Below are 115,343 nucleotides of genomic sequence, written 5' to 3' on the forward strand. Positions count from 1 at the left end.
CATTCATCCAACTTGCTAGCGTATTAGAGGCTGGCCAATCTGGGTAAATATTTAAGACTTTAATCGCTTTTCCATATTTTAAAGAGCGTGCATTCCATGTTACACCATCCTCAGATTGATAGAGTTGGTAGCCACCTAGACTTAGATCTGGTACAGCATCCCATTTTAAACTGGCATAGCTCTTTTTCTCTACAGCATCCCATTTGTTGTTGACATTTAATCTAAAATCTCCTGCTGTCACAACTGCTGAAGCCGATACTGAACGCTCTAGACCTTCTTGTCTTAGTAAATAGGTTCCACAGATAAGTAATAGCAGTACACCAACCAGTGAACGTTTCTTCTTTAATTTTTTCATCAGCTTTTCCCTCTCCTCTTTAACACTAAACTCAGTGGCTCTTTTTTGTAAAAAACAACTGTTTTTTACAATTTTTAGAACAAGAAAAGAAAAAGCTTTAGAATGTTATCAAATCAACACCCTAAAGCAATATTATACATATTAAAAGCATAGGCATTCGCTGTTGCAATTAACAGTTGTTACTTGCAAACGTCATTATATAATAGGTTAATACCAGCGTCAAACATGCTATTAATTCATAATAAAAAAACGACCATTCATTCTATGCCAACAAATAAAAAAGCACTCAAAAGGATAACTTTTCGAGTGCTTCTTCAGTATTTAAATCGGTCTATTCAGAATGGCGTTATATAACACCATTCATATAGATGACTTAGTTAAATGACATAATGATAACTTTGTCTTCAACAATATAAATATTTCTTGTTTGTTCCTTACCATCTTCATCTTTATATTTGTATTGACTCACTTGACCTTTAGTAGCACCATCTAAGTCTCCAAACATATCTTGTAATTTTTCTTCATCTTGGTCACCGATGAATTTTTCAGCAGCTTTAGAGCCAGATGCCATTTCTTGAACAAAGCTAGTTGTATCTTCATTTAATAGCTCTTCAATTTTCTTATCATCTTTGATTACTTTTGATGGTTTACCTAGTTCTTTTTCTAAATCTTTCACGCTCATACCCATTGTTACGTTGTCAAAATCTGTAGTTTTCAAAGCTTTTGCTTTGCCACCACAAGCGGCTAATAAAATGGTTACTAATGATAATACAGTAAGTAATGATACTAATTTTTTCTTCAAAATATTTTTCTCCTTTTATGTTTGTAAGAACGCATTCAAGACCACTTTAAACTTTATTCTTACAACTTTAATACTATGTAACTATTATCTTATTTCTAATTGTTATGAATGAAAAAAAGATAGATTTCCAGTCTATTCCCACTTTTCGCCAACTCACCAACATGTTACACGTCTCCATGATACTATATTTCTGTATGAATTTCATTATTTTTATGATATAGAATCTTTTGAGCAAAATAAGACAGCGTAACCCAATCATCAGATAACCTTCCTTTTAAGTCTATCTCAACCAATTAAAAGCAAAAAAATAGTCGAGATAACACTTAAAGGTTTTATCTCGACCACATCCATTACGACTTTATTTTTCTATTTTACCAATCAATCGATTGACTTCTTGATTATTTAACATGACTGTTAAAGTTATGATTTTCACAGGAATCATGACTGCAAAATTAACTAGCCTTGCAGGTAAACTTGCAAACATGACAGGCCCCATCATCATATACAGCCAAATAGAGTTTAGTACCAATGTAACGACTGACTCTACTACTACTGCAGTAATAATGCGTGTCATTGATTTGGGTTGCTTATATAAAAAGGCGCCATAAATCGCTCCCTTTAAAAAAGCTGTTACCGAAAATCCTGGAAAAAAAGCTGCGCCTGATGGAAATAAAAAAATACCAATCAAGTCTGCTCCAAATGAAGCAATTCCAGCCAATACCCAACCAAATAAAATACCAGTTACTGCAATTGGGAAAAAGTCAAAACCGATGCGAATAAATGGCAATGTAATCGATGCAAATCTTGTAAAGATAATTTGCAAAGCGACTAATAAACCAAGAATCGCAATTTTTCTTGCGTCTAACGTTAGATTATTCTTCATAACCTATCCACTCTCCTTTTTTCAGAGTTTACCAAATAGGAGAAGAATAGCTCTTCTATAAATGGCAGCGAATGCAGAAATAGAACCGCAAATCAAAAGATTTTTCGTCCACAGGCAACATCCCATCCTGTTGGCACTTAACGCGCTATTTCTTACTCTGTCTTTCATTTCACTCTTACACTATAAAGGATTTTAAGTGGTTATTCAAGTTGTTAGATTGCTTATTGATAGGTTGCTTCAAAATCAGCTATTGCACCGATTAGATTCGCATCATTGTTAAAATGACAAACTTCAATTTCAGGCATAAATGGGGCAATTTCCATCTGCTCTAAAATCTTTTTTAAGTGGCGTCTAATATTGGGTAGTAATGGTTCATAGGCCGAAACACCTCCACCAATAATAATTTTTTCAGGATCAAAAGCATATTGGAGATTATATAGACCTTGCGCTAAGTGAAAATAAAATGCTTCAACCTCTTCGATAGCGTCTAAATCGCCTTCATTTGCTAGCTTAAAAGCTTCCTTTCCAGTCAATGTATCCTCAGCTAACCCTTTTCTTTTAGCTAGTCTACGTGCCATATTCACAGCTGTGCCCAATTCACTAAAACTTTGCGTTTCATTGAGTAACATATAGCCAAATTCTCCACCAAATAAATGTTTACCATGTTGAATTTTTCGATTCACGATTACTGAGCCACCGATTCCTGTGCCAACAACAACAAATAAAACATCTTGGCAGTCTTTCGCAGCCCCCTTTGCGACTTCTGCTAAAGCAGCGCAATTTGCATCATTTTCAATTGAAATCGGTAAGGCTAACACTTCTGTTAACTCTTGATGAATCGGAAAATGATGCAAATAAGGTAAAGCACTCGCACCTTCAATACAACCTGTTTTTTTATTCACTGCGCCTGGGCTACTAATAGCAACACCCTCTAATGAGTGTCTATCTCGATAGGTGTTCTTTAATACCAACAACTGTTCACGTAAATCTGGCCAATTTTTTGGTGCTGGAAATTGTCCTTTAGCGACCAATTCTTCTTGTAGCCAAATACCATGCTTGATGGCTGAACCACCAATATCAATTGCTAAAATTGCCATGCTCTACAGCTCCTAATCTTTTGTTTCTAATGTGTTTTCTTTCATTACTTGGCTCATCCATAAACCACTTTTCTTCACATGTCTTGCTGCTTTGTCTGCTAAATCTACTTGGTAATAACCATAACGATTTTTATAAGTGTTTAACCAGCTCCAGCAATCTGCAAAAGTCCACATGTGGTAACCAAAACAGTTGGCTCCCTCTTCAATAGCTTGGTGTAAATAACTTAAATGATCGCCCACAAATTCAATACGATAATCATCTTGAATCATGCCATCTTTCAAGAATTTTTCTTCCCCTTCAACACCCATACCGTTTTCTGAAATATACCAGGGGATATTACCATAATTTTCTTTAATATTTACTGCAATATCATAAATTCCTTTAGGATAAATTTCCCAGCCACGATGAGGATTCATGACACGCTCTGGCCATTCATAGTTTTCATAAAAATGCTCAGGCATAATGGCTTCATTTGGATCCACTGGTGTTTCTCTCTTTTGAATTCTTCTTGGTTGATAATAATTTACCCCTAAAATATCAATTGTATTTTCAGCAATACAAGTGAGGTCTGACTCTCCATAGGTTGGCATTAAATCTTTGGCTTGAATAAAGTCAATTAACTCTTGAGGATAAGTTCCTTTAACTGCTGGATCTAAGAAGCTACGGTTGAATAGCAGATCTACCAAGTTTGCTGCAGCAACATCCTCTTTATCTTCACTTCTTGGATAAGAAGGGGTTAAGTTTAAAATAATCCCAATTTGTCCATCAAGTTTTGCTTCATGATAGCTTTTAATTGCTTTTGCACTCGCCAATGCTGTGTTAAAAGCAACTTGAACTGCACGTTTCATATCTACGACACATGGATAATGGAATTGATACAAATAACCGCATTCAACAACAACAATTGGCTCATTGAAAGTAAACCATTTCTTGACACGATCTCCAAAAAGTTCAAAGCAAGTTTCAGCGTAAAATTGATAAGCCTCTACTACTTCTCTGCTTTCCCAGCCACCTTTTTCCTGCATGAGCATTGGCATATCAAAGTGGAATAAATTCATCAAAGGTTCAATACCTTCTGCTAATTGCTTATCAATCACGCGATTATAAAAGTCTTTGGCTTTTGGATTTACTGTTTTTCCATCTGGCAATAAACGTGCCCATGAAATAGATGTACGATAAGAATTCATATTGATTTTTTTCATGTTATCAATTTCTTCAGGGTACATCTCATAAAAACGAGAAGTCTCAGCAGGACCTATTTCTCCCCAAAAACGTTCTGGCTCCGTTTCAAACCAATGGTCCCAAATTGTTGGGGCTTTCCCATCAATTGTACTTGCTCCTTCTGTTTGTGGTGCTGAAGCTGCTGCTCCCCATAAAAAATCTTTTGGAAATACTTTTTTCATCATTCCCCACCCTTTCACTTATGTTTATCTGTCAAAATTTGTTCTGATTCTACCCATTGTCTAATGGTTGTTTCATAGAGTTGAACATATTGTGAGTATATCATATCTAGTTGAATTAGCATTGGAATTTGCGGAGAAATTTGACCTAAAGCTTCCTCTTCTGAAAGCTCGGGCGCCACTAATACATGGTGACTATGAGGAATCAATTGCGACTTGCGGTTGGCTGTAATCAACAACACTTCACAGCCCTTTTCCTTAGCTAAGCGCATACTTTCTTCCAAATGACAATCTTCCCCACGCTGTGAGGCCACAATTACCAAGTCTTCTTTTTCAATAAAATGAGCACTCATCGCAATCGAATTATTATCACTAATCACTTGAATATATTTCCCCAATCTAGCGAATCTAAATTGTAAGTCCATTCCAGCATAAGAATTAAAACCTAATCCCCAATAATGAATCAGCTTTTTCTCATGAATGGCCTGACAAAATTTGGTAATCACCTCTGGTTTATACTGCTGATCACTAGTTGTGGCTAGTGCATGATAACTAGCAGCAATACTAGTAGAAATTGGCCGTTCCTGCTCTGAATGGGCAAAAGAAAGCTGATAAAGGAAAATTAATTCCTTATAGTTATTTAAATTCAATTTTTTAGAAAATCTTGTGATGGAAGCAGGAGAAACTGCTACTTTTTTTGATAATTCATCAATACTTAAAGGTGGATTCTTCCCTAGAAAATAGTCAGCAATGACTTGCTCAACACTGGTAAAATTAAAACGCTTTGATTCAATCAACATAAACAAATTATTGTCTCTCAATAGGATTCACTCCATTATTCTCATTTCTGATTTAAGCATAGGGGAATTTCTTGTGATTATCAATAGCGAAATGCAATGGTCTTAATTTCTCCTGGCTTGAATGTACCTAGTGCAAACGCTGATTGAATAGAAGGTGTTGTCAGCAGGTGTTCTTCAAGATTTGTAAATCCAACTGTCGCTTCCTTTGGAAAATTCAAAACGCCAGCCTCAACCGGATTCGTAGCTGGATTATAAAGACGTAAGATCAACCATTCTCCATTACGACTACGATTAAAGCTACTGAATACAACTGCATTCAAATCACTGATATCTAAAAGTTCATTCGCTGTTACGGCTTGTCTAAGAGGATTAGATACAAAATATTTTAAGGTTGTTGTGAAACGATTTAATTCTTGAATTTGATAAAATGGGACAGAAATTGCGTATTGCTGGAAGTCTTTCATGACTTGAGCAGGCTCAAACAAGCTATCTAATTGAATAGCAACTTTAAAACGTAAGGTTTGCTGTAATTGACTATCTGGTGTGGGTACATACTGAAACTCATTGCCAGAAGCAATACCTGGACGTCTAATTAAATCGGGTCTGCCTAAGAAACCGACACTTCTGAATAAAGTCAATGCAATTTGGCTGAAATCATCCCCAACAATTTGATATTCCTTTATTCCTTTACTGAATAAAGTCACACTTTTATCCGCTTGATGCAGATTCACACAATGTAACATAGGGAAAATTGCCGTTGGTTCTTCTCTCCACCCTAGAGCCTCCCATTCATGTAAATGCGGGTCAACTACTGGGCGCTCTGCGAAACCAAAAGGTGTATCAGCTATTGATGTTTGCGCTGCAATCCCTGTTTCAACAACTAAACGCATCCGATGATCATCGCTTTGGTTATCAATCAATAAATGCAACGCCACTTGCTTGCTATTTTTTGCTAAAGTGATTGTTAGTGTATATGGGATTTCTTGATTTCTTAGCTCTTGGCTACGAGCAGTTAAGTCTTTTGCGATTGCCCACGTTCCTTGAAGGGTCATTGTTTCTTTGAGCGGACCTTTTTGAACGGTAACTTCTGCCTCAGAGAAATCTAGCTGATAATGGTCATCTTGATGTGCGGGAGAATAATCATAGGTATCCCCTTCATCGCCACTATCTTCCACCCATAAAAAGTTGACTAAAGCTTCATCTGTTTTTTTATTGAGCAAATTGCACTGACCTTGTTTTAATTCAAGTTCATAATATACATTCTCAATTTTATTCGCTTTTTGAACTGGAATGATTGAAGCTTCTGTTGCTCCAATCTCTTCAAGCTCCAACTGAAGATAGTCTAACGCTGGTAGTGTTAATTCTACCGTTAAGTCACTAATATAGTAGTAATCTTCCTTTTTGTAGGTAGATTCATCACGTCTAATCGAGCCATTATACTGCGCTTTTTGCGTATTTAATTGGTAAAGGACTTCTTTTCCATCCAGCCATAACTTGAACGATTTTTGTTTAGTTGAAACTTGGACTTGAACTTGTTTTTTACATTTGTATGGTAAAGTGTTAAAAAATAGTAAGTCATTTGGTGCCACAACTTCTCTTGATTCACTGATTTTTCGTGTTAAATAATCAATGATTGAGTAAGAAATTTGATCTGCTTCTACAAAGCGGTTATTAATAATACGATTGGTTTTATCACTATTACAGCCACCCGCACTATCATGTGCATGATTTCTTAGTAATAATTTCCAGACTTTATCGACTAATGCTTTTTTATAAGAAATACCTAGTTGGTCTGCCATCGTCATTAATGGTTCTACTTGATAAATCATGCGGCGTTCAATTTTATCGTTCATATATTTATGATCATATCTTGAAGAGTAAATAGAACGATGAATTTTAGAAACAGAGCTTGAAATAAACTCCCCCTCTACAACGGGTAAATCAACTTCACTCTTCTCTATTTCATCAAATAAAGCTGGGTAATGACTTTCAACAAACGTACGGCCTGTACCTGCTAACTTTTTCTCATAAAAGTCAATGCGTTCTTTTAAATTATAATCGACATAACGTTGATCGCCACCAACAGGCAATGCAATATCTGGTAAAGTTGTATCTTTTTCTACTGTTTCCAAAAGACCAGTCGCATCATCAGAATAAATTAAACCGCCACCAACAAAGTAACCATTTTTTATATTTAAAGCTGTTACTTTCGAACCATCCTCGCTTTTCCAAATAAATTCACGTTGGGTTGCTTTATCATTTGGAACGCCACGCCAAAATACAGTACGTTGAATATCCATTCCGTTATATATTTTAGGCATATCTTTTCCTTGTCCAAAAGAATCTGGTAAGTAACCAATTCTCATGACACCACCAAGAGCATCAGCTGTTTCAATCCCAATTGCTAGGTTGCGAATAATAGATTCTCCACTAATAATCAGCTCATCTGTTTGTGTATACCATGGTCCGATAAATAATTTCCCTGCTTTCACAAGCGCTCCAAAGCGTTCTCGGTGCTCAGGAACCACTTCTAAATAATCCTCTACGATGCTTAGTTGGCCATCTAATAAATAATAATCTAGTATCCCCCTTTCGAGGGCATCAAAAACTTCGTCCATATGATACGTTAATTGGACTAAAGATTCATTACTTGTAAAATACCATTCAAAATCCCAATGTGTATGCTGGATTACATGTACGTTTTTTTTCATTATCATCACCATATTCCTTGAATTAAAAAGCCCCACCTCTTCATTTAAAAGAAGTGAGGCACATTTTTAGTAACTAATTTGATTCATTATTTCTGTTAGTTTTGCTGGGTCTGTTTCATTTAAAATCCCATTTCTAAAATCATCATCAATTAATTTTCTTGCAATTAAGCTAAGCAATTTCAAATGATCAGTTGCACCTTCTTCTGGAATGGTTAAAGCAAAAGCTGCATGAATTGGTTTTTTATCTAAAGCATTCCATTCAATTGGTTGCTCAAATTTCATCAGGAAAACACCCGGTTTAAACACTGTTTTATTTTTACAATGAGGAATCGCAATCCCATCTTTAAAGCCAGTTGTAGCTTCTTGTTCACGGGCAACTAATCCTTGATAATAATCTTCTGCTGAGGCAACAAAGCCTTTTTCAAAAGCAGCTGCTGCAATTTTTCTAAAAGCTGCTTCCCTACTGGTTGCTTCTTTATCGAACACAATATGTCCTTCGTTAAAAATTTCTTTATTCATTTTCTACTGCCACCTCTTCTTCTATTGCCAACATCATTGGTTTTCTTGTGAAACCGATAATCAATGCTGTTACTAGCACTCCTGACAGAACACATAGAATCCAAGTGATGAATGGGACAGGCTGTTCAATATATCCGATAAATGTTCCTAGAGGCGAACCAATTCCCCCAAAGAATTTACAGCCTGTTGCTGCCGCTAAACCACCTGCTACTGCTGAACCTGAAACACTCGCGATAATCATACGAACTGGATCAGCTGCTACAAATGGAATCGCACCTTCTGTTACACCAACCATACCCATTCCAAAGGCTGCTGTTGCTGCCACTTTTTCGTCTTTGGAGAATTTCTTTTTAAATAAAATAGTTGCTAACCAAACACCAAGTGGGGCAACTGAAATCGCTGCTTGTGTTGCAGTTTGAGGAACAAAGTTTGCACCTTGGATACCATTCTTAGCAAGTGTATCTGTAAAGATTGCTGTTCCGAAAATTAATGCGGTCTTATTAACTGGACCACCTAAATCAAAGCCAATCATTCCACCTACAATCACACCAATAATAATTGGAGCGCTGCTGTAATTGTCATTTAGCCAAGTTAAACCGTTGTACATACCATCCATTCCGGCGGCAATCGGTTGTCCAATGACGTAGAAGACTAAAAGTGAAATGATTAATGTCGCAATAAAAGGAATAATCATAATTGGTACAATTGGTGCTAAAATTCTAGGCCATTTGATTTTCTTCAAGCCTTTTACCAGATAACCAACAATGAAGGCTACGGCAATTGCTGCGATAAATCCACCACCTGCTTTGGCACCCAATAACTCTGCATCATTGGCAATATACGCACCAATCATTGCGGGTGCAATCGCTGGTTTGTCTGCAATTGAATTGGCAACAAAACCTGCAAATAACGGAATCATTAATTTAAAACCAACTTGTCCAACTGCGAAGAGACGTGACATTAATAGTCCCATTGAATCACTTGTATCAAAGCCCCAGTTCACAATACGACCTAAATCATCTTTTTGAAAAGCATATAGGTTTGCAATGGTTAAAATCAAACCTGCTGCAATAACCATTGGCACCATGTATGAGATACCACTCATTATGTGAGTAAAGAAACCAACTTTTTCTTTATCATTTCCGATTTGAATTTTCCCAACTTTACTGCCTTTCTTACCAAATACTTGTGCTTCTGTAAAAGCCTTTTCAATTAAACCTGCTGCATCTTCAATTGCTGGAATAGATTTTGTTACATATACAGGTTTCCCTGTAAAACGAATAAGATCAATTTTAATATCTGCTGCTATAATGACTAAATCTGCTTGCTCAATATCTTCATGTGTTAAAACATTTTCTGCGCCAATAGCGCCATTTGTTTCTACTTTGATATTGTAATCTTTTGCTTTGCCCGCTCTTTCTAAGGACTCAGCTGCCATATACGTATGCGCTATTCCCGCTGCACAAGCCGTAACCGCTACAATGTTTTTTGTCATAATCGTTTATCTCCTTTTTCTTTAACTACTGTTATCATAAGATGCGAAGGAAGCTATGTAAATGCTTTCAGCCGATTCTTGAAGCAGTTTCATTGTAAACGCTTTTCATGAAAAAACTATCAAAAAAAGTACACATCTAGGTGTACTTTTTTAATCAACTTCACTATATTTAGCAATCCAACCATCTTCACTGAATAGCTCTCCTGCTAAACCGTCAGAAAGCTCGACTAAAGATTGCCCTTCCACCGAGATTTCTATTGCTTCTTGATTTTCTTCAAAAAAGAATAAGGTGTTAAAAATCGTTTCATCTACTGATTCTTTTATCAGCCTAAAAATAAAGGCTTGTTCTTCATCAGTAAATCGCTTTAATTGCTCTTGTAATAAAAGGGCTGCTGGTGCTTTAGCCTGACCATCCTTTAACCACTGCATTTTTTTAAAGGAAGCATCTCTAACTTCCTTCATGAATTTTTCTCCAAATAAATTTAACCCTTGATTTTCCATTTCACTACTCCTTGTATAAAAATAAAACATAGGAAGATTCCCATGTTTTATTTTTAGTTAGATTAAACATCTCTTAAGACAGTAAAGCCACGACCCATGACTTCTGTTGCATTCATAACAACAACAAAAGCATGCTCATCTATATCAAGGATGGCTTCTTTAACTTGTGTAAAATCATCATCTGGCACAACACACATGAGTAATTTTTTATCTCCATTTTGATAACCACCTTGGGCAGGTAAGCTTGTCATTCCTTTATTCACATCGTGAAGGACTTTTTGTTGAATCTCTTCTGGATAATCAGAAATTATCAAAATGGTTTTTGAGGCATTGATTCCCACTTGAATCATATCAATGACCTTACTTGTCATAAATAGCGCAATCAATGAATACAAACCGGCTTCAATCCCAAAGACAAACATGGAGGATACCACAATAATCCCATCAATGAAAGCAACACAAACACCAATTGAAAAATTTGTATACTTATTTAAAATTTGTGCGATAATCGCAGTGCCCCCAGTAGAGCCTTTGCCTCTAAAAACAATCCCTAGTCCTGTGCCAATCAAGCCGCCACCAAATAGGGCAGCGACTAATGGATTCATTGTCCAAGGTGTCCAACTTTGGGTTAAAAATACGAACATTGGAAAAACAATTGTACCTAATGTCGTTTTAATGCCAAATTGATAGCCTAATACTAAAAATCCTACTGCTAATAATGGCAAATTAATCGTATATTGAATAATAGCTGGGGTCCAACCGAAAACATCATTTAAAACGGTACTTAAACCACTAATTCCTCCTGATGCAATATGATTAGGTAAAAGAAAAACATTAAATGAAACAGCCATAATTAAGGCGCCGATCACAACATATGCATATTCCATGATTTTCTTAGGTTCTTTTTTACTCATTTATTTAGCCTCCATCTTAAATATACGTCAAATTCGCATATTTCCATTTTTATTGGTTTAAACATTGTTCGATGTATTTACAAGATGTTTTTGCTCCTATCAGAGCTATCCAAACACGCTAAAAAGCAACAGTACTATTCTACTATATTTCACCTTTGAATGATAGATAATGACCCATATTTTTCTGGCAACAAAAAAACAAGCTACTTATATGACTGACTAAGTAACTTGTCTCATTCCTTACTAAAAATTAAATCTACCTCAGTAAAGGGATCAACTTGTGTAAGGCTTTCATGTTGTTCTTCTTACATCCATTGCTCTAATTGACTTTCCTGCCTTTTTTCCTCTTGCCAAATATCATACAACATTTCTTCATCCGCAATCTCAGTGAGCTCTAGTTGTTTAAAATAAGGATGATACTACACATCAAGTGCCGCTAATATTGTCCAGAGCTCTTGGCTAGTTTGTTCTTGAAGAGTAGCAATCATTTCCTTGCTGATAAGCATTGATAAATGAGTATCAATGATAGCCTTCACTATCAAATCAGTTCATTTAAACAGGCTAATTAACCAACAAAATCCGCTACAAAGTCATCTACAGCTTTCAAATAAGTAGCTTTTTGTTCAGCTGGAATCCAAGCAATTTCAAAAGAATTTTTTGCCAGTGTCACAATATCTTCTGGTGTTAGCCCATATGCTTCACTTAATGTAAAATAATCATCAGAAATATAACTTTGGAAATAAGCTGGATCATCAGAGTTCACGGTGACTTTAACGCCTTCATGTAACAATTGCAGAATTTCTTTGCCTTTCATATCATCCACAACAAAACCATTTGAAACGGGACAAGAAGTTAAGCCAATGCCATGCTCTTTTGCGTATTGTGTTAATGCAGGACTTTCTACAATATTTGTGCCATGATCAATACGATCAACTTGAATATCTTCTATCACTTGTCTAATATGCTCAATGGAATTTTCTTGGTCAATATCACAATGCATCGTAATCTTAAAACCAGCCGCTTTCGCTTTTTTAAAGACAGCAGCAAATTTTGACGGTGGATTGCCTTTTTCATCAGAATCCAAACCAATTCCTAAAATTTTATCTTGATAAGGCAGTGCTTGCTCAAAGGTTTCTTCGGCTGATTCAGCTGACATATCTCTTAAGAAACACATGATTAAAGCTGACTGAACACCAAATTTTTCACTTTCTTGAATAGCGCGATAATAGCCATTAATCACCGTTTCAAAAGGAACCCCTCTTGTTGTATGTGCTTGAGGATCAAAAAATAGTTCTGCATAACGAACGTTATGTGCTTGAACCTTTTCAAAATAAGCCATCGCTAATTGATAAAAATCCTCCTCATCTTGCAAAACATTCATTGCTGGATAATAAACATTTAAAAAAGAAGGTAAGGAATCAAATTGATAACTTTTACGCACTTCTTCAATTGTCGTTTGACCAATATCAATCTTGTTTTTCTCAGCTAATGCTAGCTTTAATTCAGGCTCTAAGGTCCCTTCTAGATGAAGATGAAGCTCTGCTTTTGGAATCCCTCTGACAAATTCTTTGGTAACATTTGTTGGCAACATACTTTGGACACGCTCCTCGTTTAAGTTATGAAATGAATCTATTCTTTCTCTTCTTTATAATGTCATAAATAGGCAATTAAGTCAATACGATTTAGAATATAAACAGAGTAACATTCGTGTTTTAAAAAGAAAAAACCTATTATTTTTTATTTTCACGGAAAAACGTTCGTTTTTAAAGGGTGTGATTTAATTAGATATACCATGACTACTTTCTCAAAAGCTGGCTTGTTCGGTCATGGTCTTTCAAAAGTTTACATCTTGTTTCTAATTTGGGGAAGGTTCAGAGTTGAACTGTGTTCAATCTGTATCATGTTTCTAAGGATTAAAAATCCTAAGAAGCATGACAAATCCTAAGAAGCATGACAACTGACAAGTTTTTTTAATTGAGGACGATTAACGAAATATTCTCGATGTTGCTTTCTTAAATAGCCTTCTTCCGTTAGTTTTTTCAAAGTATGTGTATAATGTCTGTAACTAACCCCTAAATATTCTGCCATTTCAATATGTTTTTCGTGATAAATGCCATCTATTTCCACCTGTAAAATAATCTCTGCTAAGCGATATTTTAGCTCATAGGATTGATTTCTAGAGAAATGCTCTGCCCGAAAAAGAAGTTTTTCACCGATGTATCGCGCGATTTTCTTCAAAAAAATTCCTTCTTCTTTTTGAGCGATCTTCATTGGTACCGCTAAACAAATCGTATTGCCGATTGCTACAACATCTTTAGGTGTACTTTCCGCCCCAACCACAGTTAACTCACCAATGAGATCTCCTGTAGTTAAGAACTGAAGCAAGATTTTTTTGCCATTCTCATGAGTCACATAAATTTTAGCTTTCCCCTTTATGATGAAGAAGAGCTGCTCTAAAGATTTTGTTGCTTGTGTAATATATTCATTGTTTTTATATTCCTTGATTTCAGCCATACTTAACAGATTTGTTGGAAAATAAGCATTCATCCTTTCCAAATCAGTTGTGCTCAAGCCTTGATAAACTTGAAACCTACTTTGTTTCATTTTTCCACCTCATTAATAGGAGATATCTCCTATTATCATAACATACTTCTCGTTTATACTAAGCATATTGGTAAGCTTAAAGGAGCTGTTTATAATGAAAAAATTGATTAAAACATTTATATTCTATGTATTAAGTGCTTTTGGCATTAGTTTAACAATCAAAGCAAGTATTGGTGTGAGTAGCTTTAATTCTATGAATGTCGCAATAGCCGAGGTCCTTCCTATCAAAGTTGGAACAATTACAACAATTACCAACCTAGCTTTTCTTTTGTTCTGTTTCCTACTTTCTAAAAAGAATATTTTAAAAGATTATCTGCTCATCTTTAGCGCGCTCATTTGTTTTGGGCTTGTCATTAATTTTTTCTTATATGATATTCTTTCTCCTATTACCATTGATGCTTATTTTCTAAACGTTGGGCTCTTTATTTTAGGAACAGGCATTGCTGGTTTTGGAACAGGGCGGGTTTTAGCGATTGGTGTACTTAAATTCCCTATTGAAAAATTTTGTGAGCTATTAGCTACAAAAACTAGGCATTCATTTGCTTGGTATCGCTACGGTCTTGATCTTTTATTTGTAACGACTTCTTTAATACTCTCTTTTGTATGCCATTTGCCTATTCTCGTTAGAGAAGGAACTTTACTCAGTTTATTTCTATTATCTGGCGTGATTTCCTGGTCAAAAAACTTAAACTTACAGGCTTTATCATAAGGCATAAACTAACCCAATCAATCCTCACTATTGAAAATTGATTGGGCTACTGTTTATTAACCACAAATAAAGAACATAAAAGTACTTCACAGCTACAAATTTATTACGATACCGCCATTTTTTTATTTAAATGTCGTCAGTTTTTCTGCTGGTAATCGAACAGATTCATAACCTGACTCCACAGCTTTCCCTATTGATAAAATCATAACAGGCACATAACGTTCTGAATCTAAATCAAAAGCTGAGGCCAACTGATCTGCTTCAAACCCACCAATCGGATTTGTATCATAGCCATGAGCTCTTGCCACCAACATCAACTGCATCGCTGCTAAACTCGCATCAATTTTGACCACATCATTCATCGCTTCTTTAGATAAATTTTGATAAAGCGGAATAATCGCCGATAATTGCTGTTCCTTTACCTCCTTTGGCATTTTCCCAGCCTCATAAGCCTGTTGATAAATCTCTTCGCCATGCTCATAACACTGCATATCGCCAAAAATTAAAATCATTGCTGATGATGTCTCATTTTGAGTAGTATTAAAACGAATCAATGGACGCAATTTTTCTTTTCCTGCTTCAGAATCTACTACTACAAACCGCCAAGGCTGCATATTAACAGAAGAAGGTGCCGTTGTAGCTTTATTAAGCATCTCTAACATTTCTTCTTGTGAAATTTTATACGTACGATCATAGCTTCTAATCGACTTTCTACCAAATACAATCTCTGAAAAATCATTCTTTACTTCTCTTGTCATGCTCAAAACCTCTTTCATTTATTTAGGTATTATTTCATTTATACTTGTTTCAAACTTTCCAACTAATCTGGCTAATTCTTGTACTTCATCTTTGCTAAATGAAGCATATAGCCTTTCTTGTAAGCCGGTGTGCACGGTTTCACACTTTGCCATTTCTGCTGTTGCTTTTTCCTTTAACGCCACAAATATTTCACGATTATTTGCAGGATTACGCTCCCTTGTTACATAGCCATTTTTTTCTAAAATTTTTAAATGTCTTGTAATGGCTGCTTGATCTATCTGCAAATGCTCTTGAATCGTTACTTGTAAACAAGGTCCTTTTTCTTTTAAAACCATTAACATCTCATAGCGAGTAAGACTGAATCCCATTTTTTCTTCAAAAATTTTCCCTACTTTTTGATCGATTAATTTCATCTGATATAATAATTGACTGATTTCTCTTAATGGCAACAGGAATGCCTCCCTCCTATACATGACGCATCAACAATTGACTTATCAACTATACAATGAAGAATCATAAATTACAAGAATAGTGCTTGATGATGAAAAAGTAAAAACAACCACTATCAAAAATGTCATAGTAGTTGCTTTAGTAGCTATTCAAATAAAAATTGACCTTATTTTGCTGTTTTCACTTTTTGATAAACAAGAAATAAACAGGTAATAAATAGAATAATTGGCAGTAAATTCAAAGGGAAAAATAAAGCAATAAATATCCCCACCACAATTGGTGATTTTAAGATCACAATTGACATACTCGTACTAACAATCGCCACAATTAATAAGGTATCATATTGCGGAAATAGTTGTGCCATTGCAAATCCTTGAATAATAGAGGCAAAGACTACTGGGAAAATATCTCCCCCTGTCCAGCCAGTATTTAAACAGACTTGTAGATAAATGAGCTTAATCAAGGCCACAATACTCAATAAAATAACCGATTCCTTCATACCAACATAAGGAACTAGTGATAATGAAAGCTGACCTGAAAACAATAAATTAGGTAAATAGACAGCAATTAAAAAAATAGCCGCTGAACCAATTAAAGCCATTTGAATCGGTCTATGTTTACCAAAGGAAAAGATTTTTTTCATCCCTTTTTTGAGTAAATGATAGCCTAAACCATATAGCACACCAAATCCTATAAAAGGAAAAATCAACAATAATTCATTGAAGCCCCAATTAGATGTCCCCATTTTACTAACAAAAGAAGGTTGACCAGACATTTTCATTAAAATTGTAAACGTAACAAGTCCATTGATAATAAACACACCATATAGCACTTTCTTTTTCTTTTGTCCTCCAGCCAGAAAAGCACGCTCTTCATCATAGGTTAGCAAATACTGAATGGGATGACTTAATCGCTTCACTCTCGCTAGTATGGACACTTGCTTTAATTCTTGATAATGGAAATAATAATAACGCATTTTATCCGCCTGCCAAACAGATAGTGCAATGACTGAGCCTAAAAGGGCAGCTTCTGGTCCAACACCAGCACCAAAAGATAAAATCAGCAAGGCCATCACTAAACTTCTCAATACAACATGATAATCCAACGTCTTTGTTTGCTTTAATTCAGACATGGCATCATGAGCAGAACGTGGTAAAGCCCCCCATTTTTTATGACCAAATCCAACTAATAGTCCACCAATTAAGCAAATCAGTAAGAGATAGAGATTACCCCAGTTTAAATAAGCTGGTAATTCTTCCCAAATAAACTCTGAAAAAATTCTTTCCAAAAATAAAAATAAAACCGATATCCCCGCCACGATACTGCTTAATAGGATGCCATAAATCAACAGTCCTGTTCCTTTTAGTGCTTTCCCCACATTGCTTCACTACTTTCACTTCATTTGCTTATATCCTATCAAAAATAGCTACTATCCACAAGCCTGACTCTTCTTTAGTTTAAATAACTATGATGAATTCTTTTTAGCGCTTAAAGGGACGCTTATGAGCACTCGTCTAACCTTAGTTATTTCTGAGTTTTCTTAAATCATACACTCCCTCCTGTTAAAAATAAAATAATGACCCCTTTCATGATTTTTTATTAAGTGTTCCTTTTCTTTTACTACCCTCAGCATAAACAGTCATTTTGAAGAAATCATAAAGACTCAATTTTTTTGTTTAAAACAGTGCTATTCCGCAGAATAAATACTATCTATTCATATTAATCTGGCTAGTCCCCCCTTCTAGAGGAATGGCTTCAATCGTGTCTAATTTATGACAATTCCACTCTATTCTTTGAATTCTATTGAATGATGAAACGGGATAAGATACTATATAATTGTTGCTTTAATAAAAAAGCAGACAACATATTCAGGAAGAGGAGAAAGTGAATGAAAAAAATTAGTGGTTTCATTTTGACCTTGTTGTTGGTCATTACATTAACTGGTTGTGGACCAAGTGAAAAGGAAAAAGAGAAAGCAAAAGAAGATAAGATTGCGCAACAAAAAAAAGAGGATGAAAAAGCAGCTCAAAAACAAGCCGACAAGGATCAAGAAGACTTTGAAAACTATCGAGAAAAGCTGATTGGTAAAAAAGTGAAACTTCCTGATACTTTTGGGAAATCCAAAAGTGAGGCAGAGGCGCTCTATAAAACCGTTGACTTAAACGTCAAGTTTGTTCCTGGTAAAACTAAAAGTGTACAAATTGGTGGCTGTTATGCAGAATATGTTTCACCTGGTGTGCTAAAATATGATCTTGAAGGCTATAATAGCGAATATTATGGCTATTACGCAGAACCTGGTTCAACAATTATTTTAGCAGTCTCATTAGAAAACCTGAATGATCCCTATTAAATTAAGATACATTTTCAAAATACATGATACATATGAAATCCTATCAAAAGGATTGATGGAAAAGAGGAAAAAATGAAAAAGTTGATTAAAAGTCTTTTTGTACTGACCCTACTCTTTGTATTAGGAGCTTGTGGAAATAAAGAGAAAGCAGCAGATAAGGAAGAATCATCAGTAGAGGAAAAAGAAAATAAAGAACCTACCTATCAAGAAAGACTGGATGCCTATGAAGCAAATAAAGAAGAAAAAATTGGTGGTCTGGTAAAAATACCAGAAACATCAGGCTATTCTAAAGAACATGTAGCGGCGATGTTTGAACAAGTAGATTTAAAAGTGGAATTTGTTGAATCCACTTCTGAATATGTTGAATTAGGTTTATGTGGTTACCCTAATACTTCTGTAGATGGCATTGTTGAATTTGGAGAAATTGGTGATATGTTCCAAGGTTACTATGCCAAACCAGGAACAACAATTATTGTTCCTCTTCGCTCATCAGAGAATGGACAAAGTGATTCAAGTAAAAGTACTGCAGATGCTACCAAAGATAAAGCCTCTGATTCTAATGCAGAGACAGATCCTTCTGATGTAGCAACACAACTTAAAAATATTAATGCTCAATATGATAAGATGATTGAAAAAGTCCAAGGATATATTGATAATCCAACGACTTATAAAACAACTACATCTATTGAATTTTTACAGGAGTATAATAAATTGCTTGAGGAATTTGGTAAATTAAACACTGAAGCAATGTCAAATGATCAAACACTTCAAATGTTAACAGATATCAACACTAAACATACGACACTTCTATTGAAAATTGGAGAATTACCAACACCAACAAATTAATCGTCACTCTATATTTAGCCAATAAAAAAGATGCATGGATAGATTTTTCCTATCCATGCATCTTTTTATACTGATAAAGGACAAACAGGATGTTCACTGGTTAAAGTTGCTGGCACACTTTCCACTTTAAAATATGAATCAACAAGCTGCTTCAGCTCATTGATGGCTTCACTTGCTCGTTTTGCTTGCTCCGGATTAATCGCTTCAATTACTAAAACAGCATTTTTGGTCTCTTCCGTTAGCATCGTCCTTTGTGCTTCACGCCAGTTTAAAGAGCGACAAACAGCCCCATCATTATCATAATAAATAATTTCTTCAGCCAGTGCAGGTGCATCTGCTTCAGCTCCTAGTGGGAAAAATGATTCGCCACCTTTGGCTTTTCCTAAATGTAAATCCCCACTAAGGACCTCAATATTCTCTCCCCCACAAGGTAGTGCATATTTCATAGAAATACTGTTATAAATATCGACTAATGGGTTAATCGGATAAAAATCTCGATCCTGGCTCACTCTTTTTAGCAAAGCTTCAATGGAAGAGCGTGCTCCTTTTTTGGTTTTAAACTGACTAAAAGCTTGACGCCATTCTTCAATCACTTGATTTTGGCTAAATGTTTCTTCTGTTAAAAACTTCTTAGCTTCTTGCTTGCCATCCTTTAATAATTTTTCAAAATAACTATCCTTTGATTCCTCAACATGATTATCTAGCCCTTTAATCACTAAGACACTAATTTGTGCTTCAGGGAATAACTCCCAAAATGCTGAATCGATCATGATTTGTTTCATTGTTGTTCACTCCTATTCATTTGCTCTTTATTTCCTAATTCAACATATTTCTTCTAAACCCATTATAACATTTTGAAGCTTAATAAAAAAAGAATGGCAAAAAAACCACTCTTTTTTCTTTAAACTATTTTGTTTCATCACTCGTATTGTTAACTTTAAAAAGCTTTGCTGACAATCCTATCAGGAAAAATCCAACTAGATAAAAATAAAGCATTGTTTCATTTTTTGAACCTGTTTGAGGCAATGTTTTTTGTACTGCAACTTCTTTTTTTGTTGTAACTTGAGGCAGTTCTTTTTCTTCTTTTGATTCATTAATTCCTTTTGATTCATTGATTCCTTTTTCTTCTTCATTTATTTGTACTTGAGAAATTTCCTTTGTATCTGCAACGGCTCTTTCTTCCGGTACCTCTTTACCCTCAACTATTTCAGGTGTAACAGGCAGCAATTCTTCTATCTCAGTTGAACCGTCTATCATTTCTTCTTCGTTCTCAGCTACGCGTACTTCCGGCTTTTCTTCTACCACTACTTCTTCTGTTTCTGTTGCTGTTGCTACCTCTTCAGGAACAACTACTTCTGGTATAACAGGCGGTAACTCTTCTATCTCTGGTGAGTCATCAATGATTGCTTCTTCACCCTCAGTGACAATTACTTCTGGCTTTTCTTCTACTACCGCTTCTTCTGTTTCTGTTGATACTTCTTCAGGAACGACTACTTCTGGTAAAATAGGTGGTAGCTTTTCTATCTCTGTTGAATCATCAATAATTGCTTCTTCGCTTTCAGTGACAATCACTTCTGGCTTTTCCGCTACCACTGCTTCTTCTGTTTCTACTGGTACCTCTTCAGGTAGGACTACTTCTGATGAAATAGGTGGCAATACTTCTGTTGTCTCTGATTCATCCACTAGAACTTCTTCTTTACCATGATGCAACAAATCACCATTTGCTGAGCCAGATGTAAAAATATTTTTCACTCGGTGTTCATCTGTTTCAATTTGTGTTCTTTGATAAATAATCCGGTAGTCTACTTCACAACTATTATCAAAAAATTCTTGGTTATTCCCATTTTCAGCTATTTTAGTTGTATATAAGATTGAGAATGATGCCAACCGGGCTTTCTGCCTTTTGAGAACAATTCTAAATTCCTTATCGCTGATAAATTCTACTGAACCAAAGCCTTGATCAATAAATTGCTTCAAAGTTAAAGATTTTTGCCCCAAGTAATCATCAATTTGAAAAGAAAAGCTATCTTGATTGACTGTCTGCCCCACACCTACTTTATCATGTAACACAATGTCAGCAGATAAATCTTCTTTATTTAAATTGGCATTTAAAAACCAACGAACATTGTCAGAATCCCCTAGCATATCTCCTGTTTTATAAAAGAAAGGCAGCTTGCCAGTTTCACGATTTCCAACAGGTCCACTAATGGTTATGTCTTTATTTGCAATATTAACACCAAAATTTGTTTGAATATGCTTTATTTCATTCTCTCCAATATTGGCTACTCTAACACTCAGCTTAAATTCACCTTTAATATGATCTAAATTATTTACTTTATCATTAAAGGTACAAATCGCTACATTTTTATAAATAAGGACCTCGCCTAATCCATTTAAGTCAATCTTACGCGGTAAACCATTCTTTTCAGTTAACCCTTCTAACTCTTTTGGTAAGCTTAAGGTAATCGTATCCCCAGCTTTGATTTGTTGTTGCTGTTTTTCGCTAAACTTCACTTGAATAGAGGTTACTTCTTCACTTACAAAATCAGATTTTTCTAGATTAATCTCATCAACAATTGTTGAACCTGTTAATTCCTGCGCTTGCACAATCTCAGCTGTGACTAAAAAAAAGATCCCCATAACTACTGCATAAATCCCCGTTTTAAAAAACTTCCCCATTTACTCTATCCCATCCCTTATTTTAATTGATTTACATCATCTATTTCTTGTTTAAATGATTATCCTCATTCATGATACATTTTTTTGCTAGAAAATAACACAATTACGCTCATCAATAGCAATATGCCCAGAACAACTAAAACTGTCTGCTCTTGTTCTCCTGTTGCAGGTAAGCTTTTTTTCTGTTGATCAGCTTGCTCCGTGGTAGCTTCTTGACTTGGTATTTCTTCAGATTGCTTTTCAGTCACTTCATCTATTGTATTCATATCTGTAGGATGATTGCCCATATCCTTTGCCACTACAGTAATAACAGCCTTGGCCATACTATTTCCATAAGCATAGGTGATTTCATAATGACCCCTTTGAGCTGTATCCACATCTCCTGTTACTGTTATCTCCTTAAAATCAACCGAATTCCCCGCTTTATCTAGTACATCATCAAAATTATCCTCTGCTTGCCACTTATCCCCAAGATAAATCGTTGCATCATGGACATTTACTACTGTTTGATTTTCTTTTACTGTAATTTGGGCCACACTGCTTATACCACCATACTGATAGGTTACTTCATAAATGCCAGCTTGGCTTAAATTCACTTGCTGATCATCGACTATTAATGCCTGAAATGCAACTGGATTACCCAACTTATCAAATGCCTCATCAAAATTATCCTCTGCTTGCCAGGAATCTCCCACATAAATCGTTGAATCATGGACATTTACCTCAGTAAAATCTTGATTTTTTTGATAAACATAAGTGACTGTCTGCTCTTGATCGCTTAAAATTCCCGTAGCATTTCCAGGTAGCCTCTGATCATCTAATGTATAGTCATCAATCATAAGTTGATAGTTTGCTGTTGTTGCATCATACGTTTCTCCAACATAACCACCACTAATCATTTGAGGCGAATGAATCTCTCTCCCATCTTGATCCACATATGTGATGATGACATCTTTTGCAGCAACTAAATTTGGTTGCCATACATAAGTATCACTTTTCCGCATCTGATTAAATTGCTTCATAAATTCTTTACTTGTCCAGATATCCTGCCCTTTCGGGAATGCCTCTGTACCTGTACCAACATTTTGCCATTTTCCTGTATAACCATCGCTGACCATAATCTCAGGTAAACCAGCATCAGTAAAAGTATTCCCATAAAACCTAAAGTTGCTACTTAATTTAGTGTTTTTAACGAGTTGTTTTTTTGAAAAAACCTAGACATAGCATAAGAATTTGAAGCATCTAACTTGCTAAAATCAAATCCTGATAAGTCTAAGTATGTGAGCACACTATCTCCCATGAAAAGTCCTTGTACAACATTTACAGGTGTAGCCTGCCATTTAGATAGGTCTAGTGTTGTTAATTTAGGCATATCTGAAAAAGCATAAGTTAGTGTTGTCATATTACTTGCATTCCAATTAGAGACATCTAGTTGCTCCATATTGAGACAGCCATTGAATAATGAAAAAATCGTTGTGACTTGAGAGGTATCCCAAGAAGTTAAGTCTAAAGTGACCAAACTTGAACAATCAGCAAATACACGTTGCATCAATGTTGTTTGAGAAGTATTTAAATATTCAATATTCTCAATAGCTGTTACTTTAGACAAACTATCAAATAAATTATTGATGCTGTTCGCTGCAAGCACAGGCCCATCAAACTGAATTTTATTAATTTGCTTACTCCAACTAAGCCAAGGACTGATACTATATCTTCCATTAGGAGCAGGTACATCAACGAACTCCCCTGAACCAATATGAAGCACACCTTCTGAGGTAATATACCATGAACTTGTTCCAAATCTTCCACTTGCAATCTGACGATTTTCTTTCACGTCTAGTTGACTGCTTGTTGGTAACGGAACAGATAAAAGATCGCCCTTGCTTTCTTCCACTGAGGAATGAATAACTTGAATCTCCTCATCATTGGTTACTTCTGGAATAACTGATTCTATACTTGTTAAATCATTCCTTGTTACTGCCATTTCTGGTAAAACTTGCTCTTCTATTTTTTCTACTGGCAAAGAATCCGTTAATGCTAAATTTCCAGCTACTTCTTCTGTGACAGAATCGTCCTGTTTCTCTGCTAAAGAGGTTAATGGCTGAAAGAAGCCCCATAATAAAACACCAACTAAAGCTATTTTTATTCGTTTCATTTAAATCCACCTATTTATTTTCGTTATTTTACTTTCCTTATATAATAACCTATTTTTATAAATATTGCTATAACTTGTTAACGAATTCCACTAAAGCTTATAATAATTTTGATAAATATTTTTATACGCAATAGATAGTATGCTAAAAAATGGTTGTCTCTGATATGAATTGATCACATAAAATGATTATTTTTGGATAGTCATCAGCAGCTTCAAGCAATAACTGATAAAATAAAAGCTGTCATCAAGGTAAATGATGACAGCTTTTATTCTAAACATATTTTATACTTTCCAGCCTGGTGTCAAAACATTGATTCCTTTACCACCACGAACGATTTCTATATCCTTGGGATTAAGCTTTGTAATCTCAAAAAATTTATCCTCGAAAGCTTCTTTATTTAATTCTGAGTGACAGCCCCAGATTTTCGTTGAATGGCTTAACCAATCACCAAGCTCATTCAAAGCAGGATAATCATTTAATTCAATCGGAGCAACATTTTCAAATCGAACTTGATAAATGCCCGGTAATAAAACCTTGTCTATTTTTTTAACGGCCTTTTTGATGTTTTTCAATGATAATACCTCCTCTATGTATTTTGATAAGCTCATTATACTACTTTTAGTATAACAAGCAATCTTTTAGAGGTAGCAAGCCCTTAATAACGTCAATCTGCTGTATAGGCATTGCCATTCATCATAGATGAACAAGCATAGATTAATAAGAAGCTGATTAGCAAGTTAAAGCCCATTAGCATTGGCACAAGAAACGCTAAATTGAGCATTAAATTCCCTGTAAAATGATAAATTAGCCAAATTAAACCTGCACTTGGCGCACAAGTCGCTAGCACAACAAACATACGTAGCGCTGATTCTAGCATTTTATTAGCACGACTTTTCAGCATTCTAATCGACACAATATTGCCAGCGTAAAAAACAAAGACAAAAGAAACAATAATCCCCATTCCTGCTAACCAATCCATCACTTTCATATCAAACATAAAGTAACTCGCAGCCATCATGGTCATACTCAGTAGGATTGTTTTTACTACTGGCACAATTAAAGTATTGATTAATTTTTTAAAAGGATTTCCTGGAATCAAATAAATATAATTCATTTTTAGTTCTTCAATTAAAGTGTTGGTCCCAGATGTATTCATTAAATAGAGTAAAACAAAGCCACCATAAGTAAGCACATTCGTTAAAACAAAGAATCCAAAGATAAAGACACCTACTAAGCTCATTAAATCTTGTTGTGTAAAAATAGTTCTAGATTTTTTTAAAACAAGTAAGCTTTTTGATAAAATCGCACCTTCACCTTTTTGATAGTGAATCGTTGCTTCATAATGTTTCTTGTGTTCATTTTCAACCACTTCACCACTCATCGCTTTTTTGTAGAACTCTGAATATTCCACTGCGTCAATCATTGCTTTTTCATAGAAATAACCTTTTATACGAACCAACAGCATTGAAAGCGCCACACTCAAAGCGACTAATAATCCTGAACCTAGTAAAATAGCTAAGAAATCATTGGTTATTAGACCCTCTAATGCATATTTCGCCCAACCAATAATTGGGACATAATAAAATTCTTTGCTTAGTAAAAAATTCATTAAGCCTGCTTTTATATCTGAACCATTTGTAAAATATGAATAAGATAAGAAACCAGCAATAACCACAATAAAAGCAAATCCAATGATTTTTTTCGTCTGACTTTTTGTTTCACGAACCAAGTCTTTCAAATAAATATATTGCGCCATGATTGTGAATAAAAAGACGATAAGAGTTGAAATCAAAATACCTAATAGTATATAAGATAACGGCAAAACAACCATAGAAGCAACACCTAACATAGGTAATGCCACACATATAAGACCTGTTAAAAAGCTTAAAAATAGTGAATCAACCACTCCATAAGAGAGAATTTGACGATTTGTAAAAGGCCCAATAAATAGGTAGTAAGAATCCTCTTCAAAGAACAGCGCCTGCCTTTTTTGCAGAAGCGTCATCAAACAAACAATTAAGGCCATTGCTAACACCAACATAATATAAATACTGGCCATCATTGCATCAATCGGCTCTTTTCCTGCTGTGTCAAAGACGGGAATAAACATGGATACATAACCCGCCACCAGTAATAAGGTAAAAATACCAGAAACAGGCTTGGTAAAAATACTACGTAGCTTGGCTTTTTTCTTGGTAAAAAATAGTTTAATCAAATTGTTCATTTGGCTCACCTGCACGATCTAATTCAAAAAATAAGTCCTTCAATGATTGCGTTGTTAAATCTCTACGATCTACATGCTTAACCATTTCGCCCTGCTTCATAATATAGGCACTATCCCAAACCTCTTCTACCATGTCAATAATGTGTGTACTCATTAAAATACTCACACCTTCATTTTTTAAAGCGACCAAAATATCTAAAGTATCTTGAATACTTTTTGGATCCAGCCCCATCATTGGCTCATCAACTAATAATGCTTTTGGATGAATCATTAAAGCTAAAGTCATGGAAAGCTTTTGACGCATCCCTTTTGATAGCTCCTTTGCCACACTCTTTCTTTTTTCAGTTAATCTAAAAATAGAAAGGTACTTATCTGCCTCAGCCTGATAATTTGGTACATTATAGGCATTGCCAATAAAATCTATATGTTCCTGAATACTTAATAAATCATATAAAACAGGGGTTTCAGGTATGTAACCAAAGCTCTTCTTTGCTTCAACAGATAAATTCTGATGTCCACAAATTTCAATCTCTCCTTTAAACTTCAACAAACCAATAATACTTTTAATTGTGGTAGATTTCCCAGCACCATTAGAGCCTAATAAAACAGTGATTTCACCAGGTTTTGCTACTAGATTAACATTGCGAGCACCTGCACCATTGCCATAATCCTTGGTTAAATTTTTCACTTCAATCATGTTATCTTCCTCCTTGTAAACTCTTAGGACTATTTTAACAGATATTTTTTGCCTCATTTTTAGATTGTCCTAAACGGTTCTCTTTACTTCCTAAATGGTTCTATCATTATTTTTGTAGTACATAAAATAAGTAGCTGTACATTCCGTACTATTCGTTCAAAGAGCTTAATTAGTATAGAAAAAGAAAATGCCATGCAACAAAAGCATGACATTTTCTTTTTTATATTAAGTTAGCACCATTGTTCTCTATCACTTTCTGATACCAATCAAAGCTATCTTTTTTCTTTCTGTCTAACGTTCCGGAGCCATCATCATATTTATCAACAAAAATGATCCCATAACGTTTTTTCATTTCCCCAGTAGATGCACTCACAATATCGACTGCACTCCAAATCGTATAGCCAATTAAATCAACGCCGTCCTCAATCGCTTTATCCATTTCTATGATATGCTTCTGTAAATAATCAATGCGGTATGCATCATGAATCTTGCCATCAGCTGCAACATCTTCTGATACACCAATCCCATTTTCTACAATCATCAAAGGCAATTGATAGCGGTCATAAATATCATTTAGCGCAATGCGTAACCCAACTGGATCAATCATCGCATTCCATTCACTTTGCTCAAGATATGGATTATTGACTCCTGATCCACCAATCATACTATGACCATTTTTAGTTACTTGATCATCCGCAGAGACACATAACGTCAAGTAATAACTAAAAGTATAGTAATCAACTGTTCCATTTGCTAAAATCTCTTGATCGTCTTCCGCAAATACAATGTCAAAACCATGATCTGCAAAATATTTTTTTGCATAATAAGGATATTTACCTGTTACTTGAACATCTCCACAAAATTTTGAGTGCATATTTTCTTCTTGCTTCGCTAATAAGACGTCATTTGGATGGCAAGTATACGGATAACGTGGCATATAAGAAATCATACAACCAATCTGTAGCTCAGGATATTTTTCATGAGCAAGAGCCGTAACCTTTGCACTTGCCACAAACTGATGATGCAATGCTTGATAACGTTGTTGCATATGATCTGGTTGATGAATAAATTCTGATTCCCCAACATTCAATCCAAGTGACAGAAAATTACCAATTGTTAATGTTGCAGTGTTAATTTCATTAAAGGTAATCCAATACTTCACTTTATTTTGATAGCGATCAAATAAAACAGCAGCATAATGATAATAAAAGTCAATCACTTCACGACTTGCCCAGCCATTAAAGGCTTCACTCAAATGAGCTGGAACATCAAAATGAGCAATTGTCACAATTGGTTCAATACCATATTTTTTACATTCATCAAAAACATTGTCATAAAATTGTAATCCTGCTTCATTTGGAAGCTGATCATTTCCATTTGGAAAAATCCTTGTCCAATTAATGGACATACGAAAGGCTTTAAAACCTGCTTCTGCAAATAAAGCAATATCCTCTTTATAATGATGGTAAAAATCAGTTGCCTCATGGCTTGGATAAAGCAAATCTTCTTTAATTCCTGCTGTTATCTTTCGGGAAGTTGCATGGCTACCTCCACTAATCAAATCTGCACAGGCTAAGCCTTTACCACCTTCGTTATAACCGCCTTCATATTGATTGGCAGCTGAAGCGCCACCCCATAAAAAGTTTTTTGGAAAGCTCATCTTCTCATCCCTTTCATTTTAAAATACTGCTAATAATTTCTCATTTGCTTTAACAGTTGAAGTTTCATTTGCTGGAATCACATCTAAATAGTTTGCAGTATTTGTAACAGTAATCATAACTGTATCATCATAGCCAGCTGCTTTAATCTTTTCTGTGTCAAAACGCAATAACGCTTGTCCCTGATTGATGGCATCTCCATCATTGATAAGACGTTCAAACGCTGCGCCTTCTAGATTTACTGTATCAATGCCAATATGAATCAATAATTCAATACCTGTTTCACTTGTTAAGCCAATCGCATGATTGCCTGGAAATATGGCTGTAACTTTTCCAGAAAAAGGTGCAACAATTGTATCATCAGATGGTTTGACAGCAATTCCCTTACCTAAAGCTAGCGAAGAAAAAGCTTGATCATTTGTCTCTGTTAATGGAACTGTTTCACCATTTAGTGGTGATACAATAACAGTTTCTACACCTTTTGTTACATTATTTTCAGATACTCCCGCTTCTTCTGCTGGTTCACTTACTACTGATGCAACATTATTATTAGGAAAATCAGAATCTTTGACAACAAACCAAGTATAAGCAAAAGCAATTACAAAAGTAATGAGCGAGCCGATTGTCGCATGAAGCACACTACTATAAGAAGGCAACGCCACAAATGACGCAATGACAACTGGGGTATTAATACTCATTAAACCAAAGTATAAACCACCTGCAGCACCACCTAAAATCATCCCTACTATCGGTTTTTTTAATCGTAAAGTAACACCATATAAGGCTGGTTCAGAAACCCCCATCAATGCCGTAATAGCTGATGAGAAGCTCACTTGTTTAAATTCAGTATCTTTCGCTTTAATTCCAGCAGCTAAACAAATCGCCGCTTCAGCTGCTAAGCCAAGCAACATTCCTGGTACAATTAAATTATCATAGCCATAGGTTGCAAGTGACGTCAATAAAATAGGGGTAAGTGTTGTATGCATCCCTGTCATAACTAACAATTGAGAAAATGCTCCCATAAATAAGACAGCTAATGGTCCAAAGTTGTTGGTTAAATAATTTAAAAATTCTGCAACATAGTTTCCAATTGTCACGCCTAGAGGTCCTAAAATTAACAGTGCTAGTGGCGTAATAACAATAATAGCAATCAAAGGACGTAAAATAAATTTCACACTTTTAGGTAAAATCTTATCTGCGAAACGATAAACATAAGACATTAACCAAACACTTAATAAAACAGGTAAAACAGAAGCATTATAGCTGACATTTGGAATCGTCATCCCAAATAATGAAATACCACCCTCTTGACTCAATAAAGTGGTTAAGCCAGGCATAATGAAAATTGCGCCCACATAACTTCCTAGAAACGGATCAATTTTTAAGCGTTTAGCGACAGAATTCCCTAAGAAAACTGGAATAAAGAAAAACGCGGCTTGTGATACTTGGTATAATACAAGATAGGTATCATCAGTTTCCACTAAAATACCAGAAAGCTGCAATAAAGATAAAGCGACTTGTAGCATTCCACCAGCCGCGATAATCGCAATCATTGGTGTAAAGCATCCAGCGATAAAATCCAATAGCCGAGATACAATAGAAGTATCTTTGTTACTAGCTTCACCACTTCCTTCAGTATTTGGTAATTGTGCGTATACACTTGAAACATCTGGACCAATAATCACTTGATACTGACCATTTCCTTGTACAAGTCCTGTTACACCTTTTAAATTTTTAATACCTTCACTATCTGCTTTGCTTTCATCAGCAAGTGTAAAACGTAAGCGTGTGGCACAATGTGTGACGTGTTGAATATTTTCTCCTCTACCTACTTTTTCATAAATTTCAGCAGCCAATTGTTTATAATCCATCATCTTGCTCCTTCTCTACATTCTCAGTTAATTTTTGGATATGCAACGTTAAATAAATCTCTTCATTCTCAGATATCGTCATGCCATAGGTATTTTCAATATAGATCTTAATTTTTTTGACACAATGAAAAGCAACAGGATACAATTTTCCTACTTGGCCGTATAAAGTTGTCTCTTCATAGCTAGACATTGTATGATTGATGACATTCTGAGCAAAATAATGCAGATGTGTCACAAATCGTGAATAATGGAAGCTATCTTCATCGAAGCCTCGTTTGTATTCATACTTTACGATTGTTAGTACGTCTTCAATAAATTTTGTGATTTTATTCGTTACAGTCATGTCTTTTTTCTGTGATTGCACGTTGACAAAATGCAGTGCTATTGAGATTGCCTCTTCAGTAGGGATCTCAATAGAAAGCTCTTTTTCCATTAGTTGAACTGCATAAACACCAATTGCATATTCATCAGGATAAAAACGACGTACTTCCCATTGCAAAGGACTTTGGAAAGTTACCTGATTTTTGATGCGCTGAATTGTAAAATCAATATGATCTAATAAAGTTAAATAAATATAGTCATTGACTCGCAAATTATAATATTCTTTAGCATAATCAACAATTTTTGTTACTAATTCAACATATCTAGGATCACATTTACCTAATTGATAGCTGAAATGTTCCAACATTGCATGTGTATCTAGTACAAATATTTTTTCAAATTCACTTTCTTGCACATCATCTCCCACTTTTTTATTGAAGCTGATGCCTGTTGAAAAACCAATAATTTCGTTGCTTCCTTTTTTCAGTAACACAACATTATTATTTAAAAATTTTTTTATTTTCATTATTTTCCTCCGTAATTGAACGTTAAAAAACCCCATACTCCACCCTTGGTGAAATATGAGGTTTGCCTTTTTACAGTAACACGCCTCACAGTTACAGAACTTCTGTAACCGCTATCTATTATAGGCTAATCATATCACTCCAACTTTTCTTTGTCAAACGCCTATTCAATAAACGTAACAAAGCCTAGCCAAATCTTCCCTTTGATTCTTCCTAGCATTCCTAGTATAATAATGATGCCTTTTCGAAACAAAACTGAGAGAAAAGAAATGAGGATATTATCATGACAAATAATTTTTGGGCAGCCTTACCAAAGCCCTTTTTTATATTAGCACCAATGGAAGATGTGACAGATGTCGTCTTTCGCCATGTTGTAAAAGAAGCAGGCGCACCTGATGTCTATTTCACAGAATTTACCAATTCAGATAGCTACTGCCACCCTGATGGGAAAGAAAGTGTCCGTGGTCGCTTAATTTTCACTGAGGATGAACAACCAATCGTTGCACACATTTGGGGAGATAACCCAGCCTACTTTAAAGAAATGAGTCTTGGACTAGCTGAAATGGGCTTTCAAGGGATCGATATTAACATGGGCTGCCCAGTACCTAATGTAGCAGGAAGAGGAAAAGGTAGTGGCCTTATCTTAAGACCAGAAGTAGCGGCAGAATTAATTGACGCAGCAAAAGCTGGCGGCTTACCAGTTAGCGTGAAAACACGATTGGGGTATACAGCGCTAGGCGAAATGGAAGAATGGATTACCCACCTCTTGAAGCAAGACATTGCAAACCTATCCATTCATTTACGCACACGTGAGGAAATGAGTAAAGTTGATGCTCATTTGGAGATGATTCCAGAAATTATGGCGATTCGTGACCGGATTGCACCACAAACGTTGATTACAATTAATGGTGATATTCCTGACCGTCAAAAAGGTTTGGAGCTTGCAACACAATATGGTGTAGATGGCATTATGATTGGTCGCGGCATTTTTAGAAATCCTTATGCCTTTGAAAAAGAACCAAAAGAGCATACAGCGCAAGAATTACTTGGACTGCTACAGCTACAGCTTGATTTACAAGATCAATATGCTAAACTCAACCCACGTTCGATTGTTGGTTTGCATCGCTTCTTTAAGATTTATGTCAAAGGCTTCCCTGGTGCAAGTGATTTACGCGTCAAATTAATGAATACAAAATCTACAGATGAAGTAAGACAAATTTTGCGTGCATTTGATGCAGAAAAAACAAGTGAATGATGAAGTAGCAACTGAAAATTTGTAGCACCTTCCAGAGATGGAAAGTGCTTTTTTCATTTGCTCTCTATAACAAAAAGCTACACTAAAAAAAACGTGCCCATTATTTTTATTAAAAGCCTCTAAAAGCATGTTTCTTAAATAGAAATGTGATACAATCTGTATAGATTTACATTAAAAGGAGGAAAAAAATTATGGCAAGCTTCATCACGTTTATCAGCCTTGTCGGCCTAATTTTTGGAGGAGGATTCTTAGTAAAAGCACTTATAAAAAAACAACCGAAAAAGAAAAGTTTTATCTTAACAGGAATCAGCTTCGTTGTACTGGTAGCCGCAGTATCTTTTCTACCTGCAAACCCAAAAATAGACATCACTGAAAAAGTCATTACAACCAATGACGAAGGAACCGCAACTGTTAAAGGAAAGACCAATGAACAAAGTGAGATTACAGTTGACGGAGAAAAAATTGACACCAAAGACGGTACCTTTTCTTATCAAGTCACACTAGAAGATGAACAATCAAAAAAAATTACCTTTGTTGCTTCAATTGGAAAGCAAGAGAAAACTGAAACAGTTGAAGTCAAACCATCTGCTGATTTTGTAGCCTTTTTAAAAAAAGAAAAACAACAGAAAGAAGCTTTAGAAGAAGCTGAAACCGCATTAATTTTAGCAGAAAGCAAACCCACTCAAAAAAATTATGATGAAGCAGCAACACTGATTACATCATTAACAAAAGAACAAAAAGATTTTACCAAACGCTTGGCCATCGTAAAAGACAATGTGCCTATTTATGAAGCGGTCGAATTAGCTGAAACAAAACAAACAAAAGAAGCCCTTGATTCAGCAACAGCATTATTAGATAAAGCAACCTTAAATAAAGAAGCATTAAGCAAGCGACTTGCAACCGTTCAACAAAAAATTGCAGATAAAGAAAAATTAGAAAAACAACTAGCAGAAGCAAGAGAAGCCGTAGAAAAAGCGGAGCAAGAACCAACGGACGTCAACTACAATCTAGCAATTGCAAAAATCAAAGAAATTCCAAATGGCAATACAGATTTCACCAATAGAGCAAATGCTGTAAAACAAACCATTGACGCTAGAAAAGAAGAAGAAAGAAAAGTCGCAGAAGCTCAGGAAGCGCAAAGAATAGCTGCGCAACAAGCTCCTGTGGAAGTACCTCAAGCGCCAGAGAATGAGCAACGTGTATTAGTGACTCGTACTGGAAGTAAGTATCATAACCGTGTTTGCGGGAATGGTAATTATTATGAAGCTTCAATTTCAGAGGCTTTGGCTAGAGGTTTGACGCCTTGTTCTAAATGTTATTAAATAGCTGATAACGTTACAAAAAACTATCTTTATATATTTACAACAAAAACTACCTGTTTAAATAGGTGGTTTTTGTTTATTTCAGCTCATTCCTTATGTATATGGTTTTGTACATAAAAAACACCTAGCCATCTGACTAGGTACATGATAACAGTTTTATTCAACTAGTTTCTCACTAGTTAGATGAGAAAGATAATGACTAAATGAGATTGCCTGTTAACCCAATCGTAACGAATATAAAGAAAAACCAATCTATTCGCCGTAGAGAGGTTTTTGTGTAGCATTGTAAAATTAATCATTATGATACTAAAAATAATGTAAAAAATCAAATAACCTTGATTAAATACTTATTAATCTTTCTCATAAGATTTCAACATAGCTAAGATTGTTTCAAGTTATTTATTTTCAGAGAAACAAAAAATAACACCCAATCGTTGATGCTCTCAAATTCCTCGCTTATTATAAATAAGTGATCTTTACGTATATTTTTCATATCATTATTTGATGTAGCCATCTTTTTTGATTTGCTATCACTAGTTTGTTTCTTTTTAATCAACTCTAATATTTTCTCTTTTATCTGCTTACCTCAATAAAAAGATGCTTCGCAACCAAATAGTGCGAAACACCTGAAATTTCTTCCTAACCTTTTGAAAATTATAAAGCTTTTCAATTTTTTAAGTTACAATTTAAATCTAGTAAAATTGATTTCTTTTGTCTTAATTACTTTATCTAGTAATCAAATAAATAATATTTCATTCAATTTACATTACTTTTAAATAAGTAGTCCCTAAAAATTTTTCTACTAAAATATAATACCTATCCCAATAATCTCTTCATAGATTCATGCCAAATTTTAATTTCCTCTAAAAAGCCACATTCTAATAAATCTGCTTCCTCAGCTTTTAATATATGTTCTTTATTAAATCTGTTTTTTATCGTACCAATTTTCTTCTTCTTCTTTTCATCACTTAGGTCATCCCAATCACATGCTCTAGATTCAGCTGAATTGTGTACGTGTGTTGCAACTAATTCTGGTATGTCTGATGTATCCCACTTTTCTACATCACCTAAAACTAATGAATCATAATAATCTTCTAGTATCGTATAAGGTACATAGTTTTCAAATTCTCTCATTCTAGTTTCCATACCAAAACTGTTCTCTCTTGTATTAATAATATCAATATATTCCGTATACTTATGCTCCTTTTTTGAACCAATATCGCTATCATAAATATGAAATTGAGCTAAGTTAAGTTTTCCTAAATAATCTTCATTAACCCAAAACTGCAGAGTACTTCCTCCCATCGGAATAAAAATAATATCTTCTCTTTCTAAATCAATAATTTGTTTTAAGCATGCTATGGATTTATTAATATTTTTCAAAAACGCTATGTCATTTTTCCCCTCAACACAAACTGCTAATTTTACTTCATTTAGATTAAATGGTTCAATATTAGGTAATATTCCTAAATCTGCTGAAATTTCTTTAAGAATATCCGGATTTTCAGAAGTACTAAAAATAACAGTTTCATTAACACTATTTTTTGTTATAAAACGTAAATTTTCAATATTAAGCATTTTTACCGTAGCTGGGCTATGGGTAGTTAAAATTACTTGATTAACATCATAATTGGCTAATTCTTTGAAGGCTTCAATTAGTATTTTTTGATGTTCTGGATGTTGTGATGTTTCTGGCTCTTCAAATGCATATATTACAGTCGGTACTTTCCTTTCTGAACTACGTCTTTCAGCTTCAGCTCGGAAAAAATTTAATAATATTAGCCTTCTAACACCGCTACCTCTTTTATTTAAAGATATTCCTTGGTCTGTATCAAGAGAAAATTTAAAAACACTGCTCCAATTCGGCTTTGCAAACTCTGATTTTAATTCACTTGCAATTTCTGGATTCATCTCAGATATTTTTGTTACAGTTCTATCCGTTAAAGTCTTCGTTTTTGTCTGTATCTCATTAAAGATTTCATTTAATCTTTTTTCCATATCATCTTGCTTCAATATTTCTTTTATAAGTAACTTTACAGGACTTTGAACTTCGTCATCTTGATCTAAATTTTTTCTATCAGATTGAAATAGTTCATAGAGCGGCATATATTGTTCTAAACTACTCCAAATTTGCTTAGCACCTTGCTCATCAATAGGAATCTCGCTTACAGAAAGCTCTTCATTATCTACACTATCAAAAATTTTTTTTCTAATTAATGAGGATTTCCTATTATCTTCAACTTCTAAATCATAACTATCTAATATTTTTTTTAAATCATTAATTGATTTTAAATGAATATCCTTCAACTCTGGAGCAGTTGGATAGTTAGCAACAATATATGTACCTACTTTTTTACCATTCTTAAAATCTTTTCTTACTTCTAACATATCTCTATCATTTAATAAAAATTCATCTTTCAACGTTGTTTCTACTGTACTATCCACTATAATTTTTTCTGGAAATTTTTCAAAACATATTCCAATACTAAAAACATCAGAACTTCCATGAATGCATACATCATCTTTATCAATTTTTATAATATTTTTACCTTCGTTAAAAAAAATATCCAAAGCTTCTAAAATCGTTGATTTACCAGCATCATTTTTTCCCACAAAAGCAGTTAATGAATCAAAATCAATATTAACTTTATTTTTATAACCTCTGAAATTCTCAATATACACCGTTTTTATTTTCAATTTAAAATCCTCCCATAAATTCTTATATTTTTATTCTGACTGACTATTGTAATATTAACTTGAATAAAAAGACACTTATTGAATTACAATATCTACATCAAATTTAATGAATAGTTGCACTTTCATCCACATCTACTGCATCTAACATAATACAATCTCCATTATTTCTTTATAAAAGAAAACATTTTTATACCCAGTTAAATATTCTTAGATATCCCAACTTTCCTTTTAAGCTTCTCTAGCTCATCTCTATGTAGTTTCGCATGATAATTTAAATCACATATTTCAAGCACCATGATTCCTTTTTCTGCAAGTTCAATTCCTTCATCAACATTTTCCTCAGATAAAATAATAAACAATCCATCATAATACTTAGACATTGCTATCGCCAATGAGTCTGCTGATCCTGTATATTCTTCCTTTATTAAAGCTAAGATTTCTAGAGCATATTTATATTTTTCATTAGTAAAGGCTAAATGGAGCATATTTAAATGAAATAATATAGTATTTTTCCGACTTAATTCATAGGCAGAGTGGCTTTTATGTTCAATAAACATTTTCTTATAAATATAGAACACCATTTCTTGCGGTAATTTCTTGTAAAAATCTGCGAGTATCTTCACATCATTTTCAGTATAATAAGTCACAGTATCAAAATATTGAAGTATCTCTTCCAAAAATTCCTCTTCAAATTCACTATCTTCGAACTGGCTTATAAAATAGGAACACAAAATATAGTGATAACGATCATTCCAATTTTTAGTATCATTAAACCTTTTTTTAAACATTGTTTTCAATTTTTTTAGTTCCTCAACATCTGCTTCATAAAATGCTTTAACAATTGGTTTTCGTAAATTCACATTTTTTATATCATTTTGTATTCCGTTTAAATAAGTAAATTCTTCAATACTAATGTCTAACCTTTTAAGAATTTCAACTAATTTTAAATGAGTAATGTTGTTTTTATTGTTTTCGATACGAGAATAATAAGAATAATCAACAATACCATTAGAAACTGCTCGCTGTGAAAAACCTCTTGATTCTCTCAAATACTTTAATGTTGTACCAATATTTTTCATTTTGCTACACTCCAAGTTGTTTTTTATTTATTTGATATTCTTATTGAGTCAAGTATAATATACCTTATGGAGGTGATATCAATGATTTTAGATTTCTTTACTGTACTTATTTCTACTCGTAATGGTTGGGTATTAGACTAATGATTTTGGTTAATTAATGTTGATTATAACTAAATCACATTAAAAGCAGACTGATTTAGCTATAAAACATGTAAAAATAACTCACTCTTAACGAATATATTCCATAAAAAGTGAGTCTTCAAGTGCTCTTCATTATAACACCAATCTCTATTCTCGGATCAAAATGTGTAATATATTCACAATATACAATTAAAAGCAAAAATTTTAATTCCAGAAATAATTACATATATAATAAAAAAGTTAACAATTCACTGTCTGATACAGGTTGTTAACTTTTTTATTTCATATTATTTTTCAAACTAAGCATAATAAATTTCCCTGCATCTACCATTAATATTTTAGTATGCAGTATCCTACCATCAAATCGCTAATATAACATATATACTAATTGGATTTCCTTTAATAAACATATTCAGCCTAATCTAGTTCTTTTCACTTAACCTAATAATCTCCGATATATCATCAATATCCAAAGCATCCGCAATCCTTTCAATATGCTCCAAGTAAATCCGTTCTCTCTTACCATTTGCAAGATTGCTCAAATTAGAGGGCTCAATTCCTGACAACCGAGCAAGTTCTCTCAAAGACATCTTGCGCTCTGCCAATAAATGATTAATCCGTATTTCTATTTTCCTATCACGAGTATCCTCAGACATTCTTTCCCCTCCATTTACTACATTTTTGTTGTCTATATAAACATGATATAGTATAATATTTACGAAGTGTTGTTCATGTAGACATGGGTTATTGAAATGAAAGTACAAAAGAATTTTTAGAGAACATCACGCCAATATACAAATTTCTAGTATACTCTTAGGAGATTTTATTGAAAGAAAGGAGGAATATTGATGTGTTTTGAAAAAGAATTACAACAAATTTTTAAAGAAAGCTATCTTGAGTGTTTATCTAAATTTTTAAAAGAAGATGAAGAATACCATATTCTGAGCCAAAACATTAGCTTCGCTGAAAATAAAGTATTAGAATGTCCCACTAAAACGAATAAAGAAATCTTAAAAGGAATTAAGCTAGAACTTGCTGAATATGTACATATAAATATATTTAAAATGGGATTCTTTGAAGGCGTAAATTATGGTCTAGTAGAATCAAAAGAATCTTTAATATGAACAGAAGAAGTCAACAGCATTATTAAAATAACGCTATTGGCTTCTTCTAACGTTAATTACTAAATAAAAAATTATTAGTCAATGTACGTATGAAGGATATGCTATTTCAACTAGTCTAAAAAGTAATTCATCACTCTAAAAAATGTGTGAATATATTATACATATGAAAAAAATAAAAGAAATCTATGCTATTATTAAATTTAGGAGGGAAGGAAATATATGAAAAAGTTATATTTTTGTGCTGGAGTTTTGTTTTTACTTAGTTTTTTTTGGATGATTTTGGTTGTGAATCATTTGTTTAATATGCAATATCAATTTGATCCACCAGTCTTAATGTATTTTTTATGTTTTATGCAACTAGTATTAGCAACCGTATTTTTTTATATCTCAATAAATAAAAAAAACAAAGAGGAGTAAACATATGAAAAAAAGAACTAGAATACTAATGTTTTTAGGAATGGTTACATTTTCTCTCACTATATGGAATTCTACTGTACAGGCTGAAGAAATAAATACCACGTCACCATCAATTGAAGAGACAACCGAAGAATTACCAGTCATCATTAAAGAAGTTAATTTTGAAAATGAAAGCGTTATATTAGATACTGGTGAAGAAATTTATTTTGATAATAAAGAGGAATTTGATCGTATAGCCTCAAATCAAATGAAACGAACACCTGGATACACATACACTCGAACAGTATTAAAACATGAAATTAAGAAAAATGTATGGGTTGGATATTGCCCAGGTACCCCAAATTGGACTAAAGCTTCCCAATACACCACAGGACAATCTAAAAGTTACTCAATATCAGTTGGAATTGATTTTGATGGGGGAAGAACTAATTTATCCAGTTCTTATTCATGGTCTGTTAACACTACAATTCCTGCTAACTCTAAATCATTTAGCCGTTTAGCATTTTATGCCGATTACGACTGTAAAAAAATAAGATTCAAAGAATATGAATTCATGACTGGAAAATCTACTGGGAAATATTTTGATACTAAGTTTCTTTTGGAAACTGCTACATATTTAAAACCAGTATATAAGTAATTAATTTTATACTCCACAAAAAAATTGTATCTTCATATCATAAACACAATTATTACTTTTATAATATATGATTTCCAACCAAAGAACCCTCTAATCCATTTAAGGAATAGAGGGTTAACTTTTTATTTAATTACTGTATCTGTCCTAGCACCTACACAAATATTAACCAAAGCAAAATCACATGTTTGGATTGTAACAACGTCTTACTGTGGTTGTCCTTTAACTTCGTACAAGATACCGTAAAATAGCCGTTACTTCAAATCTTCCCCTATTTATTATAAATATGCGGCCCTTTACGCATATTCTTCATATCATTCTTTGGAGCAGCCATCTTTTTCGATCTGCCACCACCCGTTTGTTTCTTCTTAATCAGCTCTAACATTTTCTCTTTTGCCTGTTTATCCATCTTCCATACCACCTTTATTTCAAACATTTCTTACAATAAACAAAATTCATTCCTGCTTATTTCAATAAAAAAGATGCTTCGCAACGAAATTGTGCGAAACATCCGAAAGTTTTTCTTAACGTTTTGAGAATTGTGAAGCTTTACGCGCTTTTTTCAAACCTGGCTTTTTACGTTCAACCATACGAGGGTCACGTGTTAATAGTCCAGCAGCTTTTAAAGGTGCACGGAAATCTGGGTCAACTGTTAGTAATGCGCGAGCAATACCGTGACGAGCAGCGCCAGCTTGTCCTGCATAACCACCACCATGAGCGTTAACGTGAACATCATAGCTTCCTAGAGTTTCAGTTACGTTTAATGGTTGTTTGATTACTTCACGTAGGTCAGCAAATGGAATGTATGCTTCTACTTCTTTTTTGTTAAAGATGATTTTACCTGTGCCTGGTACTAAACGTACGCGAGCTACAGAGTTTTTACGACGGCCTGTGCCGATATATTGTACTTGAGCCAATGAAATTCCCTCCTTAAATTAGGTTAGTAATGTCTAATACTTCTGGTTGTTGAGCTTGGTGTGTATGCTCTGAACCACCGAAAACGTTCAATTTAGTAAATTGTTTACGTCCTAAAGTAGTTTTTGGTAACATACCTTTGACAGATAGCTCGATTAATTCACGAGAATTTTTATCACGAATCTCACCAGCTGTACGTTGTTTCAATCCACCAGGGAATTGGCTGTGACGGTAATAAATTTTATCTGTTGCTTTTTTACCAGTTAATTTGATTTTATCTGCATTGATTACGATTACGAAATCACCTGTATCGATGTGAGGTGTAAAAGTTGGTTTATTTTTTCCACGTAGAATTGATGCTACTACTGTAGATAGACGACCCAATGGAATATCAGTTGCGTCTACTACGTACCATTTACGTTCTACTTCGTTTGTTTTTGCCATATAAGTTGTACGCACGTTAAATTCCTCCATATTCTTATCTGTTTGTTTGATGCACAATAAGTTTCCGGGGCTCATCGTGGTGGCAAACAATACCATCTACCATAATACTCGTATTGTGCTTATCTGTCAATGTTTTTTTGGTTATTTTTCTGTTTTTTCTTGCATTTTTTGATAATAGACTTCCATTAAATACAAGCCTTTAGGAGAGGCAGTCGGTCCTGCTTGATTGCGATCCTCTGAAGCGATAATTCGCTGAATATCGTTAATATCTCTTCTGCCATTGGCAATCTGTAGCAGGGTTCCCACTAAAATTCTGACCATATTGTATAAGAAACCATCGCCAGCAAAGGTAAAAATTAATTCTCCATGTGCTTCATCTTGTCTGACGCTCGCTTCATAAACGGTACGGACTTTATCTTCCTTCCCACTTCGACTGGCACAGAACCCACTAAAGTCATGCTTCCCAACGACTTGCGCTAAGGCGTGCTCTAATAAATCTAGATGAATAGGATAAGGGTGGTGCAAGGTATATTGACGTTTAAAGGGATCTGCTACTTTCCCTGTATCGACCCGATATTCATATTTTTTACCAGATGTCTGATAACGGGCATGAAATGTATCGGGTACAATTTCTACTTCAAAAAAGCCAATTTCGTCTGTTGTTAAACTATTCAATGCCCGCTTCATATTTTCAGGCGGAATCGTTGTCGGATAATCAAAATGGATGACTTGTCCTAAAGCATGGACGCCAGCATCGGTTCGTCCTGAGCCTTGAATTTTAATCACATGTCCCTTGCTCATCATTTTTAAGGCTTTCTCAATATCTCCTTGAATGGTTCGCTCATCTGGTTGAATTTGAAAGCCTGAAAAATGAGTGCCATCATATTGAATAATCGCTTTGTATCTTGTTTTCTCCATAATTGCCTCCTGCTCTGCATAAAAATAGAGGAAGAAATCTTCCTCTATTAACCTCTTAATAAAATAACGCCTACTGTTACAAAGGCAAAGACAATAACAGCCATTGTATCTGTGACTTCCCAATTTAAGACACGGTATTTTGTCCGACCTTCTCCACCGCGATAGCCACGCGCCTCCATAGCTGTTGCTAGTTCCTCAGCTCGATTAAAGGAGCTGACAAATAACGGAATGAGTAATGGAATAATTGACTTCATTTGTTGAAATAGATTGCCCTCGCCAAATTCAACACCACGTGCTCTTTGTGCATTCATAATTTTAGTGGTTTCATCCATTAAAGTTGGGACAAAGCGTAAGGCGATAGAAATCATCAATGCAATTTCATGAACCGGCAGCTTCACATATTTAAAGGGTGAAAGGATAAACTCAATAGCATCCGTTAATTCAAGCGGAATTGTTGTAAGTGTCAGCAAAGTGGACATAAAAATAATAAACACAAAACGGCAAAAGATTAACGCTGCATTGATTAACCCAAATTGAGAAATAGCAATGGGTCCAAAGCTGAAATAAATCTCTCCTCCACGGCTAAATAATAATTGGAGGGAAACGGTAAAAATAATCAGCCATAATAAGGGTTTTAAACCTCTTAGAAAAAAGCCAAGGCTAATTTTTGATAGCTTAATTGCAACTAAGATAAATACAGCTAAAAATAAATAAGATTGCCAATTATTTGCGAAAAATAATAAAAAGATAAAATAAATACTGCCTAATAATTTTACTCTTGGATCCAGCTGATGGACGATTGAATCGCCTGGAATATAGCGTCCAAGTATTAATTTATCCATCAATGTCCTTCACCTTCTTCTAATAACGCAACGAGTTCCGTCACTAATTGTTGCTCATTCAATGGCATTTTAGCAAAAGACTTCCCTGTTCGCTTCGTAAATAATTCCGCAAATGCAACTGAAGTTGGGACATCCAATTGTAATTTCTTTAACCATTCTACATCTAAAAATAGCGCTTCAGGCTTTCCTTGCTTCACCACAGTTCCACCTTCTAAAATAATCATTTCATCAGCATATTCAGCCACATCATCCATATTATGTGTGACTAAAACAATGGTCATCCCTTGTTCTTGATGTAGCTGATAAAACATCTGCATCATCTCTCTACGTCCTTTAGGATCTAAGCCTGCTGTGGGCTCGTCTAAGACCAAAACTTCTGGTTCCATGGCAAGAACCCCTGCGATTGCTACACGACGCATTTGCCCACCAGAAAGCTCAAATGGCGAGCGACTTAAAAAACTTTCATCTAAACCAACAAGTGGCATCATTTTCTTGGCAATTGCCTGTGCATCCTCTTCTGTTACCCCAAAATTCATTGGTCCAAAGCAAATGTCCTTTTCAACAGTTTCTTCAAATAACTGTGCTTCTGGAAATTGAAAAACAATCCCGACTTTTTTACGAATTTCTTTCAGCCCTTTATTCTCAGTTGTCCCAGTAATGACACGATCACCAATGGTAACAGTTCCCTCAGTAGGCTTCATCAACGCATTTAAATGCTGTAGCACAGTGGATTTCCCACTACCTGTATGCCCAACAAGCGCTGTATAATGACCATCTTTGATAGCTAAATCCATTTCATGTAAGGCACGGTTTTGGAATGGCGTCCCTTTTTGATAAATATAGCCTACTTTTTCAAAAGTGATGTCCATAGCCAGTCCACCATCCCTTCCTCAGTTAAATAGGATGCTGGCACAGCAATCCCTTTTTCTTTTAGTGCATACTTTAATTTTTCAGCAAAAGGAACATCTAAGCCCATTTCAATTAATTCAGGACCATAAGCAAAAATCTCTTCTGGTGTTCCAACTTTAACTAGCTTTCCGCCCTTCATCACAAAAATACGGTTAGCATTTGCTGCTTCATCAATATCATGTGTAATCGAAATCACGGTAAGATTTGCTGCATCCTTGATTTCCTTCACTGTATTCATCACTTCTTTACGTCCATTTGGATCTAGCATACTCGTTGCTTCATCCAAAATCATCACATCTGGCTGCAAAGCCACAACCCCTGCAATGGCCACGCGCTGTTTTTGTCCTCCTGAAAGTCTGGCAGGTTCTTTTGTCATAAAATCAGCCATATTGACTTTTTTAATGGACTCAGTGACGCGAACCAACATCTCTTCTCTTGGAACACCTGCATTTTCCAATCCAAAGGCAACATCCTCTTCAACTGTTGATCCAACAAATTGATTATCAGGATTTTGAAAGACCATTCCAATTGACTGACGAACATCCCAAATATTTTCTTCTGTTAACAAAGCACCATCAACTTTAACCGTACCAGCATTTGGCATAATTAAACCATTTAGCACTTTAGCAAGTGTTGATTTTCCCGAGCCATTATGACCAATAATTGCAATCCATTCCCCTTTTTCAATTGAAAAGGACACATCATTCAAGGCTTGGACTTCAGATTCACTTTGATATTTATAAGATAAATTATTTACTTCAATTATTTTATGAGACATGGATATCTTCCACTTCCTTTTAGCTTTTACATCATTTATAACACTACCAAAAAATGAGGCCGGTTGCAATGTTTCCACGTTTATAATCAAATAAAAATAACGCATTGATAACTTTTGCTACTTTTTATCCTATTATCCTCCAAAATAAAAAATCCTACAATATCTTAATAAAAGAATATTGCAGAATTTTTAGTTATTTTATTTAGAAAATGCTTTTCTTCTTTGTAAAACTAAGAAACCAATACCAGCTAGAATTGTACCAAAAGCAACGGTTGCAAATGAACTTGTACTTTCAGCAGTCTTTGGTAATGCTGCTGGCTCTGTTTCTTTTTCAACTGCTTTTGGTGCTGTTGCGACTTCTTGATTCTCTTCAACAACAGGCGGTGTTGGATCTTCTGGTTTCACTTCTGGTTTTTCCTTAGGATCCTCAATGATTGAGTCTTGGATAACATGAACCACAACCTGTACAGGTGTTGCTTGGTTGCCAGAAGCATCTACTGCATTTAAAGTAACCGTATAATCTCCGATGATATTGAAATTTACTGCTGTTGAAAAATCACTTGTTATCACAGAGCCATCATCTGTACTTGCTTGAATCTCACTTAGAAATTCTGCTTCAGTTTTAACAGTTGCTTGTGGATAACTGATTTCAGGATCTGCTGTAATAATCGGCGCAGTTGTATCCGTCACTAGTGGAATAAAAACATCTCCACTAAAAGGAACGCTGATGCCATTTAAGGTAACAGTTGTATTAAATGTGAACGCGACACCTGCTTCATTTGCAGGGATATTTTCCCAAACAAATTCATCATTTTCATAAACACCATTATCAGAAATTGTCGCTGGTGCAACAAACTGCTGTAATTCATTCATAATTGGATTGCTCATACGCACTTCGCCATTAATCAATAAAACTGGATCCAGTGTGATTCTTTGATTGGTTAAGTAAAATTTCGTCACACTTGTCATACCATTAAAAATACTTGGATCTAATAATTGATTCCCTCTAAGATTCAAGTTTGTTAAATTATTTAACTGAGTAAGTGGACTAAAGTCTTTCACCTTCGCACCAATTGTAATACTTTTCAATGCTGTTAAATTACTTAATACTGAAATATCTTCCACTTCAGTATTGAACAATGTCAGTGTTTCCAGTTTCGTTAAATCTTTCAATGGTGTCACATCTTCAATTGCTGTATAACTTGCATAAATGTCATCAATATTGGTTAGTCCACTAATTGGGGATAAATCAACAATCGCACTTGCTGCAAGCGTTAGCTTCCTCATATTGATTAAGTTGGAAATTGGAGATAAGTCTGTTACTAAGCTACCTCCAGTGGTTAACTCTTCAAGATTTACAAGATGCTCTAACCCGGCTATATTTTTTACTGCTTTAGGATCTGTTTGGCTACTTGTTGATAAGTCTAATTTTTTAATCGTTGCCAATTCTGCTTCTGTTACAGAATCTGTAATTGCTGTTTTTCCTAAAGCTGCTCTAATTTTTTCAGCTACATTCTCATCTGGGAATATCTCTGTAATTGCTGCTGGGAATGCGACTTCTTCAGCTTGTGTGGTTAAGTGGTAACTATGTAAACCGATGATTACTACTAATGCAAGAATCATTAATTTTAATTTTTTCATACTCCTCCCCCTCTATACTATCATCATATACCAATATTTCTTTTGTTACAAGAGCATAAGCGTTTTTTTGTTATTCTTTTACATTTTCCACATAAAAAAAGCCAAGACAAATGATTGCTTTGTCTTGGCCTACCTAGCTTTCAAAAAAAAAAAGCACTTTATATGATGAATTTGTTTCTCCTTAGAAAGACCTGCTTTCTAAGAAGAAACTTCGAGCTAGACTTGGAAAAGTTCATTTCCATCATCATAACACTCTTTACACACATCTATAAAAGTGAACTATTTCGATTAAACTAATTCAATGATAACCATTTGTGCAGCGTCTCCACGACGTGGTGCTGTTTTCATGATACGAGTGTATCCACCTTGACGGTCAGAATAACGTGGTGCAACATCACTAAATAGTTTTTGTAACGCTGAAACTACAACTACATCTTCGCCTTCTTCTTTAACTTCAGCAACTTCATTTCTTACGAAAGCAGCAGCTTGACGGCGAGCATGTAAATCTCCACGTTTACCTAAAGTAATCATTTTTTCTGTAGTTGAGCGAATTTCCTTCGCACGAGCTTCAGTAGTAACGATACGTTCGTTAATGATTAGGTCTGTAGTTAAATCGCGCAACATTGCTTTACGTTGTGAACTTGTACGTCCCAATTTACGGTAACCCATCTTGATTTCCCTCCTTCAGTAACTGTACAACTAATCGTCTTGACGCAAACCTAAACTTAGCTCAGCTAATTTTAGTTTCACTTCTTCAAGTGATTTACGACCTAGATTGCGTACTTTAATCATTTCAGCTTCAGACTTGTCAGTCAATTCTTGAACAGAGTTAATACCAGCACGTTTCAAACAGTTGTATGAACGTACAGATAAATCTAATTCTTCAATTGTCATTTCAAGCATTTTTTCTTTTTGAGTTTCTTCTTTTTCTACCATAATTTCAGCCTTGCGAGCTTCGTCAGTTAGATTTACAAAGATATTCAAGTGTTCAGTTAAGATTTTAGCAGCTAAGCTAACGCCTTCTTCTGGACTAATAGAACCATCTGTCCATACATCAAGTGTTAATTTGTCAAAGTTTTCTTTTTGACCCACTCGCGTATTTTCAACTTGATAGTTCACACGACTAACTGGGGTGTATATCGAGTCGATTGGTAATACACCAATTGGCATATCATCGTGTTTATTTTGGTCAGCTTGAACATAGCCACGACCTGATCTTGCTGTCAAACGTACATGGAAATGTGCGCCTTCTGCAACAGTACAAATATATAAATCTGGATTTAAGATTTCAACATCACTGTCAAAAGTGATATCTGCCGCTGTTACAACTGCAGGACCTTTCACATCGATTTCAATCGTTTTATCTTCACCAGAATATAACTTGAGTGCTAGTTTTTTGATATTCAAAATAATTGATGTAACGTCTTCAACAACACCATCAACTGTTGAGAATTCATGTAAAACACCATCTATTTGAATGCTTGTTACTGCTGCTCCTGGAAGAGAAGACAATAAGATACGACGTAAAGAATTACCTAAAGTTGTACCATAACCGCGTTCTAGTGGTTCTACAACGAATTTACCAAATTTGGCATCCTCGCTAATCTCAATCGTTTCAATTCTTGGTTTCTCAATTTCGATCATTATTACTTACCCCTTTCAAAACGTCATTTGCCTTGTTTTAGTGCATTTAGATTTCCTAATAATGCAGCTGTAGGTTAAACACGACGGCGTTTTGGAGGACGGCATCCATTATGAGGAACTGGTGTTACGTCACGAATTGCTGTAACTTCTAAACCAGTAGCTTGTAGTGAACGAATTGCTGCTTCACGTCCTGAACCAGGACCTTTAACTGCAACTTCTACAGTTCTCATACCATGCTCCATACATACTTTAGCAGCATTTTCAGCTGCCATTTGTGCTGCAAATGGAGTTGATTTACGACTACCTCTAAATCCTAGTGCACCAGCTGATGACCAAGAAATAGCATTTCCATGCATATCGGTAATCATTACAATTGTATTATTAAAAGTAGAACGGATATGTGCAATCCCAGCTTCTACATTCTTTTTCACACGACGTTTGCGTACGACTTTTTTACCTGCCATGAAGTTTTACCTCCTCTACTTATTTAAATTATTTTTTCTTGCCGGCAACTGTTCTAGCTGGGCCTTTACGTGTGCGCGCGTTGTTCTTAGTATTTTGACCTCGAACTGGTAACCCGCGACGATGACGAATGCCTCGGTAAGATCCGATTTCCATCAATCGTTTGATGTTTAAGTTCACTTCACGACGAAGATCCCCTTCAACTTTCAATGTGTCGATTTCAGCACGGATACGATCTAATTGATCATTTGTTAATTCACGTACACGAGTATCTTCTGATACCTCTGCTTTTGCTAATACTTTCTGAGAAGTATTCTTACCGATTCCATAAATGTAAGTTAGAGAAATTACTACACGTTTGTCACGTGGAATATCTACACCTGCAATACGAGCCATTACAATTACACCTCCTGTTATTTTATATTATCCTTGACGTTGTTTGTGTTTAGGATTTTCACAAATCACCATAACACGACCATTACGACGGATTACTTTACATTTTTCACAAATCTTTTTTACTGATGGTCTTACTTTCATAAATAATACCTCCCATATTATTGACGGAGTGCGATTATTTAAAGCGATAGGTAATTCTACCACGTGTTAAATCATACGGGGACAGTTCTACCGTTACTTTGTCTCCAGGTAAAATTCGAATGTAGTGCATACGGATTTTTCCTGAAACATGAGCCAATACTACATGGCCATTTTCAAGTTCCACTTTAAACATTGCATTCGGCAATGTGTCAACGACTGTACCTTCTATTTCAATGACATCGTCTTTCGCCACGCCTTGTACCTCCTTAGAATTGTTTCGCATTGTTACGCGATAAATGGCGAGGGCATCTGCACTCACCGTTTGTTCATAATCTCAACCTATTAATTTTAACACAAATTTGGAGTAATGAACAGACAAAATCTAACAGATTATATCATACTCTTCCATCTGTGACAAGCTAATCAAACCGAACAACGTACATTGCAACACTTTCATAAGGCAAGCCTATAGCGATTCTCCCATATCGTGAAGAACACAAATCAGGGATTCTCACTTATCAAGTATAGTTTGTACATCTTTGAAAACAAGCTTGATATCTTGTTCACCATTTACAGTGTTCAAAACATTTCTTGCTTCGTAAAAATCTAACAATGGTTTAGTTTGCTCTAAATTAATGTTAATGCGATTTTCAACAGTTTCTGGTTTATCATCTTCTCTTTGATAGAAATCATGACCCCCACAGCGATCACAAGTATCTGCCACTTTAGGTGGGTTAAATAGCTTATGATAGGTTGCGCCACAACTACGGCAAATGATTCTTCCTGTTAAACGATCCATTAAGATATTTTTATCTACATGAATGTTAATGACTGCATCAATCTTTTTCCCCAAGTCCTTCAATATGCTTTCCAACGCTTCTGCTTGCGCAATTGTACGAGGGAAACCATCTAATAAGAAACCTTTCTGGGTATCAGCTTCTTGCAAGCGTTCTTTCACGATGCCGTTTGTGACTTCATCTGGAACTAACTCGCCTTTGTCCATATAAGATTTTGCTTTGACTCCAAGAGGCGTTTCATTTTTCATTGCTGCGCGGAACATATCGCCTGTAGAAATATGTGGTACTTGGTAAGTATCAACAATTTGTTCAGCTTGTGTTCCTTTACCCGCGCCAGGAAGACCCATTAAAATGATGTTCATCCTAATTCCTCCTTAAAAGTAAGAATGAGTGTTGAGGAAACCTCAACACTTACCCTTAATTGATAAATCCACGGTAGTTACGTTTGGCAACTTGACCTTCAAGCTGTCTCATTGTATCTAGTGCAACACCTACAATAATTAATAGACTTGTACCACCTAGCATAATGCCTTGTGGTAATTTCCATAAATTAGATGCAAGAATCGGTAAAATTGCAATGAGTCCTAAGAAAAGCGCACCTACAGTACTTAGACGAACTAAGAGTTTAGAGATGTATTTTTCAGTTCCTTTACCAGGACGGACACTTGGAATATACCCACCTTGTTTTTGTAAGTTTTCTGCTACTTTTTCTGGATTTACTTGAATAAATGCATAGAAGTAGGTAAATACAATAATTAATACTGCATAAAGTACAGCACCAATTGGTTTTTGGTAATCAAATATACTGTTTAACACTTTAAACCATTGTTGATTTCCTTGACTTGTTGCAAAAAGTTGCAAAATAGTTTGTGGCGTAATAATAAATGAACTGGCAAAGATTACTGGAATAACCCCTGCTGAATTCACTTTCAATGGTAAGTGTGTGCTTTGAGAGCCAGTAAGCTGACTACCTGCACGTTTAGAATATTGAATTGGAATTTTTCTAGCAGCTTGTTGCATATAAATAACAAGTACGACGATTAATAAAATCGCGACAACTAACGCTACTGTAAACCCAATTTTCATTGGTAATTGTTTGCCAGCATTTTTAAGTTGTTGATTATAGAAGTTCATGATTCCCTCAGGAATACGTGAAACAATCCCAGCGAAGATAATAATCGATGTTCCATTTCCCATTCCATAAGCAGTAATTTGCTCACCTATCCACATTAAGAACATTGTACCAGCAGTCAAAATGAGTGCAATACTTAGATAAGTAGTTGTACCTGGATTTTTAATAAAACCAAATGCTGCTAAGCTATTGAAACCAAAGGAAATTCCGAAAGATTGGATAAAGGCCAAAACGATTGTCAAGTAACGAGTTACTTGATTCAACTTTTTACGACCAACTTCTCCTTGTTTTGACCACTCTACAAACTTTGGAATAATATCCATTTGTAAAAGTTGTACAACAATCGAAGCAGTAATATAAGGTGAAACCCCCATAGCAAAGATCGAATAATTTCCTAATTGTCCACCACTAAATGTATTTAATAATCCAAAAATCCCTGAGTCACCTAAGTTCCCCAATGCTTTTGCATTAACGCCAGGAACGGTTAAATGCGCTCCTAGACGATATACAATTAATAGACCTAATGTGAATAAAATTTTACTTCTAATGTCTTTTGCTTTGAAAAAATTCGCTAAGTTTTTGAACATTAGATCACCTCAACAGAACCACCAGCAGCTTCAATAGCTTGTTTTGCTGCTTCTGAGAATTTGTTCGCTTTTACAGTTAATTTTTTCTCAACTTGACCGTTACCTAGAACTTTAATTCCAGATTTTTCATTTTTGATGATTCCAGTTTCCACTAGCATAGCTGGTGTTACTTCTGTTCCATCTTCAAAACGATTAAGTGTTTCTAAATTAACAATCGCAAATTCTTTACGGTTGATATTTGTGAATCCACGTTTAGGCACACGACGGAATAATGGTGTTTGACCACCTTCAAATCCTAGACGTACACCGCCACCTGAACGAGAGTTTTGTCCTTTTTGACCACGACCTGAAGTTTTACCGTTACCAGATGAAGTTCCACGTCCAACGCGATTGCGTTCTTTACGAGAACCTTCTGCAGGTTTTAATTCATGAAGTTTCATATAGAATGAGCACCTCCTTATTTTTAACTATCTTACAAAGTTTTTTAAACTTCTTTAACGTCCACTAAATGCGAAATTGTGTTAACCATGCCTTTGATTGCATCATTAGCAGGTTTAGTCACTGTGCTGTTAAGTTTAGTTAAACCTAAAGCTTTCGCAGTATCTTTTTGATTTTGAGGACGTCCGATAACGCTACGTTTTAAAGTAATCTCTAAATTAGCCATTTCTTATTGTCCTCCTTCTATCCTAAGATTTCTTCTACAGTTTTGCCACGAAGTGCAGCAACTTCTTCAACACGTTTTAATTGTTGAATTCCGTTGATTGTTGCACGTACCATGTTAATTGGTGTGCTTGAACCAAGTGATTTACTTGTAATATCAGCAATACCTGCTAACTCTAGTACGGAACGAACTGGACCACCAGCGCTAATCCCTGAACCGGCTACAGCTGGTTTCATTAGGATATAACCGCCGCCGAAACGTCCAATAACTTCGTGAGGAAACGTTGCGTTTACCATTGGTACTTCCACAAGATTCTTTTTAGCATCTTCAATCGCTTTGCGGATTGCTTCTGGTACTTCTTGTGCTTTACCAGTACCAAATCCTACGTGTCCGTTTTTATCACCTACAACAACTAATGCAGCAAAGCGTAGACGACGTCCACCTTTAACAACTTTAGTTACGCGGTTGATCGCAACAACACGATCTTCTAATTCCAAATGAGTTGGATCGATATAAACCATGAATGGTGTTCCTCCTTCTATTAAAATTCTAGTCCATTTTCACGTGCTGCTTCAGCTAAAGCTTGCACACGTCCATGGTAAAGGTATCCACCACGGTCGAAAACTACTTCTTTAATGCCTTTTTCAGCAGCGCGTTTTGCAACAAGAGCACCGACTGCAGTTGCAGCTGTAGCTTTTGTTTCGCCTGAAACTTCTTTGTCTAATGTAGATGCACTTGCTAGCGTTACACCCGCTACGTCATCAATTACTTGAGCGTAGATGTTTTTATTAGAACGGAAAACGTTCAATCGTGGGCACTCTGCAGTACCAGAGATTTTAGAACGAACTCTTGCGTGTCGTTTTTGACGCACTTTATTTTTATCTGGTTTTGTAATCACAATTGTCACCTCTTTTAGTTAATGATATTGCTACTTATCGTAACAATATACGAGTTGCGGAAAATAGAAGCAGCAAGACAAGACAAACTTCTTTTAACAAAGTTAAACTTTATTAAAACAACTTTTCCTTGTTGCCCCGTTACAAGCCATTTTCCTATGCAGCTCTTATTATTTACCAGTTTTACCTTCTTTACGGCGTACGTGTTCGCCAACATAGCGAATCCCTTTGCCTTTATAAGGTTCTGGTGGACGTACAGCACGGATGTTAGCAGCTAATTCGCCAACGCGCTCTTTGTTCGCACCTTTTACAATCACACTTGTATTTGCTGGAACTTCAACAGTAATTCCCTCTTCAGGTGTGAATTCAACTGGATGAGAGTACCCAACGTTTAATACAAGTTTTTTACCTTGTAATTGCGCACGGTACCCAACCCCAATTAATTCTAATGCTTTTTCAAATCCTTCACTTACACCAATTACCATGTTATTTAAGTTGGCACGCATCGTACCATGTAAAGCACGGTGTTCTTTTGCGTCACTTGGACGAGTAAAAGTAACAGTAGTACCTTCAATATTCATTGTAATTTCAGGGCTAAATGAACGAGTTAATTCACCTTTAGGTCCTTTAACAGTAACCATTTCACCATTTTGAGAAACAGTAACACCTGCTGGAAGTTCGATTAGTTTATTACCAATTCGGCTCACTTCATTGCACCTCCTTATTTATTCGTTAATTACCAAACGTAGGCGATAATTTCGCCACCAACGTTTTTGCTTCTTGCTTCTTTATCAGTGATCACACCTTCAGAAGTAGAAACGATCGCAATACCAAGTCCGTTAAGAACTTTAGGTACTTCGCCAGTTTTAGCATAAACACGTAAACCTGGTTTAGAGATACGTTTTAAGCCAGTGATAACACGCTCGTTGTTTTTACCGTATTTAAGAAATACGCGAATAACACCTTGTTTGTCATCTTCAATATATTCAACGTCGCGGATGAATCCTTCACGTTTTAAGATTTCTGCAATATCCTTCTTCATTTTTGAAGCAGGAACTTCTAGAGATTCGTGACGCACCATGTTCGCATTACGAACGCGTGTCAGAAAATCTGCAATTGGATCTGTCATGACCATTGTACTATTTACCTCCTTTGCAAGTTTCGGTTTACCAGCTAGCTTTCTTCACGCCGGGAATTTGTCCTTTATAGGCAAGTTCGCGGAAGCAAATACGGCAAAGTTTAAATTTACGATAAACAGAATGTGGACGTCCACAGCGTTCGCAACGTGTGTAAGCTTGAGTTGAGAATTTTGCAGGTCTTTTATTCTTTGCAATCATTGATTTTTTAGCCACGTAGTTCGCCTCCTTTTATTATTTTTGGAATGGCATTCCAAGTTGTGTTAATAATTCACGAGATTCTTCATCTGTGTTTGCTGTTGTAACAATAACAATGTCCATTCCACGAATCTTGTCTACATTATCGTAGTCAACTTCAGGGAAAATTAATTGTTCTTTAACTCCTAAAGTATAGTTACCACGTCCATCGAAAGCTTTTTTGCTTACGCCATGGAAGTCACGTACACGAGGTAGTGAAACAGTAACTAATTTGTCTAAGAATTCATACATTCTTTCGCCACGTAAAGTAACTTTAGTACCAATTGGCATACCTTCACGTAAACGGAATCCAGCGATAGATTTCTTAGCTTTAGTAATCATTGGTTTTTGACCAGAAATTAAAGTTAATTCTTCTACAGCTTTATCTAAGTTTTTTGCATTAGCTACAGCATCACCAACACCCATGTTAATAATAATTTTATCAACTTTTGGTGTTTGCATGATTGAAGTGTAACCAAATTTTTCCATCATAGATGGTGTAATTTCTTTAATATATTTCGCTTTAAGGCGGTTCATGAAGTTTGTACCTCCTTCCTTATTTGATTATTTATCTAGAACTTCACCGGTTTTTTTAGATACACGTACTTTCTTACCGTCTTCCACTTTGTAGCCTACGCGAGTAGGTTCGCCAGTTTTAGGATCGATAAGCATAACGTTAGAAACGTGAATAGGGGCTTCGATAGTAAGAATTCCACCTTGTGGGTTTGCAGTATTAGGTTTTTGATGTTTTTTCATCATGTTCATACCCTCAACTACCACGCGGTCTTTCTTAGGAAAAGCTTTAAGAACGATTCCTTCTTTCCCTTTGTCTTTACCGGAAATGATTTTAACTTTATCACCAGTTTTTACATACATTTCTTTCTTGCACCTCCTTCATGGGATGGTTGTTTATTACAGAACTTCTGGAGCTAGTGAAACGATTTTCATGAAATTGTTGTCACGTAATTCACGAGCAACAGGTCCAAAGATACGTGTTCCACGAGGGCTCTTATCGTCACGAATGATTACACATGCATTTTCATCAAATTTAATGTATGAACCATCAGCACGACGAGCGCCAGTTTTAGTACGAACGATTACAGCCTTAACAACTTCACCTTTTTTAACAACGCCGCCTGGTGTTGCTTGTTTAACAGTAGCAACTACAACGTCACCAATATTGGCAGTTTTACGACCTGACCCGCCTAGTACTTTAATTGTTAGTACTTCACGTGCACCTGAGTTGTCAGCAACTCTCATACGACTTTCTTGTTGGATCACTTCAGTATCCTCCTTTCGGATTTAGAACTACTTTCTACTGGAGTAGTAGTTTAAATAATAACAGCTTCTTCGACTACTTCTAGTAAACGGAAACGTTTAGTAGCTGATAATGGGCGAGTTTCCATGATTCTTACGATATCACCAGTTTTCGCTACATTATTTTCATCATGCGCTGTGAATTTTTTAGAGTATTTAACACGTTTACCATAAACACCATGTGTTCTATAAGTTTCAACAACAACAACAATGGTTTTTTCCATTTTGTCTGAAACAACACGGCCTTGGTAGACTTTGCGTTTGTTACGATCTTCAGCCATTCCTTACCAGTCTCCTTCCAATCAATTATTTTGTTAATTCACTTTGACGCAACGCAGTTTTAATACGTGCAATCGATTTGCGAACTTCGCTTAAGCGAGCAGTATTTTCTAATTGACCGGTCGCTAGTTGGAATCGTAGATTGAATAATTCTTCTTTATATTCTTTTTCTTTTTCAACCATTTGGGCAGTGGATAATTCTTTAAGTTCATTAGCCTTCATTCGATTCACCACCAATTTCTTTGCGTTTTACAATTTTAGTTTTTACAGGTAATTTGTGAGAAGCTAGACGTAATGCTTCACGTGCCACTTCTTCAGAAACGCCTGCAATTTCAAACATGATTTTACCACGTTTAACTGGAGATACCCATCCTTCAGGTGCCCCTTTACCAGAACCCATACGAACTCCGATAGGTTTTGATGTGTAAGACTTATGAGGGAAAATTTTAATCCATACTTTCCCACCACGTTTCATATAACGGGTCATTGCAATACGAGCAGCCTCAATTTGGCGGTTTGTAATCCAGTGTGATTCAGTAGCTTGTAAGCCCCACTCACCAAAAGATACTTCTTTTCCACCTTTAGCTTCTCCACGCATTTTCCCTCTGAACTCGCGACGGTATTTCACACGTTTAGGTACTAACATGACTATTTCCCTCCTTTCTCAGTATTCTTCTTAGTTGGAAGAATTTCTCCGCGACAAATCCAAACTTTAACACCTAGTTTGCCGTAAGTCGTATCTGCTTCTTCCCATGCGTAGTCAATATCTGCACGCAATGTGTGAAGAGGAACAGTTCCTTCCGAATGATGCTCAGCACGAGCGATATCTGCGCCGTTCAAACGACCAGAAACTTGAGTTTTGATCCCTTGAGCTCCAGCACGCATTGTGCGTTGGATTGCTTGTTTTTGTGCACGACGGAAAGCAACACGGTTTTCTAATTGACGTGCAATTCCTTCAGCAACAAGTTTAGCATCTAAGTCAGGTTTTTTGATTTCAACAATGTTAATGTGAACTCTTTTACCTGTTAATTCATTTAAGTTTTTACGTAGTGATTCAACTTCTGAACCACCTTTACCAATAACCATACCTGGTTTAGCAGTATGAACAGAAACGTTCACTCTGTTAGCCGCACGTTCAATTTCAACTGTTGAAATTGCTGCATCAGCTAGGTTTTTAGCAATATATTTACGAATACGTAAGTCTTCATGTAGATAGTCAGCGTATTCTTTTTCAGCGTACCATTTAGCATCCCAATCGCGGATGATACCGACACGCATACCTATTGGATGTACTTTTTGACCCACAGATTATCCCTCCTTCTGTTCTGATACCACAACTGTTACGTGGCTTGTACGTTTCATAATTGGTGAAGCTGAACCTTTAGCACGTGGACGGAAACGTTTCATTGTTGGTCCCTCGTTCACGAAAGCTTCAGTTACAATCAAGTTTGCAACGTCTAAATCATAGTTATGCTCTGCATTTGCAATAGCAGATTTTAATACTTTTGAAATAATTGGTGAAGCAGCTCTTGGAGTGAACTCTAAGATAGCAAGTGCTTCAGCAGCATTTCTCCCTCTAATAAGATCGATTACTAAACGAGCTTTACGAGGTGCAATGCGAACAGTTTTAGCAGTTGCTCTTGCTTCTGTAATTTGTTCTGACATGAGTAATCCTCCCCTCGAAAATTATCGTTTAGTTTTTTTATCGTCCGCAGCGTGACCGCGGTACGTTCTTGTTGGTGCAAATTCACCTAATTTATGTCCTACCATATCTTCCTGAACGTATACTGGAACGTGTTTACGTCCATCATATACTGCAATTGTGTGACCTACGAAGCTCGGGAAAACTGTTGAACGACGAGACCAAGTTTTAACAACTTGTTTCTTATCAGATTCGTTCAAAGCATCCATTTTCTTCATTAAATGTTCATCGACAAAAGGTCCTTTTTTCAGACTACGACCCATGGTTGGAACCTCCCTCCAATATTTGGACTAGCTATTAACTAGCTAACTTAAAATTATTTTGTTTTACGACGACGTACGATAAATTTATCAGACTTCGCTTTTTTGTTACGTGTTTTGAATCCAAGTGCTGGTTGACCCCATGGGCTAACTGGCGCTTTGCGTCCGATTGGTGCTTTACCTTCACCACCACCGTGTGGGTGATCATTCGGGTTCATTACAGATCCACGAACAGTTGGGCGTTTACCCATCCAACGAGAACGACCTGCTTTACCAATGTTAATTAATTCGTGTTGTTCGTTACCAACAGAACCGATTGTCGCACGACAAGTTCCTAGGATCATACGAACTTCACCTGAGTTTAGACGTACTAATACGTATTTACCTTCTTTACCAAGCAGTTGTGCGCTTGTTCCAGCAGAACGTACTAATTGTCCACCTTTACCAGGTTTCATTTCGATATTATGGATAACAGTACCCATTGGCATATCTTGTAATTCTAATGCATTACCAACTTTGATATCTGCATTTTTACCTGATAAAATTCTTGTTCCAACTTCTAGCCCTTTAGGAGCAATGATGTATGTTTTCACACCATCAGTATATTGGATTAATGCAATGTTTGCAGAACGATTTGGATCGTACTCAATTGTTTTAACAATTCCTTCAATATCGTCTTTGTTACGTTTGAAGTCAATCACACGGTACTTACGTTTGTGACCGCCACCATGGTGACGAACAGTGATACGACCGTTATTGTTACGACCAGCAGTTTTCTTCATCGGCTCTAACAAAGTCTTTTCAGGCGTTGTAGAAGTGATTTCAGCGAAATCTGAACCAGTCATATTACGGCGACCGTTTGTGGTAGGTTTATACTTTCTAATCCCCACGTGTTTCCCCTCCTATTTTTGCAGTTTCTATTTATTCAGCTGTGAAAATTTCAATATCTTTTGAGTCAGCAGTTAAAGTGATAATCGCTTTACGGCGTTTCTTAGTGTATCCAGCGTATTTACCCATACGTTTTAATTTACCACGTACGTTCATGATATTTACGTTTTTAACTTTCACTTCGAAAATTGCTTCAACAGCTTGTTTTACTTCAGTTTTGTTTGCTCGAACATCCACTTCAAAAGTGTATTTTTTATCATCTGTAATCGCCATTGACGCTTCAGTGATAATCGGGCGTTTAATTACGTCGCGTGCATCCATTATGCAAGTACCTCCTCTACCTTAGTAAGAGCAGTTTGTGTAAGAACTAATTTAGTATGTGATACAACGTCTAATACGTTTAAGTTTTCAGCAGTAATCACTGTTACACCTGGAAGGTTACGAGCTGATAATGCTGCAAAGTCGTTATCATTTTCAATAACTACTAATACTTTAGTATCTACATGAAGGTTAGTTAACACTTGTGCGAATTCTTTAGTTTTTGGTGCATCAAATTTTAATGCATCCACAACGATTAGATCTTGTTCAATCACTTTGTTAGAAAGAACTGATTTAATTGCTAAGCGACGAACTTTTTTAGGAAGTTTGTAGCTGTATGAACGTGGTGTTGGTCCGAAGACAACTCCACCTCCACGCCATTGTGGTGAACGGATTGACCCTTGACGAGCACGACCAGTTCCTTTTTGACGCCATGGTTTACGACCACCGCCGCGGACAGCACTACGGTTTTTTACCGCGTGATTTCCTTGTCTAAGTGAAGCGCGTTGCATGATGATTGCATCAAACACAACGTTTTCGTTTGGTTCGATACCGAAAATTGCGTCGTTTAAAGTAACTTCGCCGTTTTGAGTACCGTCTTGTTTGAATAATGCTATGTTAGGCATTCCTTAGTTCCTCCTCTCTTCTCTATTATTTAGCTGCCTTAAGGGCAGTTCTGATTTGGATTAATGATTTTTTAGCGCCTGGTACGTTTCCTTTGATAAGAATCAAGTTCTTTTCAACATCAATACGTACAATTTCAAGGTTTTGAATCGTAATACGTTCGCCACCCATACGGCCTGGTAATAATTTACGTTTAAATACTCGGTTAGGAGCAACTGGACCCATTGAACCAGGACGACGGTGGTAACGAGAACCGTGAGACATTGGTCCACGACTTTGTCCGTGACGTTTAATAGCGCCTTGGAAACCTTTACCTTTTGAAGTCCCTGTTACATCAACGATGTCGCCTGCTGCGAACATATCAACTTTAATTTCTTGTCCTACTTCGTATTCCCCTAGCGTTACATCGTTAAATTCACGAATGAAGCGCTTAGGAGTAGCATTTGCTTTTGCTACATGACCTTTAGCAGGTTTGTTTGACAATTTTTCACGAATATCTTGGAAACCTAATTGAACAGCTTCGTAACCATCGTTCTCCATTGTTTTAAGTTGTAAAACAACGTTTGGAGTTGCTTCGATTACTGTTACTGGAATTAATTCTCCATTTTCAGTGAAGACTTGCGTCATACCTACTTTTTTACCTAAGATTCCTTTGGTCATGAGTACACCTCCATTATTTTTTATTTGTTAGTTTTAATTATAGTTTGATTTCGATATCAACGCCGCTTGGTAAATCAAGCTTCATTAGTGCATCAACAGTTTTTGGTGTTGGATTCACAATATCGATCAAACGTTTATGCGTACGCATTTCGAACTGCTCACGAGAATCTTTATACTTGTGAGTCGCACGGATAACTGTATAAACTGATCTTTCAGTTGGCAATGGAATTGGACCAGACACGCTAGCACCAGTTCTTTTTGCTGTTTCTACGATTTTATCCGCAGATTGATCTAAGATACGATGTTCATACGCTTTTAAGCGGATACGAATTTTTTGTTTTGCCATTACTTTCCCTCCTTCGCCTATTTTTACGAAATTAGACATTGCTCCACGAAAATTTCCAACACACTCGCCATGGCAAAGCGGCCGGGTGTGTCGCAACCTCCCGTTTCAAAGCCCGGGGTCTTACAAGTCGCCCCCTGTGCATCACTTAAGACAAGTCCTAATTCAGCACCTTTTCTAGTATACTCGATTTAAAATCAGATAGCAAGCTTTTTTCAGCGATTTATCTAGGTTTTCTTGCATTTTTTTGATAGAAGAAATGAAAAGGTTTGCAGGTTGATTGCATTATTTTTCTAAGCGATCTTTTTGAATATTTTGATTCAATTGATACACTACGACCATCACTAAATGGAAAGTCGTAAAAGCTAGGACAAAATACATTAAATCCGAGTCAAAAGCACTTAACATAACCCCTAACGTTTCTATTGGTTTAGTAATCAGATGAATTGTATGCAATCTCAAGAACCTTCCTAAATAAATCGCATAGCTCGTTAAAAAGGATACTAGCAGCATCCAGCCAGTCCAAATCACAACATGGTGTCGCCCTATTTTTGTTAAGATAATTTTTGTCACAATTTGTAAACTAAGCAATCCCATGAATAGACCTAAAACAACACCAATCGCCAAAATCACAAAATGAAAATAGACATTTGGGTCACTCATTGTCATTCCAACTGCTGATAAATGAAAAAAGTCAGTCAGCATATACGGAGCATTTGGATAAAATAAAAACCAACTAATTAATAATGGCCATAGCATCAGCGTCTGCTGATATTTTTTCATAAAAAAAGCAATTTCTAATGGGATATAAGCCAAAAAGACATTCAACCCTAAAAAGCGATAACGGTTTTCTACGGTATAAATAAAGATAAAGAAGAGATACACCAAGATTCTATACAACCATTTATTTTTCACCCTCTTTTTCCTCCTTCCTTTTATTTCTGCACACATCCTCAGTAGTATACAAAAAAAAGATTTAGTTTTTATTAAAAAGCTAAATCTTTTTTATTTTCTTTATTTTATACGGTAAAGTATCCAAGGTTCCTTCGAGCCTTTCTGGAAGAACCATTTTTCTCTTAGTAAACCATATTCTTCTTTTCTACCTTTTATAACACGATTGCTTTGCGTATCCACAACATAATCAATTGCTCTTGCTTCTATTTCCACACTAAATTTTTGATGCGCTTCAAGCCACTTAAGATTACCTACTTTACGTAACACTAAATCTTCTATGATATTTTTTTGGTGTTTGTTTTTCATTTTAGTGATTTTCTTAGTATGTAACTGTAAGAGCTCTTTTCCATAATATTTTTCCACTGAAGATAAATTTTGTTTTTGCCAAGCTTCCTGAACAAGATAAAATATTTTTTCAACCTCTTGATCTATCACAACCTCTTCTGGATTTTGATAATCCAAGATGTCTATTTCTTTTCGACTACTAGAAGATCGATATTTTTTCCTACCAGAGAACAAAACAAATGCACCAACTCCTAGAGAAAATAAAAAGGCAAAAGGATTACTTTCATTTGATGTATTGGAATCGGAATGGTCTGACCAATGATCGTTATGAGTTGTTCCACCACCAGTATCTCCACCATTACCACCTCCACCATTGTAATCTGCTCCACCTCCACCAGCAAATGCAGATACCGGTTTTGTTAGCGTGCAGCAAAGCAACAAGCTAAATAGTAAACAAATGATTGCTTTTTTCAAACGAACACCTCTTTCTCCTTTCAGTATAAATAGTTACCATCCTCTTGTAAAGCAGCTTTCTACATCAATAAAACAACAAAAAAAGAGCACGCATAAAGCGCACTCTTTTAGAAAACTTAATTGAATTAAGCTTTGATTTCTGAAACAACACCAGCACCAACAGTACGTCCACCCTCACGGATAGAGAAGTTAGTACCAGCTTCGATAGCGATTGGATGGATTAGAGAAACGTCAATAGTAACGTTATCTCCAGGCATTACCATTTCAACGCCAGCAGGTAATTCACAAACACCAGTAACGTCAGTTGTACGGAAGTAGAACTGTGGACGGTAGTTAGTGAAGAATGGAGTATGACGTCCACCCTCTTCTTTTGATAATACATAGATTTCAGCTTTAAAAGCAGTATGTGGTGTAATTGAACCTGGTTTAGCAAGTACTTGACCACGTTGGATATCTTCACGAGCAATACCACGTAGTAATGCACCGATGTTATCTCCAGCTTGAGCGTAATCTAATAATTTACGGAACATTTCAACACCTGTAACAGTTGTTTTAGCAATTTCTTCAGCAATTCCGATAACTTCAACTTCATCACCAACGCGAACTTCACCACGGTCAACACGACCAGTAGCAACAGTACCACGACCAGTAATTGAGAATACATCCTCAACTGGCATCATGAATGGTTTGTCAGTATCACGTTCTGGAGTTGGGATATATTCGTCAACTGCAGACATTAATTCTAGAATTTTTTCTTCGTATGAAGCTTCGCCTTCTAGAGCTTTAAGAGCTGAACCAGCAACAACTGGAGTGTCATCGCCAGGGAAATCGTATTCGCTTAATAAGTCACGAACTTCCATTTCAACTAATTCTAATAATTCTTCGTCATCAACCATGTCAACTTTGTTTAAGAAAACAACGATGTATGGAACACCAACTTGACGAGAAAGTAAGATATGCTCACGAGTTTGTGGCATTGGACCATCAGCAGCAGATACTACTAAGATAGCACCATCCATTTGTGCAGCACCAGTGATCATGTTTTTAACGTAATCCGCGTGACCTGGGCAGTCAACGTGTGCATAGTGACGTGTATCAGTTTCATACTCGATATGAGAAGTACTGATTGTAATACCACGTTCTTTTTCTTCTGGAGCGTTGTCGATATCAGCGTAGTTTTGCGCTTCACCGCCACCGTGTTTTGATAATACAGTTGCAATTGCAGCTGTTAAAGTTGTTTTACCATGGTCAACGTGTCCGATAGTACCAATGTTAACATGGGGTTTTGAACGGTCAAATTTTTCTTTAGCCATTTTAGTAATTTCCTCCTTAGAGTTTCTTATTTTTTTATTTGATTTCACCATAAAATACAGTGTATCTTACGATAAACCAATTCGTAGAAATTATACCGAGTATCGTTAGAAAAAGCAAGCACCTATCTTCCTATTAAATAGTCAGATTATTTAGCGCCACCATTTTTCTTGATGATTTCCTCAGCAATTGATTTAGGAACATCTTCATAATGATCAAATGTCATTGAGAATGTACCACGACCTTGAGTTGATGAACGTAAAGTATTTGAATAACTAAACATTTCAGCAAGAGGAACCATTGCACGAACAACTTGTGTGTTACCACGAGCTTCCATACCTTCAACACGTCCACGACGAGCTGTAACATGTCCCATAATATCTCCTAAATTATCTTCAGGACATACTACTTCTACTGCCATAATTGGCTCAAGGATAACTGGATTTGCTTTTTTAGCAGCATTTTTAAGAGACATAGAAGCCGCTACTTTAAATGCCATTTCATTTGAATCGACATCATGGTATGAACCATCATAAAGTTTTGCTTTAATATCAATTAATGGATATCCGGCTAATACACCGTTTGCCATTGCTGCTTCAAGACCAGCTTTAACCGCTGGAATATATTCACGAGGAACAACCCCACCGACAATTGCATTTTCAAACTCGAAGCCTTTTCCTTCTTCGTTTGGTTCGAATTCAACCCATACGTGTCCGTATTGACCTTTACCACCAGATTGACGTACAAATTTACCTTCTGCTTGTGTTGAACCACGGAAAGTTTCACGGTAAGAAACTTGTGGTGCACCAACGCTTGCTTCTACTTTAAATTCGCGTCTCATACGATCCACGATGATATCTAAATGAAGCTCACCCATACCAGAGATAATTGTTTCGCCTGTTTCTTGGTCAGTTTCAGCACGGAAAGTTGGATCTTCTTCAGCAAGTTTTTGAAGTGCCACACCCATTTTATCTTGGTCAGCTTTTGATTTTGGTTCAATCGCTACTGAGATAACTGGTTCTGGGAACTCCATTGATTCAAGGATAACTTCGTCTTTTTCAGCACACAATGTGTCCCCAGTTGTTGTATCTTTAAGACCAACAGCTGCAGCGATATCTCCTGAATAAACTTGTGTAATTTCCTCACGTGAGTTTGCGTGCATTTGTAAAATACGACCTACACGTTCACGTTTACCTTTTGTTGCATTTTTAACGTATGAACCTGATTCTAATGTACCAGAGTAAACACGGAAGAATGTTAAACGACCTACGAATGGGTCAGTCATAACTTTAAATGCTAAGGCTGAGAATGGTTCTGAATCATCAGCATGACGTTCAACTTCTTCACCAGTACCTGGAAGGGTACCTTTAATAGCCGGAACATCAAGTGGTGATGGTAGGTAATCAATCACTGCATCAAGCATTAATTGAACCCCTTTATTTTTAAACGCAGAACCACATAAGACTGGATAGAATTCAGCTTTAACTGTTGCAATACGAATCGCTTTAACAAGTTCATCATTAGAGATTTCTTCGCCCTCTAAATATTTCATCATTAAATCTTCGTCTGTTTCAGCTACCGCTTCTACCAATTTATCACGCCACTCATTTGCTAATTCTTGATAATCAGCAGGAATATCTTCTTCTTTAATTTCAGTACCTAAATCGTTTGTATACATTTCGGCCTTCATTTTAATTAAGTCAATAATTCCTGTGAAATTTTCTTCAGCACCGATTGGCAATTGAATTGGGTGTGCATTTGCTTGTAAACGGTCAAGGATTGTGCCTACAGAATATAAGAAGTCTGCGCCCATTTTATCCATTTTATTTACGAATACGATACGAGGTACACCATAAGTTGTCGCTTGACGCCAAACTGTTTCAGTTTGAGGCTCAACACCTGATTGCGCATCTAAAAGTGCAACTGCACCATCAAGTACGCGTAGTGAACGTTCAACTTCGACTGTAAAGTCTACGTGTCCTGGAGTATCAATAATGTTTACGCGGTGACCTTTCCATTGCGCAGTAGTTGCAGCAGATGTAATGGTAATACCACGTTCTTGTTCTTGTTCCATCCAGTCCATTTGAGCGCCACCATCATGGGTTTCGCCAATTTTATGGATTTTACCAGTGTAATAAAGGACACGCTCAGTTGTTGTTGTTTTACCAGCATCAATATGCGCCATGATTCCAATATTACGTGTATTTTCTAAAGAAAACTCTCTAGCCATAATTCATTTACTCCTCTCTCTTGTCATTTAGATTATAGAAGGTTTGGACCAACTATTTTTTAGTATGCTACTCTTTATACAAGAGAGTATCTTACCAACGGTAGTGAGCAAACATTTTGTTCGCTTCTGCCATTTTATGCGTGTCTTCACGTTTTTTAACTGCTGAACCAGAGTTGTTTGCAGCATCCATGATTTCTTTCGCTAAACGTTGTTCCATAGTATCTTCACCACGTAGACGTGAGTAGTTTACTAACCAACGTAGTGCAAGTGTTGTACGACGTTCTGGACGTACTTCCACAGGAACTTGGTAGTTAGAACCCCCAACACGACGAGCGCGAACTTCAAGAACTGGCATAATGTTTTTCATTGCTTGTTCAAACACTTCCATTGGATCATTGCCAGTTGATTCTTTAATAAGATCAAATGAGTTATAAAGAATAGTTGCAGCTTTACCACGTTTACCATCAACCATTAAGCGGTTGATTAAACGAGTAACCAATTTAGAATTGTACATTGGATCTGGTAATACGTCACGTTTTGTAACAGGACCTTTTCTAGGCATCCAAGATTCCTCCTTTCAAGAGTATATAAGTTTATTTGTTTAAAAATTGTTTGTTTTAGGTTAAAGCTTACGCTTTAGGTTTTTTAGCACCATATTTAGAACGGCTTTGTTTACGGTCTGTAACACCAGCAGTATCAAGTGCTCCACGTACGATATGATAACGTACCCCTGGTAAATCTTTTACACGTCCACCACGAATAAGAACAACACTATGTTCTTGTAAGTTATGTCCGATCCCTGGGATATACGCAGTCACTTCAAGTAAGTTAGACAAACGCACACGTGCATATTTACGTAACGCTGAGTTAGGTTTTTTAGGAGTCATTGTTCCCACACGAGTACACACACCACGTTTTTGAGGTGAGCTAGTATTTGTTTGTGCTTTTTTGAAGCTGTTGTAACCTTTATTTAAAGCTGGAGAATCAGATTTATCTAATTTCGCTTTACGAGGTTTACGTACTAATTGGTTAATAGTAGGCATTGGTAGTTTCCTCCTTCCTTCATTTCATGTTCTTAGTCCACACATCCAGGTGGTTCTTTTTTTAGCAAAAAAATAATGGCTGAAATCAGCAATCCATTTTCCTACTTAAAAATTAAATGGCACTGCACCAGTCAGCACGACTGTTTAACAGAAACTACATGCAAATGCACCTTTGTCATCATAGCACGGTTAAGTCGGTGTGTCAATTGATTTCCACAACAAAAAACCAGAAAACAAAATAGCTCTATCTGATTTCTCACTCTTTTCCACTTAACAAATCGTCGGAATGGAGATTTAAACAAAAGACGTTTAGCTCCGAATACCAAGTCCTTCACCAAGTAGGCACTATTCATCATCGAATCACTTTGTTCTCCGTGATTCTTAGCAACTCTATCTGTATCATGCTTCTTGTCATGCTTCTTGTCATGTTTCTAAGGATTTTAATCCTTAGAAACATGATACAGATCGAACATTGTTCGACTCTAAACCTTTATATTTCCCTTAGAAACACGATACAGATCAAATGCAGTTTGACTCTGAACCTTATAAAGTTGTCGTGATTGAAGCGCATCGTAGTAGCTACTTTTCTATCTCAACTCGTACTTCATTGTAAATCAACGCAATTGGAGCAAAAGACCCAACACAAATCGAACAGAATTCAAATTTGTTTCTTATTCAAGAACGTTCTATTCCAATGTGCCAAGATTCATTTGCTGATTCCCCCAACTGTAAGACCTTGGTTCAGTAGTCATGGGCTGCAAATAAAATGTCACCCAATACTCTTTCCTATCATTACTGTCTATCGTTGGAAAACCAACTAATAAGTTAGACGGCTGATGCGCTACATTTTCATTTGTTAAAACATACCCCTTATATTGGTAATATTCAGGCACTACCAGACCCACACGATAATATCTCTCAGGCAATTCTCTCATTAATTTCGCTGTCATATAGTCATCAGCATCCTTAGTAAGAGACTTCGCTAAAACATTTACTGTGCCATAGTTTTTTGTCACAGCTACGTTGTTTAATGCATCAATCTTATCTATTTCAGCATAAGCTTTTTCTGGTATCACAACATTTGAATTTGTATTTAATACAACTTGTTGAATATGGAATACTATTTGTTGTTTTGTGTAATAATAAATAACAACTTGTGGCTCATCACTATATTGGCCTATTTCAACAGAATCCATCCTCTCATAACCCTCAATATCTTTTCTAAACTGCGCAGAAGTATTATAGGGGTCTCCAATTGAAAACTCATCTCCAATCGTTATCACTTCATCAGCTAGTGGCTGATTATTGTCTTTACTTAAATATTGGACACTGACCCGCTGAGGAATTGCTGCACTATGGGAATTTTCATCATTTTCTTCTTGCTTACCATAAGGTCCTTCATACGCACTATATTCTACATAAAACCCTCGATTAGCATTTGATCCCACATAATCATTATTCAAGTCATTCCAATTCGGACTATTTTTCTCTGCAAATTGCAAGACATATTCCCCACCAACTGTTTGCCAATTGTCTGGTTGATTTGCATTCCAAGCGTTGTATACACCTATTGGCCTAGTACCATTTTGGTGTGTAAACCCTGTGAAAAATATGCTTCCAGCTTCCGGACCATCTGCCCAATACCAATCTGGTTTAGCGATACTATAGCCCAGCATCGAATTCGGCAATTTTGGTTCATCTAGCAACTTCCCACCATTTGGATAAACCATCCGAGTTCCACCAAGCCAACCAGGCAGCTTGGCAATCGAGTTAAAAATGTACTCATGCTCAGCTTTGCTAGTAACAGTAGCAAGATACCCTGTTAACCCTTTATATGTCATACTTTTTGCTTTGTTGTACGCATTTAACCAGGTATCGATTTCTGGTACAAATTGATAATAATGAGTAACATTTTTGTCATCTACCCAAGTAGAAATCGTTGCTTTATTAACAGAAATCTTAATTTCACCTTTTGCCTGCTTTTCATCTTTAAAGGTTATTGTTAAACCTTTTAAAGCTTCACAAACATCTGCAGGTGTATTTTTACTCGTCTCATCTAAAATATAGCCAATCACTGAAGCCGTTGACGTATTATCCGTTTTCCAACCTAATGGTAAATCCATATTTATTTGTGCGCCATCCGGAACCACAATACTGATAGAACCAATTGCCTCGAAGGATTCATCAATCAATAAATTTTCCAAAACAAATCTCTGACCCTCTCTTTTCACTGTAAATTCAATCACTTTTTTCAATTCCGCTTTTACCTCATTCTGAGCAGTTGGTAGATCCCTCTCTGCCGCTTCACTTCTATGTGTAAAAACAAGAAAAAATAGTAAGAAAAATATCGCTATGTAACCTTTATTTTTCGTTTTATATCGCACAAATATCACCCTTTTTTAGTAATTTATGACTGTAAGTAACATTTGTTTTATGCAAAACATAATAACGATACATAAAACCCAAAACAAAAAAAGCTCAAAAAGATTGATATAGACATCTTTTTAAGCTTAATCTGTTAAAGGTATAGGGTTATTTTAAGAATAGAATAAAACTCGTGCATAAAACAAATGTTACTTTCAAATTATATTATATCCCATTATCACAAAGTGTCAATTATAGTAAAACACTGCAACGATCAGCCTCAACACCATTTAATTTTAACTAAAAACAAAATGTAACATAATCAATCATCAAATTCTGAAAAATACAATAAATTGATACTATAAACTTTTTTTACAATAATCTCTTTAATTCTCTCAATACAAATTTTGGCAGCTCTTCTTTTTTCGTCATTACTTATTCCAATTAAAATAAGTATTGTTAAACAATCCGGCCAAATCCAGGTCATTCCGATTATCAAAAAACTATCTACCTAACCAAAAAACTTTATTCATTAGCTTTAAAACATAAATAAAAACAAGTAAGCGTTTCATTTACGAATATTATTGATAATAAAAACGTTTAATGTTAGAATTTTCTTGGTTGGAATAAAATATAAGGAGCTTGATAAAACAATGAAAAAGTCAAAAAATCTTTTAAGTAAGTTATTCGTCTTTAGTTTGATCTTTACCAGTTTCTCTCCAGCAGTTTTTGCAGAAGAAAAAAGTCTCAATCCAACAATTGAAGAATCTCCTGCAGTTTCAACAGAACCTATCGTTGAATCTTCCCTACAACCAGAGCCAACCATAACAACTACTTCCCCTGAAACCGAACCCAGTCAACCACAACTTCAAACGCAATCAATAAAAGAAATCACCCCAAAAGTAAAAACAACCATTCCATTACAATTATTAGGCATTAACGATTTCCATGGTGCATTAAGCACAACTGGAACCGCATATATAGAAGGCACACCTTATCGAGGTGCAGGAAGAGCCGCTTTACTTGCTTCTTATCTCAACCTGGCTGAAACAAATTTTAAAGCACTCAAGCCAACTGGAACAACTTTACGCGTTCAAGCTGGGGACATGGTGGGCGCAAGCCCTGCAAACTCCGGTTTATTACAAGATGAACCAACAATTCGTGCTTTAAACCGTATGAATTTTACAATTGGCACTTTAGGTAATCATGAATTTGATGAAGGGTTAGCCGAATATAATCGGATTCTAACTGGTACTGCTCCTAAACCAGGAGAATTTAATACCATTACAGAAAATTATATTCGAGAAGCCTCTAAAACTGAAATTGTTATCGCAAATATGACTGATAAAAACACTGGTACCATTCCCTTTGGTTGGAAGCCTTACACAGTGAAATCTATAGAAGCAAATGGCGAAAGCGTCAAAGTTGGCTTTATTGGAATTGTCACGACCGAAATTCCGAATTTAGTGCTTAAAAAGCATTATGAAAATTACAATTTTTTAAACGAAGCAGAAACAATTGCCCGCTATTCAAAAGAGTTACGTGATCAAGGTGTCAATGCGATTGTTGTTTTAGCGCATGTCCCTGCTGTTAGCTCAAATCAGGTGGTTAGTGGTGAAGCAGCTGATATTATCAACCAGGTCAATGCGATGGACCCTGAGAATAGTGTTGATGCTTTCTTCGCTGGTCATAATCACCAATATACGAATGGGGTAACAGGTCAAACAAGAATTGTCCAAAGTACTTCACAAGGAAAAGCCTATATTGATTTAACCGGAGAATTAGATCCTGAAACACAAGATTTTGTTGCTATACCCGAAGCAGAGGTATTACCTGTCATGCCAAACCCAGCACTTACTGAGGATACAGGGATTCAATCCATTATTTCAGAAGCTGATGCTTTAGTTGCAATGGTTACAACAGAAAAGATCGGAACGGCTGTTGATGCACAAAACATTTCAAGAGAGCCTAATGCGTTTAAAGAATCGGCTGTTGGAAATCTTGTGACAGATGGTCAACGTTTCATTGCGAATCAATTAGGTTATCAAGTAGATTTTGCGATGACCAATAACGGTGGCATTCGTGCCGATTTATTAGTTGAGCCTGATAATGCCATCACTTGGGGTGCTGCTCAAAATGTTCAACCATTTGGTAATATCTTACAAGTTGTTGAAATGAGTGGCGAACAAATCGAACGTGTCTTAAATGAGCAATATGATGAAGGCGGAAAATATTTCTTACAAGTTTCTGGTTTATCCTATGTTTATACAGATAATGATGATGCAGAGCAACCTGCTAAAGTGCATCAAATCCGCAAAGAGGATGGCACTCGTTTAGATCCTAACGCCACTTACCGCGTCGTCATTAATGATTTTCTCTTTGGTGGTGGAGATGGCTTTAAAACCTTTACTGAAGCTAAGCTGGTAGGTGCTGTTGATCCAGATACAGAGACATTCATTAACTATATCAAAGCTCAAGAGGCTGCTGGTCAAGTGATTGATGCAAAAGTAACTGGGCGTAAAACTTATTTAAGTGCTACGGATATTCAAGCTGCAGAAACAGCGGCGGTTCAAGCAATTAAGGATGCCACAAAGATTCATACGCTAACAGAAGGGGATTCAGCATTAACTGGAACAACGCTACCAAATGCAATGATCTCTGTTCAATTAAAAGAAAGTTTAGCAAGGTCTAGCTTAACAACTACTGCTACTGAAAATGGTGAATTCAGCTTAGACATTACTAATTTAGCACTTACAAAAGATCAAATTGTTGCGATTACAATTACAGACACTGATGGCAATCAAGCACAATTTGAGCAAACGGTTCTTGAAAAAGCTCAAATAACTGAGACAGAAAAGCCTAATCCAAACAAACCAGATAATATTGGTAGTAGTATTGATCAGCCTAAAGGCAGTTCAACCTCTAAGGATCCAACTAAATTACCTGCCACTGGAGAAGTAACGACCTTCCTTCCAATTGCTGGTGTTTTGATGATTGGGGCTGCTGGTATTTATGTCATGAAGAAACGTAAATGTACGGCTTAGTTAATCGTTAAAAAATCCCATCCTGATGTTGATTCGCATAAGGATGGGATTTTTATATCAAACTATTGTATCGCTTTTTTCTTTTTTAGCAATGTAACCTGCTGTAAGTAACAAGGCCGCACCTATTAGCAAATTCATGTGTACGCTATTCTCACCTGTTTGCGGTAAGTTCTCTTTTACTGCGCTTTGTTCTTTTTCTTTAGGCTGTAGCCCGATTGCTGTCCCTTCATTCTTTTCATAAATAAAGGTTACTGTTTGTTCTTTATTTGTAAAGAAGCCATTGCTATTTGCAGGCTCTTCTTTTAATTGGTAGCCTTTAATTTCTTTTGGTAAAATATGATACTCAGAATCAAGCGCACCTTTTATCAGCTCTGAAGCATTTAATTCATTCCCTTGGGTATCATGATAACGAATCATGACTACACCTTCTTCAACTTCAGTAGATAATGGTTCAATCACTTGTATCGTTGCGACTTTTTCATAGGTACCTATTTGATTCACAATTCGATAGGTTACTTGATAGCTTCCCACTTGACTGGTATCAACCGCCCCCTCTACTTCAATTGTTGAAAAAGCAACTGGTTGTCCAGCTTTATCCACAGCTTGAACAAAGTTATGCTCAGCTAACCATGTTTCGCCTACATAAATCGTTGTATCTTTAACCAATATGTTGGTCTGATTTGCTAAGACGGTTACCTTGGCAATCGCTTGTTGCTTGCCATATTGATAGGTTACTTCATATTCATTCGGTGTTTGGGTATCGACTTTTTCTGCGTTTGTTACAGTGATTTCATTGAAAGAAACAACTACACCATCTTTATCCGTTGCTTCAACAAAGTTATCCACAGTTGTCCATGCTTCACCTGCATAAATCGTTACATCTTTAACAGTTATACTGGTTTGATTTTCTAAGACTATTACTTTCGCTGTTTCTTGTTTACCGCCATAATGGTAAGTCACTTCGTATTCGCCTGGTGTTTGGCTATCTACTTGATCGGCAGCCGTTATGATGATTTCTGAAAAAGGAACTTCTTTTCCATCTTTATCTGTTGCTTTGATAAAATTATCAATAGCTGTCCACGACTCACCTGTATAAATCGTTACATCTTTAACAGTTATACTGGTTTGATTTTCTAAGACCGTTACTTTCGCTGTTTCTTGTTTAGCACCATAATGGTAGGTCACTTCGTATTCACCTGGCGTTTGGCTATCAACTTGATTGGCATCTGTTACGGTGACTTCTGAAAAAGGAACTTCTTTTCCATCTTTATCTGTTGCTTTGATAAAATTATCAACAGCTGTCCATGCTTCACCTGCATAAATCGTTACATCTTTAACTGATAAGCTGCTTTTATCTGCAGTGATGTTTAATTGAATAGGATCTTCTGTTATTGAATTGGATTGCTCATTCTCTTGGTAAAATCCTGGTGCCTTAATTCTTACCTTAGCAAAAAGAGTCGCGGTTTCAAGTGGGCCAGTTTCATCAAGATAATCCTTCAGCTCGACCTGATTGCCAGCTCCATCTGTAAATTCAGTTAATTGATACTGATGTTTTGCAGATAATGTTCTTCCTTTCGCTAATCTTAAAAACGGGATAATGTCTTGTTGTTCAATCAAAGCAATTTCATCTAATGATGCAACCTCAAAAACTAGATTCTTCTTACTTAATTGAAGCTGATCTTGATTGGTTGTTGCAAGAGTTACCAATCCTGGGAAAAGTGGGCTTAAGCTAGTGTCCAAACTAGAAGCAGGCAATAGATTGGTTTGAATATCCAATGATGTTAATTGGGTTAATTGATGATTTGTTAGCATCGCTGGTAAATTGGCAATTTGATTATAACTGATATTTAAGCTTTTTAAATGGATGAGTTTTTCAAATACAGCGTCCGGCAATTGTGTAAGACCATTGTAATGAAGCGCTAAAGTTTCTAATTGTGTTAATTCTGCAAGGGAATCCGGCAGCGTATCAAGTTGATTATGGTCTATCTTTAATGTGACTAATTGACTTAAACTACCAATATCGGTTGGTAAGGTTGTTAATCTATTACTATAAACTTCCAACACTTTCAGCTTAGAAAAATTGCTTAAAGCAGGTAGTTCAGTCAATAAATTATTACCTAAATGAAGATTCACCAAAGAGCTCAAATCTGTAAAGCGGTCTGGCAATGCTGCAATGTTATTTTTAGTCGCATGTAAATTAGCTAAAAGCGGTAGCTGCGTCAAGCTATCAGGTAACTCTTCTATTTGATTCCAAGAAACTTCTAATGTTTTTAGTCTAGGAAATTTTTCAAAATTATCGGGTAAATAAGTGAAGTTATTTTTATTGGCAAATAGTTCAACTACTCTGCTATCTTTGTTGGTTGCTTCCGGAAATTTTGTTAACCCATTTTCGTTTAAGTAAACGGTAGCCAAGCTTGGCAATTCAAAAAAATTGGCAGGTAAGCTTGTAATAGCATTTTTACTTAAAAAAAGTGTATTTAATTTTGCTAGATCCATAAATGAATCAGGTAAGTATGTAAGTTGATTATTGGTTAAATATAAAGTACTTAAACTCTTTAATAAGCCAATATTATCAGGTAACTTAGTCAGTTGGTTATCTTGTAACCTTAGTGCTTCTAAAGCAGTTAGCTGCATCAATTCATCTGGTAGTTCAACTAGCTGGTTTCCTCTTAAATCTAAATCTTCTAAACGTTTGAATAGTTCAATTCCTTTAGCGCTTTGGATATTTAGGTTCCCTAAAACAAGCTTTTTAGTTTGTTGAATTTCTTCTACTGTTAGCTCATCAGCAACTGTTTTATTAAAAAAAGAGGCAATTGCTTGCGCAAGATTTGGATCTGGAAAAAGAGTCGTCATTGATCGATTAGTAGGTAATATCGCCTCATCTTCAGAGCGCATAGGTTCTTTATTTTCAGATAAAACGGCTGGTTCCTCAACTGGGACTTCATTGTCATCTTCTTCTACTAATACTGCTTCATTTGTTGCCTCTTCTACTAATGGATTAAATTCTGGTTCTTCTAAAGCTTGAACGCTACTTACTGAACTAGATAACATCAATGATGCCACTAATACAAAAATCATCCTTTTTTTCATTTTTTTCTCTCCTCTTACTCTGTCAGGAATAGCACCTATCTGACATCATATCTTATCTTTACTTTCTTTTAGCTCATAAAAAGGTTCTCCTCAAAGTTTCTTTCCAAGCTGTATAAAACTATTGAATGAAGAGTATTCCCCTATTATATACCTTTTAAAATCACATTCATATAATTATATATATAAATAGCTAAACGTGTCAACATCATTATGAAATGAATAAAATTTAAAGGGTATTTCTATCAAGAAATATAAAAACAGCCTAACAAAACCAACTTTCTTCCATCAAATTGACATAACATATCCACTACTGTAGTATATATCCAAATACTTTTAAGAAAGAATGGTGATAAAACATGGGGTTAATTGTCATTATCGGTCCACAAGCGGTTGGAAAAATGACTGTTGGAAAAGCGCTTGAAGAACAAATTAACGGGAAGCTGCTTTACAATCATCAAACCATCGATTTATTTGCTAATTATTTAGGCTACAATCAGCATGCTTTTCGTTTATCAGACATGACAAGAAAAGAGTTATTCAAAGCTTTTGTTGAAAATAGACCCAATAATTTAGCGGAGCATCTCATCTTTACTGTTCTCATCAATTTTGATTTAGATGAAGATATTGCCTTTCTAAATGAAATCAGTCAAATTTTCCTTACCCAGAAAGAACCCGTTTATTTTATTGAACTAGAAACGGATTTAAAGACACGTTTAGAGCGAAATGTTCAAGAAAGTCGTTTATTAGCAAAGCCTTCTAAGCGAGATTTGAATTTTTCTAGAAAAGAACTATTAAATGCGCATCAACAGCATCGTTTAAACACAAGCAAAGATGAAATGGCGCAACAATTTCCTCAGGTTCATTATCTGAAAATTGATAATACCTATTTACCAGCTGACCAAGTTGCCTCTCAAATTGTGTCAACCTGGTTTTCATAAATAGCTACCCCTATTTGACTTCTATCTGGCAATCCTTTAATATTTTACACAATGCTCATCAACTATTTTTAGTGAGAATGGGCATTTTTATTTAGAGGAAATAAAACAAACTATTTTGAGGTGTTTTCATGAAAATCTTAATCGCTGAAGATGAAACTGAATTAAGAAATGCCATCGCTGAAGGGCTTAGAATGGATGGTTACGCTGTTGATACCTGTGATAACGGGGAAACAGCCAGTCAACTTTGCTTTGCTGAAACCTATGACCTGATGATTTTAGACTTAAATTTGCCCAAGCTAGATGGTTTTGAGGTTTTAGCAGAACTTAGACAGCACAACGCTGAGTTAAAGATTTTAATTTTAAGTGCTAGAACAAGTGTATTGGATAAAGTAAAAGGGTTAGATTATGGTGCCAATGATTATTTAACCAAACCTTTTGAGTTTGCAGAGTTAGAAGCACGTATTAGAAATTTATTACGTAGAAATTTTGTTCAACAAGATAACATTCTCTCCTATGACCGGGTCAAACTAGATCTTTCCAAACACCAAGTTTGGGTGGACGGAACCCTGATGAATCTCACAAAAAAAGAGTTTTCAATTCTACAATATTTTCTCATGAATCCAGATAAAGTCATCAGTCAAGAAGAATTAATGGCACATGTTTGGGATAGCCAGGTAAATAGTCTAAGTGGAGCAATTAGAGTACACATTGCTTCTTTAAGGAAGAAATTAGTTCATCTATTAGGCTATGATTTGATTTATACAAAAATTGGCGCTGGTTATTATCTTGCTGGAAAGGATGGGATGTAAAGGATGAAAAAGCTATCTATTCGTATTCGCTTTACGGCAATGACTATCGGACTCCTCATCTTATGCGCTATTGGATTAACCATTGTGACTAATTATTCTGCCGGTAAAATGGCAGCTCAAATTGCTACAGTAACAACACCAGCTATGCAAGTACCTGAAACAATCCCAATTGATCCAAATCAACTAACGGATAACCAACAGTCTATGCTTGTTACTCAAAATACTGAAGATATTGAGAAAAACCAGAAAGTAATCAACCAATTTCACCTCACAAGTATGTTCTATATGTTCATCATCATCATTCTTGGTGGTATTGGTGCCTACTATATTTCTGGAAAAGCACTCTTACCACTAGCAAAGCTCAATAAAAAAATAAAAACTAGTACGATTACCAATTTATCTGAAAAAATAGAAGTTGGCACAACCCATGATGAAATCGCAGAGATTACCTTATCCTTCAATAAGATGACGGATAGGATTCATGAAGCCTTTGTTTCTCAACAACAATTTTCTGGCAATGTTGCCCATGAACTAAGAACGCCTCTCGCTATTTTAAAAACAAAAATAGAAGTCTTTAATAAAAAAACAGAGCGCTCTGTTGAAGAGTATACGGATTTAGTTTCCGACCTTGAAAAACAAATCCAACGTTTATCGGAAATTGTGCAAATTTTATTAGATTTAACGAGCGTTGACACGATTGAAGACAAAGAAATGATTGTTATTGACGATTTGATCAACAACATTCTTTATGAGCTTTCAAGTATTGCAAATCAAAAGCAGATTCACTTTGCGACCAGCTACCAGCACCATGAAGTTTATGGAAACATCGATTTATTATATCGTATTTTTTATAACCTGATTGAAAATAGCATCAAATACAATGGATTAAATGGACAAGTCTTGATTGAAGCAATGCTCAATCAAGAAGGTCAAACTGTGATTCAAATTCGTGATACAGGGATTGGTATCCCAGAGTCACGCCAAAAAAATATTTTCAATCCTTTTTATCGTGTAGATGAGTCTCGCTCTCGTTCAATTGGTGGCGCCGGACTTGGTTTATCTATTGTAAAGAATATGATTGAAAAGCATGATGGTACTGTTTCTGTTAAAGCAAACCAACCAACAGGTAGCTGCTTTATCATAACTTTACCTAATCCAACTTAATTTTCCACAAAGAAAAACTAAGAGAACCAGTTTCTACTGAATTCTCTTAGTTTTTTTCTTAACAGGAATTTAACACCCTCTCAGATATAATAGCCTTAACAAAATGAGGAGGATTAAATATGTTCAAATTAAATAATCTTACAAAAAAATATCATGAAAATGAGGCACTATCTCATGTTTCTCTTTCAATTGAGAGTGGTATGAATTTTATTATCGGTGCTTCTGGCAGTGGAAAATCAACATTATTAAAAATAATGACAGGTGTAGATACAGATTTTGATGGCTCAGTCTATTTTTATGATAAAAATATAAAAGAGTTAAAGCAACATGAAAAAAATAACTTCTATAACAATGTTTTTGGGTTTATTTGGCAAGATTTCAACCTATTAGAGCAGTCAACTGTCTTAGAAAATATCTTACTACCAACTTATTTAAAAGAAAAATCTCAACTAAAAAAAGCAAAGCAATTCATCCGAGAACTCAAATTAGGAAATGTTGAACATCAACAAGTTAAAAATCTTTCTGGTGGGCAAAAGCAACGTGTGGCAATTGCTAGAGAATTGATGAAAGAGCCTCAAGTTATTTTAGCAGATGAACCAACTAGTGCTCTGGATAAGGAATCCGCTCAGTACATTATGGAGATTTTAAGAGAAATATCTAAAACAAAACCGGTGATTATTGTTACACATGATACTTCTTACATTACAGAAGAGGATACCGTATTTGAGTTGGACAAAGGAGCTCTTATCTCTCAAAAAAATGCCCCTAAAAAACAATCTGAGCAAAGTTTCACAAAAAGAAAAAAAAGCTATTTTTCATTCAAGCATATTTTAGCACTCACTAAAAATAACTTTCGACGCCATACAGGTAGATTTTTAACTTCAGTTCTGTCTTTGGCAGTAGCTTGCTTCTTTTTACTTACTGTCACAGGTAATAGCGTCAGCAACAGTAGTCAATCTGCATTTGATGAAGTATTCGATATGTATGGTGATAGCGTCTTAGATATTAGTTTATTTGATGCTTTTACAGGTGGAGCAAGCACAACTGAAAATGATCAAAATAATCCCAATGTTGATGTAAATCAAGATATTGGACACTTATTTGATCAATTTAGCAAAGATGATCGCGTTGAATTTGTTAGTTATCTCCAACCATTTGACAATATTTCCATTCAATTTAACGGTCAAACTTATGCTATCAATAATTCTGGAAATATGCCAGTAATCAATAAATTAATTGCTGGCACAATTGCGACAGGTAAGGATAACGAAGTCGTTGTTCCTGAAAGTTTCACAAAAAAAATAGGCCTTTCACCTGATGAAGCATTAGGCAAAGAAATAACATTTCAAGGTGAAATAAACGAGTTTAATAACAATACACCTAAAACATTTCCTGTTAAGACAAAAGTAAAAATAGTTGGTGTATTGGATGCTAGATTAATCACAAATTATGAGGGTCAAAAAGATGAATACGATATAGAAGATTCATTCCTATTCAATCAGTCTGCACTTTCTGATTTATTGAAATCAACTAATAAAAATCTTAATAACTTAAGTTTTATTATTCGGCCAAAAACGCCAGCAGATATGATTGCAATCAAAAACGAATTAAATCAAACAGGGATTGTTCCTTTAGGAAACTTTGAAGTCATAGAAGATCTTGTGAAGCTCAACACTCAATCTACAGAACAATCTTCTAATGCAACGACCATTCTATCTATTCTAGTCATTGTTATGGTCTTGGCAATTGCAGTGATTACTACACTTTTAAGAAAACGAGAATATGCAATTTTTAAACTCAATGGTTTTTCCAATCTACATCTAAGACTATTAACAATCTTTGAAACCTTTATTCAAGCATTAAGTGCTTTCGTCTTATTGTTATTAACTTCACCAATACTAAATCAGCTTAGTCTGAAATTTTTCCAGGTTTCAATTATTCATTCTTCAACAATTATTACTTGTTTATTATTAGCACTTGGTGTATCAACGATTAACTTTGTTGTAGCGGAAGTCATCTATGATTCAACAAATATTTTTAACACATTAAAAACAGGAGAAAAATAATGATTACACTTCATAACTTAACAAAAGAATATGGGCAGACAACCATTCTGGATCAAGCAAATTATCAATTTCCAGAAAAAGGCTTCATTTGCCTATTGGGTGAGTCAGGAAGCGGAAAATCAACATTAGTTAATTTAATTGCTGGCTTTGATACGGATTATACGGGAGAAATTATCGTAGATGATACGCCCTTAAATAGCTTATCAGAAGCACAATTAGGAAACTATCGCAAAGATTATATTGGTTTTGTGTTTCAAAATTATCATCTGCTCAGTGGATACACCGTTCTAGAAAATATTTTACTTCCTTGTGAACTAACAAGCACAAATCAAGCAGAAAGCAAAGCTTATGCAAGAAAGTTATTAGCTGATTTAGGGATTGCAGAAAAAGAAAATGAACAGGTGCAAAATCTTTCTGGTGGTCAAAAGCAACGTGTGGCAATTGCTCGGGCATTAATTCAAAAGCCCAAAATGGTGATTGCAGATGAACCAACTGGTGCATTAGATAGAAAAACTGCTACCGAAATGATGGACATTTTAAAGGAAATCTCACAAACGAAGCTTGTAATTCTCATTACTCATGATACACAGCTTTGTGAGATTGCAGATGAAGTGATTCAGATAATAGATAACAAGCTTGTGATTCAACAGCCAGGTCTCACAATTGAAAATAGTCCAGCTAAAAAAATGATGCTACAACCGCCAAAGAAAATCAATCTTTTTAAAATGGCTGCTAAAAATTTTCGTGTTCGCTTTCTTAGTTATTTTTTTATCTCACTTGTCTTTTCAATCGGTATTCTAAGCTTTATTACAACGTTATCTTCAGGACAACTGATGACACATGCCATTCAGCAATTTAAAGAAAAAAATACCTCTTTTAATAATGGGTATATTTCCTATCAAGAAGACGATAATAGTTATCAAATACTATCGGCAGATCAACGAGTTGAAAATGTTTATAAGCAATATAAAATACAACAAGTGACCTTATCTTCTGACGATTTCAGCATGACCATGCCAGAAAAATATCCAATGCCAAAAACTACTGAGTCAATGTCTTATGGCACTATGCCGCGTATTCAGAAAAATGAAATTGCGATTACACCTAGCTTAGCCAAAAAATTGAATCCGCAAATTGATCAATTAATTGGTAAATCACTAACCGTGACTTACCAAGGAAAAGAATATCCCTTAACGATTAGCGGTATTTATAATGCTGGATATGATGATTTTTTTGTTAGTTCTGATATTGAACAAGACTTTTATCAGGGAATAGATAGTCAGTCATATGAGGCGATTCACTATGATGTGAAAAAATTTGAAGATATTGTTCCGGTGACGGAAGAGCTAGCAGAAAAAAATATTCAAACTAAAACTGCTGTGACTGAAGTGAAAGCTTTACAAAAATCTTTTAAGCAACTCAAAACATTATTTACCTTGATTTCAATGATTATATTGTTGATTGCATTATTTATTGTTATCATGATGCTGCTGAAATTACAGCAAACACGTTATCATATGGTCGGCCTGCTGTATTCCTTTGGGTTTAATCAGAAAAATGTAAAAAAATTACTGTTTATTGAGAATTTATGTTTAGCAATGATGACTGCAGGCTTCACAAGCTTACTGCTGTTAGGCCTACAGCTCATTGCTCAGTTAACTAAGATTGATTTCAGGATTACGCTGAATGAATGGTTCCTCACTATTTCTGCTTCAGTCCTCATCATTCTTGTGACGCATCTGGTAACAAGCTATAGGCTTTTCAAGGTACAACCTATTGTTGCTTTGAAAAAATAAATCTTAAGCCATTTAATCATTCTTATTTCTAGGAACAGAAAAAGACCAATCACGGCTGTGATTGGTCTTTTCTCTATCATTAATCTTCCAAATGCATGCCGATTTCAGTATCACTGATACTATAAACATTTTCACTTGAAACACCAATTTCTTTTGGTTCCATGTTGCGGTATTTCGCCATACCAGTACCAGCTGGAATGATTTTACCGATGATAACATTTTCTTTCAATCCAAGAAGCGGATCGCGTTTACCACGAATAGCAGCGTCTGTTAAGACTTTAGTTGTTTCTTGGAATGAAGCAGCAGATAAGAAACTATTTGTTTCTAATGATGCTTTTGTAATACCTAGCAAGACAGGACGTGCTGTTGCAGGTACTTCGCCAGCCATTAGTGTCTCTGCATTTCGATCAGTAAATTCACTAATATCCATCAGTGTTCCTGGTAAGATAGCTGTGCTACCTGGATCCATTACACGAACTTTACGTAGCATTTGACGTACCATTACTTCAATATGCTTGTCACCAATTTCTACCCCTTGCATACGGTAAACTTTTTGAACTTCACGTAACAAGTAATTTTCTACTGATAACACGTCTTTTACGCGTAATAATTGTTTAGGATCAATTGAACCTTCTGTTAACGGTTCGCCACGTCTAATTGTGCCACCTTCTTCTACTTTCATACGAGAAGTGTAAGGCACTTGGTAAGAACGCGTATCAATTTCACCTTTAATGGTTACTTCTTTCGTTCTGTCAGAAGCATTTTCCTCAATAGACACAACAACACCAGTTACTTCACTGATAACAGCTTGTCCTTTTGGATTACGTGCTTCAAAGATTTCTTGAATACGAGGAAGACCTTGAGTAATATCGTCCCCGGCAACCCCACCTGTATGGAAGGTACGCATTGTAAGCTGTGTACCTGGTTCTCCGATTGATTGAGCGGCAATTGTTCCAACTGCTTCCCCAACTTCAACTTCTGAACCTGTTGCTAAGTTACGTCCATAACAATGTTTACATACACCATGTTTGGTATTACATGTGAAGACTGAACGGATTTCAATTTCTTCAATTCCTGCATCAATAATTTCTTTCGCAATGTCTTCAGTTACGATTTCATTTTCACCAATGATTTCTGCACCTGTTTCAGGATGAACAACTGTTTTACGGATGTAACGTCCTAATAAGCGCTCTTCAAGTGGCTCAATGACTTCGTTTCCTTCTTTAATTGCGTGAATAACTAGACCTCTATCAGTACCACAATCTGTTTCACGAATGATTACATCTTGGGCTACATCAACTAGACGACGAGTAAGGTAACCAGAATCGGCTGTCTTAAGGGCTGTATCGGTCATACCTTTACGAGCTCCGTGAGTTGAGATAAACATTTCCAAGACGGTCAAACCTTCGCGGAAGTTTGATGTGATAGGAAGTTCCATGATACGACCATTTGGCGCTGCCATCAAACCACGCATACCTGCTAATTGCGTAAAGTTGGAGATGTTACCACGGGCTCCAGAGTCACTCATCATGAAGATTGGGTTTTTAGAATCTAAGCTTTCCATTAGTTTGATTTGAATGCGGTCTTTGGTTTCATTCCAAACAGCAATAACTCTTTCATAACGCTCATCATCAGTAATTAAACCACGACGGAATTGTTTTGTAATGTTATCTACTTGTTTGTGTGCTTCGTCAAGCATCGCTTGTTTTTCATGTAAGACTACGATATCCGCAATCCCTACAGTGATACCAGCACGTGTTGAATGTTTGTAACCTAAATCTTTCATTCTATCTAACATTTTTGAAGTTTCAGTAATATGGAATCGTTTGAAGACTTCAGCAATGATATTTCCTAGGTTTTTCTTCTTGAACGGTAAGATTAATTCTTGCTCTTTAATAAAGGCAGGAATGTCTGTACCAGCTTCTACAAAGTACTTGTCTGGTGTTTGTACTTCTAAGTTATAAGCTGTTGGCTCATTCAAGTAAGGGAATTCTTTTGGCATAATTTCGTTAAAGAGTAATTTACCTACTGTTGTTACCAACATTTTACCGCGTTGGCTTTCAGTAAATGGTTTTTCTGCTAAAGCAGTTGTTGTTACCCCAATTCTAGAATGCAAATGAACATAACCATTTTGGTAAGCAATTAAAGCTTCATTTAAATCTTTAAATAGCATACCTTCGCCTTCGCGACCATCTTCTTCCATTGTTAGGTAATAGTTACCTAATACCATATCTTGAGAAGGTGTTACAACTGGTTTACCATCTTTTGGATTCAAAATGTTTTGTGCAGCGAGCATTAACATACGTGCTTCTGCTTGGGCTTCGTTACTTAATGGAACGTGAACCGCCATTTGGTCTCCATCGAAATCGGCATTATAAGCTTCACAAACTAGTGGGTGCAAACGAATGGCACGGCCTTCAACCAAGGTTGGTTCGAAAGCTTGGATACCAAGTCTGTGTAACGTTGGTGCGCGGTTTAGTAAAACTGGATGCTCGCGAATCACTTCTTCTAGGACATCCCAAATTGCTTCGTCTTGACGATCAATTTTGCGTTTTGCATTTTTAATGTTGCTTGCAATATCTCTTGCTACTAATTCTTTCATCACAAAAGGTTTGAACAATTCAATTGCCATCTCTTTTGGTAAGCCACATTGATACATTTTAAGGTTTGGTCCAACTACGATAACTGAACGACCTGAGTAGTCAACACGTTTTCCAAGTAAGTTTTGACGGAAACGTCCTTGTTTCCCTTTTAGCATATGAGAAAGTGATTTAAGTGGACGGTTACCTGGTCCAGTAACTGGACGGCCACGACGACCATTATCAATCAAAGCATCAACAGCTTCTTGTAACATACGTTTTTCATTTTGAACGATAATACTTGGTGCCATTAAGTCTAACAAACGTTTTAGACGGTTGTTACGGTTAATTACACGACGGTATAAGTCATTCAAATCGGAAGTCGCAAAACGACCACCTTCAAGCTGAACCATCGGACGTAAGTCTGGAGGGATAATTGGCACAACGTCCATAATCATCCATGCAGGCTCATTACCTGAATGACGGAAAGCTTCTAAAATATCTAAGCGACGAATGGCACGTGTACGTTTTTGTCCTTGTGCAGTTTTTAATTCTTCTTTTAATTCGCCAACTTCAGTTTCAAGATCAACCGCTTCTAGTAAACGTTTAATTGCTTCTGCACCCATACCAGCTACAAAGCTTTGACCATATTGTTCACGTTTTTCACGGTATTCTCTTTCAGTCAATAATTGTTTCTTCTCTAGTGTTGTATCACCTGGTTCGATGACAACATAAGAAGCAAAATAAATCACTTCTTCTAAAGCTCTTGGGCTCATATCTAAAACAAGACCCATTCTACTTGGAATTCCTTTGAAATACCAAATATGTGATACTGGGGCAGCTAATTCAATATGTGCCATCCGTTCACGACGAACTTTTGAACGGGTTACTTCAACACCACAGCGGTCACAAACAATTCCTTTATAACGGATACGTTTGTATTTTCCACAAGAACATTCCCAATCTTTTTGAGGTCCAAAAATACGTTCACAGAACAAACCATCACGTTCAGGTTTTAGTGTACGATAGTTAATGGTTTCTGGTTTTTTTACTTCTCCATAAGACCAGCTACGGATCTTATCTGGTGATGCCAAACCAATTTGCATGTTTTCAAAATTATTAACATCTATCAAGGGGCGTACCTCCCTTTGTTTTTTAGTCGAGCTTGCCCAATATCGCTCTAATATTCCCTCAAAAGAGAAACTTTCATCTCTCTTTTGAGGCTATCTATTATCTATTAATCTTCAGTGTGTTCAGTTCCTGCTAATGCATCTGCTTCAGCTCTTAATTTCGCTTGTTCTTCTGCATATTTGCTTAATGCGTCAATGTTTACGATATCATCGTCATCATCTAAATCACGCAACTCAATTTCTTCATCATTTTTATCCAGAACTTTCATATCTAAACCAAGTGCTTGTAATTCTTTTACAAGTACGCGGAATGATTCAGGTACGCCTGGTTTTGGAATTGGCTCGCCTTTAACGATGGCCTCGTAAGTTTTCACACGACCTACAACGTCATCTGATTTATAAGTCAAGATTTCTTGTAGGGTATATGCAGCACCATAAGCTTCTAGTGCCCAAACTTCCATCTCACCGAAACGTTGTCCACCAAATTGTGCTTTACCACCAAGAGGTTGTTGCGTTACTAATGAGTAAGGTCCAGTTGAACGTGCATGCAATTTATCATCAACCATGTGTGCTAATTTGATCATATACATCACACCAACAGAAACACGGTTATCAAATGGCTCACCGCTACGACCATCATAAAGAACAGTTTTCGCATCATTTGCCATGCCTGCTTCACGAACAGTTTCCCAAACATCTTCTTCACTTGCACCATCAAAGACTGGTGTTGCAACATGAATACCTAGTTGACGTGCAGCCATACCTAAGTGCAATTCAAGAACTTGCCCAATATTCATACGAGAAGGAACCCCTAATGGGTTTAACATGATATCAACGGGTGTGCCATCTGGCATGAAAGGCATATCTTCTTCTGGCATAATGCGAGAAACAACCCCTTTATTACCATGACGTCCAGCCATTTTATCTCCTTCGTGAATTTTACGTTTTTGAACGATATAAACACGAACAAGCATGTTAACGCCTGGAGATAATTCATCTCCACCTTCACGAGTGAAGATTTTCACATCGTGAACAATTCCACCACCACCATGTGGTACGCGTAATGAAGTATCTCTTACTTCACGTGCTTTTTCACCAAAGATTGCGTGTAATAGACGTTCTTCAGCTGATAATTCCGTAACCCCTTTAGGCGTTACTTTACCAACTAATAAATCACCATCTTTAACTTCTGCACCAATACGGATAATTCCGAATTCGTCTAAGTCTTTTAACGCTTCTTCCCCTACGTTAGGGATTTCGCGTGTAATTTCTTCAGGTCCTAATTTTGTATCACGAGCTTCTGATTCGTATTCTTCAATATGAATAGAAGTGTAAACATCATCTTTTACAAGACGTTCACTCATGATAATCGCATCTTCATAGTTATAACCTTCCCAAGTCATGAAGGCTACTAAAACGTTTTGTCCTAAAGCCATTTCACCAGCTTCCATTGAAGAACCATCTGCTAAGATTTCACTCTTATCAACACGATCTCCTAAAGAAACGATTGGACGTTGGTTATAACATGTACCAGAGTTAGAACGACGGAATTTTGTAATGCTGTATTTATCCAATGCGCCATTGTCACGACGAACGTGAACTGATTTTGCATCAACAAATTCTACAACACCTTCATGCTTACAAATTAATGCAGCACCAGAGTCATGCGCAGCAATATATTCCATACCTGTACCAACTAAAGGTGATTTAGGGTTAATCAACGGAACAGCTTGACGTTGCATGTTCGCTCCCATAAGTGCACGGTTACTATCATCGTTTTCCAAGAAAGGAATACATGATGTCGCAACTGCAACTACTTGTTTTGGAGATACGTCCATGTAGTCAACACGGTCAATTGAAATTTCTAAGTTTTCATTACGTAAACGTGCCATAACAATGTCATCTACAAAGCTTGCATCTTCATTTAATAATGAGTTTGCTTGAGCAACCACATAGTGATCTTCCTCGTCAGCTGTTAGATAATCAATTTGTTCAGTTACAATACCTGTTTCACGGTCAACACGACGGTAAGGTGTTTCAATGAAACCATAACGGTTTACTTTTGCATAACTTGATAAGCTGTTAATCAGCCCGATATTTGGACCCTCAGGTGTTTCAATCGGACACATACGACCATAGTGAGAGTAATGCACGTCACGCACTTCATAACCAGCACGGTCACGGGTTAAACCACCAGGCCCTAAGGCTGATAGACGACGTTTGTGTGTTAACTCACCAAGCGGATTGGTTTGATCCATGAATTGAGACAATTGTGAAGAACCAAAGAATTCTTTAATTGCTGCAACTACTGGACGGATGTTGATTAATTGTTGTGGTGTGACAGTCGCAATATCTTGAATCGACATACGCTCACGAACCACACGTTCCATACGTGATAAACCAATACGGAATTGATTTTGTAGTAATTCCCCAACTGAACGAATACGACGGTTACCTAAATGATCAATATCATCAGTTTGACCGATTCCTTCTTGTAAGTTAAAGAAATAGCTCATTGAAGCAAGAATATCTGCCGGCATAATGTTTTTCACAGTTTCCACAATATTCCCATTACCAATCACGTTAACTGTACGTTCTGGGTCAAGTGGTGATTCAACTTTCACAATTTGCAAATCAATTGGCTCAGCTGAAACACTATCTTCACTTGGGTAGAAGGTTACTTTATTTAAACCAGCATCTAAGAATGGTGCTAACTCATCAATTTTAGCGCGATCTAGGAAGGTTCCTTTTTCTGCTAAAATTTCGCCAGTTTCAGCATCCACTAATGTTTCTGCTAATGTTAAGTTTAATAAACGGGTTTTAAGGTTTAATTTTTTGTTCACTTTATAACGACCTACATTTGCAAGGTCATAACGTTTTGGATCAAAGAAGCGGGCATTTAATAGGTTTCTTGAGCTATCTGCTGTTTTAGGCTCACCTGGACGTAAACGTTCGTATACATCTTTTAATGCTTCTTCTGTTCTAGAATCTTCAGCGTTTTTGTGAACATCTTTTTCTAAAGTCAGATGTAAACTAGCATTTTCGCCAAAAATTTCTAAAATCGCATCGTCTGAACCAAATCCTAAAGCACGAACTAAAACAGTTAAAGGAATTTTTCTTGTACGGTCAATACGAACGTAAGAAATATCTTTAGCATCTGTTTCATATTCTAGCCATGCACCACGGTTTGGGATAACAGTTGAACCAAAGCCAATTTTACCATTTTTGTCTGCTTTTTCATGGAAATAAACACCTGGAGAACGTACTAATTGAGAAACAATAACACGTTCAGCACCATTGATAACAAAGGTACCCATTTCTGTCATTAGTGGGAAGTCACCAAAGAATACATCTTGGTCTTTTACTTCGCCTGTTTCTTTGTTAATTAAACGTAATTTAACGTGTAATGGCGCAGAATAGTTTGCATCATGAGAACGTGCTTCCTCAACTGTATATTTTGGTTCACGCAACTCATAATCAATAAACTCTAATGATAGATTCCCTGCAAAATCATCGATTGGTGAAATATCTTTAAACATTTCACGTAATCCCTCATCTAGGAACCATTGGTACGAATCTGATTGAATTTCAATCAAGTTTGGTAATTCTAATACCTCGCTGATTCGTGCGAAGCTTCTTCGTGTACGGTGTTTTCCGTAATCTACTAAGTGGCCTGCCAACCTATTCACCCCTCAAAATTATTATTTATCGTAGCTTTTAGCTTACATAAAAACTAGATTGTTACAAAAATGTTTCATTTATTAAAATTAGGTAACAAATGACTTTTTAGCCAGTTTTTACGCAAAAAAAATACAAAAGGAAAGTGATTTCTTTTTTAAAATTCACGTTTTCTTTTGTTTCCCTTATCAAAACCCACTACGGACAATATTTCGCAGCTCGATTTTTTGCTAGCAGATACGCTATTTGCATCAGGTAATTATACAGCGATAGGCTTTTTTTGTCAATAGCTTAGCACTCGCATTTTCTCTTCAAACAAAAAAAAGACCCTTTTTATCAAATAGGATCTTTTACCCAAATCATTAACTCTCTTTCACACTCTCAATAATAAAATAACCTTTATCTTTTTTGATGATTTCAGCATTTCCAAAAGTATCTGCCATTTTTTGTTGTGCGCTTGGTGCACCTTGTTTCTTTTGGATGACAATGACTAGTTTACCACCAACTGCTAGAAGTTGATAAGCACCTTCTAAAATAGCATGTACAACTTTTTTCCCAGCTCTAATTGGCGGATTACTAATAATTAGCGCAAAGCTCTCTCCAGCTACTTGCTCATAAACTGACGATTCATGAATATTGGTATTGAATAATTGATTTTCGATTGCATTTTTTGTAGCCAATTCTATTGCCCGTAGATTCACATCCACCATTTCTACTGTGCGTTCTGGATTTTCTTTTGCTACAGCTAGTCCCATTGGACCATAGCCACACCCTACATCTAAGATATTCCCAGAAACTAATCCCTCAAAATCCAGGATTTCTATTAATAGTCTAGAACCAAAATCGACTGTTTTTTTTGAAAAAACACCGCTATCTGTATAAAAAGTGAAGGTTTTATTTCTTAATTGATACTGCCATTTGTCTAATTGATGCTTGGCACTTGGGGTATTTGTATAATAATGATCGCTCATGATTCATTGTCCTCGTTTCTAATTCTTATCTTCTTTATATTCTACACTGTTTCTCCTCTTTTATAAAGACAAAAAAAGCTGCAGGATTTCTCCTACAGCTTCGAAATATTCAATTGAATTATTTTAAGTTTACGCCAGCGCCAACTTCTTCAAGTTGTGCTTTCATCGCTTCAGCGTCATCTTTAGAAAGAGCTTCTTTGATAACTGATGGAGCGCCATCTACTAATTCTTTAGCTTCTTTCAAGCCAAGGCCAGTAGCTTCACGTACAACTTTGATAACTTTAATTTTTTGGTCGCCTGCTGAAGTTAATTCAACTGCGAATTCTGTTTGTTCTTCACCAGCTGCTGCTCCGCCTGCTGCTGCTGCCGCTACAGGAGCTGCTGCAGTAACACCAAATTCTTCTTCGATTGCTTTTACTAAGTCATTTAATTCTAATACTGTTGATTCTTTTAAATCAGCAATAATTTGTTCAACGTTTAATGCCATGATATGTTTCCTCCATTTTTTGGTTGTTTTTTTGTTTTAAGCATAGATTAGGCTGCGATTAAGCAACTTCCTCTTTTTGTTCTGCAACTGCTTTGATAGCAAGTGCAGTGTTGCGTACTGGTGCTTGAAGCACTGATAGTAGCATTGAAAGTAAACCTTCGCGACTTGGTAGAGACGCAAGAGCGTTAATTTCTTCAGTTGAAGCAACTTTACCTTCGATAACGCCTGCTTTAATTTCTAAAGCTTCGTGACCTTTAGCAAATTCAGCCATAATTTTTGCTGGAGCAATAACGTCTTCATTACTAAAAGCAACGGCTGTTGGGCCTGCAAATGCTTCTTTCAATCCGTCTAAACCAGCTTTTTCTGAAGCGCGAATTAATAGAGAGTTTTTGATAACTTTCATTTCAACGCCTGCTTCACGTAATTGTTTACGAAGTTCAGTTACTTCTTCAACAGTTAAACCACGGTAATCTACAACTACGATAGAAGCTGCTGCTTCGATTTTAGTTTGTAATTCACCAACTAATTGTTCTTTAATTGCGATTGCTGCTTGACTCATTTACATGTTCACCTCCTGATCATTCATCTGGCAGGATTTATGTTTGAATAAACAAAAAACCTCATGTCACCGTAGACATAGAGGGTTGATTTATGTTTTTCACATAGTATCCTCGGTAGGAGATTAAGGCTTGCGCCACCTACTGTCTTCGGTAATATTTAATTAACCTAGATGATTATACCAAGTATCTCCATCTAGGTCAATTCATTTTTAATTTTGGTAATTAGAAAGAACCTTGATCAACTTTCACACCAGGACCAAATGTTGTTGTAACAGTAATGTTTTTAATATATTGGCCTTTTGCAGAAGAAGGTTTCACTTTTAACATTGTATCGTTAATTGTAGTGAAGTTCTCAACTAGTTTAGTATCATCAAATGAAACTTTACCGATTGGAACATGTACGTTACCAGCTTTATCAACACGGTAAGTTACTTTACCAGCTTTGATTTCATCAATTGCTTTTGTAACATCCATTGTAACAGTACCAGTTTTAGGGTTAGGCATTAAACCTTTAGGTCCTAATACACGTCCTAGACGACCAACTTCAGCCATCATATCTGGTGTTGCTACGATAACGTCGAAATCGAACCATCCGCCGTTAATTTTTTGAACAAGATCAGAATCACCTACGTAATCTGCACCTGCTGCTTCCGCTTCTTTAGCTTTTTCACCTTTAGCGAATACTAAAACGCGTTGTGTTTTACCTGTTCCATGTGGAAGAACAACTGCCCCACGAATTTGTTGGTCAGCTTTCTTAGGGTCAACACCAAGTCTATATGCAACTTCAACAGTTGCATCAAATTTAGCAAAGTTAACTTTTTTAACTAGTGCTACTGCCTCTTCTACTGAATAAGCGTTCATTGCATCAATTTGCTTCACAGCATCTTGATATTGTTTGCTCTTTTTAGCCATTGTTTTTCCTCCTTGATTGTGGTTATAACGGTTTAACCTCCCACTTAATCCGCGTCCCTAGACACGATAAGATACGTAAGAAGTTACTCATGTGGAATATTAATCTTCGATTGTGATTCCCATGCTTCTTGCAGTACCTTCAACCATTAACATCGCTGCTTCCACAGTCGCTGCATTTAGGTCAGGCATTTTAGTTTCAGCGATTTCTTTTACTTTATCGCGTTTTAATGTTGCTACTTTGTTACGGTTTGGTTCACCTGATCCAGATTCAATACCGGCAGCTTTTTTAAGCAATACTGCAGCTGGTGGTGTTTTTGTAATAAATGTAAATGAACGGTCTTCAAATACAGAAATTACTACTGGAATGATTAAACCTGCTTGATCAGCTGTACGTGCATTGAATTCTTTACAGAATCCCATGATGTTCACACCGGCTTGACCTAATGCAGGACCTACTGGTGGAGCTGGATTTGCTTTACCTGCAGGAATTTGCAATTTAACGAGTTTCATAACTTTTTTAGCCACGAGACATACCTCCTTAAGTCCGTGATGTGGTTTAATGGGGATGATAATTTCCCCTCCCACGTTCGTATGCATAAAACATACGGGAATACTATAACATTTTTAGCGGGTCAAAGCAACCTATTTTCTACGAAATAAAGATGACAACCAAATTGCATTGTCATCTTTATTCTTATAATTTATCTACTTGCTCAAAATCAAGTTCAGCGCTAGTTTCGCGACCAAACATATCCACACTTACTTTTAATTTCCATTTTTCATTATCAATTTCAATGATTTTTCCAGATAAACCTTGGAAAGCTCCTTCAATGATCGTTACTAAATCGCCTACTTCGAAATCAATTTCTTGATGACGCGTGCTAATACCTAAGCGTCTTAAAATAACTTCAATTTCTTCTGGTAACAATGGTGCCGGTTTACTACCTGCGCCATGTGAGCCAACAAACCCTGTTACGCCTGGTGTGTTACGAACCACATACCAAGAATCGTCTGTCATTGTCATTTCTACAAGAACATAACCTGGGAAAGTTTTTTTCATATTTGTTTTTTCTTTACCATTTTTCATTTCTGTTTCTTCTTCTTCAGGAACAACTACACGAAAGATATAATTTTCCATTCCCATACTACTAGCACGAGATTCGATATTTTGTTTCACTTTATTTTCATAGCCTGAATACGTATGGAGTACGTACCAATTCTTTTCTACGGTTTCCATTATGATTCTCCTCTTTCTGATTGGTTCAATTTTTTTGTAAAATAAAAAACCCTCTTTAAAATGAAGTTGAAGGTTTTGTAACGTCGTTCTCGCTAGCCATTATACCATCCATAAAATGGGAACGCTAGTGATTTGTTGTAGTTTCTATAAAAACAAATTAAATAAAGCTGTGATACCTAAGTCTACTAAGAAAAAGAAAGCAACTGCAAAGGCTACTGTTAATAAAACAACACCTGTATATTTTCTTAATTCTTTACCTGTAGGCCAGGTTACTTGTTTCATTTCATCTTTTACACTTTTAAAAAAGCCAAAAATCTTTCCCATCTTTAAATCCTCCTCAAGCTGTTTCTCTCATGATTTTATGTCATTTATTTTGTTTCGCGGTGAATTGTATGTTGATTACAATATTTACAAAATTTCTTTACTTCAAGTCTTTCAGTACGATTCCCTTCATTTACACGTTTAGTATAATTTCTTGAACCGCATACTGAGCAGGCAAGCGCCATTTTTTTACTCATAATCTACTCATCCTTCCTGCTACATCGTATTTAATTTACCATTCAAACGCGTGAGTGTCAATTTTTATTTTTGGATAAATCAAGAAAAAATAGAGGTTACATAAGAGGCTGATTGATTAATAGAAGCTATTTCTTAATTTTTTTCGGCATCTTTCAAGTCCATTTTTCACTTGGTTTTCTTCGCAAGACAATGTTTCTGCAATGTCAGAAATAGATTGTTGATATAAATTTTGGTTAAACACTTTTTTCTCATAGGGAGATAGTTGTTGAAAATATTCTGTAAAATCCTCATGGATGGTTACTTGTTTGTATGTAATATCATCTTGCTGGTCATTCATCATGAGTTCTTGTTGCCCGTTCTTCTCATAAATAGCATCTAAGGACACATACTCTTTATCAATTTTTCTTTTTTGTGCTGCATCTTTTCGAATCAAACTAAAAATATGATGTTTAAAGCTTAATTTAAAAAAATTTCCAAAGGTATGTCCTTTTTCTGGATCGTATCTCAAAATCGTTTGATAAAAGCTTAACATGGCTTCTTGAAACCAGTCAGCGTCTTCAAAGCCTTTTAAATAATAGGTACGCATCATTTTCAAAACAATGGGTTTGTATTGTTCAAAAAATGGTAAAAAGGAATCAAACTGACCTTGTTGTATGAAACGGATAGTTGCTAAATCTTGTTCTGTTACTCTATTATCCTTAATGGCTACTCACCCTTCCCAATTCAACAGCCTCTTATGTTGCAAATAGCTTAACATAGCTCTAATTATTTGAAAAGGGGAATAGCTATTCTATTTAAATCTATACTTTCATTTGAAAAACAAACTAATCAGAAGCACAAAACATTCAATACTATTGATGATTATTAAATTTTTAACCGATAACACAAAGGTTTCAGATTTTACCTGTTTTTGATTAAAAAGTTTTAAATTTTTATAAACAGGAATCATGGCTACTAGGCTGACTAACATCAATGGGTGAAAAACCCCGATTAGCACAGCAACAATCACCGATAAAAACGATAAGATATACAATAGATTAAACAATTTAACCGCAGTTTGTTTTCCTATATAATAAGGTAAGGTATAACGATGGTTTAAAATATCCTCATCTAAATCGCAAATGTTATTCGCCATCATGAGGTTTGCAATTGTAAAGATACCTGGTAAGGAGACGAGCACCATCACAAGTAGCTCTTCAATATTGCCTTTTAAAAGGAAAAAGCCATCTTCAATCTGAAAGGACAGAATAGATAAATCATAGACATTCACATACATACTAATAAAGAAAATACCAAAGCCCATGGTGACACCTGAAAAAATTTCGCCAAGCGGCATACGGGAAAGAGGAACTGGACCAAAAGTGTAGAAAACCCCAATACCAAAGCAAAGCATCCCCACAAATAATAAGAACACATTTGTTCTCACAACCAAAACAAGACCTAGAATAGTAGCCATTGTCAGCATCAGAAAGATGAGGGTTACAACTGTTTTTTCTGGAATATTTTCCTGACCAATGACATTAGATTGTTTCCGATAATCATAATCATGTTGATCTGTCGCTTTTTTAAAATCCATATAATTATTAATTGTAGTGGTTGTCAAATCAAATAATATCATCGCAATAAAGAAAATAAAGGTATTCAAAATTTTTATTTCTCCAAATCGATAAAACGTAAACAGTATCCCCATTACAAATGGAAATACACTGGCAATCTTGGTTTGAATTTCAACTAGTTTTAAAAATGTTTTTATCTGCACAAACCTATCCTCTTTTCTCACATCATCTAATCCTATTTACTTTAAGTCTTTAATATCTTTTAATACAAAATTATCATTTGTCAGTTTAAACTTATCTTTTAAGCCAGAAGTAATATAAACTTCTTTATCAACACTCACAAAAATGGCCTCTACATCTTCAAACTGCTCAATATAAGCCATGCCACCCTTAATTCCTTTGGAGAAGGTAGCTGTAGATAAGGCATCCCCATCAATCGATTTATTAGAAACAATGGACACACCAACAATATCATTGGTAAATGGATAACCTGTTTTAGGATCTAATAAATGATGATATTTAACACCATCGACCTCTACAAAACGCTCATAAATACCAGAGGTTACAATAGAACGGTTACTTTCAGGAATGGTACCAATAATTTCTCCTCTAGTTAAAAATGGATCTTGAATACCTACAGACCAATCCTTATCTTTCGTATTTGTTCCTACCATATAAAGATTTCCACCTAAGTCAACAATGGCTTTAGTGACACCCTCATCTTCTAAAACTTTTGCGACTTCATCCGCAATATAGCCTTTAGCAATAGAGCCTAAATCCAACTCCATCCCTGCTTCTTGTAGGAAAACTGTTTTATTTTCATCATCCATTGTAACTTTTTGATAGTCAATTAAAGGTAATACTTGATTAATTTCTGCTTGTGTTGGTTTTTTTGCATCATCAAAACCAATATGCCATAAAGAGGTAAGTGGACCAATTGTACTATCAAAAGAGCCATCTGAAGAAGCACTATACGTTAATCCTTCTTGAATCAAATAATAAACATCATCTGACACTTTAACGGGTTCTTTTCCTGCTGCTTCATTAATGGCATCTACTTCCGAACCCTTTTCACTGACTGTAATTTTTCTATCTAATTCTTCAATGCGGTGATAGGCAGCATCAATAGCTGATTCTTTTCCCTCATTATATACTTTAATATTAATTACAGTGCCCATCATAAATTCTCTCCGTGAATAAGGAGAAGTTAAAATCTGACCCTTTTCTTCTTTTTTCCCACATGCACTAACGATTAATAAAACTAAAAAAATCCCAATTCCTAGTTTAAGCTTTTTATTTGGCATCTCATTTTCCTCTTCTCTTTATAAGGTTATCTACTTATTAATTCTTTAAAAAATAGCGTTTAAATACAGCGATTTAATCGATTCTTTAGTGTTCTTTTATTAGTTTACAATCAAATAGCTATTTCGTATACTTTTTTATCTAAAACGCTATTTTTTAAAAAAGAAAAAGGGCTAAGATAAAACTCAAAAGTTTTATCCCAGCCTTGTGTTGCTTCTATAAAAGGTACAAAGTTAAACCGATTTGATTTCTATCATAATTCTAATAGAATACGTGGTTCAGAGTCGAACGAGTTCGATCTGTATCATGTCTCTAAGGATTAAAAATCCTAAGAGGCATGACAAATCCTAAGAGACATGACATTTATTTAGCTTTATTATCAATTTCGATTGTTTTTGTATCGCCTTTTTCAGCTGCATCAATTAATTTTTGTGCATATTCTTTAAATGATTCAGAAGTATGAGTCGCTCCTGTAACAGCATCTACATCAGCAGATTGTTCTTTTACTAATGCATCGTTTAATTCAGGAATGAAATCAGCAGGGCCAGTACCAGCTTGTTTTTCCATCATTTCTTGGTAATCTTTATCTTCTGATTTTAATTTACCCTCTTCATTTACATAGTCAAAAGTTGATTTAGTAATTTTGCCTTCAGCAACAGTTATACCAAATTCTGCTTTCCAGCCTTTGTCATCGTATTTTTTTTCTTCTAATTTATATTCGCCGTCTTTTAATTCAACTGCTACTTTAGATTCTTTTTTAGATTCTACTGAAGAAGTAGCTTCTTTTGAACTTGAATCTTTTTTAGCATCATCTTTCCCACCACATGCAGCAAGTACAAATGTTGATGCTAAAACTAATGATAATGTTGCGACAACTTTTTTCAATTTCATTATTATTCCCACCTTTATTTAATTAGTAAGGTATTTTGTGAAAAAATGTACAATATTTCTCACACGTAACTTACAGACATATCATACATAGAAAAAAATGTTTTGTCCATCTTTTTCCATCCAAAAAATAGAGTTTTTGTGAATTTTTTCTCGAAACCGTGTTTTCACAGTCTTTTGGAAATCTTTCTCCATTTAAATAAAATCCTACTCTCGCTAAGCTTTTCATTTATTATTAGAAAAACATTGCATGAAGCTAGACACTTCAAGGGGTTTGATGTAAAATGAGTTAGATTGTAAATTGATAAAATTTATATTCTATCAAATAGTTTGTGAAAAACTATACTAAGGAGTGAATAAAAATGCCTAAAAAAAACATCGTGGTAATCGGTGCTGGGTATGCTGGGCTTTCTGCAACAAGAAAACTAGCCAAACGTTTCAAGAAAGATCCTGATATTAACATTACGTTAATTGATCGTCATTCTTATCATACAATGATGACTGAACTACATGAGGTAGCTGGGGGACGTGTTGAACCTGAAGCAGTTCAATATGACTTACGTCGTTTGTTAAATCGTAAAAAGAATGTCGACCTTGTAACGGATAATGTGACAAATGTTGATCATGACAAGAAAATTGTCACAACAGAAAATGGATCGTATGCCTATGACTATTTAGTACTAGGTATGGGTGGAGAACCAAATGACTTTGGTACGCCAGGGGTAAAAGAAAACGGATTTACTTTGTGGTCAATGGAAGATGCTGTACGTTTACGCCATCATATCGAAAATACTGTTCAAAAAGCAGCACTTGTTCGTGACCCACAAAAACGTAAAGCAATGTTGACTTTTGCTGTCTGTGGTTCTGGTTTCACTGGAATTGAAATGGTTGGAGAATTACTTGAATGGAAAGACCGTTTAGCCAAAGATAATAAGATTGATGCAGATGAAATTTCATTAATCGTTGTTGAAGCTGCACCAACTATCTTAAATATGCTAGACCGTAAAGATGCTGCTAAAGCTGAAAAATATATGGTCAAAAAAGGCATTAAAATCTTAAAAGACTCACCAATTGTTGAAGTAAAAGAAAATAGTATTACGTTAAAATCTGGGGAATCAATTGCAACGCATACTTTAATTTGGACAGCTGGGGTTCAAGCAAACTCAGATACTGCTGAATTCGGTATGGAAGCTGCACGTGCTGGTCGCTTAGTTGCGAACGAGTACATGGAAGCTAAAGGGCTAGAAAACGTTTATGTGATTGGTGATTTAGTTTACTTTGAAGAAGAAGAGGGTAAACCAACTCCTCAAATCGTTGAAGCAGCTGAACAAACTGGTCACACTGCAGCAGCAAATATTATTGCTGAAATTACTGGCAAAGAGAAACATGCTTATAAAGGTGCTTATCACGGATTTATGGTTTCAATTGGTGCACGTTATGGTGTGGCTTCAGTTATGGGCTTACACATGAGCGGATTCTTCGCAATGTTAACAAAACATATGGTTAACCTCTACTATTTCTTCGGAATTCGTTCTGGTTACTATGCTTGCCAATATATTCTACATGAATTCTTCCATATTAAAGACAAACGCAATATTTTCCGTGGTCATTTATCTCGTTATGGAAATGTTTTATGGAGCTTACCACTACGTCTCTATGTTGGTTGGTTCTGGTTTAGTGAAGCGATGGACAAAATCTTTGGTAATGATGTCTGGAGTCAAGTAAAACTATTTGACTGGTCGCCTTTATTTAAAGGTTTAGGTCAAGAATCATGGTTGACTGCAACAACTTCAAAATTACCATTTGAGTGGTTAATGAGTGCCACTACTGGTGCTAGTGAAGCTACTGAATCAGCTACTGAATTTGCAACACCAATCTTCTCTCATATGCCTGGTTGGTTTGAATGGATTATGAAAATCATGATGCCAAATGAAGATGTTGCTTTAGTGATGCAAAAAATCGTACCATTTGTTGAATTAGCAATTGGTTTAGCATTAGTTGTGGGTCTATTCACTTGGTTATCAAGTGTTGGTAGTGCTGGTTTCTTAGTAATGTTTGTCTTTAGTGCAATGTTAGGCTGGGATAAATTCTGGGCACTTCCTGCATCTATCGCTTTAATGAACGGCGCTGGTCGTGCATTTGGTTTAGATTACTACTTTATTCCATGGTTCCAACGAAAAATGGGCAAATGGTGGTATGGAACACCTCGTTCAATTTATAAACCTTAGTTTTAAATAGATTAAAAAGATGGTTAAGGTAAAGGAACCCTTTACTTTAACCATTGTTTATGCAAAAGAATAGAATCTAATGAGAGAGAGGAAGGAAAAGATGAGCTTTTTGCGGCCACGTAGACTTTATTTCATGCTAAAGCCCTATTTAAAAATGATCTCAAAATGGGATATGATCATCATGGTCTTTTTAATTTTTATTTCTTTTTTGCCTCTTGTTATTTTCACTATTTCGCAAAAAGATGTTCCAAAGGATGCTGAAGTTTATGCACTTATTACGGTAGATAATCAAGAATATAAAAAAATCACACTCTCTAACCATCAAGGGACTGACACGATTCGCTATGAAAATGAAGATGGCGATTACAATATCATTGAAATCAAAGATGAAACCATCCGTGTAATAGAAGCAAGTTGTCGCGATCAAGTGGATGTTTTAAAAGGTGCGATCTCTAAACCAGGAGAAACACTTCTTTGTCTTCCACATAAATTAGCTATTGAAATCAAAACTGAACAACCTGAAGATACAGAAGAAGATGAGATTATTCGTCCTTCATAAATAAATGCTAAGAATAGGAAAGGAATGCTACAATCAATGACCAAAAATCAAAAAATTGTTTATATCGCACTGTTGGCAGCACAAGCTGTTGTCATTGGGTTAGTTGAACGTGCAATCCCATTTCCATTCACTTTTGCTCCCGGTGCAAAATTAGGGTTGGCAAATTTGGTTACTCTTCTAGCGATTTATACACTTCCTTTTAAAGATAGCTTTATGGTAGTAGCCATTCGTTTAATATTAAACACTCTTTTAGGTGGAACTTTATCTACCTTTATGATTGGTTTTTCTGGCGCCTTATTTAGTTATTTTGGTATGTTCCTTATAAAAAACTTAGGCGGTTCAAAGGTTAGTACAATTGGGGTTAGTACAGCTGGTGGGATTCTACACAATATTGGACAACTCGTTGCAGTTAGTCTACTCTATCATTCCTGGTCATTTATGGTTTATCTACCCATTATTTCTTTTATTGGTGTCTTTTCCGGATTTGCTATTGGCATCTGTGCAACTTTTCTAATGGAGCGTATTCAATTATTAAGACAATTTAAAATGGAACAAATGACGAAACAAAAGGAGTTAAAATCATGAAGATTCACCCAATGTGGCAAGATTATCCAAATATTGCTACTGATTTAGTAGAGATGCTTCAATTAATTGAAGACAATATTCATGTAAGAAATAAAGAAATTGAACAAACCATGTTAGATTTAATCCATGCTGGTGGTAAATTATTACGTCCAGCTTACTCCTTGTTATTTTCATCATTTGGTCCGAATCAACAAAAGGAAAAAAATATGGCTGTAGCTGCAGCGCTTGAAGTTTTACACATGGCGACGCTTGTTCATGATGATGTGATTGATGATGCACCTACTCGTAGAGGTCATGAAACGGTGCAATCAAAATATGGAAAAGACATCGCTGTTTATACAGGTGATTATTTATTTACTGTCTGTTTCCGCCTGCTAGCAAAATATGCTGACTCTTTAGAGGCAATTGAAATGGATACTAAAGGAATGGAACGTATCTTAATGGGCGAACTGGATCAAATGCATTTGCGTTACAACCAAGATGTGACCATCAGACAATATTTAAAACGTATTTCAGGTAAAACGGCACAGCTATTTGCTTTAAGCTGCTATTCTGGCGCCTTTGAAAGTGGCTGTAGTAAAGAGCTCTCTAGAAAAAGCTATGATATTGGTAATAATATTGGCATGGCCTTCCAAATTATGGATGATATTTTAGACTATTCTCAAACGGCTGATGGTTTTGGAAAACCTGTTTTAGAGGATATTAAGCAAGGGGTTTATACCTCTCCACTTATTTATGCAATGCAAGGTCATAAAGAAGCATTTAGACCTTTACTAGCCAAAGGTCAAGATATGACTACAACTGATGTTGCCAAAATTCAAGCACTGATTAAACAATATCAAGGTGTTGAAAAAGCGCATAAATTAGCGACTAAGTATACAAATAAAGCATTGAAAGATATGAGTAAATTACCTGATACCCCTGAAAAAGAACAACTTATTTTATTAACTAAAAACTTATTAGCACGTGTCTTATAAAGGTTTCCTTGTGGAGCCTTTTTTATTTTCCAATCCTATAAAGGGAATGGAGTTTATGCTATACTGTAATGAGGAGGTGGATAAATATGAAGGATATTCCCATTCGCATTAAAAGCGCAGGCTGGTTTTTTCTGATTACAAGCTGTTTTGGTCTATTCGGTGCACTTGTCCTAGGACGATTAGTCGTCTTCCCTATATATTTTATCGTTGGCCTATTCCTGTCAGCCGCACTGCAACTTATTACTGGAATTTTACTGATTCAAGGGAAAGCAGCAGGAAAAACATTTACATATATTTTAGGTGTGCTGAGCATCTTTGATTTGATAGGAGCTATTGAGTTAAATCAGCAGCCAATGATTGTTCTTTCTAGAATCATCATTATTTCTACCGTATTATTTGCACCAAGCTCGACAGAATATTTCAATCATTCAAAAAAGAAAGGCGCTCGTTACGAATAGGAGCACCTTTCTTTTTATTTAAGATAATTTATCTCTTAATTGTTCTAATGTCATTAATTGTTCTGCATCCCAAGGAGAATTTCTGCGTAAATTTTTATTTTTCAAATACGTTGATTCTTCTGTAATGGCTTTATTGGTTCGTTTAATTTCTTGATAAAGCTCTCTTGCAGATTTTCTTAAAGCACCTCTAGAAAAGATTAACCACTGCTCTGCTAAGTCACTAGTTGCAACTGTTACTTGTGTTAACCGGTTACTCAACTCACCTGCTACACGTTCAATATAAGTGTCCGCTGTTTCATTTTCTTTGGTAAAGACCACATTTAAATGATAGGCTTCATAATTTTTTTGGATCCCTGGGACAAGCTGTGCATCAAAAATAACATGTACTTCTACATTTTCATATTTACGATAATGAGACAATATTCTAAGCAGCTGATCTCTTGCTTCACCAAGCTCCTCTTTTTTCTTTAGTTGCTGTAACTCTGGCCAAGCACCAATCATATTGTAGCCATCTACTAATAATATGTTCTTTTTCATCCCATTTCACCTCCTATTATTCAGTCTCATTTACTTAGAGTGGATTGCGACCTCGGTAAACTTCATACATTAATAGACTCGAAGCAACACTAGCATTCAAGCTTTGCACATGTCCTGTCATTGGAATTGTGAGCATCCCATCCATTTGCTCTTTGACCAAACGAGAGATTCCTTTTCCTTCATTACCAATCACCAAACCAATTGGTAAGGTAGTATCCCATTTCCGATAATCTTGACCTTTCATATCCGTACCATAAAACCAAATCCCACGCTCTTTTAATTCTTTAATCGTCTGCACTAAATTCGTTACTCTAGCTACCGGTACATGTTCAATGGCTCCAGTAGATGCCTTTGCTACTGTTGCAGTTAAGCCAACAGCACGTCTTTTAGGAATAATAATACCATGTGCACCACTTGCATCAGCTGAACGAATAATGGAACCCAAATTATGTGGGTCCTCTACACCATCTAAAATCAAGAAAAACGGGTCTTCGTTTTTAGCTTTAGCAGCTAGAAATAAGTCATCAATTGTTGCATATTGATAAGCAGAAACGGCTACCACCACGCCTTGATGATTCACACCATCTACCAAAGTATCTAGCTTGGCTTTAGGAACAAATTGTAATTGCACTTGACGCTCTTTTCCTAAGCCAACAATTTCAGTAATTTTACCACCAGTTAGTCCTTCTTGTAGGAAAACTTTATTAATATCACGCTCAGATTTTAAGACTTCAATTGCTGGTAATCTCCCTGCAATTAAATCACGTTCTCCTTGCTCTTCCAGATTAAGTGTCACAGCTTCTTCTCTTCTACGACGAACTGGTTTTTCTTTTTTGTCAAAATGGTCTTTTGATGGTTTACCTTGATAAGGTGTTTTTTTGTTAGTTGATTGTCTTCTTCGCTCATTTTTCATATTAACCTTCTCCACTTCCTTCAACAAACTGAATACACCAATTAACCAATGTTTCAATCCGTTCTTTTTGTCCATCTAAATGTAGGAAGCCCATTAACGCTTCAAAACCTGTAGCGGTTCGATAAGTAGCCATATCAACATTTTTAGGTAACGTATGACTTTTGCCATTTCTCCCACGCTTATAAATCGCGATTTCTGTTTCAGTTAGCAAATCTTCTTCTGCTAGCATCCCTTGAATTAATTTTGCTTGTGATCTAGCAGAAACAAATTTGGTTGCCATTCGGTGTAATTGGTTCGGTCTTGTTTGCCCAGTTTTTACTAAGTGTTCTCTTATATGAATTTCAAAAATGGCATCTCCTACATAAGCTAAAGCCAATCCATTTAATTGTGACCAATCTTTATTTGTCATGTTTTATCCTCGTCTCCATCTTGTTCCTTGTGGTGTATCATCTAGCAAAATCCCTTGCTCTTTTAGTAAATCTCGAATTTCATCGCTTCTTGCAAAGTTTTTATTTGCTCGTGCATCATTTCTTTCTTGAATCAATTCTTCAATCTTATCATCTAATAACTCTTCTGCCCCAACTTGGATACCAAAAATCGCTAATAAATTCTGATATATCTCAAGCATCTTTGTAATCACTACTTTAGAAACAACTGTTTCTTCGCTATATAAGTTTAACATCTTAGCAAATTCATACATGACAGTCATACCATTTGCTGTATTAAAGTCATCATCCATTTCTGTGATGAAAGCTGCTTGCAAGTGTTCAATTTTATCCAAAAAGGTTTGATCTGTTGCTAATTGTTCTTCAGCATCTGCCAATCGATAATGAAGATTATCATAAGCAATCTTCAATTTATTCAAATTATTTTTTGCATCTTCAATAGTACCTTCACTATATTTAATGGGTCTACGGTATTGGGTTGTTGCCATAAAGAACCGCAATACTTGTGGATCTATTTCCTTTACCATATCATGAACCAGGACAAAATTACCAAGAGATTTACTCATTTTTTCATCATCCATGGTAACAAAACCATTATGCATCCAATAATGAGCAAATGGATGGCCTGTTTTAGCTTCACTTTGTGCAATTTCATTTTCATGATGAGGGAAGGTTAAATCTTGACCACCGCCATGAATATCAATTGTATCACCTAAATATTTTGTCGCCATAACAGAACACTCAATATGCCAGCCTGGACGACCACTTCCCCAAGGTGCTTCCCAAGAAATTTCGCCTTCCTTACTTGCTTTCCATAAGGCAAAATCTAAAGGATCTTCTTTTTTACTGGCTTCCATATCATTTAAACGATTGCTCGCACCTGTCTCTAGCTCATCAATAGACTGATCGCTTAATTTTCCATAGCCTTCAAATTTTCTAGTTCGATAATAAACATCTCCAGCTGAAATATAAGCATACTCTTTTTCGATAAGCGCTTCAATAAATGCAATAATTTCTGGAATATTTTCCATTACCCGTGGATTACATGTTGCTTTTTTGACACCCAATACTTCAGTGTCCTGATAAAAAGCTTCAATAAAGCGGTTGGCCACATCTGGTGCGGTCATTTCCAATTCTTTGGCTACGCGAATGATTTTATCGTCAACATCTGTGAAATTAGAGACATAGTTGACCTCATAACCTCTAAACTCAAAGTAGCGACGAATCGTATCAAAAGCAACGGTACTTCTAGCATTGCCTATGTGAATATAATTATAGACCGTTGGACCACATACATACATCCGAACTTTATTTTCTTCAATTGGAATAAATGCTTCTTTTTCTCTTGTTAAGGTATTATAAATTTGAATCATGTTGTTCCTCCTTCATTTCTTCAATGATTTTGTGTAAGTCTGCAACTTCTTTGTGTAAACCTTTAATATCATCTGCTCGCTCTTCTTTCGCTGCTGGTGTACTGCTGACTTCTTTATTTACTCGCTGTCCATCTAGTTTAACAATTTCAGCAGGAATGCCTACTGCCGTTGCATTTGCAGGTAAAGAATGTAAAACCACTGAAGCAGCCCCAATTTTTGTATTTTTACCAATTGTAATCGGACCTAACACTTGTACCTGAGCAGAAACAAAGACATTGTCTTCTAATGTAGGATGTCTTTTTCCCAGATCTTTTCCTGTTCCACCAAGTGTGACGCCATGAAATAACACCACATGATTTCCTACCACTGCTGTTTCCCCAATCACTAAGCCCATTCCATGATCAATAAATACACCCCGACCAATTTTTGCCCCTGGATGAATCTCTATTCCTGTTAGAAAGCGCGTAATTGTTGCTAATAATTTAGAAAAAAAGTACCAATGATGACGATAGAAAAAATGCTCAATACGATGTGCCCATAAAGCATACAAACCAGGATACGTCATCAATACTTCAATCAAGCTTCTTGCTGCTGGATCATGTTCCCGAATGGCTGCAATATCTTCTCGTAATCTTGGAAATAATCTCATCTTTGCTTCTTCCTCCTTTCAAAAAATGAAAATAAAAACGCCCTTTGTATAATTGACTATACAAAAGACGCTTTCACGTGGTTCCACTTTTTTTCTGATAATGAACGCATCATTATCACTCCATAGCATGATAACGAATGCTACACGATAAAAGCTACTCATTCATTTGAATTTCGCTCTTACGACTCCAAGAGGCATTTCAATGGGAATGAAATATCTGCTTTCACCAAGGACAGACTCTCTTTGATTTCATCCAATCATTTACTTCTTCTTTTCAACGTCTTTTTTTATGCTAAGTCTTCAATTGCAGCAGCAATATGTGCTTTTGCTTTTTCGCGACCTAATAGTTCAATTGTTTCCCCTAATTCAGGACCATGTGATTGCCCAGTTGCAGCAACACGAATTGGCATAAATAGGTTCTTCCCTTTAATCCCTGTTTCTTTTTGAACTTCTTTAATACCGGCTTTAATACTTGCCGCATCAAAAACTTCAATTTGATCTAATACTTTATAGAAAGCACCTAGTACTTTAGGTACATCCTCACCAGCTAAGACTTCTTTAGCAACCACGTCTAATTCAGGTGCTTCTAAGAAGAATAAACTTGAAAGTGAAACAATTTCTTCTGCATAACTCATTTGCTCATGATATAAACGAACAACTTGTTTTACCCATTCAATTTTTTCTGCTGATGGATTGTCTTCTACTCTACCAGCTTCAATCAGATGTTTCAAGCATAAATCTGTTAAGGTATCAAGATTGGTTTGTTTCACATATTGATTGTTAATCCATTCTAGCTTTTTATTATCAAAAGCAGCTGGTGATTTGCTTAAACGCTCAGGGTCAAACATTTTAATGAATTCATCTTTACTAAAGATTTCATCTTCTCCAACTGGTGACCAGCCTAATAAAGCAATAAAGTTAAACATCGCTTCTGGTAAATAGCCTAAGTCTTTATATTGTTCAATAAATTGTAGAATACTTTCATCACGCTTACTTAATTTTTTCCCTGTTTCGCTATTAATAATCAAAGTCATATGACCAAATTCTGGTGGATTCCAGCCAAATGCTTCATATACCATTAATTGTTTTGGTGTGTTCGCAATATGGTCATCCCCACGAAGAACATGTGTAATATCCATATAATGATCATCCACAGCAACAGCAAAGTTATAAGTTGGCATGCCATCACGCTTCATAATCACGAAATCGCCACCAATACTACTTGCTTCAAAACTGATTGCCCCTTTAACAATATCATTAAAAGTATAAGTGGCATCTTTTGGTACACGGAAACGAATCACTGGTTCAATTCCAGCAGCTTCTTTTTCAGCTTGTTCAGCCGGTGAAAGATGTGCACATTTCCCACCATAGTGAGGCATCTCACTACGCGCTTTTTGTGCTTCTCTTTCTGCTTCTAATTCTTCTTCCGTACAATAACATTTATATGCGCGATTACTAGCTAGTAATTGTTCTACTAAAGGTTGATAGATTTCACTTCGTTCAGACTGACGGTAAGGACCATATTCTCCTGGATTATCTGGGCCTTCTTGCCATTCGATACCTAGCCATTTTAAGTTTTCTTTCTGACTAGCTTCTCCATTTTCAATATTTCTTTTTGCATCTGTATCTTCAATACGTAGAATAAAATCTCCACCATGGTGGCGTGCAAATAAATAATTGAATAATGCAGTACGCGCATTTCCAATGTGTAAATGTCCAGTAGGACTTGGGGCATAACGCACTCGAACTTTTTTCGTCATAATTTTACTCCTCTTTTCCTTTAATGAATTACTTTTTTTCAATTAACGCAACACACATTGCGGCAATTCCTTCTTCTCTACCAACAAAACCCATTTTTTCAGAAGTTGTTGCTTTTAAATTAATCGCTTTAATCGTTGTTTGGCAATCTTCAGCGATATGTTGCTTCATAGCTTCTAAATAAGGAACCATTTTTGGTCTCTCTGCTACTATTGTACAATCAATGTTCCCAATTTGATAGCCTTCTTCTGATAAAACTGACCAAACCTCTCTTAATAAGGCTCTAGAATCAGCTCCTTCAAAGGCTGGATCTGTATCTGGGAAAAAATGACCAATATCCCCTTTACCTGCGGCGCCCAAAAGAGCATCTGTAATCGCATGTAGTAACACATCCGCATCTGAATGGCCTAATAAACCTTTTTCATAAGGCAGTTTCACGCCACCAATAATACAGTCTCGACCTTCAACTAATTGATGTACATCATAACCCTGTCCAATTCGTATCATCTTATTTGCGTCCTCTCCATTTTTTTCTTTGGGATAAAATCGCTTCTGCAATGACCATATCATCTGGTGTTGTTAGCTTAATATTATCATAGCTACCACCAACCATATAAACGGGTGCACCATAATATTCCACTAAGGAGGCATCATCTGTTCCAAAAAATCCATCCATTTTGGCTTTTTGGTGTGCTTTCATAATCAAATCAAATTGAAAAGCTTGCGGTGTTTGAATTTGCCATAAATGCTCTCGCGAAACAGTTTCCACAACCACGCCATTTTCTACTTTTTTAATAGTATCCTTCACAGGAACACCCAAGATAGCAGCGCCTGTTTCAATTGCTTTTTGATAGAGTCGCTGGACAAATTCTTGTTCAATAAAGGGTCTAGCGCCATCATGAATCATCACAATTCTTGAAGGATCTTGTACATGGTAAAGACCATTATAAACACTATCTTGTCGTTCATCGCCACCTGCAACTACTTTAATTGGTGCTACTCGGTAATGTTTGTTTTTAGCGATCATCTGTTGAAGCTCTTCACATTCAGCTGCTTTTGCTACCAATATAATTTGTTTACAATTTGCATCTGATACAAATAAATTTAATGCATATTCAATCACATGTTCACCTAATAAGTGTAATAAGACTTTATTTTTTGAAGCATTCATACGCTTCCCTTGTCCAGCTGCCAGCAATATCAGCTCATATTCCATGAGAACCGCTCCTATTCTTTAATCCCTCTTGATGCATGAACAGGTTTTGCAAAAATCATACGGCCTGCTGCAGTTTGCAATGCACTTGTCACAACAACCTCAATCGTTTGATTCATGTAATATTGTCCATCTTCTACAACAATCATGGTCCCATCATCTAAATAGGCGACCCCTTGCTTATGCTCTTTACCAGCCTTCACAACCATAATTGTCATTTTCTCGCCAGGAATTACAACAGGTTTTACTGCATTAGCTAACTCATTTATATTTAAAACTGGTACATTATGAAACTCACTGACTTTGTTTAAGTTATAGTCATTGGTAACCACAACACCATCTAACACTTTAGCCAGTTTAATCAATTTACTATCAACTTCTGCAATATCTTCAAAATCACCTTCATACATATCAACAGCAATACCATCTTCTTTTTGTAGATTATTTAAAATATCTAACCCACGACGACCACGAACACGTTTTAAGCTATCTGCGGAATCTGCGATATATTGCAATTCTTCCAAGACAAAAGTAGGAATAAGCAATGTTCCTTCGATAAATCCCGTTTTAGCAATATCATAGATACGTCCATCAATAATCACACTTGTATCTAAAATTTTGTAATTACGGAAATGAACATCTGCTTTACGCTCTAGCATTTCACCATCTGTACTTTTCTTCACTTTAGGTTGTAATAATTTGCGCCATTCTTCTCGTTTAGTTGTACCAATACGGAAGCCTAAATAACCAAAAGTTAAGGATAAAAGAATTGGCAATAAATCACTTACTACTGGAATACTCAAGTTAGAAAGTGGAATCGCGACTAACCAAGCAACAATCAAGCCTAAAATGATACCTAGTGTCCCAAATAAAAGGAAGGTTGTACTTTGCTGGCTCAAATATAATTCCATTTTTTTAATTGCACGTTCAAAAGGTTTTACAAACGCTAAAGATAATAAAAAGAATATAAGTGCACCAAACAAGGCATTTGTAAATCCATTAGAAACAATATCATTTTGTATATTTAACATATCCCATAAACTAGGCAAAAATACTGCCCCAATGCTTCCGCCTATTACACCGAATATTGCGGGAATTACTCGTTTTTTCAAATAAATTCCTCCTTTATTTCTAGATGAGTTGAAGCCAATTCATCAATAACTGGCTTCAACTTCCAGTTGTTTTATTGTTTAAATGCTTTCATTAATGCTTCTGAAACAGTTGCCACACCAATGACTTCTATGCCTTTGGGATGCGTCCAACCATTTTTATTATTTTGAGGAATAAAGACACGTTTAAAACCTAACTTGGCAGCTTCCTGTACACGCTGATCAATTCGGCTCACTCGTCTGATTTCACCAGTTAACCCAATTTCACCAATAAAACAATCTGCTTGATTGGTTTCCTTTTCTCGGTAACTAGAGGCAATACTAACGGCAATCGCCAAATCAATTGCTGGCTCATCTAATTTTACACCACCAGCTGCTTTTAAATAGGCATCCTGATTTTGTAAAAGTAAGCCTGCTCTTTTTTCTAATACAGCTAAAATTAACGAAACACGATTATAATCTAGCCCACTAGCCGTTCTTTTAGCATTCCCAAAAGTGGTTGGTGCAATCAAAGATTGGACTTCTACTAAAATCGGTCTAGAGCCTTCCATAGCTGCTACAACAGCTGATCCCGTTGCCCCAGATAAACGTTCATCAAGAAAAACCTCAGATGGATTTTGAACCTCTACTAAGCCACCTTCACGCATCTCGAAAATACCAATTTCATTGGTTGAACCAAAGCGATTTTTCACAGCACGTAGAATTCTAAAGGTATGATGACGCTCCCCTTCAAAATAAAGCACGGTATCTACCATATGCTCTAACATACGCGGTCCAGCAATGGCACCTTCTTTGGTGACATGTCCAACAATAAAAATCGCAATATCATTACTCTTGGCAATCCGCATTAAGTCAGCCGTACTTTCTCTCACTTGAGCAACACTACCTGCTACATTCGTCATATCTGGCTGATTCATCGTTTGAATAGAATCAATAATCACAAATTCTGGCTGTAGCTTCTCAATCGTATTTCGAATAGCTCCCATATCTGTTTCTGGATAAATGTAAAAGTCTGTTCCTTTTACCCCTAAACGGTCTGCACGCATTTTGATTTGCTGTGCACTTTCTTCACCGGAAACATATAAAACTTTGCCTTTAGAATTTAGCTGTCCTGAAACCTGTAATAGTAAAGTTGATTTTCCAATTCCTGGATCTCCACCGATTAAAACAAGTGAGCCAGGTACTACACCACCGCCAAGAACGCGGTTTAATTCTTCTAGTTTCGTTTTCACACGGTCTTCATGTGTGACTTTAATATCAGTGATTGCTTCTGCTTTTGAAGCTTTTCCTTGTATATTTACCATGGTGCGACGATTGCCAACACCTGTATCAAGTTCTTCCATCATTTGGTTCCAAGCACCACAGTTAGGACATTTCCCCATCCATTTTGGAGATTCATAGCCACATGCTTGGCAGACATATTTTGCCGCTTTTTTCTTAGCCAATCCTCATCCCCCTAACAAAATTATTCTTTTGTATAGTATCTTGTTTATTTTACCATAACTTTTCTATTTTTTGATGGTTTTGCCGTAAAAAATCAGATGTTTAAGAAACTCTTATAAAAAAACTTCGCAAAAATCATTCATTCTCATTAAAGTTTTCTTTTTTATTAATTTCTCTCTTAGAACTAAACTAATTATGAGTATACAATTTTCAGTTTTTTATGATTCAATGATAAAAAAGACCAAAACAAATGGTTCTGATCTTTTTATCTGTTTCTTTACTTCGTTTTAACCATTTCTTTTTTTGCTTCAAAATTTTTCACTTGTATTGTGATCTTTCCTTGCTTCGCACCAATGGTTACAGTATCCCCAATGGTTACATCCCCCATAATCAAAGCTTCACTCAGACGATCTTCCACTTCTTTTTGTAGCGCTCTTCTTAAAGGTCTTGCACCATATTCAGGATCAAAGCCTTCTTTAGCAATCACTTCAATTGCCGCTGGTGTAATTTTCACATGAATATCTTTTTCAGCTAGGCGTTGTACCATATTTTTTGCCATTATTTTCACAATTTTGGCTAGTTCTTCTTTTTTCAATGAATGGAAGACAATTGTTTCATCCACACGATTTAAGAATTCTGGTCTGAAAGCTTTTTTCAATTCTTCCATAATTTTCTTTTTCATCGCTTCTTGATCTTGACTCACATCTTTCACATTAAAACCGACTGACTTTTCTTCACGAAGTGCTGTTGCACCAACATTAGAAGTCATAATTAACACCGTATTTTTAAAGTCGACTTTACGTCCTTTAGAGTCTGTCAAATGACCATCATCTAAAACTTGTAATAACAAATTAAACACATCTGGATGTGCTTTTTCTATTTCATCTAACAAAATGACAGAGTAAGGTTTTTGACGAATTTTTTCTGTTAATTGTCCACCTTCATCATAGCCTACATAACCTGGAGGAGACCCAACCAATCGACTTGTGCTATGACGTTCCATAAATTCAGACATATCAATGCGAATTAAGGCTTCTTCATCTCCAAAGACAGCTTCAGCTAGTGCTTTCGCTAATTCCGTTTTCCCAACACCTGTAGGCCCTAAAAACATAAATGAACCAATTGGACGGTTTGGATCTTTCAAGCCACTTCTTGAACGTCTCACAGCTTTTGCTAAAGCAACAACAGCTTCTTCTTGTCCAACGACACGATCATGTAAGATTTTTTCTAGATTCATCAAACGGCTACTCTCTTTTTGACTAAGTTGTTTCACTGGTATACCTGTCCAAAGAGCAGTCACTTCAGCAACATCTTCTTCAACAACACTTAAGCCTAAGCCTTTTTCTGTTTTCTGCTCTTTTTCAATTAATTGAACAATTTTTTTGCCTAATTTCATTTCTTTTGTACGAAGTAGGGCAGCCTTTTCAAAGTTCTGTTGTTGAATTTCTGCTTCTTTTTCTTGAATAATCGCTAATAATTCTGCTTGCTTTGTTGCAATTTTAGTTGGTTTGCCAGTTGCATCTAAACGAACTTTAGCTGCTGATTCATCAATTAAATCAATAGCTTTATCTGGTAATTGACGGTCAGATATATACCTAGAAGAAAGGGTTACAGCTGCTTTCACTGCTTCATCAGTAATGGTAACACCATGATGTTCTTCATATTTTGAACGTAAGCCAAATAAAATTTCTTCAGCTTCTTCATCTGTTGGCTCTGCAATTTGAATTGGCGCAAAACGTCGTTCTAAAGCTGAATCCTTTTCAATATATTTTTGATACTCATCCAATGTTGTAGCACCAATTGTTTGTAACTCGCCTCTTGCGAGTGCTGGTTTTAAAATATTAGAAGCATCAATTGCACCTTCAGCGCCGCCTGCACCAATTAAGGTATGCAATTCATCAATAAACAAAATGACATTACCATCTTGGTAAATTTCTTCAATCACTTTTTTCATACGCTCTTCAAATTCACCACGATATTTTGTTCCAGCTACCATTGAGCCCATATCTAGCATCATTAAACGTTTTTTTGCAATATCTTCAGGTACTTCATGCGCAATCATTTTTTGAGCTAACCCTTCAGCAATTGCTGTTTTACCAACACCTGGTTCTCCAATGAGTACCGGATTATTCTTTGTTCTACGACTTAACACTTGAATCAATCGTTGAATTTCTTTTGAACGGCCAACAATTGGATCTAATTTTCCAGCTGCTGCTTGGGCAGTTAAATCTCTCGCTAAAGAATCCAGTGTTGGTGTCCCACCTTGAGTGGCTTTCATTGGAGTCATTTTCCCTTTTTTGCCTTTATTACGAGTTTCTGTCACACCTAATTTTTGTAATAACAATTGACGTGTTTTATTTAAATTCACATCTAGGTTTTCTAAAATTTTTGAAGCCAAGACTTCTTCTTCTCGTAATAGTCCCAAGAGCATATGCTCCGTTCCAATTAGTGGCGCACCAAAACGACGAGCTTCATCTGCAGCAAAGGTTAAAACCTGCTTCACTCTTGGAGAATAAGGTAACATGCCATTCTGAGGCAAACGATTCATTGTTCCATAGCCAGTAAAATGTTCGATTTCCTCACGAATAGATACTTCATTAATCGAAAACTGACGAAGTGTTTTTCCTGCAATTCCATTTTGGTCAATAACTAATGCTAGCAAGATATGCTCTGTTCCTACTGCATGGTGTCTAAATTGTTTTGCTTCCATTTGTGCTAACATTAACACGGTTTCTGCACTCTCTGTAAATTCAAACATAGGCTTCTACCTCTCTATTCTTCATACT

Annotated in this window: 118 protein-coding genes, 1 pseudogene, 1 riboswitch and 2 other annotated features (1 of these 122 running past the window's edge); of the genes and pseudogenes, 19 read left to right on the forward strand and 100 right to left on the reverse strand. The window is 35.8% G+C overall.

Features of this window, described 5'->3' with window-relative positions; all coding sequences use genetic code 11:
* From BMW29_RS06660 to yeiL, 13 genes and pseudogenes are all read right to left on the reverse strand, one after another.
* Positions 1–355: pseudogene (locus BMW29_RS06660) on the reverse strand (hypothetical protein); the annotation flags it as partial.
* A 373-nt stretch (positions 356–728) separates the two neighbouring features.
* The gene (locus BMW29_RS06665) at positions 729–1,157 is read right to left on the reverse strand and encodes a hypothetical protein (RefSeq protein ID WP_092651692.1); all 429 of its coding nucleotides are present in this window, start codon (positions 1,155–1,157) and stop codon (positions 729–731) included.
* Between the two features lie 358 nt (positions 1,158–1,515).
* A complete protein-coding gene (locus BMW29_RS06670; protein ID WP_092651694.1) occupies positions 1,516–2,040 on the reverse strand; it encodes a folate family ECF transporter S component in 525 nt (174 codons plus the stop codon).
* A 63-nt stretch (positions 2,041–2,103) separates the two neighbouring features.
* A riboswitch (THF riboswitch) is annotated at positions 2,104–2,202 on the reverse strand.
* Between the two features lie 59 nt (positions 2,203–2,261).
* On the reverse strand, positions 2,262–3,137 hold the full coding sequence (locus tag BMW29_RS06675; RefSeq protein WP_092651696.1) for an ROK family protein: 876 nt from the start codon (positions 3,135–3,137) through the stop codon (positions 2,262–2,264).
* 12 nt (positions 3,138–3,149) lie between these two features.
* A complete protein-coding gene (locus BMW29_RS06680) occupies positions 3,150–4,544 on the reverse strand; it encodes a glycoside hydrolase family 1 protein (protein WP_177165702.1) in 1,395 nt (464 codons plus the stop codon).
* A gap of 11 nt (positions 4,545–4,555) precedes the next feature.
* The gene (locus tag BMW29_RS06685; protein ID WP_092651700.1) at positions 4,556–5,338 is read right to left on the reverse strand and encodes a MurR/RpiR family transcriptional regulator; all 783 of its coding nucleotides are present in this window, start codon (positions 5,336–5,338) and stop codon (positions 4,556–4,558) included.
* Between the two features lie 80 nt (positions 5,339–5,418).
* On the reverse strand, positions 5,419–8,049 hold the full coding sequence (locus tag BMW29_RS06690; protein ID WP_092651919.1) for a glycoside hydrolase family 38 N-terminal domain-containing protein: 2,631 nt from the start codon (positions 8,047–8,049) through the stop codon (positions 5,419–5,421).
* 66 nt (positions 8,050–8,115) lie between these two features.
* The gene (locus BMW29_RS06695; protein WP_092651702.1) at positions 8,116–8,568 is read right to left on the reverse strand and encodes a PTS sugar transporter subunit IIA; all 453 of its coding nucleotides are present in this window, start codon (positions 8,566–8,568) and stop codon (positions 8,116–8,118) included.
* Positions 8,561–10,063 carry a PTS fructose transporter subunit IIC gene (locus tag BMW29_RS06700; protein WP_092651704.1) on the reverse strand — a complete coding sequence of 501 codons (1,503 nt, stop codon included), beginning with the start codon at positions 10,061–10,063 and terminating at the stop codon, positions 8,561–8,563. Before BMW29_RS06700 ends, BMW29_RS06695 begins: the two co-directional genes overlap by 8 nt.
* A gap of 150 nt (positions 10,064–10,213) precedes the next feature.
* A complete protein-coding gene (locus tag BMW29_RS06705) occupies positions 10,214–10,564 on the reverse strand; it encodes a hypothetical protein (protein WP_092651706.1) in 351 nt (116 codons plus the stop codon).
* A gap of 62 nt (positions 10,565–10,626) precedes the next feature.
* A complete protein-coding gene (locus BMW29_RS06710) occupies positions 10,627–11,478 on the reverse strand; it encodes a YitT family protein (protein ID WP_092651708.1) in 852 nt (283 codons plus the stop codon).
* 565 nt (positions 11,479–12,043) lie between these two features.
* Entirely contained in the window at positions 12,044–13,069 is a 1,026-nt protein-coding gene (add, locus tag BMW29_RS06715) for an adenosine deaminase (RefSeq protein WP_425431591.1), read from the reverse strand.
* A 350-nt stretch (positions 13,070–13,419) separates the two neighbouring features.
* Positions 13,420–14,082, reverse strand: coding sequence for a transcriptional regulator YeiL (gene yeiL / locus BMW29_RS06720; RefSeq protein ID WP_092651710.1), 663 nt, complete (start codon positions 14,080–14,082; stop codon positions 13,420–13,422).
* 94 nt (positions 14,083–14,176) lie between these two features.
* On the opposite strand from yeiL, the gene BMW29_RS06725 reads away from it, so the two are divergent.
* Positions 14,177–14,791 (forward strand): YczE/YyaS/YitT family protein, encoded by a 615-nt coding sequence (locus tag BMW29_RS06725; RefSeq protein ID WP_092651712.1) that lies wholly within the window; start codon positions 14,177–14,179, stop codon positions 14,789–14,791.
* A gap of 122 nt (positions 14,792–14,913) precedes the next feature.
* Here the strand turns inward: BMW29_RS06725 and BMW29_RS06730 are convergent, their stop codons facing one another.
* The 3 genes from BMW29_RS06730 to BMW29_RS06740 form a co-directional block, all read right to left on the reverse strand.
* On the reverse strand, positions 14,914–15,549 hold the full coding sequence (locus tag BMW29_RS06730) for a nitroreductase family protein (protein ID WP_092651714.1): 636 nt from the start codon (positions 15,547–15,549) through the stop codon (positions 14,914–14,916).
* Between the two features lie 18 nt (positions 15,550–15,567).
* Positions 15,568–15,999, reverse strand: a complete 432-nt coding sequence (locus BMW29_RS06735) for a MarR family winged helix-turn-helix transcriptional regulator (RefSeq protein WP_092651716.1) — start codon at positions 15,997–15,999, stop codon at positions 15,568–15,570.
* A 167-nt stretch (positions 16,000–16,166) separates the two neighbouring features.
* Positions 16,167–17,378, reverse strand: a complete 1,212-nt coding sequence (locus tag BMW29_RS06740; RefSeq protein WP_092651718.1) for a voltage-gated chloride channel family protein — start codon at positions 17,376–17,378, stop codon at positions 16,167–16,169.
* A 510-nt stretch (positions 17,379–17,888) separates the two neighbouring features.
* Between BMW29_RS06740 and BMW29_RS06745 the strand changes: the two genes are divergently transcribed.
* Together BMW29_RS06745 and BMW29_RS06750 are read left to right on the forward strand one after the other, a co-directional pair.
* A complete protein-coding gene (locus tag BMW29_RS06745; protein ID WP_092651720.1) occupies positions 17,889–18,350 on the forward strand; it encodes a PASTA domain-containing protein in 462 nt (153 codons plus the stop codon).
* 72 nt (positions 18,351–18,422) lie between these two features.
* On the forward strand, positions 18,423–19,196 hold the full coding sequence (locus tag BMW29_RS06750; RefSeq protein WP_092651722.1) for a hypothetical protein: 774 nt from the start codon (positions 18,423–18,425) through the stop codon (positions 19,194–19,196).
* 65 nt (positions 19,197–19,261) lie between these two features.
* On the opposite strand, the gene BMW29_RS06755 is transcribed toward BMW29_RS06750, so the two are convergent.
* The 10 genes from BMW29_RS06755 to BMW29_RS06800 all read right to left on the reverse strand — a co-directional run bounded on the left by BMW29_RS06755 (position 19,262) and on the right by BMW29_RS06800 (position 31,328).
* Entirely contained in the window at positions 19,262–19,978 is a 717-nt protein-coding gene (locus BMW29_RS06755) for a B3/B4 domain-containing protein (RefSeq protein ID WP_092651724.1), read from the reverse strand.
* A gap of 124 nt (positions 19,979–20,102) precedes the next feature.
* Positions 20,103–21,875, reverse strand: coding sequence for a collagen binding domain-containing protein (locus BMW29_RS06760; RefSeq protein ID WP_092651726.1), 1,773 nt, complete (start codon positions 21,873–21,875; stop codon positions 20,103–20,105).
* Between the two features lie 65 nt (positions 21,876–21,940).
* On the reverse strand, positions 21,941–22,993 hold the full coding sequence (locus tag BMW29_RS06765) for a bacterial Ig-like domain-containing protein (RefSeq protein WP_092651728.1): 1,053 nt from the start codon (positions 22,991–22,993) through the stop codon (positions 21,941–21,943).
* Between the two features lie 56 nt (positions 22,994–23,049).
* Positions 23,050–24,030, reverse strand: coding sequence for a BspA family leucine-rich repeat surface protein (locus BMW29_RS06770; protein WP_092651730.1), 981 nt, complete (start codon positions 24,028–24,030; stop codon positions 23,050–23,052).
* Between the two features lie 282 nt (positions 24,031–24,312).
* Positions 24,313–24,603 carry a DUF3884 family protein gene (locus BMW29_RS06775; RefSeq protein ID WP_245706248.1) on the reverse strand — a complete coding sequence of 97 codons (291 nt, stop codon included), beginning with the start codon at positions 24,601–24,603 and terminating at the stop codon, positions 24,313–24,315.
* A 92-nt stretch (positions 24,604–24,695) separates the two neighbouring features.
* Complete coding sequence (locus tag BMW29_RS06780) at positions 24,696–26,255, reverse strand: putative ABC exporter domain-containing protein (RefSeq protein ID WP_092651734.1); 1,560 nt, start codon at positions 26,253–26,255, stop codon at positions 24,696–24,698.
* On the reverse strand, positions 26,239–26,952 hold the full coding sequence (locus BMW29_RS06785) for an ABC transporter ATP-binding protein (protein WP_092651736.1): 714 nt from the start codon (positions 26,950–26,952) through the stop codon (positions 26,239–26,241). The genes BMW29_RS06780 and BMW29_RS06785 overlap by 17 nt, the downstream gene beginning before the upstream one ends.
* A 220-nt stretch (positions 26,953–27,172) precedes the next feature.
* Positions 27,173–28,612: a family 1 glycosylhydrolase gene (locus BMW29_RS06790; protein WP_092651738.1), complete on the reverse strand. Its 1,440-nt coding sequence runs from the start codon at positions 28,610–28,612 to the stop codon at positions 27,173–27,175.
* 18 nt (positions 28,613–28,630) lie between these two features.
* Entirely contained in the window at positions 28,631–30,484 is a 1,854-nt protein-coding gene (locus BMW29_RS06795; RefSeq protein WP_245706249.1) for a beta-glucoside-specific PTS transporter subunit IIABC, read from the reverse strand.
* Positions 30,471–31,328, reverse strand: coding sequence for a PRD domain-containing protein (locus tag BMW29_RS06800; RefSeq protein ID WP_092651742.1), 858 nt, complete (start codon positions 31,326–31,328; stop codon positions 30,471–30,473). Before BMW29_RS06800 ends, BMW29_RS06795 begins: the two co-directional genes overlap by 14 nt.
* 281 nt (positions 31,329–31,609) lie before the next feature.
* Between BMW29_RS06800 and BMW29_RS06805 the strand changes: the two genes are divergently transcribed.
* Positions 31,610–32,581, forward strand: a complete 972-nt coding sequence (locus BMW29_RS06805) for a tRNA dihydrouridine synthase (RefSeq protein WP_092651745.1) — start codon at positions 31,610–31,612, stop codon at positions 32,579–32,581.
* A 191-nt stretch (positions 32,582–32,772) separates the two neighbouring features.
* Positions 32,773–33,903: an AAA family ATPase gene (locus tag BMW29_RS06810; RefSeq protein WP_092651747.1), complete on the forward strand. Its 1,131-nt coding sequence runs from the start codon at positions 32,773–32,775 to the stop codon at positions 33,901–33,903.
* Between the two features lie 816 nt (positions 33,904–34,719).
* On the opposite strand, the gene BMW29_RS06815 is transcribed toward BMW29_RS06810, so the two are convergent.
* From BMW29_RS06815 to BMW29_RS06825, 3 genes are all read right to left on the reverse strand, one after another.
* Positions 34,720–36,600 carry an ATP-binding protein gene (locus tag BMW29_RS06815; protein ID WP_092651749.1) on the reverse strand — a complete coding sequence of 627 codons (1,881 nt, stop codon included), beginning with the start codon at positions 36,598–36,600 and terminating at the stop codon, positions 34,720–34,722.
* Positions 36,601–36,797: 197 nt separating this feature from the next.
* Entirely contained in the window at positions 36,798–37,679 is an 882-nt protein-coding gene (locus BMW29_RS06820) for a helix-turn-helix domain-containing protein (RefSeq protein WP_092651751.1), read from the reverse strand.
* Positions 37,680–38,242: 563 nt separating this feature from the next.
* Positions 38,243–38,476 carry a helix-turn-helix domain-containing protein gene (locus BMW29_RS06825; protein WP_092651753.1) on the reverse strand — a complete coding sequence of 78 codons (234 nt, stop codon included), beginning with the start codon at positions 38,474–38,476 and terminating at the stop codon, positions 38,243–38,245.
* Positions 38,477–38,668: 192 nt separating this feature from the next.
* Between BMW29_RS06825 and BMW29_RS06830 the strand changes: the two genes are divergently transcribed.
* From BMW29_RS06830 to BMW29_RS06840, 3 genes are all read left to right on the forward strand, one after another.
* Entirely contained in the window at positions 38,669–38,944 is a 276-nt protein-coding gene (locus tag BMW29_RS06830) for a hypothetical protein (RefSeq protein WP_092651755.1), read from the forward strand.
* 219 nt (positions 38,945–39,163) lie between these two features.
* A complete protein-coding gene (locus BMW29_RS06835; RefSeq protein ID WP_092651757.1) occupies positions 39,164–39,361 on the forward strand; it encodes a hypothetical protein in 198 nt (65 codons plus the stop codon).
* 4 nt (positions 39,362–39,365) lie between these two features.
* Positions 39,366–39,998, forward strand: coding sequence for a hypothetical protein (locus BMW29_RS06840; protein ID WP_092651759.1), 633 nt, complete (start codon positions 39,366–39,368; stop codon positions 39,996–39,998).
* A 268-nt stretch (positions 39,999–40,266) separates the two neighbouring features.
* Here the strand turns inward: BMW29_RS06840 and BMW29_RS13970 are convergent, their stop codons facing one another.
* The 44 genes from BMW29_RS13970 to BMW29_RS07055 form a co-directional block, all read right to left on the reverse strand.
* Complete coding sequence (locus tag BMW29_RS13970) at positions 40,267–40,404, reverse strand: hypothetical protein (protein WP_177165703.1); 138 nt, start codon at positions 40,402–40,404, stop codon at positions 40,267–40,269.
* Between the two features lie 115 nt (positions 40,405–40,519).
* Positions 40,520–40,912, reverse strand: coding sequence for a 30S ribosomal protein S9 (rpsI, locus tag BMW29_RS06845; RefSeq protein WP_092651761.1), 393 nt, complete (start codon positions 40,910–40,912; stop codon positions 40,520–40,522).
* A gap of 13 nt (positions 40,913–40,925) precedes the next feature.
* Complete coding sequence (gene rplM, locus BMW29_RS06850; protein WP_425431593.1) at positions 40,926–41,354, reverse strand: 50S ribosomal protein L13; 429 nt, start codon at positions 41,352–41,354, stop codon at positions 40,926–40,928.
* Positions 41,355–41,495: 141 nt separating this feature from the next.
* Positions 41,496–42,272 (reverse strand): tRNA pseudouridine(38-40) synthase TruA, encoded by a 777-nt coding sequence (gene truA / locus BMW29_RS06855; RefSeq protein WP_092651765.1) that lies wholly within the window; start codon positions 42,270–42,272, stop codon positions 41,496–41,498.
* A gap of 47 nt (positions 42,273–42,319) precedes the next feature.
* A complete protein-coding gene (locus tag BMW29_RS06860) occupies positions 42,320–43,117 on the reverse strand; it encodes an energy-coupling factor transporter transmembrane component T family protein (protein ID WP_092651767.1) in 798 nt (265 codons plus the stop codon).
* On the reverse strand, positions 43,114–43,983 hold the full coding sequence (locus BMW29_RS06865; RefSeq protein ID WP_092651769.1) for an energy-coupling factor ABC transporter ATP-binding protein: 870 nt from the start codon (positions 43,981–43,983) through the stop codon (positions 43,114–43,116). The genes BMW29_RS06860 and BMW29_RS06865 overlap by 4 nt, the downstream gene beginning before the upstream one ends.
* Positions 43,959–44,801, reverse strand: coding sequence for an energy-coupling factor ABC transporter ATP-binding protein (locus tag BMW29_RS06870; protein ID WP_092651771.1), 843 nt, complete (start codon positions 44,799–44,801; stop codon positions 43,959–43,961). The genes BMW29_RS06865 and BMW29_RS06870 overlap by 25 nt, the downstream gene beginning before the upstream one ends.
* A gap of 198 nt (positions 44,802–44,999) precedes the next feature.
* Positions 45,000–46,442, reverse strand: a complete 1,443-nt coding sequence (locus BMW29_RS06875; RefSeq protein WP_092651923.1) for a LapB repeat-containing protein — start codon at positions 46,440–46,442, stop codon at positions 45,000–45,002.
* 288 nt (positions 46,443–46,730) lie between these two features.
* Positions 46,731–47,111 carry a 50S ribosomal protein L17 gene (gene rplQ, locus BMW29_RS06880; RefSeq protein WP_092651772.1) on the reverse strand — a complete coding sequence of 127 codons (381 nt, stop codon included), beginning with the start codon at positions 47,109–47,111 and terminating at the stop codon, positions 46,731–46,733.
* A gap of 30 nt (positions 47,112–47,141) precedes the next feature.
* Positions 47,142–48,086: a DNA-directed RNA polymerase subunit alpha gene (locus tag BMW29_RS06885; protein WP_092651774.1), complete on the reverse strand. Its 945-nt coding sequence runs from the start codon at positions 48,084–48,086 to the stop codon at positions 47,142–47,144.
* A gap of 74 nt (positions 48,087–48,160) precedes the next feature.
* A complete protein-coding gene (rpsK, locus tag BMW29_RS06890; RefSeq protein WP_092651776.1) occupies positions 48,161–48,550 on the reverse strand; it encodes a 30S ribosomal protein S11 in 390 nt (129 codons plus the stop codon).
* A 28-nt stretch (positions 48,551–48,578) separates the two neighbouring features.
* On the reverse strand, positions 48,579–48,944 hold the full coding sequence (gene rpsM, locus BMW29_RS06895; protein ID WP_092651778.1) for a 30S ribosomal protein S13: 366 nt from the start codon (positions 48,942–48,944) through the stop codon (positions 48,579–48,581).
* Between the two features lie 27 nt (positions 48,945–48,971).
* The gene (gene rpmJ, locus BMW29_RS06900; protein WP_092651780.1) at positions 48,972–49,085 is read right to left on the reverse strand and encodes a 50S ribosomal protein L36; all 114 of its coding nucleotides are present in this window, start codon (positions 49,083–49,085) and stop codon (positions 48,972–48,974) included.
* Positions 49,086–49,119: 34 nt separating this feature from the next.
* Entirely contained in the window at positions 49,120–49,338 is a 219-nt protein-coding gene (gene infA / locus BMW29_RS06905; RefSeq protein WP_092651782.1) for a translation initiation factor IF-1, read from the reverse strand.
* A gap of 258 nt (positions 49,339–49,596) precedes the next feature.
* Entirely contained in the window at positions 49,597–50,244 is a 648-nt protein-coding gene (locus BMW29_RS06910; protein ID WP_092651784.1) for an adenylate kinase, read from the reverse strand.
* 55 nt (positions 50,245–50,299) lie between these two features.
* Positions 50,300–51,601, reverse strand: coding sequence for a preprotein translocase subunit SecY (secY, locus tag BMW29_RS06915; protein ID WP_092651786.1), 1,302 nt, complete (start codon positions 51,599–51,601; stop codon positions 50,300–50,302).
* Positions 51,601–52,041 carry a 50S ribosomal protein L15 gene (gene rplO, locus BMW29_RS06920; protein WP_092651788.1) on the reverse strand — a complete coding sequence of 147 codons (441 nt, stop codon included), beginning with the start codon at positions 52,039–52,041 and terminating at the stop codon, positions 51,601–51,603. The genes secY and rplO overlap by 1 nt, the downstream gene beginning before the upstream one ends.
* Before the next feature lie 44 nt (positions 52,042–52,085).
* Complete coding sequence (rpmD, locus tag BMW29_RS06925) at positions 52,086–52,265, reverse strand: 50S ribosomal protein L30 (protein ID WP_092651790.1); 180 nt, start codon at positions 52,263–52,265, stop codon at positions 52,086–52,088.
* A gap of 17 nt (positions 52,266–52,282) precedes the next feature.
* On the reverse strand, positions 52,283–52,783 hold the full coding sequence (gene rpsE / locus BMW29_RS06930; protein WP_092651793.1) for a 30S ribosomal protein S5: 501 nt from the start codon (positions 52,781–52,783) through the stop codon (positions 52,283–52,285).
* Between the two features lie 20 nt (positions 52,784–52,803).
* The gene (rplR, locus tag BMW29_RS06935) at positions 52,804–53,160 is read right to left on the reverse strand and encodes a 50S ribosomal protein L18 (RefSeq protein WP_092651795.1); all 357 of its coding nucleotides are present in this window, start codon (positions 53,158–53,160) and stop codon (positions 52,804–52,806) included.
* A 168-nt stretch (positions 53,161–53,328) separates the two neighbouring features.
* Positions 53,329–53,865 carry a 50S ribosomal protein L6 gene (rplF, locus tag BMW29_RS06940; RefSeq protein WP_092651797.1) on the reverse strand — a complete coding sequence of 179 codons (537 nt, stop codon included), beginning with the start codon at positions 53,863–53,865 and terminating at the stop codon, positions 53,329–53,331.
* A 29-nt stretch (positions 53,866–53,894) separates the two neighbouring features.
* Positions 53,895–54,293, reverse strand: coding sequence for a 30S ribosomal protein S8 (gene rpsH, locus BMW29_RS06945; RefSeq protein WP_092651799.1), 399 nt, complete (start codon positions 54,291–54,293; stop codon positions 53,895–53,897).
* A 31-nt stretch (positions 54,294–54,324) separates the two neighbouring features.
* Positions 54,325–54,510, reverse strand: a complete 186-nt coding sequence (locus tag BMW29_RS06950) for a type Z 30S ribosomal protein S14 (protein WP_010052071.1) — start codon at positions 54,508–54,510, stop codon at positions 54,325–54,327.
* Positions 54,511–54,528: 18 nt separating this feature from the next.
* A complete protein-coding gene (gene rplE / locus BMW29_RS06955; protein WP_092651801.1) occupies positions 54,529–55,068 on the reverse strand; it encodes a 50S ribosomal protein L5 in 540 nt (179 codons plus the stop codon).
* Between the two features lie 27 nt (positions 55,069–55,095).
* Positions 55,096–55,407, reverse strand: a complete 312-nt coding sequence (gene rplX / locus BMW29_RS06960; protein ID WP_092651803.1) for a 50S ribosomal protein L24 — start codon at positions 55,405–55,407, stop codon at positions 55,096–55,098.
* Between the two features lie 36 nt (positions 55,408–55,443).
* Complete coding sequence (gene rplN, locus BMW29_RS06965) at positions 55,444–55,812, reverse strand: 50S ribosomal protein L14 (protein WP_092651805.1); 369 nt, start codon at positions 55,810–55,812, stop codon at positions 55,444–55,446.
* Positions 55,813–55,862: 50 nt separating this feature from the next.
* Entirely contained in the window at positions 55,863–56,129 is a 267-nt protein-coding gene (gene rpsQ, locus BMW29_RS06970; protein ID WP_092651807.1) for a 30S ribosomal protein S17, read from the reverse strand.
* A 25-nt stretch (positions 56,130–56,154) separates the two neighbouring features.
* Positions 56,155–56,349, reverse strand: a complete 195-nt coding sequence (gene rpmC, locus BMW29_RS06975) for a 50S ribosomal protein L29 (RefSeq protein WP_092651809.1) — start codon at positions 56,347–56,349, stop codon at positions 56,155–56,157.
* Positions 56,339–56,773 carry a 50S ribosomal protein L16 gene (gene rplP, locus BMW29_RS06980; protein WP_092651811.1) on the reverse strand — a complete coding sequence of 145 codons (435 nt, stop codon included), beginning with the start codon at positions 56,771–56,773 and terminating at the stop codon, positions 56,339–56,341. The genes rpmC and rplP overlap by 11 nt, the downstream gene beginning before the upstream one ends.
* Positions 56,774–56,775: 2 nt before the next feature.
* Complete coding sequence (gene rpsC, locus BMW29_RS06985) at positions 56,776–57,432, reverse strand: 30S ribosomal protein S3 (RefSeq protein WP_092651813.1); 657 nt, start codon at positions 57,430–57,432, stop codon at positions 56,776–56,778.
* A 3-nt stretch (positions 57,433–57,435) separates the two neighbouring features.
* Positions 57,436–57,792 carry a 50S ribosomal protein L22 gene (gene rplV / locus BMW29_RS06990; protein WP_092651815.1) on the reverse strand — a complete coding sequence of 119 codons (357 nt, stop codon included), beginning with the start codon at positions 57,790–57,792 and terminating at the stop codon, positions 57,436–57,438.
* A 21-nt stretch (positions 57,793–57,813) separates the two neighbouring features.
* Positions 57,814–58,092, reverse strand: a complete 279-nt coding sequence (gene rpsS / locus BMW29_RS06995) for a 30S ribosomal protein S19 (protein WP_092651817.1) — start codon at positions 58,090–58,092, stop codon at positions 57,814–57,816.
* A gap of 53 nt (positions 58,093–58,145) precedes the next feature.
* Complete coding sequence (gene rplB, locus BMW29_RS07000) at positions 58,146–58,979, reverse strand: 50S ribosomal protein L2 (protein ID WP_092651819.1); 834 nt, start codon at positions 58,977–58,979, stop codon at positions 58,146–58,148.
* Between the two features lie 31 nt (positions 58,980–59,010).
* Positions 59,011–59,298, reverse strand: a complete 288-nt coding sequence (gene rplW / locus BMW29_RS07005; protein WP_092651821.1) for a 50S ribosomal protein L23 — start codon at positions 59,296–59,298, stop codon at positions 59,011–59,013.
* Positions 59,298–59,921: a 50S ribosomal protein L4 gene (gene rplD, locus BMW29_RS07010; RefSeq protein WP_092651823.1), complete on the reverse strand. Its 624-nt coding sequence runs from the start codon at positions 59,919–59,921 to the stop codon at positions 59,298–59,300. The genes rplW and rplD overlap by 1 nt, the downstream gene beginning before the upstream one ends.
* Positions 59,922–59,946: 25 nt before the next feature.
* Entirely contained in the window at positions 59,947–60,579 is a 633-nt protein-coding gene (gene rplC, locus BMW29_RS07015; RefSeq protein WP_092651825.1) for a 50S ribosomal protein L3, read from the reverse strand.
* Positions 60,580–60,616: 37 nt separating this feature from the next.
* Positions 60,617–60,925 (reverse strand): 30S ribosomal protein S10, encoded by a 309-nt coding sequence (gene rpsJ, locus BMW29_RS07020; RefSeq protein WP_143047343.1) that lies wholly within the window; start codon positions 60,923–60,925, stop codon positions 60,617–60,619.
* 282 nt (positions 60,926–61,207) lie between these two features.
* Positions 61,208–61,837 (reverse strand): DUF1361 domain-containing protein, encoded by a 630-nt coding sequence (locus tag BMW29_RS07025; protein ID WP_177165704.1) that lies wholly within the window; start codon positions 61,835–61,837, stop codon positions 61,208–61,210.
* A 99-nt stretch (positions 61,838–61,936) separates the two neighbouring features.
* Positions 61,937–62,635, reverse strand: a complete 699-nt coding sequence (locus tag BMW29_RS07030) for a TIM44-like domain-containing protein (protein ID WP_177165705.1) — start codon at positions 62,633–62,635, stop codon at positions 61,937–61,939.
* 125 nt (positions 62,636–62,760) lie between these two features.
* Positions 62,761–63,948, reverse strand: coding sequence for an elongation factor Tu (gene tuf, locus BMW29_RS07035; protein WP_092651833.1), 1,188 nt, complete (start codon positions 63,946–63,948; stop codon positions 62,761–62,763).
* A gap of 146 nt (positions 63,949–64,094) precedes the next feature.
* On the reverse strand, positions 64,095–66,176 hold the full coding sequence (gene fusA, locus BMW29_RS07040; RefSeq protein WP_092651835.1) for an elongation factor G: 2,082 nt from the start codon (positions 66,174–66,176) through the stop codon (positions 64,095–64,097).
* Positions 66,177–66,267: 91 nt separating this feature from the next.
* Positions 66,268–66,738 carry a 30S ribosomal protein S7 gene (gene rpsG, locus BMW29_RS07045; RefSeq protein WP_092651837.1) on the reverse strand — a complete coding sequence of 157 codons (471 nt, stop codon included), beginning with the start codon at positions 66,736–66,738 and terminating at the stop codon, positions 66,268–66,270.
* A gap of 67 nt (positions 66,739–66,805) precedes the next feature.
* On the reverse strand, positions 66,806–67,219 hold the full coding sequence (gene rpsL, locus BMW29_RS07050) for a 30S ribosomal protein S12 (protein WP_092651839.1): 414 nt from the start codon (positions 67,217–67,219) through the stop codon (positions 66,806–66,808).
* A 686-nt stretch (positions 67,220–67,905) separates the two neighbouring features.
* Positions 67,906–69,603, reverse strand: a complete 1,698-nt coding sequence (locus BMW29_RS07055; protein WP_092651841.1) for a MucBP domain-containing protein — start codon at positions 69,601–69,603, stop codon at positions 67,906–67,908.
* Positions 69,604–70,236: 633 nt separating this feature from the next.
* On the opposite strand from BMW29_RS07055, the gene BMW29_RS07060 reads away from it, so the two are divergent.
* Positions 70,237–72,627: a bifunctional metallophosphatase/5'-nucleotidase gene (locus tag BMW29_RS07060; protein WP_092651843.1), complete on the forward strand. Its 2,391-nt coding sequence runs from the start codon at positions 70,237–70,239 to the stop codon at positions 72,625–72,627.
* A gap of 57 nt (positions 72,628–72,684) precedes the next feature.
* On the opposite strand, the gene BMW29_RS07065 is transcribed toward BMW29_RS07060, so the two are convergent.
* Complete coding sequence (locus BMW29_RS07065) at positions 72,685–75,717, reverse strand: bacterial Ig-like domain-containing protein (RefSeq protein WP_092651845.1); 3,033 nt, start codon at positions 75,715–75,717, stop codon at positions 72,685–72,687.
* 356 nt (positions 75,718–76,073) lie between these two features.
* Here BMW29_RS07065 and BMW29_RS07070 point away from each other — a divergent pair, with 356 nt between their 5' ends.
* The 5 genes from BMW29_RS07070 to BMW29_RS07090 all read left to right on the forward strand — a co-directional run bounded on the left by BMW29_RS07070 (position 76,074) and on the right by BMW29_RS07090 (position 82,490).
* Complete coding sequence (locus BMW29_RS07070; RefSeq protein ID WP_092651847.1) at positions 76,074–76,655, forward strand: DEAD/DEAH box helicase family protein; 582 nt, start codon at positions 76,074–76,076, stop codon at positions 76,653–76,655.
* Between the two features lie 128 nt (positions 76,656–76,783).
* Positions 76,784–77,464, forward strand: coding sequence for a response regulator transcription factor (locus tag BMW29_RS07075; protein WP_092651849.1), 681 nt, complete (start codon positions 76,784–76,786; stop codon positions 77,462–77,464).
* 3 nt (positions 77,465–77,467) lie between these two features.
* On the forward strand, positions 77,468–78,628 hold the full coding sequence (locus BMW29_RS07080; RefSeq protein WP_092651851.1) for a sensor histidine kinase: 1,161 nt from the start codon (positions 77,468–77,470) through the stop codon (positions 78,626–78,628).
* 119 nt (positions 78,629–78,747) lie between these two features.
* The gene (locus BMW29_RS07085; protein ID WP_092651853.1) at positions 78,748–80,694 is read left to right on the forward strand and encodes an ABC transporter ATP-binding protein/permease; all 1,947 of its coding nucleotides are present in this window, start codon (positions 78,748–78,750) and stop codon (positions 80,692–80,694) included.
* Positions 80,694–82,490 (forward strand): ABC transporter ATP-binding protein/permease, encoded by a 1,797-nt coding sequence (locus BMW29_RS07090; RefSeq protein WP_092651855.1) that lies wholly within the window; start codon positions 80,694–80,696, stop codon positions 82,488–82,490. Before BMW29_RS07085 ends, BMW29_RS07090 begins: the two co-directional genes overlap by 1 nt.
* 79 nt (positions 82,491–82,569) lie before the next feature.
* Here the strand turns inward: BMW29_RS07090 and rpoC are convergent, their stop codons facing one another.
* The 14 genes from rpoC to BMW29_RS07160 all read right to left on the reverse strand — a co-directional run bounded on the left by rpoC (position 82,570) and on the right by BMW29_RS07160 (position 98,312).
* Positions 82,570–86,202, reverse strand: coding sequence for a DNA-directed RNA polymerase subunit beta' (rpoC, locus tag BMW29_RS07095; RefSeq protein ID WP_092651857.1), 3,633 nt, complete (start codon positions 86,200–86,202; stop codon positions 82,570–82,572).
* A 104-nt stretch (positions 86,203–86,306) separates the two neighbouring features.
* Positions 86,307–89,888, reverse strand: coding sequence for a DNA-directed RNA polymerase subunit beta (gene rpoB, locus BMW29_RS07100; protein WP_092651859.1), 3,582 nt, complete (start codon positions 89,886–89,888; stop codon positions 86,307–86,309).
* A gap of 351 nt (positions 89,889–90,239) precedes the next feature.
* The gene (locus BMW29_RS07105; protein ID WP_092651861.1) at positions 90,240–90,848 is read right to left on the reverse strand and encodes a class I SAM-dependent methyltransferase; all 609 of its coding nucleotides are present in this window, start codon (positions 90,846–90,848) and stop codon (positions 90,240–90,242) included.
* 118 nt (positions 90,849–90,966) lie between these two features.
* Entirely contained in the window at positions 90,967–91,335 is a 369-nt protein-coding gene (rplL, locus tag BMW29_RS07110) for a 50S ribosomal protein L7/L12 (protein ID WP_092651863.1), read from the reverse strand.
* 58 nt (positions 91,336–91,393) lie between these two features.
* The gene (rplJ, locus tag BMW29_RS07115; protein ID WP_092651865.1) at positions 91,394–91,894 is read right to left on the reverse strand and encodes a 50S ribosomal protein L10; all 501 of its coding nucleotides are present in this window, start codon (positions 91,892–91,894) and stop codon (positions 91,394–91,396) included.
* Between the two features lie 43 nt (positions 91,895–91,937).
* Positions 91,938–92,064, reverse strand: a sequence feature (ribosomal protein L10 leader region).
* Positions 92,065–92,117: 53 nt separating this feature from the next.
* The gene (rplA, locus tag BMW29_RS07120; RefSeq protein WP_092651867.1) at positions 92,118–92,807 is read right to left on the reverse strand and encodes a 50S ribosomal protein L1; all 690 of its coding nucleotides are present in this window, start codon (positions 92,805–92,807) and stop codon (positions 92,118–92,120) included.
* A gap of 99 nt (positions 92,808–92,906) precedes the next feature.
* On the reverse strand, positions 92,907–93,332 hold the full coding sequence (gene rplK / locus BMW29_RS07125; RefSeq protein ID WP_143047344.1) for a 50S ribosomal protein L11: 426 nt from the start codon (positions 93,330–93,332) through the stop codon (positions 92,907–92,909).
* Positions 93,333–93,501: 169 nt separating this feature from the next.
* Positions 93,502–94,044 carry a transcription termination/antitermination protein NusG gene (gene nusG / locus BMW29_RS07130; RefSeq protein ID WP_092651871.1) on the reverse strand — a complete coding sequence of 181 codons (543 nt, stop codon included), beginning with the start codon at positions 94,042–94,044 and terminating at the stop codon, positions 93,502–93,504.
* A gap of 144 nt (positions 94,045–94,188) precedes the next feature.
* On the reverse strand, positions 94,189–94,368 hold the full coding sequence (gene secE, locus BMW29_RS07135) for a preprotein translocase subunit SecE (protein ID WP_092651873.1): 180 nt from the start codon (positions 94,366–94,368) through the stop codon (positions 94,189–94,191).
* Positions 94,369–94,412: 44 nt separating this feature from the next.
* Positions 94,413–94,562: a 50S ribosomal protein L33 gene (gene rpmG / locus BMW29_RS07140; RefSeq protein ID WP_425431592.1), complete on the reverse strand. Its 150-nt coding sequence runs from the start codon at positions 94,560–94,562 to the stop codon at positions 94,413–94,415.
* Positions 94,563–94,678: 116 nt separating this feature from the next.
* Positions 94,679–95,266: a sigma-70 family RNA polymerase sigma factor gene (locus tag BMW29_RS07145; RefSeq protein ID WP_342706547.1), complete on the reverse strand. Its 588-nt coding sequence runs from the start codon at positions 95,264–95,266 to the stop codon at positions 94,679–94,681.
* 105 nt (positions 95,267–95,371) lie between these two features.
* Entirely contained in the window at positions 95,372–96,322 is a 951-nt protein-coding gene (menA, locus tag BMW29_RS07150; RefSeq protein ID WP_092651879.1) for a 1,4-dihydroxy-2-naphthoate polyprenyltransferase, read from the reverse strand.
* A 36-nt stretch (positions 96,323–96,358) separates the two neighbouring features.
* Positions 96,359–97,423, reverse strand: a complete 1,065-nt coding sequence (locus BMW29_RS07155) for an FAD:protein FMN transferase (RefSeq protein ID WP_092651881.1) — start codon at positions 97,421–97,423, stop codon at positions 96,359–96,361.
* A 361-nt stretch (positions 97,424–97,784) separates the two neighbouring features.
* Positions 97,785–98,312 (reverse strand): FMN-binding protein, encoded by a 528-nt coding sequence (locus tag BMW29_RS07160; RefSeq protein WP_092651883.1) that lies wholly within the window; start codon positions 98,310–98,312, stop codon positions 97,785–97,787.
* A 359-nt stretch (positions 98,313–98,671) separates the two neighbouring features.
* Between BMW29_RS07160 and BMW29_RS07165 the strand changes: the two genes are divergently transcribed.
* The 5 genes from BMW29_RS07165 to BMW29_RS07185 all read left to right on the forward strand — a co-directional run bounded on the left by BMW29_RS07165 (position 98,672) and on the right by BMW29_RS07185 (position 103,116).
* Complete coding sequence (locus BMW29_RS07165; protein WP_092651885.1) at positions 98,672–100,537, forward strand: FAD-dependent oxidoreductase; 1,866 nt, start codon at positions 98,672–98,674, stop codon at positions 100,535–100,537.
* Positions 100,538–100,718: 181 nt separating this feature from the next.
* Positions 100,719–101,096 carry a NusG domain II-containing protein gene (locus tag BMW29_RS07170; protein ID WP_245706250.1) on the forward strand — a complete coding sequence of 126 codons (378 nt, stop codon included), beginning with the start codon at positions 100,719–100,721 and terminating at the stop codon, positions 101,094–101,096.
* Between the two features lie 36 nt (positions 101,097–101,132).
* Entirely contained in the window at positions 101,133–101,681 is a 549-nt protein-coding gene (locus BMW29_RS07175) for a Gx transporter family protein (protein WP_092651887.1), read from the forward strand.
* The gene (locus BMW29_RS07180; RefSeq protein WP_092651889.1) at positions 101,678–102,658 is read left to right on the forward strand and encodes a polyprenyl synthetase family protein; all 981 of its coding nucleotides are present in this window, start codon (positions 101,678–101,680) and stop codon (positions 102,656–102,658) included. Before BMW29_RS07175 ends, BMW29_RS07180 begins: the two co-directional genes overlap by 4 nt.
* Positions 102,659–102,744: 86 nt before the next feature.
* Entirely contained in the window at positions 102,745–103,116 is a 372-nt protein-coding gene (locus tag BMW29_RS07185) for a hypothetical protein (protein WP_092651891.1), read from the forward strand.
* A gap of 18 nt (positions 103,117–103,134) precedes the next feature.
* Here BMW29_RS07185 and BMW29_RS07190 read toward each other — a convergent pair whose 3' ends face one another.
* The 12 genes from BMW29_RS07190 to BMW29_RS07245 all read right to left on the reverse strand — a co-directional run.
* Positions 103,135–103,653 (reverse strand): NYN domain-containing protein, encoded by a 519-nt coding sequence (locus BMW29_RS07190; RefSeq protein ID WP_092651893.1) that lies wholly within the window; start codon positions 103,651–103,653, stop codon positions 103,135–103,137.
* A gap of 34 nt (positions 103,654–103,687) precedes the next feature.
* Positions 103,688–104,449: a 23S rRNA (guanosine(2251)-2'-O)-methyltransferase RlmB gene (gene rlmB / locus BMW29_RS07195; protein ID WP_245706251.1), complete on the reverse strand. Its 762-nt coding sequence runs from the start codon at positions 104,447–104,449 to the stop codon at positions 103,688–103,690.
* Positions 104,450–104,567: 118 nt separating this feature from the next.
* Positions 104,568–104,975, reverse strand: a complete 408-nt coding sequence (locus BMW29_RS07200) for a Mini-ribonuclease 3 (RefSeq protein WP_092651897.1) — start codon at positions 104,973–104,975, stop codon at positions 104,568–104,570.
* 3 nt (positions 104,976–104,978) lie between these two features.
* The gene (gene cysS / locus BMW29_RS07205) at positions 104,979–106,385 is read right to left on the reverse strand and encodes a cysteine--tRNA ligase (protein ID WP_092651899.1); all 1,407 of its coding nucleotides are present in this window, start codon (positions 106,383–106,385) and stop codon (positions 104,979–104,981) included.
* Entirely contained in the window at positions 106,369–107,034 is a 666-nt protein-coding gene (epsC, locus tag BMW29_RS07210) for a serine O-acetyltransferase EpsC (RefSeq protein ID WP_092651901.1), read from the reverse strand. The genes cysS and epsC overlap by 17 nt, the downstream gene beginning before the upstream one ends.
* Positions 107,035–107,094: 60 nt before the next feature.
* Positions 107,095–107,321, reverse strand: a binding site (T-box leader).
* On the reverse strand, positions 107,322–108,794 hold the full coding sequence (gene gltX, locus BMW29_RS07215) for a glutamate--tRNA ligase (protein WP_092651903.1): 1,473 nt from the start codon (positions 108,792–108,794) through the stop codon (positions 107,322–107,324).
* A 28-nt stretch (positions 108,795–108,822) separates the two neighbouring features.
* A complete protein-coding gene (gene ispF / locus BMW29_RS07220) occupies positions 108,823–109,299 on the reverse strand; it encodes a 2-C-methyl-D-erythritol 2,4-cyclodiphosphate synthase (protein ID WP_092651905.1) in 477 nt (158 codons plus the stop codon).
* Position 109,300: 1 nt separating this feature from the next.
* On the reverse strand, positions 109,301–110,008 hold the full coding sequence (ispD, locus tag BMW29_RS07225; protein WP_092651907.1) for a 2-C-methyl-D-erythritol 4-phosphate cytidylyltransferase: 708 nt from the start codon (positions 110,006–110,008) through the stop codon (positions 109,301–109,303).
* 11 nt (positions 110,009–110,019) lie between these two features.
* Positions 110,020–111,117 (reverse strand): PIN/TRAM domain-containing protein, encoded by a 1,098-nt coding sequence (locus BMW29_RS07230; protein ID WP_092651909.1) that lies wholly within the window; start codon positions 111,115–111,117, stop codon positions 110,020–110,022.
* A 71-nt stretch (positions 111,118–111,188) separates the two neighbouring features.
* Positions 111,189–112,496 carry a DNA repair protein RadA gene (radA, locus tag BMW29_RS07235; RefSeq protein ID WP_425431594.1) on the reverse strand — a complete coding sequence of 436 codons (1,308 nt, stop codon included), beginning with the start codon at positions 112,494–112,496 and terminating at the stop codon, positions 111,189–111,191.
* A 338-nt stretch (positions 112,497–112,834) separates the two neighbouring features.
* Positions 112,835–115,315 (reverse strand): ATP-dependent Clp protease ATP-binding subunit, encoded by a 2,481-nt coding sequence (locus BMW29_RS07240; RefSeq protein WP_092651913.1) that lies wholly within the window; start codon positions 115,313–115,315, stop codon positions 112,835–112,837.
* Between the two features lie 14 nt (positions 115,316–115,329).
* A protein-coding gene (locus BMW29_RS07245; RefSeq protein ID WP_092651927.1) for a CtsR family transcriptional regulator crosses the window boundary here: on the reverse strand, positions 115,330–115,343 show its final stretch. Its footprint extends 436 nt past the window's final position; the window shows 14 of its 450 coding nt (coding positions 437–450); the start codon falls outside the window, past its right edge — the gene reads right to left on this strand; the stop codon is at positions 115,330–115,332.

The sequence above is a fragment of the Isobaculum melis genome (genome assembly GCF_900111355.1).
GTDB lineage: Bacteria > Bacillota > Bacilli > Lactobacillales > Carnobacteriaceae > Isobaculum > Isobaculum melis.

What these genes read in the sequence shown, in the direction of transcription:
- BMW29_RS06670 (WP_092651694.1), bottom strand. Translation starts at nt 2,040, where the DNA reads ATGAAGAATAATCTAACGTTAGACGCAAGAAAAATTGCGATTCTTGGT.
- BMW29_RS06675 (WP_092651696.1), bottom strand. Translation starts at nt 3,137, where the DNA reads ATGGCAATTTTAGCAATTGATATTGGTGGTTCAGCCATCAAGCATGGT.
- BMW29_RS06680 (WP_177165702.1), bottom strand. Translation starts at nt 4,544, where the DNA reads ATGATGAAAAAAGTATTTCCAAAAGATTTTTTATGGGGAGCAGCAGCT.
- BMW29_RS06685 (WP_092651700.1), bottom strand. Translation starts at nt 5,338, where the DNA reads ATGTTGATTGAATCAAAGCGTTTTAATTTTACCAGTGTTGAGCAAGTC.
- BMW29_RS06690 (WP_092651919.1), bottom strand. Translation starts at nt 8,049, where the DNA reads ATGAAAAAAAACGTACATGTAATCCAGCATACACATTGGGATTTTGAA.
- BMW29_RS06695 (WP_092651702.1), bottom strand. Translation starts at nt 8,568, where the DNA reads ATGAATAAAGAAATTTTTAACGAAGGACATATTGTGTTCGATAAAGAA.
- BMW29_RS06700 (WP_092651704.1), bottom strand. Translation starts at nt 10,063, where the DNA reads ATGACAAAAAACATTGTAGCGGTTACGGCTTGTGCAGCGGGAATAGCG.
- BMW29_RS06705 (WP_092651706.1), bottom strand. Translation starts at nt 10,564, where the DNA reads ATGGAAAATCAAGGGTTAAATTTATTTGGAGAAAAATTCATGAAGGAA.
- BMW29_RS06710 (WP_092651708.1), bottom strand. Translation starts at nt 11,478, where the DNA reads ATGAGTAAAAAAGAACCTAAGAAAATCATGGAATATGCATATGTTGTG.
- add (WP_425431591.1), bottom strand. Translation starts at nt 13,069, where the DNA reads ATGTTGCCAACAAATGTTACCAAAGAATTTGTCAGAGGGATTCCAAAA.
- yeiL (WP_092651710.1), bottom strand. Translation starts at nt 14,082, where the DNA reads ATGAAACAAAGTAGGTTTCAAGTTTATCAAGGCTTGAGCACAACTGAT.
- BMW29_RS06725 (WP_092651712.1), top strand. Translation starts at nt 14,177, where the DNA reads ATGAAAAAATTGATTAAAACATTTATATTCTATGTATTAAGTGCTTTT.
- BMW29_RS06730 (WP_092651714.1), bottom strand. Translation starts at nt 15,549, where the DNA reads ATGACAAGAGAAGTAAAGAATGATTTTTCAGAGATTGTATTTGGTAGA.
- BMW29_RS06745 (WP_092651720.1), top strand. Translation starts at nt 17,889, where the DNA reads ATGAAAAAAATTAGTGGTTTCATTTTGACCTTGTTGTTGGTCATTACA.
- BMW29_RS06750 (WP_092651722.1), top strand. Translation starts at nt 18,423, where the DNA reads ATGAAAAAGTTGATTAAAAGTCTTTTTGTACTGACCCTACTCTTTGTA.
- BMW29_RS06755 (WP_092651724.1), bottom strand. Translation starts at nt 19,978, where the DNA reads ATGAAACAAATCATGATCGATTCAGCATTTTGGGAGTTATTCCCTGAA.
- BMW29_RS06760 (WP_092651726.1), bottom strand. Translation starts at nt 21,875, where the DNA reads ATGGGGAAGTTTTTTAAAACGGGGATTTATGCAGTAGTTATGGGGATC.
- BMW29_RS06765 (WP_092651728.1), bottom strand. Translation starts at nt 22,993, where the DNA reads ATGGTCAGCGATGGTTATACAGGAAAATGGCAAAATGTTGGTACAGGT.
- BMW29_RS06770 (WP_092651730.1), bottom strand. Translation starts at nt 24,030, where the DNA reads ATGAAACGAATAAAAATAGCTTTAGTTGGTGTTTTATTATGGGGCTTC.
- BMW29_RS06780 (WP_092651734.1), bottom strand. Translation starts at nt 26,255, where the DNA reads ATGAACAATTTGATTAAACTATTTTTTACCAAGAAAAAAGCCAAGCTA.
- BMW29_RS06785 (WP_092651736.1), bottom strand. Translation starts at nt 26,952, where the DNA reads ATGATTGAAGTGAAAAATTTAACCAAGGATTATGGCAATGGTGCAGGT.
- BMW29_RS06790 (WP_092651738.1), bottom strand. Translation starts at nt 28,612, where the DNA reads ATGAGCTTTCCAAAAAACTTTTTATGGGGTGGCGCTTCAGCTGCCAAT.
- BMW29_RS06795 (WP_245706249.1), bottom strand. Translation starts at nt 30,484, where the DNA reads ATGATGGATTATAAACAATTGGCTGCTGAAATTTATGAAAAAGTAGGT.
- BMW29_RS06800 (WP_092651742.1), bottom strand. Translation starts at nt 31,328, where the DNA reads ATGAAAATAAAAAAATTTTTAAATAATAATGTTGTGTTACTGAAAAAA.
- BMW29_RS06805 (WP_092651745.1), top strand. Translation starts at nt 31,610, where the DNA reads ATGACAAATAATTTTTGGGCAGCCTTACCAAAGCCCTTTTTTATATTA.
- BMW29_RS06810 (WP_092651747.1), top strand. Translation starts at nt 32,773, where the DNA reads ATGGCAAGCTTCATCACGTTTATCAGCCTTGTCGGCCTAATTTTTGGA.
- BMW29_RS06820 (WP_092651751.1), bottom strand. Translation starts at nt 37,679, where the DNA reads ATGAAAAATATTGGTACAACATTAAAGTATTTGAGAGAATCAAGAGGT.
- BMW29_RS06825 (WP_092651753.1), bottom strand. Translation starts at nt 38,476, where the DNA reads ATGTCTGAGGATACTCGTGATAGGAAAATAGAAATACGGATTAATCAT.
- BMW29_RS06830 (WP_092651755.1), top strand. Translation starts at nt 38,669, where the DNA reads ATGTGTTTTGAAAAAGAATTACAACAAATTTTTAAAGAAAGCTATCTT.
- BMW29_RS06835 (WP_092651757.1), top strand. Translation starts at nt 39,164, where the DNA reads ATGAAAAAGTTATATTTTTGTGCTGGAGTTTTGTTTTTACTTAGTTTT.
- BMW29_RS06840 (WP_092651759.1), top strand. Translation starts at nt 39,366, where the DNA reads ATGAAAAAAAGAACTAGAATACTAATGTTTTTAGGAATGGTTACATTT.
- BMW29_RS13970 (WP_177165703.1), bottom strand. Translation starts at nt 40,404, where the DNA reads ATGGATAAACAGGCAAAAGAGAAAATGTTAGAGCTGATTAAGAAGAAA.
- rplM (WP_425431593.1), bottom strand. Translation starts at nt 41,354, where the DNA reads ATGGCAAAAACAAACGAAGTAGAACGTAAATGGTACGTAGTAGACGCA.
- truA (WP_092651765.1), bottom strand. Translation starts at nt 42,272, where the DNA reads ATGGAGAAAACAAGATACAAAGCGATTATTCAATATGATGGCACTCAT.
- BMW29_RS06865 (WP_092651769.1), bottom strand. Translation starts at nt 43,983, where the DNA reads ATGGACATCACTTTTGAAAAAGTAGGCTATATTTATCAAAAAGGGACG.
- BMW29_RS06870 (WP_092651771.1), bottom strand. Translation starts at nt 44,801, where the DNA reads ATGTCTCATAAAATAATTGAAGTAAATAATTTATCTTATAAATATCAA.
- BMW29_RS06875 (WP_092651923.1), bottom strand. Translation starts at nt 46,442, where the DNA reads ATGAAAAAATTAAAATTAATGATTCTTGCATTAGTAGTAATCATCGGT.
- rplQ (WP_092651772.1), bottom strand. Translation starts at nt 47,111, where the DNA reads ATGGGTTACCGTAAATTGGGACGTACAAGTTCACAACGTAAAGCAATG.
- BMW29_RS06885 (WP_092651774.1), bottom strand. Translation starts at nt 48,086, where the DNA reads ATGATCGAAATTGAGAAACCAAGAATTGAAACGATTGAGATTAGCGAG.
- rpsK (WP_092651776.1), bottom strand. Translation starts at nt 48,550, where the DNA reads ATGGCAGGTAAAAAAGTCGTACGCAAACGTCGTGTGAAAAAGAATGTA.
- rpsM (WP_092651778.1), bottom strand. Translation starts at nt 48,944, where the DNA reads ATGGCTCGTATTGCAGGTGTAGATATTCCACGTGACAAACGTGTAGTA.
- rpmJ (WP_092651780.1), bottom strand. Translation starts at nt 49,085, where the DNA reads ATGAAAGTAAGACCATCAGTAAAAAAGATTTGTGAAAAATGTAAAGTA.
- BMW29_RS06910 (WP_092651784.1), bottom strand. Translation starts at nt 50,244, where the DNA reads ATGAACATCATTTTAATGGGTCTTCCTGGCGCGGGTAAAGGAACACAA.
- secY (WP_092651786.1), bottom strand. Translation starts at nt 51,601, where the DNA reads ATGTTCAAAAACTTAGCGAATTTTTTCAAAGCAAAAGACATTAGAAGT.
- rplO (WP_092651788.1), bottom strand. Translation starts at nt 52,041, where the DNA reads ATGAAACTTCATGAATTAAAACCTGCAGAAGGTTCTCGTAAAGAACGC.
- rpmD (WP_092651790.1), bottom strand. Translation starts at nt 52,265, where the DNA reads ATGGCTAATTTAGAGATTACTTTAAAACGTAGCGTTATCGGACGTCCT.
- rpsE (WP_092651793.1), bottom strand. Translation starts at nt 52,783, where the DNA reads ATGGTTTATATCGATCCAACTCATTTGGAATTAGAAGATCGTGTTGTT.
- rpsH (WP_092651799.1), bottom strand. Translation starts at nt 54,293, where the DNA reads ATGGTCATGACAGATCCAATTGCAGATTTTCTGACACGCGTTCGTAAT.
- rplE (WP_092651801.1), bottom strand. Translation starts at nt 55,068, where the DNA reads ATGAACCGCCTTAAAGCGAAATATATTAAAGAAATTACACCATCTATG.
- rplX (WP_092651803.1), bottom strand. Translation starts at nt 55,407, where the DNA reads ATGTATGTAAAAACTGGTGATAAAGTTAAAATCATTTCCGGTAAAGAC.
- rpsQ (WP_092651807.1), bottom strand. Translation starts at nt 56,129, where the DNA reads ATGGCTGAAGATCGTAACAAACGCAAAGTCTACCAAGGCCGTGTTGTT.
- rpmC (WP_092651809.1), bottom strand. Translation starts at nt 56,349, where the DNA reads ATGAAGGCTAATGAACTTAAAGAATTATCCACTGCCCAAATGGTTGAA.
- rplP (WP_092651811.1), bottom strand. Translation starts at nt 56,773, where the DNA reads ATGTTAGTACCTAAACGTGTGAAATACCGTCGCGAGTTCAGAGGGAAA.
- rplV (WP_092651815.1), bottom strand. Translation starts at nt 57,792, where the DNA reads ATGTCAGAACAAATTACAGAAGCAAGAGCAACTGCTAAAACTGTTCGC.
- rpsS (WP_092651817.1), bottom strand. Translation starts at nt 58,092, where the DNA reads ATGGGTCGTAGTCTGAAAAAAGGACCTTTTGTCGATGAACATTTAATG.
- rplW (WP_092651821.1), bottom strand. Translation starts at nt 59,298, where the DNA reads ATGGATGCACGCGACGTAATTAAACGCCCGATTATCACTGAAGCGTCA.
- rplD (WP_092651823.1), bottom strand. Translation starts at nt 59,921, where the DNA reads ATGCCTAACATAGCATTATTCAAACAAGACGGTACTCAAAACGGCGAA.
- rplC (WP_092651825.1), bottom strand. Translation starts at nt 60,579, where the DNA reads ATGACCAAAGGAATCTTAGGTAAAAAAGTAGGTATGACGCAAGTCTTC.
- rpsJ (WP_143047343.1), bottom strand. Translation starts at nt 60,925, where the DNA reads ATGGCAAAACAAAAAATTCGTATCCGCTTAAAAGCGTATGAACATCGT.
- tuf (WP_092651833.1), bottom strand. Translation starts at nt 63,948, where the DNA reads ATGGCTAAAGAAAAATTTGACCGTTCAAAACCCCATGTTAACATTGGT.
- fusA (WP_092651835.1), bottom strand. Translation starts at nt 66,176, where the DNA reads ATGGCTAGAGAGTTTTCTTTAGAAAATACACGTAATATTGGAATCATG.
- rpsG (WP_092651837.1), bottom strand. Translation starts at nt 66,738, where the DNA reads ATGCCTAGAAAAGGTCCTGTTACAAAACGTGACGTATTACCAGATCCA.
- rpsL (WP_092651839.1), bottom strand. Translation starts at nt 67,219, where the DNA reads ATGCCTACTATTAACCAATTAGTACGTAAACCTCGTAAAGCGAAATTA.
- BMW29_RS07060 (WP_092651843.1), top strand. Translation starts at nt 70,237, where the DNA reads ATGAAAAAGTCAAAAAATCTTTTAAGTAAGTTATTCGTCTTTAGTTTG.
- BMW29_RS07065 (WP_092651845.1), bottom strand. Translation starts at nt 75,717, where the DNA reads ATGAAAAAAAGGATGATTTTTGTATTAGTGGCATCATTGATGTTATCT.
- BMW29_RS07070 (WP_092651847.1), top strand. Translation starts at nt 76,074, where the DNA reads ATGGGGTTAATTGTCATTATCGGTCCACAAGCGGTTGGAAAAATGACT.
- BMW29_RS07075 (WP_092651849.1), top strand. Translation starts at nt 76,784, where the DNA reads ATGAAAATCTTAATCGCTGAAGATGAAACTGAATTAAGAAATGCCATC.
- BMW29_RS07080 (WP_092651851.1), top strand. Translation starts at nt 77,468, where the DNA reads ATGAAAAAGCTATCTATTCGTATTCGCTTTACGGCAATGACTATCGGA.
- BMW29_RS07085 (WP_092651853.1), top strand. Translation starts at nt 78,748, where the DNA reads ATGTTCAAATTAAATAATCTTACAAAAAAATATCATGAAAATGAGGCA.
- BMW29_RS07090 (WP_092651855.1), top strand. Translation starts at nt 80,694, where the DNA reads ATGATTACACTTCATAACTTAACAAAAGAATATGGGCAGACAACCATT.
- BMW29_RS07105 (WP_092651861.1), bottom strand. Translation starts at nt 90,848, where the DNA reads ATGAGCGATCATTATTATACAAATACCCCAAGTGCCAAGCATCAATTA.
- rplL (WP_092651863.1), bottom strand. Translation starts at nt 91,335, where the DNA reads ATGGCATTAAACGTTGAACAAATTATTGCTGATTTAAAAGAATCAACA.
- rplJ (WP_092651865.1), bottom strand. Translation starts at nt 91,894, where the DNA reads ATGAGTCAAGCAGCAATCGCAATTAAAGAACAATTAGTTGGTGAATTA.
- rplA (WP_092651867.1), bottom strand. Translation starts at nt 92,807, where the DNA reads ATGGCTAAAAAGAGCAAACAATATCAAGATGCTGTGAAGCAAATTGAT.
- nusG (WP_092651871.1), bottom strand. Translation starts at nt 94,044, where the DNA reads ATGGAAACCGTAGAAAAGAATTGGTACGTACTCCATACGTATTCAGGC.
- secE (WP_092651873.1), bottom strand. Translation starts at nt 94,368, where the DNA reads ATGGGAAAGATTTTTGGCTTTTTTAAAAGTGTAAAAGATGAAATGAAA.
- rpmG (WP_425431592.1), bottom strand. Translation starts at nt 94,562, where the DNA reads ATGAGTAAAAAAATGGCGCTTGCCTGCTCAGTATGCGGTTCAAGAAAT.
- BMW29_RS07155 (WP_092651881.1), bottom strand. Translation starts at nt 97,423, where the DNA reads ATGCCAAATAAAAAGCTTAAACTAGGAATTGGGATTTTTTTAGTTTTA.
- BMW29_RS07160 (WP_092651883.1), bottom strand. Translation starts at nt 98,312, where the DNA reads ATGAAATTGAAAAAAGTTGTCGCAACATTATCATTAGTTTTAGCATCA.
- BMW29_RS07165 (WP_092651885.1), top strand. Translation starts at nt 98,672, where the DNA reads ATGCCTAAAAAAAACATCGTGGTAATCGGTGCTGGGTATGCTGGGCTT.
- BMW29_RS07170 (WP_245706250.1), top strand. Translation starts at nt 100,719, where the DNA reads ATGGTCTTTTTAATTTTTATTTCTTTTTTGCCTCTTGTTATTTTCACT.
- BMW29_RS07175 (WP_092651887.1), top strand. Translation starts at nt 101,133, where the DNA reads ATGACCAAAAATCAAAAAATTGTTTATATCGCACTGTTGGCAGCACAA.
- BMW29_RS07180 (WP_092651889.1), top strand. Translation starts at nt 101,678, where the DNA reads ATGAAGATTCACCCAATGTGGCAAGATTATCCAAATATTGCTACTGAT.
- BMW29_RS07185 (WP_092651891.1), top strand. Translation starts at nt 102,745, where the DNA reads ATGAAGGATATTCCCATTCGCATTAAAAGCGCAGGCTGGTTTTTTCTG.
- BMW29_RS07190 (WP_092651893.1), bottom strand. Translation starts at nt 103,653, where the DNA reads ATGAAAAAGAACATATTATTAGTAGATGGCTACAATATGATTGGTGCT.
- BMW29_RS07200 (WP_092651897.1), bottom strand. Translation starts at nt 104,975, where the DNA reads ATGACAAATAAAGATTGGTCACAATTAAATGGATTGGCTTTAGCTTAT.
- cysS (WP_092651899.1), bottom strand. Translation starts at nt 106,385, where the DNA reads ATGATTCAAATTTATAATACCTTAACAAGAGAAAAAGAAGCATTTATT.
- epsC (WP_092651901.1), bottom strand. Translation starts at nt 107,034, where the DNA reads ATGAGATTATTTCCAAGATTACGAGAAGATATTGCAGCCATTCGGGAA.
- gltX (WP_092651903.1), bottom strand. Translation starts at nt 108,794, where the DNA reads ATGACGAAAAAAGTTCGAGTGCGTTATGCCCCAAGTCCTACTGGACAT.
- ispF (WP_092651905.1), bottom strand. Translation starts at nt 109,299, where the DNA reads ATGATACGAATTGGACAGGGTTATGATGTACATCAATTAGTTGAAGGT.
- ispD (WP_092651907.1), bottom strand. Translation starts at nt 110,008, where the DNA reads ATGGAATATGAGCTGATATTGCTGGCAGCTGGACAAGGGAAGCGTATG.
- radA (WP_425431594.1), bottom strand. Translation starts at nt 112,496, where the DNA reads ATGGGGAAATGTCCTAACTGTGGTGCTTGGAACCAAATGATGGAAGAA.
- BMW29_RS07240 (WP_092651913.1), bottom strand. Translation starts at nt 115,315, where the DNA reads ATGTTTGAATTTACAGAGAGTGCAGAAACCGTGTTAATGTTAGCACAA.